Origin of the sequence: Kitasatospora sp. NBC_00070 (genome assembly GCF_045041205.1) — a bacterium.
Classification (GTDB): Bacteria; Actinomycetota; Actinomycetes; order Streptomycetales; family Streptomycetaceae; genus Kitasatospora.
On record NZ_CP108248.1, the window covers coordinates 173,015 to 288,357 of the forward strand.

Sequence of the window (115,343 nt, forward strand, 5' to 3'; positions counted from 1 at the left end):
CGGAGCTGCACCGCTGAAAAGGCTCACTGTCAAGAAGAGCTGGACGGTGGTGTAGGACCAGGCGGAGATCCCGGCCGCCCGCCACTGCTACATGGCGGCGACTCTGCGGATCTGGGCGTCACCGAGCCGGCTGCTGAAGCCCCGCGAGGGAGTGCACCAGCCGCTGCCGAAGGAGCTGGCGGTGTCGATCGACGTGCGGGTCTTCGGGGCGCACGTGTACTACGCCCTGGGCCTTGCGGAGTCGATCGAGAAGGAGTTGCTGTCGGCGTTCGAGGTGGTGGTGCTGGAGCTGCGTGACCCCCGTACCGACCACCGAGGCGCAGCCGGTGCCGTGGGTGCGGGGGTGGGTGATGCGGTGGACGGGAGTGAGGATGAGGGTGCTGGCCGCGATGCGGGCCGGGCTGCTCAAGGTCGCTGCGGAACGCGGCCTGCGGCGCACGATCACCTTCCACAACAGGACCGTCGAGGCCCGGTATTTCTCCGAGACGCTGAACCAGACGGCGGAGCGGCTTCATCTCCAGGCTCCGGTGGAATATCCGGCTGAAGTGTGGGCGCAGTGGCTCTCCGGTGAGCATCCGCTGGATTTTCGGGAAGAGGTCATCGGCAGGTTCAGGCTGGACGAGAAACCGACGGATTGGGCTATCAGGTGCTGTCCCAGTGCAAGATCGTCACTGACGATATGGATATCCCGAACGCAGAGTCGATCCTTATCCTCGGCCGGAGCAGCATGGCGGATATCGTTCAAGCTGTCGGACGGGCCATGGGGTTGAAGCCCGGCGAGAAGAAGATGGCGGACCTCATCGTGCCGGTCTCCCTCAGGCCCGGTGAGAATCCCGGGGACATTCTGGAGTCGGACAGCTGCGGCGGGCTCGTCAAGATTCTGGCCGCGCTGCCCTCGCATGGCACCCGCATGCCCCCTGCGGACGACGTCCTGGCGCTGTTCATCGCGTCCCGGCTGTTGAAGGTTGAAGAGCGAGATGCGATCACCGACTTGACCTCACAAGAAGCATCACCCCAGCGCCTGGGCCGCCCCGCGGAATCGTCCGACATGTCCAGTGCCCGTTGGGGAAATCGGACCGCCGACAAGGACGGACCTATGTGCCATGTGCAGCCTCGGGCCACTGCTTAGGGTTGGAATCCGAACCCCACCGGGAGAGTGCCATGAGCTTCAGGGAACGCGAGGATTGTGTTCGGGTGGTCAGGGGGGCCCTCTGCGCGCGTGAGGGCGAAGCGGCGGCGATCGCCAGGGTTCGCGAGAACCTCGACGCGTACTTCCATACCTACGGCGTGGGATCCGGCAATGACTGGCGTGACCTGCTGGTCGAGAACCAGATCTTGCCGAGCCTGCTGGACCTGATCTTTCCCGATGGATCCGAGGAGACCGTCGGAGCGCTGGCGAAAGCGGCGGCCGACGGTACCGACCAGGATGCCCAGGAAGTTCTGGCCGGGGTGATCTCGCACGCGTTCCAGCTGTGGTCGTCGGACTATTCATGGCCGAGGTGGAACGGTGAAGCCGGCTTCTGGTGGTCGCTCGAGCACAGCAGGAACGGTCGTGCGCTGCGGGTGCCCGGAGAGCGGTCGAGGATGCCCGCCAGGGCTGCCTGGGAGTCGGCAGCCCGGCAGGAGGACTCGGAACCGGCCGGCCGGGAGCGCAAGGGCGCGGTCGCCGCCGGGGCGGGACCGGAGCGCGGCATGACCGAGAAGTTTCTCCCGGGCTCCTTCGAGGCCAAGGTGTATGACCTCCTGAAGAAGGGTGACTGGACTCCCGGTACCTGGCGGGAGATCGCTCGCAAGGCCCGGGAGGAAGCCCTGCCGGCGCTCGGCCGGGAAACGGGGGGAACCGCGTCCGACAGGCGCCAGCTCATCTCGAAGGAGGCGGCTCTCGTCGCAGCGTCCAACAGGGCGATTGCCCTCTTTGTTGAATCGACCCTTCAAGGTCTGGAGGTGGACCATGCGACGGTCTTCATCCAATGGCGGAAAGCCAATGCGATGGAGGTCAAGATCTCGAAGGCCGGGGTCCTGTCGTTCATCAAGAGCAACTGTGGCCCCCTCCTGGCCGACGGCTACACCGGTATATGCACCAGGGCGGAGAAGGCGGTCACGGCCGCGAAGGACCTGATCAGTGGCATCCAGGAGTGCATGACGGAGCTCCAGGAGGCCCAGAAGCAACTGGAGAAGACCAGCGACCCGACGAGGGCGATCGCCGCGCTGGCCCAACGCCGTGAGCTGGCGGTAAAGGTTGTGAAGAAGGTCCAGGGCCTGGCCGGCGAGATCACGGAGATCTCGAAGGCGATGAGGAAGCTCGTCTCGGACGCGGCCTACTACTACTACGCCATGAGCGACAGCCCGACGGAGACGGCAGCAGGCGAGCTGGAGCTGGTGTTCGGAGGCATCAGCCGCGTGCTGGGAAAGACGCCCCTGCTGAAACCGGCGGTCGGAGCGGTCAGTACCGCAAGGCAGGGCTACCGGGAGTTGCGCCGCCACTACAGCTCCCTGGCCGCGGCCTCCAAAACAGCGGAGGAGCTGACCGAAAAGCAGTTCCTGGATCTCCTGGACCACAACCCGCTCGCCATCGCCAAGGCCATCAGTATGGAAACGAAGGCGCGGATCGCGATCGCCTTCTCCGCGCTGGACACCTTCATCGCGGTCGGCGACCCCAGCGGTCTGGCTGGCTACCTCACCTCCTTGACCCCCCTCGTGAAGACCGCCCTGACCGAGATCGTCGACCAGCAGATGATGGCGGCGGTGGAAGCGGCCAAGCTCCCGGCGGGGAAGGCGGAGGCGACCACCGCGTCGTCGGCGGACGCAACGGCTGCCAGGATGGAGAAGGCCTTCGTGAGAGCGAACATCACCATCCAGGCCCAGGCCCTGGCCGCGGTCAACACCTGCATACTGGACACCTCTCAGCAGAAGATCGCGGAGGCACTCGCGGGGCGAGGAGTCTCGCTGACCCTCAGCAGCCACCCCGGGGAAGCCCTCCGAAAGCACGCCCTGACCGTCATCATGAAGGTGGTCGTGGCGGCGTTCCCACAGAAACCGGCCCAGGCGGTCTCCGGGGCGGAGCTCCTGAAGACACTCGATGGTTTCTCCAAGCCCCTCTCCCCGCCCACTTCGCCCCGGCGGAAGGCACCGCGAGAGGTGTCCGGCTGGCCGGTGCTGCGGGAGGACCTCACGAAGTACGACATCACGGGGGAGCGACCCTACGTAGCGGTCCTGGTCGCGGGGAGCCGGTTGTGGGGCTATGTCACGGAGCAGTCGGGTGGTCCGCCCGTCCTCCAGTTCGACCGGCCGGACCCGACGTCGTCGATTCGCCCCGACTACTGCGCGTCGATCGTGCTGGAGCGGTGGGGATACCGGGAGACGACCGGCAAAAAGGTCAAGGGGACCTGGTACAGGAACTTCAAGGACCACTACACCCTGGTGACCGCCAAGAGCGGGGACTACATGTACTTCGCAGCGGGCACCCGCGTCGCGAACGGCCGGAGCTCCACGGTCGGCAGCGTCCTGGGGGAGTTCGGGCTGGAGACGGAGCTGGCCTTCCCGTCTGCCCGGTCGGGCTGAGCCGCGGCGTACAGCGTACGGCACCACCCTGCCACGGGGAGTCCCGCGACCACCGGTGCGTGCGGTCGTTCATCAGTGGACGGCGGCGGTCCACCTTTCGGGTGGACCGCCGGGTGCCGCGTGTTTGGTCAGCTGGGCGGTTGCAGCCGGAAGACCCTGATGTTCAGCCCTTGGTAGGCACCGGTGTCACCGGTGAGCAGCGGAAGGCCGCGGGGCCAGTCGACGTCGGGTGAGGCCGCGTGGGCCGCGTGGGCCAGGCAGCTGGTGGGGCCAGGGCAAGGTGGCGCGGCCGACGGACCTGGCGGCCGCCAAGTGTGGTGACGGCCCGGGGCGGGTCTGTCCGGCCAAGGGCTCTGTCGCGCATCCGGTGGCAACGAGACGTAACTGCCGTTGCTGAAGGTGATGGTCCCAGGTCGAAGGCCATACGGCCGGGGCTGGTGGCCCCGGAAGCCGTGCGGTCCTCCGAGGTGGAGAGCCCCATGAGGGTGTGACGCCACGCGGAGGCCCGAAGCACGGCGACCTGCCACGATCCGCTCACCAACGCCCGCCCGGCCTACCTGACACTCCGTCACCACCGGATGCGCGACAGAGCCGAAGCCCGTACAGACCCGCTCTGCCCCGTTTTCGGGATGTTGTTGGTGATCTTCAGGGTTTGCGGGGTCGAGTCTCCTCGTGCAGTTACCCGCGCGGGCGCGTGAAGCGGGTTGCCGGGCCGGTTCTGCGGTGGTCCGGCTGATGCTGGTGGAGGCGGACGATGCTGGTTCCGGCGGGGTGAGGACGTGCTGGGGATGTGGATCTTCGCTGTGCCTTGGTATGAGGTTCCCCCGTTGTGCGGGTGTCGCTGATCAGCTGGTCAGGATGGGGTGACGGGTGTTCAGGTTCGCTTGTTCGGCCGTCGCCTGGTCGGCGTAGTGCTTCTCTTCGAACTCGATGGGGCTGAGGTAGCCGAGTCGTTTCTGGATGCGCCGGCTGTTGTAGAAGCCGTCGAGGTACTCGAAGAGCGCGAGGTTCGCCTCGGCACGTGTGGCGAAGACGCGCCCGCGCACGCACTCGGTCTTGATCAGCATCCACAGATTTTCCGCGAGGGCGTTATCGTAGGAGTCCCCGATGGAGCCCATGGAAGCATCAACTCCTGCCCGTAGTAGACGGGTTGTCAGCTTGATGGATGTGTATTGGCAGCCGTGATCGGCATGATGAATGAGCTTGCCCGGCTCGATCTCGCGACTGGCGAGTGCGTACTCCAGCGTCGTCAGGACCAGGTCGGCATCCGCGCGGGCTGAGGTCTCCCAGGCGACGACGCGGCGGGAGAAGGCGTCGCGGATCGCTGAGAGCCACAGCGGGCCCTCGCTGGTCGAGATCATCGTCAGGTCGGTGACCCACAACCGGTTCGGCGCCTGGGCTGTGAAGTCCCGGTTCACCAGGTCCGGGGCCAGGGTGGCCTTCGGATCGCGGCGCGTGAAGCCCTTGCGGCGTGGGCTCATGCCGGCGATGTCGGCTTCGCGCATCAGGCGCTCGACCCGCTTGCGGCCCACCTGGGTGCCCTCGCGTCTGAGGGTGGCGTGCACGCGTGGCGAGCCGTAGTTGCCGCCGGACTCCGCGTGAATCTCCTTGATCCTCCCGGTCAGCTCGACATCGCGGCGCCGCCGTTCGCACGGCTCCTTCTCGGCGCGGCGCCACCGGTAGTAGGTGGTGGAGGGGATGTGCAGTTCCCGAAGTACGCACTCGACTCCCAGGCGGGGGTGCTCGTCAACGAGCGCCGTCACCTGGGCCGGGTCGGGTCGAGTTGCGCCGCGAAAAACGCCGAGGCCGTCCGCAGGACGTCGTTGGCCCGCTTGAGCTGCACGTTCTCCTTGCGCAGGGCGGCGAGTTCGGCACGCTCGTCGGTGGTCAGCCGGTCGTCGCGTTCGCCGGCGTCCGCTTCAGCCTGACGGATCCAGCCGCGCAGAGCCTCGGGATGCACGCCGAGGTCGACAGCCAGCTTCTTGATCTGGGGCTTCGGCTCGGCGGTGCGATACATCCGCACCGCACGCTCACGCAACTCCAACGAGTATTTCCGGGGTGCAGCCATGGTCAGCGGTCCTCTCATGAGTCCCATCTGACCCGCTGTCAGCGCCTTCCGCATCTCGGGGGAACCTCAGTAGCGGCGGTTGCGCAGACCGTGGTTGTGCACGGTCTCGGAGACTGTGGTCTCGCCGCCGGCTCTCGTGGCATCCCGGTCCTGCCAGGCCTGGGTGCCCTGCTCGTCCGAATGCGGTTTTGGATCTCCCACGGGGCTGGGCAGCAGCAGGAGGCCGGCCCCGTCCGGCGGTGCTCCCGGTGCGTTTCAGGCGGTCTTCGCAGGGCCTGCGGACGGCGCCGGGGAGGAGGCACCAGTAGCCGCTCGTACCCGTCAGCGAGTGTCGGCTTCCCAAGGCGGGCTGGCTGGCCCGTTCGGGCGGGTCAGCGACGTGTCATGCCCAGTTGGGGTGAAAGTCCTCCTTGTTGAAGCCCGGCGGTGCCCGTGCCCCGGGTCCGAGCCTGGCCGGTCCGACCAGGTCGATCCCATGCTCGGTCCTGGCCCGGTGGATGGCGGCCGGAATGAGGTAGCCGCCGTCGACCAGGTGCCCGGCCAGGCGAGAGAACGCGCCGCGAGGTCGCCGTGGATCCGCTCCAGGGGCGTCGATGTCCTGCTCGGGCGCCGGCACGGTGGCGACGTGGAGGGGACAGAGCCACGAAGCTGACACTCCCGCCCCGGCCCCTTCTCCCCCGTCGCGGGGACCAGGTTGGCCGTCACGAAGAGACCGAGTCAGTGGCACAGGCCAGAATTGCAATACTCGTGCATCCGAAGCCAAGTAGGACGGGGCATGTGGCAGCTTTTGCCAGCGGGATGGCAGGCTTCCGGTACAGCAACTTTTCTGCACGGCCCCTCGCGGATTTCCGAGGCGGTATATGCGCAGGGTCACAACTCTGCGGACCGAGCTCGCTGATGCCCCGCCGCCTGGGTGGTACAGCACTGCGCCCAGGAAAAATGGCCGCCACCCGTCCGTTGCGCCCATTTCCCCTCGGTGAATTTTCGTGCGAGAGATCGCTCTTGCCGAAAAAGTTTCGCGCATCTCATTGAAATGTTTTCGGGCCCACAGAGGCAGTCCCTGGGCGTGGCAGATTCCGTGGAATCGAAATCTGGCAGCCCTCCAGGGAAGGTGCGCCCGACTCGAATTCCTGGAGGTCAAGTTGCGTGCATCGGAAGAAATCCAGAGCGGAACTCCGGCAAAGGCTGGGCGGAAGGTGCTCTCCGTGAGCTGCTGCGTGTCTGCCGCCGCCTCGCTCAGCCTCTTCATCACCGCCACGCCGGCGAGCGCGGTCGACGGGCCCGTTGTCGACCTGAACAAGCTGGTCGCACAGAGTTTCACTACCTTCGGGCCGGCCATGCAGTGGCCGGAAAACCAGCTCCAGCCCGAGTCGATCCAGGCGGACTGCTCGAAGGTCTACGCGGAGAACAGCCAAGCCGTCGACATCCCGGACGCAGCGGTGACGGTGGGCCCACCCGTGGCCGCCCCGCTGGGCCGCTACAGCAACACCACCTCGTCACCGCAGTCCTACACCACGGAGTCCATCTCCCTCTCTCGGTCGAAGACGGCGACGACGCAGCTCTCCCATGGCGTGAGCGTCTCGACGACCGTTGCCGTCAAGGCTTCCCCGAATAGCGTAGGGACTGACTTCTCGTTGACGACGGCATACACGTTCAATAAGACCACATCGACTTCGACGACGGACACGGAAACGCGTACCTTCCCGTCGCAGTCAATGACCGTGCGACCCGGAAACCGCGGCATGATCGAGGTTTTCTATCGGCCGATAACGGCAACGGGGCAGACGCGTATCTCCGGGAATCTCAAAGGGACCTGCACTGTCAGATGGCACGGCAAGAATTCACTGACCGCCGGCAATTACAGCCGCGAGTACAGCGTCTATACTCTCCTCGGTCCCAGCCAGGAAAATGGAAATCCCCGCCAGGGCGGGGCCCCGGCCCTTCCGGCAGTCCTGTCGCTGAGCAGCCAGGACAAGGTCGTGAAGTTCAACTCCATGGGCTCCTACAACGGGGTCGGCGGGTTCATCCAGGACGTCACCACCACCGAGCTCCCTCCGGACAGGTGGGGACAGATATCCGGATATGGCGGAAGCTGTCTCGACGCCGCGGGGACCGATGCTCCCGTCCAGTACAGGAATTGCGCCTCCAGCTCCATGCAGTGGCGCTACGACAGCAACGGAACCCTCCGCGCCAGCAACGGACAGTGTCTCAGCACCGTCGGCACCTGGAATGGTGCCCCGGCCCGCCTGAGGTCCTGCGATGGCACCCCCGAACAGCAGTGGCGCCCCAGGCAGGGGCTCGGCGATATCTATAACCCCTACAGTGACCGCTGCCTCGACGACTACGCCTGGAACACCGACAACGGCGCCCCTCAGGTCGTCTGGAACTGCAACGGTTACCCGAACCAGAAATGGTCCTTCAGCTGATCCGGGGCAGGGGTGTTCCAAAGTCCGAAGGCCAGCCGCGAGGCTGCGGTGACGGTGACGGTGACGGCAAAGCGTGTTGATCACCAGGTTCCGTAGGGTGGCCATGTTCTCCGGGCCGCGCCCGGTGCGGGCCTTGGAGGTGTCCTCACGGAAAGCGGTGTCCCGGATGAAGTACAGCCGGTTCTCGATGATCCACTGCGAACAGACAGGCTCTCCGGTCCGCTGAAGCGAGGCCAGCTGGCCGCGACCAGGTGGTCTCGTTGGTGCGGCGGACCGGTTGGTGGGTGATCAGCGGACAGGGCCGGAAGCTCCTATAGATCGTCAAGCGGTCTGGAGGAGGGGTTTCTGGGTTGTTGCGGGGCGGGTGAGGTGCTTGTAGACCTCGCGGGCGATGAAGCGTTTGAGGCAGCGGAGGATGTCCTTCTTGGACATGCCTTCGGCGGTGCGTTTGGCGACGTAGTTCTGGGTTCGGGGGTCCCATCGCATGCGGACCAGGGCGATCGTGTGGAGCGCGTTGTTGGCCTGGCGGTCGCCGCCGCGGTTGAGGCGGTGCCGGTTGGTGCGGCCTGAGCTGGCGGGGATCGGGGCCGCGGCGCACAGGTGCGCGAACGACGCCTCGGATCGCAGCCGGTCGGGGTTGTCGCCGGCGGTGATGAGGAACTGGGCGGCGGTCTCGGTGCCGAGGCCGGGGAGAGCGACCAAGTCGGGGGCTGCCTGTGCCACGAGGGGTCTCAGCTCGGCGTTGGCGTCGTTGATCTCCTCGGAGAGGTACTGGTAGCGGCGGGCCAGGCGGCGTAGGGCGGTCCTGACCGCGCGGGCGGGGTCGTCGAGTTCGCCGGTGGGCCTGGAACGGGACAGGTGGGTGATCAGCGCGGTGGTGGATAGGCCGCGCAACCGCTCGCGTACCTGTGCGGGTGCGGTGATGATCAGTCCGCGGATTTGGTTGATGGTCTGTGTGCGGGACTTGACGGCGGAGCGGCGGACCACGCGCAGGGAGCGGATGGCCTCCACGATTCCGTCGCGGGTCTTGGGGGTGCCGCCGGCCCGGCCGGAGAGCACTGCGGTCGCCGCGGCGTAGGCGTCGACGGGGTCGGACTTGCCGTTGGCGCGGCGGGCCCGGCGGTCGGGGCGGTCCACGTCGACCACGGTGACCTGGTTCCCGCGCAGGAACCGGGCGAGCTCGGCGCCGTAGGCACCGGTGCCCTCCACTCCGACGGCCATGACGTCGCCGTGGGAGTGGAGCCACTCCAGCAACTGCCGGTAGCCGTCCGGGTCGGTGGGGAACGCCTCGGTGGCCAGGTGCCGGCCGATGGAGTCGATCACGGCGGCCTGGTGGAAGTCGGTGTGGGTGTCGATGCCGCCGACCACCGCTATCTGGTCTGTCTGCTCTGCCATGCTGGTCTCTGCTGCCCTTCGACGCGACACGTGGGGGGTGGCACGCGCCGGTCGGGCGGGCGGACAAGACAGTGGTGGGACCTTTGGCCAGGCTCCTGACTTGTTGAATCAGACCCAGACGCGCGGTCTGCAGCCGTAGCGTCCAGGGTGTCGGTCGGCACGGGCCCGCAGTGCTCCTTGCCGCCCGCCTTCGGGCGCCGGACCTGGACCTCGGTGCCGTCGACCGCGGCTGGACGCCCCCGGCCCCGGCATAGGCGAAGACATCCTCCAGGCTTCGAGCGTTCTTCGAAGTGAACTCGCACTGGCTGACGGTGTTCCAACTTCCCACGTACGCGCCGGATCCCCACCCGCAGGAGGGCATCTGGTCGCTGGTCAAACGCGACATCGGCAACCTCGTCGACGGCCGCCTCGCCAGCACCGACCTGATCATGGACGGCTGACCGACATCACACCGCCCGCTCCAGCATCCAGCATCCTCTCCAAGCCCCCGCGAGGAGTTGGAAGTGCTGGTGCCCCCACCGACCGGGGCCAGGGCCGACCGCGGGTCGAGTGGGCGTAGCCACCCGTCCTACCGCCGGGCGGTGTAGCGCAGTTGGCGTGCGGCCGGGCCGGTCAGTCGGGTGGTCTCCCTCTGTTGATGTGCGTCCAAGGTCGTATTTCCGAAGTGGTGTGCTGCTGCTCAGAGCCCTTCTACGTCGATCCAGGCGACGTCGTTGAGCTCGACATCGAGACTGGCGGCGCGGGTGCCGTTGTCCTTGAAGTAGTGCTCGCGCAAGCCCTTGGCGAGGACCCGCTCCTGCTCGGCCTGGCTGGCGCCGGCATCGCGGGCGGCGTACAGCTCCTGGGCGACCCCGCCGGGCATCTTGTGAGTGATGGTGCGCGGGCGGGGGTCGTCGGTGGAGCCGGCTGCCGAGCTGAAGCCGAAGGTGCCGGAGAGGGTCAGCATGAAGCCGTTGGTCTCGGCGGCGTTGCGCACGCGCTGCTTGACCTTGGGCTGCCACTTCGCGCGGACCTGCTGCTCGACCCTCCGCTCGTTGGCCTTGGTCATCGCCGGCTGCTCCCCCGCCTTGAGCGCCTTGACCCAGCGCTGCGCGGTGCGCACTGAGATGCCAGCGGTCTCGGCCAGGGCCTTGGTGTCCTGCTTGGCGACCTTCGCCCACAGGAACTTGACTCGGGTGCTCAGGTTCACCGGGATCGGCTTGGTGCGCTCGGAGCGCTCCAGGCCCTCGTCGATCTCCCCCATCGTGGGTGGTCCTTCCTCGTGCTGGTGTGTGCTGGCTGGTCGGCCGGTCAGGCTGGGCAAGCTCGGGTCAGCGGGTCCAGCCGTTGTGGGTGAGCTGTACGCCCTGGTGGGTGAGGTCGCTGCGGGATACGGCCTCGTCCCGGGTGTGCACCAGCGGTCGGACCAGGTGGTCGCCGTCGGTGCCGGTGGGCACCTCGGCCCGCACCGTGCCCTGCTCCACGGAGTGCCTGCCTTCTCCGGCTGCCGGTCGGCAGCCGCTGGTGGTGGTCGCGGGGTGCGGGGCCGGGCCCGCCCGGCGCGGGGCCGGCCGGGTGCGGCTACTCGTCGGCGGAGACGTCTCCGCCGGTCTTGATGTGGCGGCCGGGGTTGGCACCGTCCGCGATCACGGCGGCGACCTCGGCCATCGGCCGGGTGCCCTCGTGCTTGACGTGACCGGGGCTGATGCCCAGGCGTAGCGCGGTGGACGCGGTCCCGTCCGGCTTCGCGAGGATGTCGAACGGGCTGTCGCCGTCGGCGGCGAACACCGCGCAGTCGGTGAGGATCGCGAAGGGGGCCCGGCCGGTCTCTGCCGCGAGCTTGCGGAGTTTGCGGTGGAGGTTGACGGTGGCGGTGTCGATGACCAGGGCGCGCATCAGCGGGTCCCAGGTGGCGCGCTCCAGGGCTCCCCAGCGCTGGCCGGGTCGGTAGCCCTGGCCGCGGGGACGCTCGCGCATCTTGCCGATGGTGCCCTTGGCGGTGGCTTTGACGGCGGTCAGCACCGCCAGTTCGGCCGCGTCGGCCTGCTTGGCCTTGATGGCCGCCATCCGCTCGAGGAACGCGACCGGGTCGGTATCGGCCAGGTCGAGGGGTACGCCGAGGGCGGCCATGGTGTCGATGTACGCAGCCCGCAGGTGCTTGTGCCACGGGTCCAGGTACGGGCCGGACTCGTACCGCAGGTACGCCTCGGTGGGCTGGACCCGGGCGCCGAGTTCGACGGCGTAGGCGACCTTGGCGGTGGAGTACCAGCCGGGCCCGGTCGGTGCGATGCCGTCCGGGGAGAACGGGCTGGGTAGCAGTGGGTCGGCGGGGGCGCCGGAGAGGTCGACCAGCCAGGAGCCCGGGGTCTTCTTGTCGAACACCGGGGTGCTCTCGTGGACGGGTGCTGAGAGCGGCAGGAGCAGGCGGCCGGCGGCGGCGAGGAAGGCGACGTTGACGTCCAGGCCGACCGCGAAGGCGGCGGCGGCTTCGGTGTCGGTGAGGTCGCGGTGCCAGTCCCACGCTTCGGTGACCAGCACATCGCGCGCAGCGCGGCCTTCGGCGAGCGGGTGCTCGTCGGGGACCTCCGGCGGCGCCGGGTCGAACGATTCCTTGTCGGGCGGCCTGCTGCCGTCCACCCGACCGGACGTCCAGCCGGCGTCGGTACGCACCGCCCGGGTCGGCGGGCGCAGCGCGGTCACCAGCTCCAGCCCGCACACGGCAGTGAACCCGCGCGGGGTCAGGACCCGCTTGGCGTAGGTGCCGAGCAGGCGGGCCAGGTCCGGGGCGGCGAGGCCGTCCGGGATCGCCCAGCCGCCGGCCGCGAGCGCGCCCCAGCCGGGGATGCACAGCTGCACGCACACGCGCTTGCCGTCCTCGGGGGTGCGGTAGATCCGCGCCCACGGACCCAGGCCGCGCTGGGTGAGCAGCCACCCGGCACGGGTGAGGGCCTTGACCTGCTTGTGTGCCTCGGGCAGTCGGCCCAGGCGTGGCACGAATTCGCTTTTCTCGTCCCGGCCGAGCGGCGGCAGGCCCAGCTCCGCGAGCGCGGCGTCGGTGAGCACTACCAGGGCGTCGCCGTCCCTGCCGTGCCGGTGCAGACGCGGGGCGCCGAAGCACGCCTCCAGCGCCCACTCGACCACGGCGGCCAGCGTGCGACTGGCCGGTGCGGTCGGGGCGAGGGTGCCGTCGGCGAGATAAGCCACCAGGCTCTTGCCGTCGGAGGCGACGTCGAGGACGGCGAGCGGACCGGCCGGGAACCGCGAGGCCGCCGCCTGCTCCCAGTCGGCCGGTCCCTCCGCTGCGGCGGGCTTCCTCGCCGAGGCCTTGCGGGCCCGCGACGACGGCGAGCTGGCGGCCGGGCGCGATGGTGCGGAGCGCCGCGAACCAGCCGCCGGACCGGGTGCGGTCTCCGGGGCGGGGACCGGCTGCGCCGGGGCGGCGGGCTGGACGGGCGTGGCCGGGGCGGCGGCTGCGGTCTCGGCCGGGGCGGCGGCGGGGATGACGGTGCACCAGCCGCCCATGTGCACCGGGCGCTTGGATGAGCGGTACGGCGTCGGGCGGCCGCAGCGCACGCACGGCTCCGGCGCCCCGGCGACCAGGTCCCCGGCCGCGTCGCGGTCGAGTGCCATCACGTTGTCCCCGGGGTGCCCGGCCGGCATCGTCTGAGCTGTTGCAGGGGCAACGGGCGTAGCCGGGGCGGGAGCTGGCTGGGGCATCGGTGCGGCAGTCGGCGGTGCGGGCGCCGGCTCGGTGGCCGGGACCTGGACGGTGGTGGGGACGAGACCGGTGGCCTGGGCGCGGCGCAGCCAGGCGGTCGGCTCGACCGTGCCGTGCCGCAGCGCCAGCGTCGCCAGGAACTTGATGTAGACCTCGCGCTTGGGCGGTCGGGGTTCGGTCGTCCCGGCCTCCCACCGCACGATCGACTCCCGGCGGGTCTTGAGGGCCTTCGCCAGGTCCTCCTGGGTGTACTCGGCGACCTTGCGCAGCCGTTCCCGCTCGGCGGGAACCGGCAGGTCATCCACCGGCTTTGGGCGCTCCAGCAGGGCGTCGATCGACGCGAACAAGTCGTCGCTCATGAACCACACCTCCCTTATCCATCCGCAGCATAGCGCGAAAGTAACTTCTGGATCGCACTTATAAATCGCACATCGTCCGTTCGGGGCATCCGCGGCACCGGCCACGGCACAGAGGGTCCGAGCACCGGGCGAACGGGGGTCTCCCCCGGCTGCGGTTCCTGAGCGGCACCGCCACGCTCGCCCGCGCTAAGGGTCTCAGCACCGCCCAGATCGGCCGCTCAAGGGCGCCGGCCGGTCCCGCCCCGGCGCCCTTGAGCGCGACAAGCCCACCCCGGCCCTCGGTGTCCATCCGGCCTGGCTCGCCGAAAACCTCGACGCCGAGGTGCCGGCCGACTGGTACGCGTTCAACGGCGGACGCCCCTGCAGCGTTGGCGAGGGAGCCTTCGTCCAGGCCCCGCTGGACGGCTGCAACACCGGCATCGGCACCCTGCTCGACCAGGGCCTGTGGTGCGTGTCGGTGCCGACGGCGCGGGCTGCGGACAGCCGCACCTGGTCAACGGCTACATCCACCGCCCGCCCCCACACTCTGTCTGACGGCGACGGACCATGCTTCACCGCCGTCACCAACCGCCCCAGCACCAACCGCGGCCGCGAGTTCGACCAGCCTGACCCCACGCCCCATGGACCACTCCCGCCGGAACCCAGTGGCGCGGCCCGCTGCGCCTGCCCGGCGTGGACCCTGCGGCGTGGGCAGCCGGGAGCGGCAAGGTACTTGGTCCAGCAGGCCCTGCTGTCCTGTGGCAACGACCCGCCGAGCGGCGACGGCCCGCATCGGCGTGCGCTTCGCACAGCGCAGGGGAAGCAATCGCGTCCGGAGTAGGCGCCTGGACCGATCTGCCTCCCGCGCGCCGGGCGGTCATCACCGACCTGGAGGCCGCACTGGGGAGATCGCACCGGCAGGCTCACCGAGGTGGGCCTGCCTGCCAGCGGGCCGGACGAGACTCCTGCTGTCCGGGAAGCTCCACGGGTACCGACAGCCCAGCAAGCCCGCACGGCCGTTCGTCACCGCGTCCACCCTGTATCCGTCGGGGCGGCTCGGCGTCGGCTACGGCCGGCCGGGTCCAGCGGCGAGCGAGTCCCCCACCGGATCGGGTTGCCCGGGCACGGTCCGCCCGGCCGACCGCCATGCGGCGGCGAGCTGGGTACAGATCGGCACGTCGGTACGGTACAGAACCCTTTCGTCCGGCATCTCCCGACGGGCGGAGGACGCCATGCCAGGCAGTGTCATGCCAAGCAAACGAGCAGGAACCGGCTGGCTCGGCCACGGCAGCCCGCGCCCTGTTCCGCTCGCGCTCCACGTCGCGCATCGGGTTGGACGACCAGCCCTGATGTAGCTGTTGGTCGTGAGATACGCGCAGGGCGGCGGCTTGACCGACGCCGAGAGGGCCGCGCGCGAGCGGATCCGGCTGCAAGCCGTCGTCCGCTTCGAGGGCGGGGAGAAGAACAGAGAGATTGCCGCCGCGTTGCGGGTCAGCGAGCGGTCGGTCGAACGCTGGCGTCGCCAGTGGCGGGAGCGGGGGCAGGACGGGGTCCAGTCAAAGGGATCGCCAGGGCGACCAAGGCTCAGTGAAGCGCAAATCGACCGGCTTGAGCGGGAGTTGGAGCGTGGCCCGCTGGTTCATGGCTGGGAGGACCAGCGTTGGACCCTGGCCCGGGTGAAAACGCTGGATCGGGAGGATGTTCCACGTCTCCTACACCGTGGAAGGGACATGGCGCCTGCTCAAGCGCCATGGGTGGTCGTGGCAGCAGCCGGCCCGGCGGGCGATCGAACGCGACGACGAGACCGTCGAGTTGTGGCGCGCTGCCTGAACCGGCATCAAGACGGGCACTTCGCCAGAACGACGCCGCCCTGTCCTATGGACCCCAGCTCTTCAAGGTGTCAGAGATCTCGTTGAGCTTTCCAACCACGGTCTCAGGATTTATCAGGGAACCTCGTCGAACGTTCAGATCCACGACGTAGGTGCCGGTCTTGACTGGTCCGAACGGGCCGACCGCATCGACTGTGAATGTGTAGACCGTTGGTAGATCTGATCTCTCGCCAAGAAGTTTGATCGTGCTGTCGACGAAGTACCCAAGCTTCTTGCCCGGCGGCATGGACGGGATGGGGCGGGCCATGGCTTCCGCCAACCGTCTCTCTGTCTCGCAGCCGGTCGTACTGCGGAGCAGGGGACTGACGCTGATCCTCACGTCGTGAGCAACCGTCTTCCCGAATGTTCTCGATGGTCAGCCAGAGCACGGAGGTGTACTCCGAGCGCGGCTCGATGTCGACCACGACGTACGGCTCAAGCTGATCTCGCCGAACCCTCCTGCCGAGGCTCAGCTGCTGGAACGTATAGGTGGCCGCTACTGCGCTGACCACGACGGCCACGATGGCGACGGCAAAGGTCCAGTAGTCCAGGGTTGAGGGTGGAGCAGCGAGCACGCTGTGTCCTTCCGCAGGAAAGGGACTCTCGTCGTACCGCACAGGCTGGCGAAATGGCAGTAGAATTGCCGTAGCTGAGCATCAATCAGCGGCCAGAATCACCCGGCGGGATGCCGGACTGATCGCCCTGTAGGTCGAATGAAGGTCGCGGTGGACAGCCAGGGATCGCCCCCAGATGAGGCACAAGGTTCGGCCCGGGATGGGCGACGTAGCGCAGGACGCGCATCCCCCCACCCGTCGCTGACCCGAGGTCACCCACATGACTGCCGCCCTCTCCGGCACGGTGGTCCGCGTTACCCGCCGCTGTCACCGCTTTCGCACGAACGTCCTGGCCCGCACGGCCGGCCGTGACCGGCGCAGCATCCGCGCCTACGATCGGGGCCGCGTGAACCAGTCTACGAGACGCGGCGGGTCGACATCTTCAGCAGATCTTTACCCGCTTGTTTTTTCCAGCATCGCCGAGAAGCTGGGTGATATACGCCCGGATTTTCTGCTTCATGGGAGAACTTGGGTCAACCTTCAAAGTGAGCACCCCTTTAGATTTGTATATCTCGATCAAAGAGGAATGATCATCCGGATTCCATTCGACCCCGCCTCGCTGGAGACGGCGACGATAGTCTGCCACATTAAAGTTCCTGATATCCCGGATAATGAAAACGGTGCCCATGCTAGAAATGCTCCACCACCAGACATTGTAGGAGGTTGCCGATACGCCCTCCGAGGAGGCGAGCTCCCTCAGCTTCTCGGCAATGAACGCAAGGTTTGCCTTATTTGCTTCGGGGCCGAGTTTTTCTAGCATGACTGTGCGCGGCGATGGGGCGCCGCGCGCGATAGACTTAGTGCGCTGGCCGGGCGCGCGGGTCGCAGTGTCGGCCGAACTGTGTGGAGCCGGGCCGGGTCCGTGAGTTTCGGAAATAGATGTTTCCACCTGACGGCCTTCTGTGAGTTCCAGTACCTCCTCCCTGAGAATCGCATATTTGTCGTCTGAGTATCCTGACCTGTACAGGATAGAGATGGCGTTCTTTCCTATCGGATGTCGAGTTATTGATATTTCTGCCATTGCTAGGCAGCTGGTGGCCCGGCCGGCGAGCTCGATCATCCGCTCAGGGGGCTGGCGATCAATCCAGATTCCTTCTCCGCGTGGGCCAAGCTGCCAAACTGTAAGGCGACGATGGTGCTGCTTCGAGTTTCTGGGCGCATCGCGCCGGAGAGCCTCAAGGAACCTGGCATTACTATCCTGAAGCTCAGTGCTAGTCGCATCGAGGGAGGCGACGGAATCCTTCCTGAAGTTCTTCATATATTTATTCCTGGCTTGCAGATCGAGGGTTTTACCGCCAGCTCTTGGTGATGTATCGAGCTGACTTGAAACCTTCCAGTAGTGCCCTTTTCCATCCCACCCCTGCCATAGGTACGGGAACTCGCGCCAAGGCCTTGTCAGCGCCTCGGCGGGCCTCTTGAGGAGTTCCTTTGCAATTTTTGGAGTAGGCGCTGGCCCGAAGGGGGGCTCTCGAGACCAGCCATCCACGGTGATCATAGAGGGCTTTCCGGGGCTCTTCTTGTACATTGCAGGTCGGTAGCCTTGTGCTTCGGCGACCCACCATTCGTTATCCAATCTATAGAAAGCTTTCGAGTTGCCCACTTCTTCCAAGTGGTCCCAGAAGGCCAGGAGAAAAAGATCGAAATCGGCTTTGGTACCTTCCGCCTCCGCTATGATATTCCTTCGGAGGTCATCAAGGTCCTCTTCCATCTCCCCGTTTCCTGAAGCAAAGGAAAGGCAGGCCAGTTTAAACTCATCCCAATTTGGAGGATCTGCACTGGTGATGTCATACCAGCATGCGTGTATGCGCTGGATATTTGGAGTCGCCTCAAAGGGTGGCATGATTAAATCTCTCTTTTCAGGGAGTTGGTCCAGGGCCGGCGGTAGATCTCCAGCGTTTGGCGCTGGTCTCATCGTCAATGCTCATCTCGTGCCAGCAGCTGCCGCAAGTAGAGTCCAGCCATCCCCTGTGAATTTGCGCAAATTGGCGAAAGATGGGGCCATATTTGCGGCCCGTTTGGATACCCGTCCTGAACTACTGAACTTGATTGGGTGAAGTCGGTGCTGTTCGTCTGACAGTGGGCACTCGGTTCCGGTAGCTCTGGGCTATGAGGTACGCGCAGGGCGGCGGGTTGACCGACGTTGGGAGGGCTGTCCGGGAGCGGATCCGGCTGCAGGTAGTGGAACGCTTCGAGGGCGGGGAGAAGAACCGGGAGATCGCTGCCGCGTTGCGGGTCAGCGAGCGGTCGGTCGAACGCTGGCGTCGCCAGTGGCGGGAGCGGGGGCAGGACGGGGTCCAGTCAAAGGGATCGCCAGGGCGACCAAGGCTCAGTGAAGCGCAAATCGACCGGCTTGAGCGGGAGTTGGAGCGTGGCCCGCTGGTTCACGGTTGGGCGGATCAGCGGTGGGCGCTGGCGAGGGTGAAGACGCTGATCGGCCAGCTGTTCCACGTGAGCTACACAGTGGAGGGCACCTGGCGGCTACTGAAGCGGCACGGCTGGTCCTGGCAGGATCCGCACGGCCGGGACGGCGTGGGGGAAGTCCAGGCCGAGGTCGGTGACGGTGAGGGCCCTGGTCACCCGAGTCTCCCGGCGGCCGTGGCCGATCTCGCGGTCGTAGCGGCGCGCGGTGACGCACTTCCACGGCAGCGACCCGTAGCTGGCGGTGGAGTTCGGGCTGGTTGGCCTTGACCACCAGCAGGTAGTGGGCCTTCTTGTCCTCCACCAGGAACCGCACGTGGGCGCGCTGGGTGTGCAGGGCGTCCGCCGTGACCGTGACCCCGGTCAGGTCGAAGGGCTCCAACAGGGCGGCGAAGCACGTGATTTCGTTGGTCCTGTCGGGAACCCGCAGCTGGGTGACGGTCCGGCCGCCTGCGGTCATCGCGGCCAGCAGGTGGGCGGCGGGCGTCTGGCCGCGCCGGGAGCCACGGGCGGTCTTGCCATCGACGGCCACCGAGTCCGATCCCGCGGGATCGGCACCGGTCAGGTCGGCCAGGCCGCCGGGGCAGACCAGGCCGATGACCCGTCGGATCGTGGCGGCACTCGGTGCGACCCGCACACCCAACGCCCCCACGGCCCGGGCGCCGAGGCGGGCCAGGGCGTGCTGCGGAGCATTCGCAGACCACTGGCCGATCGCCGCATAAGAGCGGGCGCCGGCGACCACCGCCGAGGCGGCAACCAGCAGCACCGCCACGAACGGATAACGCACCCCTCGCCGCCGACGCGGATCCGGCAGCACCCGCAACCGCGGCGTCCGGCCTCCTCCACAGCCCAGTCGGCCGCCACCACCGCATGGGGGGAACCATCCACCCCAACCACCACACCCACCGGGGACCCGACACTTCGAAAGAGGCCAGCCTCCGCTTCGCCCGTTCCAACTCAGCACACCCGACCAGACCAGCCTTGCCACAGGACTGTGAGGTTCCCCCGAGATGTGGAAGGTTGCCGGAGATGGCCTGATGGGCCATGAGAAGGGAGCCTCTGTCATGGCTGCTCAGATGAAGTACCCGCCCGAGTTGCGGCAGCGGGCCATTGCCGCGTACCGGGCCGCCGACCCGAAGCCGGTGATCCGTCAGATGGCCCGCGACCTCGGTGTTCACCACGAGGCCCTGCGCAACTGGATCCGTCAGGACGAGGCCGACCACGGCGAGCGGGACGATCGGCTGACGACCTCCGAGAAGGAGGAACTGGCCAGACTCCGCAAGGAGAACACCGAGCTCCGGCGGTCCTGCGAGATCCTCAAAGCCGCCTCGGCTTTTTTCGCCCAGGAGCTCGACCCGACCCGGCGACGGTTCTGAAGCTCATCGACGAGCACCAGGACCGCTTCGGGGCCGAGCCCGTACTCCGGGAACTGCACATCCCCGCCTCCACCTACTACCGGTGGCGCCGCACCGGGCAGGAGCCGTGCGAGCGACGCCGACGGGACGTGGAGCTGACCGAGAGGATCCGGGAGATCCACACCGAATCGAGGGGTATCTACGGCTCCCCGCGCGTGCACGCCGTGCTGAAACGCGAGGGCACCCTGATCGGCCGCAAACGGATCGAGCGCCTGATGCGCGAAGCCGGGCTGCACGGGATCAGCCCACGCCGGCAAGGCAAGGGCTTCACCCGCCGCGACCCGGCCGCCACGCTCGCCCCCGATCTGGTGCGGCGGGACTTCACCGCCCCCGCACCGAACCGGTTGTGGGTCACCGACCTGACCATGATCACCACTGCTGAGGGGCCGTTGTGGCTCTCCGCGATCCGGGACGCGTTCTCCCGCCGTGTGGTGGCCTGGGAGACCTCCGCCCGCGCGGACGCCGACCTGGTCCTCTCCTCACTGGAGTACGCGCTGGCCAGCCGGGAGGTGGAGCCCGGCAAGCTGATCCATCACGCCGACCACGGCTGTCAATACACGGCCATCAAGCTCACAACACGCCTGCTGCGAGCGGGAATCGAGGCGTCCATGGGATCTGTGGGCGACAGCTACGACAATGCCCTCGCCGAGAACCTATGGATGCTGGTCAAGACCGAATGCGTCCGCGGGCGTGTCTTCGCCACACGTGCCGAGGCGAACCTCGCGCTCTTCGAGTACCTCGACGGCTTCTACAACAGCCGGCGCATCCAGAAACGACTCGGCTACCTCAGCCCCATCGAGTTCGAAGAGAAGCACTACGCCGACCAGGCGACGGCCGAACAAGCGAACCTCAAACCCCGCCAACCCGCCCTGAACAGCTAATCAGCACCTCCCGCACAGCGGGGGAACCTCACTGCCCCAACGGGCACAGCTCCCACCTGTTCCCGTCCTACCCTCGAGAGGGCAGGACGGGTTGTCGCATGGCCCACTCCCCTGCTGTGTGTGGTGTGTTCAGCCCCTGGCCCCCGTTCTCCCTCGTTCCCGGGGCCAGGGGGAACCATCCGGTCCCGCCCTCCCGCCCGGCCCCCGCAGCGACAGACACCTGCCAAGGCCGACCCCCATGCCGGCAGAAAACTGCATCACGGTGATGCCACGCCAGAGGCGTGGGCGGGGGCGGAATGTGTCCACGCCAGGCTGCGCCGCCGCCCCGGCTGCCCTGCCGCTGCAAGGCCAGCGTGCTGCCAGGCACCTCACCGCACACAACGAGGTGCCCGGCACCGGCCTCCCTGGCGCCAACACCACCAGCGGCCCCACCTACCAACCGAGGCAGGCGGGTCAGCGCGCGAGCAGGTTGCCGTCTGGTTACGAGATCGCCAGGATCGCCACCGAGGCCAACGACCAAGCCCGTGCCTTCCCCAGCACGGTCATCCACGCCCTCCGGCCCGCTGGCTGCGCCTGCCCGAGGAGCGCCTGAAGCTCGACCCGGTCACGGACCGTCTCCACCGGGCTGTGGTGTGCCGGGACGCGGACCAGACGGCGACGGCCGACATCGACGTGGCGGCGGGCAAGGCACTGGAGCAGCTTCACCGTGTCCAGGACATCTGGCCCTGGACGAGTCGAACGCAGAGCCGCCGGTGCGCACCGCCAAGGCAGATCGTCAGGAGTGGCTGCGGATCACCGAACAGGTGGGCACGGCTGGCCTGGGCGTCTGCGGCCCCGGGGTCGACCCCGACGCGGTGGGGCACCCCCGCTGATCCGGTTCCGGCAGGCCTGATGGAGGACGGCGGCAGCGGGACTGACCCACCCGTGGTGCCCCCAGCAGGATTCGAACCTGCGACCTACCGCTTAGAAGGCGGGTGCTCTATCCGCTGAGCTATGGGGGCGTGGCAACTTGGTGGCCGAGGACAGGCTGGTGATCGTTTCCCTACAGCCCCAGTCACAAGCGGCGGCGAGGAGCCGCCTCCGGACCGGGGGCGAGAGCGCAGCTGGACGTAGGTCAGACCAACACTGCCCCCATAGTCGCCCGATCGCCGATGCAACCGTGCGGTAGATGAGCTGTGGTCAGCTCACCCTGGCCGTCCAGGTCCATCAGACGGGCCATCTTGAGCAGGTCCCTACTGGGCTGTCGCTGGTCTTGGCGGTGGCGGTGGCCCAGCCGGAGAGCACCGCGTGAGCGCCAGCCGCCGCGCCGATCGTGTCGGTCCTGCCGCTCCGGCGCCAGGTGGCCTCGTCCACTCTGGGTGGGCCGCACGGGTGCCGGCGCACTCTTCAGCCCTTGTCAGGGAAAGCGTCCCCTGCCACTACGTTCGGCGAAAGCCCGCAAGGGCAGCCCGGGGGGCCATGTGAAGCTCCATCATGGCCGGGTAGTTAGCCTCGGCCTTTCACGGCGAGCACTGTCCGACGGGTGATCAGAAAAGAGAAAAGTGCTCCTGACCTGCAACGATGGGACTTGTCTAGGGTCCAGTCAGCTGCATGGAAAGAAGCACTTCTCAGGTGAACAGTATCGGGTCGTATCCGCGTGTTCGCGTCGAGGGCAACGGTCGCGGGGTGGTCTCGCAGTCCGGCGCCGTGCTGCTGGTCGAGACCGCCCGCAAGGCAGGGCTGGATGCGGCGATATCGACGGCGCTGGTGCCGTGGCGCAAGGCGCGTGCGGTCCATGATCCCGGCAAGATCCTGCTGGATGTCGCGCTCGCGGTGGCCCTTGGCGGGGACTGCCTGGCTGATGTCGCGATGCTGCGGGCCGAGCCCGCCGTGTTCGGCCCGGTGGCCTCCGACCCGACCGTCTCCCGTCTGGTCGACACCCTCGCCGCGGCCGGGCCCCGTGCACTGGGGGCGATCCGGCGGGCGCGGGCCGAAGTCCGCGAGCGGGCCTGGCGGTTGGCCGGCGAGGCGGCCCCGCACGCGGGCGGCGAGGTGACCGTGGACATCGACGGAGTGCTGGTCCTCGCGCACTCCGAAAAGCAGGACGCGGCCAAGACCTGGAAGAAGACGTTCGGGCACCACCCGCTGTTCGCGTTCGTCGACCACGGCCCAGGCGGGTCTGGAGAGCCGGTCGCCGGGCTGCTGCGGCCGGGGAACAGCCGGCAGCAACACGGCCGCAGACCACATCGAAGCGGCCCGGACGGCACTGGCCCAGCTACCGAAGAAGTACCGGCGCGGACGCCGAACCCTGATCCGCACCGACTCCGCCGGCGGCACCCACGACTTCCTGAACTGGCTCACCACACGCGGCCGGTGGCTGTCCTACTCGGTGGGGATGACCATCACCGGCGGCATCCACCAGGCCGTGCTGAAGATCCCGGCCTCTGCCTGGACCCCCGCAGTCGAACCCGGCGGAGAGATCCGCGACGGCGCCTGGGTTGCCGAGCTCGCCGGCGATGTCCTCAAAGGCTGGCCGAAGGGGATGCGGCTCATCGTCCGCAAGGAACGGCCCCACCCCGGAGCCCAGTTGCGCTTCACCGACGCCGACGGCATGCGCCTGACCTGCTTCGCCACCAACACCACCCACGCCCCGATAGCCCGGCTGGAGCTGCGGCACCGCCAGCGGGCCCGCGCTGAGGACCGCATCCGCGCCGCCCGCGACACCGGCCTGCGCAACCTGCCCCTCCACCGGTTCGCGCAGAACCAGATCTGGCTGGAGATCGTCCAGCTCGCACTCGACCTGCTCGCCTGGATGCCCATGCTCGCCCTGACCGGCACCGCCCGCCGCTGGGAACCCAAACGCCTACGGCTGCGGCTGTTCTCCGCCGCCGCCCAGCTCGTCACCACCGGCCGCCGCCGCTACCTCCGCCTCGCCCGCCACTGGCCCTGGACCGACACGATCACCAGTGCCTTCGAGCGCCTGCACGCCCTGCCGGACCCCGGCTGACCAGCGACATCACCCCATCCCGACGAACACCAGACAACATCCGGAACCGTGGAACCCGGCGCCCACCCGACGCGACAGCCGGGTCACAAGCCTGCCCACCGGCGGAAACACCCCGCCCGGACAAGCAGAAACGGCCCGCCAGCCAAGCTGACGAACCGTCATGCAAGATCGAGGCTAGCTTCTCCGCAGGTCACGCAGGCTTGTTGAGGGGTTTTCGACACAGAACAACGAAGCTCGTTGGTACTGGCAGTCGACCAAGACAGCTTGATCCCGAGGAACTCTCCGTTGCCGTCTCACCATGTCCTGTCCGCCCCGGTGACCGCCATCACCCGTACGGTCACCGTGGCCGCCGGGAGGTTCGCTGCCGGGCAGCTCGGTGGCCTGAGCCGTCGCGTCCGTAACGATCGCTCTCCGGCAACCCCCGCCCCCTCGGCCCGCGCTACCGGCCACCACGGTCCCTGAATACGTCGGCCCCGGCCCAGACCGGCAACCGCATGTCCCGCGCCCTCGAGATCGTCCAGGGAGCGCCCGACAGGTAGCGGAGGGCCGGAAAGATCGCCGAGCTCCTCGGCGGTCTCACCCGCGTCGCCACCTATCGACAACTCGCCCGCTGGACCGAGAGGGCTGATCAGGAGGGTCCGCACGATCCGTTACACGGCAGCCACCCCGACGGGCACCGCCGCCCTGCGCGACCTGCGGAAATGCGAACTGCCCGGCTTTGGGAGTTCCTCTGCGGTTGGACGCCCGGAGGGGCGTCCTGGTCGGGCAGGGCCCGCAGGGCGGCGGCACGACCGTCGCTGTGGTCGCAGGGGTCGTACCATCGTGCGCTTTTCGCGTTCCAGGGCCAAGGCCTGGCGCATCCGCTGAGCTGTCGCCGCGTGAACGGGGTCGGTGACCACAGCCTGCTTCAGTGGAGAGCCTGGATCGGCGGGATCAGGCCGTGCTGGTCCATACGTTCATTCATGGGTGGTGCTGACCGAGATACCGACGACGAGCGGCAGCCCGCCGCAATCGGACAGGACGTGCTCCGTGGAGCCGGGCTTGCCCCGGTCGACTGACATCTCAGCGAGCCAAGGAGCCAAGCCGTAGCCGTGCTGACGACGCGGCAGAGGCCGGTGAAGGAATCCTCGTCGACATGACTCGGTTCTGAAGTCAGTGGAGAAGCTGCTCCACAGGCAGGGGAACGGTCCGGGCCAGTACCTGTACGCCTCCCCCGTCCGCAATAGTGCCCAGCAGTCTGCCTGCCCGTGTGGCTTTTCGGCACACCCGGATCTCTAGGGTGTGAACTGGCCGTTAGAAAGGTGACCGCTGTGACTGCCGATGCCATATCAGATGGTGAGACGGGAACCAGGGCAGGTCAGTTCGCGCTGGAATGCTGGTCGGGCGAGGCCGAAGACCACCGCAAGCATGCTTTCACCCTTCTCGTTGATGTGAGCCCCTACGAAGGCGAGTCCCTGATGCCTTTGGTAGCCGAAGCCCTGGGGCTGGACCCCACCGGAGGCTCTCTCACGCGTGCGATCCGCGCCGACACTCGGTTCCGCTTTAGCGACGATGTGAGGTTCCCCCGTTGTGCGGGTGTCGCTGATCAGCTGGTCAGGATGGGGTGACGGGTGTTCAGGTTCGCTTGTTCGGCCGTCGCCTGGTCGGCGTAGTGCTTCTCTTCGAACTCGATGGGGCTGAGGTAGCCGAGTCGTTTCTGGATGCGCCGGCTGTTGTAGAAGCCGTCGAGGTACTCGAAGAGCGCGAGGTTCGCCTCGGCACGTGTGGCGAAGACGCGCCCGCGCACGCACTCGGTCTTGATCAGCATCCACAGATTTTCCGCGAGGGCGTTATCGTAGGAGTCCCCGATGGAGCCCATGGAAGCATCAACTCCTGCCCGTAGTAGACGGGTTGTCAGCTTGATGGATGTGTATTGGCAGCCGTGATCGGCATGATGAATGAGCTTGCCCGGCTCGATCTCGCGACTGGCGAGTGCGTACTCCAGCGTCGTCAGGACCAGGTCGGCATCCGCGCGGGCTGAGGTCTCCCAGGCGACGACGCGGCGGGAGAAGGCGTCGCGGATCGCTGAGAGCCACAGCGGGCCCTCGCTGGTCGAGATCATCGTCAGGTCGGTGACCCACAACCGGTTCGGCGCCTGGGCTGTGAAGTCCCGGTTCACCAGGTCCGGGGCCAGGGTGGCCTTCGGATCGCGGCGCGTGAAGCCCTTGCGGCGTGGGCTCATGCCGGCGATGTCGGCTTCGCGCATCAGGCGCTCGACCCGCTTGCGGCCCACCTGGGTGCCCTCGCGTCTGAGGGTGGCGTGCACGCGTGGCGAGCCGTAGTTGCCGCCGGACTCCGCGTGAATCTCCTTGATCCTCCCGGTCAGCTCGACATCGCGGCGCCGCCGTTCGCACGGCTCCTTCTCGGCGCGGCGCCACCGGTAGTAGGTGGTGGAGGGGATGTGCAGTTCCCGAAGTACGCACTCGACTCCCAGGCGGGGGTGCTCGTCAACGAGCGCCGTCACCTGGGCCGGGTCGGGTCGAGTTGCGCCGCGAAAAACGCCGAGGCCGTCCGCAGGACGTCGTTGGCCCGCTTGAGCTGCACGTTCTCCTTGCGCAGGGCGGCGAGTTCGGCACGCTCGTCGGTGGTCAGCCGGTCGTCGCGTTCGCCGGCGTCCGCTTCAGCCTGACGGATCCAGCCGCGCAGAGCCTCGGGATGCACGCCGAGGTCGACAGCCAGCTTCTTGATCTGGGGCTTCGGCTCGGCGGTGCGATACATCCGCACCGCACGCTCACGCAACTCCAACGAGTATTTCCGGGGTGCAGCCATGGTCAGCGGTCCTCTCATGAGTCCCATCTGACCCGCTGTCAGCGCCTTCCGCATCTCGGGGGAACCTCAATGACCTGGTACGCCTGATGATGCCCGGGGGAGAATTCATCGAGCATCCGCCCGTCACAGAATGGCAGGATATCTGCCGGCGAAACCGCTACGTGCATCTGTATGTGTCCCACTTGAGGCTCGATGCCGGATCGGCTCCGCAGGAATATCTCCGCGCGATGGTCGAGACCAGGAATTTCAGCAGCGGGTTCATCCCGGTTGTCTGATCCGACAGCATTATTCCTTGAGCAGCGATTGGCCCGGGCGTCGGCGAAGCGGGTCGGGTCGACGCCGATCTCCGCCGGGACACGTTCGGCCAGCTGGACGCCCACGGCCGGATCAGCTCCGACCAGGACCACTACAGCATAGCCACCCTCCTCGCCCAGTCCGGCCTGCCCGCCGACTGGACCCCACCGGCCAGCTGAGCCCAGCCTGGATGGGTGACTTCTCCACCCGCTCAGGCTCCGGTCCCTGCCGCGCACCGCGAACGCGTTGCCCGCGGGCCGGCCCTCGATGACAAGCGCTCGGCCCCGCCGGGCGGCGCCCTCTCGGACGGCACGTCCGAAGAGCCGCGTCCTGGCCCGGGTCGCCGAACTGACGGCCACAGGCGGGCCGGTGCCACTCGGAGGGCTAAGGCAGCTCCTCGGCCGGTTCCACCAGGCGACCGCCCGCTACGACCTCCTGCGCGGCGCGGCGTCCTGGAGCGTCCGTGACCAGGCGTGCTGTCGGGCCGGGTGTGCTGGTCGCTGGAGTGTGCGAACGCGGCGGCCCCGTTGAGTGGCACCGGGCAGTGCGGGCGGGCGGCACGGCCGCCGTCAGGGCATCTTGGCGGCGGCTCGCTTGACCGCGTCACGGATCCGGGCGTAGCTGCCGCAGCGGCAGACGTTCTCGATCCGGTCGATGTCGGCGTCGCTGGGGTTCTCGTTGGTGCGCAGCAGAGCGACGGCGGTCATGATCTGGCCGGGCTGGCAGAAGCCGCACTGGGCAACGTCGCACTCCAGCCAGGCTTCCTGGACCGGGTGCAGGCGGTCGCCGTCGGCGAGGCCCTCGATGGTGGTGACGGTGCGTCCGGCGCAGTCGGCGACCGGTACCACGCAGGGCTGCACCTCGGCGCCGTCCAGGTGACTGGTGCAGGCGCGGCAGACGCCGACCCCGCAGCCGTACTTGGGGCCGGTGACGCCGAGCTTGTCGCGGAGCACCCAGAGCAGCGGCATGTCGGCGGGGGCCTCGACGGTCACCGGACTGCCGTTGAGGACGAACTGGTAGCTGGGCACGTGAAGGTCCTTGGGGGAGGGTCAGAAGGCGATCGGGAAGCTGCGCGGGCTGGTGCCCGTCGCGCGGGCGTAGGCGTTGGCCACCGCGGCGGCTGCCGCCGGGAAGCCGAGCTCGCCGGCGCCGCCGGGCGAGCCGCTCGGCGGCAGGAAGTGCGCCTCGAAGGCGAGCGGGCTGTGCCGCTGCCGGGCGTAGTGGAAGTCGGCGTAGCTGCCTTCGCGGATCGCTCCGTCGTCCAGGTGCACGCCCGCCCGTAGGGTGACCGAGATGCCGTCGGTGACGGCACCGAGCAGTTGGGCCTCCAGGCCGCGCGGGTTGATCACCCGGCCGACGTCGGCGGCCATCACGGCCTTGGTGACCCGGGGATTGGCCGGGTCGGTGGCGTCCAGCTCGATCAGGCAGGCCACCGCCGAGCGGTGTTCGGCGTGGTAGGCGACGCCCTGGGCGTGGCCGGGCGGCATCGGCCGGCCCCAACTCCCGGCCTGGGCAAGCTTGTCGAGCACCGCCAGGCCGGTGGTGCTGGAGATCCGGGCCCGGCGGAAGGCCATCGGGTCGCGGCCCAGGGTGCGGGCCAGCTCGTCCAGCATCACCTCGTCGGCGACCCGGACCATTCCTGAGTAGACGGACCGCCAGCTGCCGGTGGGGATCTCCAGCGGCAGCTCGGCCAGTTTCTGGGAGGCTGATCCGAGGTTGTAGGGGTTTTCCTGGGTGAGCTTGAAGAAGGTCTGCGAGAACAACGCGTCTCCGACCGGCAGGCTGGCCCCGGCGGCGCTGAGGGGGTCTCCGAGTCCGTGGCCGAAGTCGGTGCGGACGGTGGCGGCCCGGTGCTCGTAGGTGAGCACCTGGCCGAGGGCGTGGGTGGCCCGGATCCGGTGGTGGCTGGCGGGGCGGACCCGGCCGTGCCGGATGTCGTCGTTGCGGGTCCACATCAGCTTGACCGGCCGGCCTGTCATTTGAGAGGTGATCGCTGCTTCGATGGCGGCGTCGTGGAACAGCCGTCGGCCGAACGAACCACCGCCGCGTACGACATGGACCTTGACGGCATCGACGGTCAGGCCGAGCGTGTCCGCGATGTCCTTCTGGGCGGCAATCGGAGCTTGCAGGGCGGCCCAGATCTCGGCTCGGCCGGGGCGGACGTCCGCGATGGCGGTCAGCACCTCCATTGGTGCGTGGCTGACGAACGCGAAGTCGAACTCGGCCTCCACGCTGGCGGCTAGGAGGGGCGGTATCAGGAAGGGCGGGTTGACATCACGCAGCCCAGCTCGGACGTCCGCGTCGGAGACCCCGGCCAGCGGTCCGGGACGCCAGTCCACCCGGAGCGCGGCCTTGGCCTTGAGCGCTTGGTCGAAGGTCTCGGCCAGCACCGCCACGCCGCTCGGGATCCGGACGACGTCCAGCACGCCGGGCATCGCCCGGGCGGCAGTGGCGTCCAGCGAGCGGATCGTGCCGCCGATGGTCGGCGGGCGGTGCACCACGGTCGGGACCGCGCCCGGCACGTCCAGGTCGCCCGCGTACTTTGCCTTGCCGGTGACGATGTCGCGGGCATCGATCCGGCCGGTCGGGGTGCCGACCAAGCGCTGCGCCGCCTCCGCCTTGGGGGCGGTGGAGACCGCCGGGACGACCACCCGGGCGGCGGCGAGGGCGAGTTCACCGTACCCGGCGGAGCGGCCGTCGGGCGCGGTGACCCGGCCGCCGGCGGTACCCAGGCTGCGGGCGGGCAGCTGCCAGCGGAGCCCGGCGGCGGTGACCAGCCGGGCCCGGGCGGCCGCGGCGGCGGCCCGGACCGGCTCATAGAGCGAGCGCACCGAATTGGAGGCGCCGGTGAGTTGGGCGAACACCAACTCGGGGCGGGCCGGCGCGAGCGGTACCTCGACATCGGCCAGCTTCATGTCCAGCTCTTCGGCGACCAGTATCGCCATCGCGGTGGTCAGGCCCTGCCCGACCTCCAGGCGAGGGAGTTGGAGCACCGCCTTGCCCGCCTCGGTCACCTCCAGCACCAGCAGGTGCGCGGTCGACGACCCGGCCAGGATCAGCACGTCCCCGAGATCGACCAGCCGGGGCAGCGCCTCGGCGGGGTTCGCGTCGAAGGCGAGCTGGGCACCGACCGCGAGCGCGGGGGCGGCCACCAGGTAGGTGAGGAAACGGCGGCGGCTGGTCGGCTGGGGAGCGGCGGTGTCCTGCTCCTGCGAGGGGCTGCTGATCGGAGGGGCCTTTCCCGGAGGTGGGACGTGATGTCGCAAGCGCGAGGGGCAGACCCCTGCGACTCGCGGCAGCCTCTCAGCATGATCCGCTCGTACACCATCCCCGGGGCAGTACTTGTCTGCAAATGTGAGAGGAGGACGGGACCGGCCGTGACGTCGGAGGCGGCCGGAGTCACCCATTCGATGGAAGAGAGGATCGCCGGCCTTCGGGCGGGTGTGGAGGCTCTTGGCATCGCGGGGCTCACCTGGCGGTGGGCTTCCCGGGAGGCCGGGTTCGCCCGTTCAGCGGCGAGATGGGGTGGTCACGGACTCGGTGGAGGTGCTGCGCGCCTGTCAGCTTCGGGACGCGGCCTGGCACCATGCCGTCGTCTACGCGGAGTTCCGGGCCCAGGGACCGTCCGCTGGGTGAGCACGGACTTTCAACAGGCCGGGGCCGGTCTCGGTGCCCGCATGCGCGAACTGCGGACCGAGAGCGGCCAGTCCGGCCGGGCGATGGCCGTCCGGCTGGGCTGGCCCCAGTCCAAGGTCAGCAGGCTGGAGCCCGGTAGGCAGACCCCGACCCGCGCTGACCTCATGGCGTGGGCCGATGCGGTGGAGCGGCCGGACGCGGCGGCGGAACTGGTCGGCCGCCTGCGGACCGTTGAGACTCAGTACCGGTCGTATCGGCGTCAGTTGGCCGGGGGCGCGGTTCCGCTCCAAGAGGCGTACGCCGCACAGACGGCCAAGACCAGCGTCCGGCAGTCCGTTGACTCACACTGGCTCCCGGGCCTCTCCGGACCTCGGCGTATGCCCGAGCGGTGTTCTCTCGGTTCTCGGTGTTGCACCCGGACATCTGCGGCGTGGACGCCGCCGTGGAAAAGCGGATAGGGCATCAGGCTGTCCTCGAGATGTGGCTCGGCGACCTGTCGGACGGGGCGATCCACGCCCGGACCTGGGCCGAACTGGAGACATGTGCGGTCTACGGGCCGGAGGCCCAAGTGAGCACAGCCGTCCAGGGCAAGCGCCCTGACCCGTACGCGGAGTGCAACGCGCTCACGCTGCCGCCGAGGTGCGGGAGGTGATGCCAACGAGCAGACGGCCGAGTACCGGTAGGCCAGTCAGCGGGCCGCCGAGGGCCGGACGTCGCGTGCCGAGAGCTTTGGACCTACCTGACCTTCGTCGCGATCGTCCCGGGGACGCTGCTGGGCCTGCCGACGCGGTGCCGGTGGCCGGGCCCGGCACGTGGTCCGCGGCCTGCCTGCCCATCCCACCGGATACAGGCGACTACGGCCCGGGCAACAGTCCTTCCCGCCACTGGCCCGGTGTGGTGCCGAACCAGCGCCGGGCCGCACGGCTCAGACTGCTGGCGTCGTGGTAGCCGAGGCGGCGGGCCGCCGTCTCCAGCGAGCACCGGCCGGACAGCAGGCCCACGAGTTGCTCCCGTCGAGCGGTGTCGACCAGTTGCTGCCAGGTCGTACCCTCGTCCCGCAGGCGTCGCTGCAGACTGCGCACGCTGGTGCTCAGCGTGACCGCCAGATCGTCGATGCGGACGGCCGCAGCGGACCGGGATGAGAGCCACCGGACAGCGAAAGCGCTCGTGGCTCCCGGCCCTGGCAGGACGTCGAGTAGTCGGTCGGCGAGTTCCCTGTGCATGCCGCACAACTCGGCGTCCGCGGACGGCAGAGGTGCTGCCAGGTCGCCCACCGCCACGGTCAATTCGTCGGCGTCAGCGCCGAATCTGGGCGTCACCCCGAAGAGCGCCCGGTACGCGGCCGGGTCTCCCTGCGGTTCGTGCCGGAAGGTGACCCCGGCCGGGCCGAAGGGCCGGTCACGGAGCCATCCCGCCTGGACGACTATGGATCCCAGGATCGCGTCCACCTGCTGTGGCAGCAAACCCGGGCCCCCGGGCGGCTCGGCATACCGTATGACGATGCCCCCGCGGTCGCCCTGGCGAGTGCTCAGCACTCCGGCCTCACTGACCAGCCGCTGGTACCGCAGCAGGTACTCGAGTGCATGGCCCAGGGTGGGAGCGTGCAGGAACAGCAGGCCAAGCACATGAAACGACCCGGGCCGGACGGCTCGCGCCATCCGCAGACCCATCAACCCCTCCCCGGTCAGTTCCACGGCCCGCTCCCACAGCAGTCGCATCGCGTCGGCCCCGATCCGCCCGCCTGACTCGGCCAACCGAGCTTCCGAAACCACACCCTGCAGGAGCGCACCACCATCCTCACCCGCCGCCCGGACGGCACCGAGGAGGGTCCGCGCGTACGAGGTACTCACAGTCCGCGGACCAGTCATCAGCAGCTCCGTGGCATGAGAAGACAAGGAAGTCGGAGGCTATTGTCAATGCGGCGGGCCTCCTCTGTCACCAGGCTGGTGGATCACCACCAGACCACAGGAGGAGCAGGCCCACATGACGACCGTCAGCCGCATCGAGCTCTATCACGTCGCCTACCCGCTGCAATCACCGTTCCGTCCGAGCTGGATCCCCGGCTACCCCCAGACGGAGAACCGCTTCGACCTCCTGCGGGTCATCACCGACGACGGCATCGAAGGCTGGTCGGCCGGCCCGGCGCTCGGCCGCGAACGCGGCGGGTTGGGCGAGCTGCTCTCGCAGTACATGATCGGACTGGACGCGACCGACATCGACCTCGTTCAGCAGCGCCTGCGGGAGATGTCCTACCTCGGGCTGCGCAACCACTGGATCGAGCCCGCGTTCTGGGACATCAAGGCGAAGCTCGCCGGCGTTCCCGTGTACCGGCTGCTGGGCGCGGAAGGCGGACGCATCCGCCTGTACGCCTCGACCGGCGAGGTGCGCTCGCCCCAGGCAAGGGTGGAGGAGGCCGAGGCCAGGTACCAGGAAGGCTTCCGGGCAATCAAGCTTCGTGTGCACGACTTCGACGAATCGGCCGACCTCGCCCAGGTCGAGGCGGTCGTAGCCGCAGTCGGCGACCGCATGAAGGTCGCCGTCGACGCCAACCAGGCCTGGCGGGTGACCACGATCGCGGACGCCCCGCTGTGGGACCTGGCCAGGGCCAAGCGTTTCGCCGACGCCTGCGCCGACCTCGGCGTCGCCTGGCTCGAGGAGCCCCTGCCCATGGACGCCTACGACGACCTGGCCGAACTCACCCGCCACAGCAGGATCCCGATCGCCGGCGGCGAACTCCACACCGGCGGTCTGCCTGAACTGCGCATGATGATCGAGCGCCGCTGCTACAGCTATTTCCAGCCCGACGCCGTCTTCACGGGCGGCATCGCACAGACCCTGGAAGTGATCCGCCTCTGCCGGGCGGCCGGTCTCTCCTACACCCCGCACACCTGGACCAACGGCATCGGCTTCGCCGTTAACCTGCAGCTCATGGCCGTCGGCGGCGACCGTGCCCACGGCCTGCTGGAGTACCCCATCAACCCGCCCTCTTGGACGGTGCCGGCTCGCGACGCCATCCTCACCACCCCGTGGACCCACCAGGGCGGAGAACTGGAGCTCCCTACCGCCCCCGGACTCGGCTTCGATATCGACCACCAAGCCCTGCGCCGCCACGGCACCCGCTTTGCCTCCGCTGGCAAGTTCTCGGTGGCGGTGAAGGCCATCCGGGAGAAGGGCTTCCGAACGGCGCTGGAGATCAACAAGGCCCGCCGCAGTTGAGTACCGCACGGTTCGGTTCGGCAAGCTTCGCTCTGCAGCTCCCGTAGCTCGTCAAGCCGAAGGCTGGCCCAGGTGCGGCGCGCCCAGACCGAAACGGGCCAGACGGTGTCCCCCGGGGCGCTCAGCCTGTCGAGCAGTGCGCCCACCCTGGCGGCGGGCGCCTCGATGGTCCGGTGCTGGATATTGCGCACAACAGTTTTGTCTACGCCCCGACCGGCCGGGCCCAGCCCGCAGGCACCGGCAGGCCCTCAGGGAGACGGTCACGAATCATGATCGGTGCTGCTCTGAGCCTGGATCCACCGCGCGGGTTGTCAGCGGTGTGAGGGCTGGAACGAAGAGATGCCTTGTGACCTGGGATGATGGGAGTTCTCTAGGCTTCCATCGCACCGGATCAGCAAGGCATCTCGTAAGTGATAGTTTCCCATACCGCTTCGGCGGTCTTCGCATCGTTCGATGATCCGAATCTGCTCGCGCCCGCCGGTCTCGTTCCGGCGGTGCGGCTGCTGGAGCGGTGTGACCTGCCCGCTCTGGTCCGGGCGAACGTGCGGATCACCGGGTCGGCGCACGGCTCCGGCGCCCACGCGGACGCCAAAGCCGTCCAGGTCGTGGCCGGGATGCTGGCCGGCGCGGACAGCATCGACGACCTGGACGTCCTGCGACACGGCGCACTCCCGAAGCTCTTCGGCGGAGTGCGGGCGCCCTCCACGCTCGGCTCGTTCCTGCGCTCCTTCTCCTGGGGCCACGTGCGCCAACTGGAGTCCGCCGCCCGCGCGTTCACCTGCAACCTCGCCGCGCAGACCGGCCTGCTGCCCGGCGCCGACCAGGTTGTGTTCGTGGACATCGACTCCAAGGTCAAGCAGGTCTACGGCACCGCCAAACAGGGCGCCGGGCACGGATACACCAAGGTCAGAGGCCTGCACTTCCAGATCGTCACCGTCAAAACGCCGTTGTGCGCGCCGGTGATCGTGGCCACCCGACTGCGCAAGGGGGCGGCGAACTCCGGCAAGGGAGCCGCGTCCCTGATCGCCGAGGCCCTGACCACCGTGCGCCGGATGGGCGCGCGGGGTCTGATCGTCGTCCGCGCGGACTCGGCGTTCTTCTCCCACAAGGTCGTTGACGTCTGCCGCAGGGCCGGTGCCCGGTTCTCCCTGGCCACCGCCAACCGCAAGGAGATCCGGGCGGCCATCACCGCGATCGGCGAGGACGCCTGGACGGCGATCAAGTACCCGAACGCGGTCTGGGACGAGACCCAGGGGCAGTGGATCTCCGATGCCGAGGTCGCCGAGACCCAGTACACCGCGTTCACCGGCAAGGCCAAGAAGTACCACCTCACCGCGCGGCTGCTGGTCCGCCGCGTGAAACGGCTCAACCCCGCTCATGTCGCAGCCGGGCAAGGCGAGTTGTTTGCCACCCACCGCCATCACGCGATCTTCACCGACAGCACCCTCGGCCTGCTCCAGGCCGAGCAGACGCACCGCGACCACGCCGTCATCGAGCAGGTCTTCGCCGACCTGGAGGACTCCGCGCTCGGCCACCTGCCCTCGGGAAAGTTCACCGCGAACGCCGCCTGGCTCACCCTGGCCGCCATCGCCCACAACCTCACCCGCGCCGCCGGCCACCTGGCCTCGACATTCCACGCCAAAGCCCGCACCGGCACCATCCGCCGCCAACTCATCAACACCCCAGCCCGGCTGGCCACCTCAGCGCGAACTCTGACGCTTCACCTGCCGACCCGCTGGCCGTGGACCGAGGCGTTCAGCAGTCTGTGGACAGCCACCGGCCACCGCCTACGGACCTGACCGGCGACCCGCCCCAACCGCCCACGACACCGAAAGACCTCGGAGACCCCGCACCGGACGGCCACCCGGCACTCACCCCTGCCCACCAGCGGGAACCCACCTCGACACCGCCCCAAAGATCACCGCCGAGCACTCACCGAATGCCCGGCGGTGGATCCAGGCTGAGCGGGCTGCGCCTGCTCCTGTCCACCGCGCAGGCAGTTGCAGGCCGACGGGCTGCGGATGGCCTCGAAAGCGGCTCTGACATGTGCAGCCAGCTGATTGAGGCCGCTTCGCTTTCGGGGAGCACTACCAGACACGCAATTAGTGTGTCCTACATGATTTATCTCTGGTAATTCATCGGTGTAAGCTCCAACCTGTGGAGATTCCAGAGAAGAGGCAGGCAGAAGCCCTGAAAGAAGTTGCGCGGCTCGGCGCCGAGCGCGCTGCGGCCCTCTCCGAAGTGGACCGCGTCACCGCTGAGCTGCGGAAAGCCTCCGTGGCAGCGGCAGAGCTAGGTGCCTCACGCAGTCGCGTGCGGGAATTGGGCGGCATCGCCGCGACCACCCTCTACGGCTGGTTCGAAACCGCAGGCATCGAGGTCCAGGCGCGCCGCCCCCGGAAGCAGCCCCGCAGCGCCTGGGGACTCGATCGCACAGCAGGAGATCGCCCCACCCACCCGTCACTTTGAGCAAGCGCAGGAGAAGAAAGACCGCGAGTTCGGGATCGTGAAGAGCTATCTCGCCGCCCTGCGACTCCGGGTCGGGAACCTCGTCCGGAAGATCGACAGTTATTTCGCCGAACTGCGCGCGACGAACGTCACCCTCCTTGAACTGCTGCCGCGCCTCCTTGGCCGAGGCCCTCAGGGATGCGTGGCTGGGCAGCGTGATCAGTGGGCGGGCGCGCGGCTGGTGACACAGGTCGGCCCGGTGGTGAGGTACGTGACATGGGCGCCGGGCCGGCCCGGCGAGACGTGGCACGACAACGACTTCGCCGACGGCCACCCGCACGACGGCCGTCCCGGTCTCAGCCAGTCCAGTGGCCCACCGTGCACCACAACCCGTGAACAGAGCCAGCGACCCGATGACGGCACGCGCTCAACCTTTGAAGGACCAGGACGCTCTGCCCCGCGGCAAGCGATCTCGGCCTCCACCCGGTACCGCCATCGGAACACAGCAGGAGAGTCGGTCCGGTGTCCAGGTGTTCGTCGATGGCCCGGGCCGTGGGCGAGAGGCCACGTTCGAGAGGCTCTCCGTCCAGGAGGCCAAGGTCTCCGGTGACAGCACAGCGCCGAGCCGGTCCCCCTGACCGCCCAGGGCCTTGATCGCCACTCGGATCTCCGCTCCCGGCCGGTGGACCAGCCGCGAACCCCACCACCTACCCATGCTCCCGGCCGGGGCGGAGCGCGCCCAGGGCGACGTCACCATCTGCGGGCCGACGCCAAGCGGCCGCCGGGTGTGACCAGCCATGCAGGACAGCACCGTACGGGCCAGAACCGAAATCTTCACAGAGCCACCCACAGCGGTGGCGGCCCAGGTCTGCCCCCACGAGTGCCCCTCTGAACATGGAATCGAAGATGCTACCCGACCCAAGCTGGACAGTGCACGATCCAGAAATGAGTGGCCCCAGACGCGAATGCTGATGGATACCAATGTCGGGAGGAGATTCTGGGAAGTTCTGGCGCCCGGCGGGACCATCAACGACACGGTGCAAGCAAATACCGGCGAGTGGCGCACCACCGGGAGGCCGGGTACTCCAGCTTTCCTGACGTTGCCAATCATCCAAGAGTGGCGCTGAGCGAGCAAAAGCATCACCACGACGCAAAGCGCCCCGGCAGCTCGATGCGGGGCGGGTTTACCGATTCGGCGAGCGCCCGATGATCGGACTATCTTTCGGAAGTAGGGGAGCGGACGAGCAGAGGGCGGCACGCGGTGGTGGAGATCTGGGGCGAGGCGGCGGACGGTTTCGAGCCCGTACGGGAGGCCTTCGCGCGCAACTTCCGCGACCACGGCGAGCTCGGCGCGGCGTTCACGCTCTACCTGGACGGCCGCAAGGTGGTCGACCTCTGGGGCGGCGACGCCCGTCCCGAGGTGGGCGGCCGCCCCGACCCGGCGGTCCTCTGGACGGCCGACACGGCGCAGGTGCTCCGCTCGGTCACCAAGGGCCTGACCGCCGCCACCGCGCTGCACCTGGCCGGGCAGGGACAGCTCGACCTGGACGCCCCGGTGGCCTCGTACTGGCCCGAGTTCAAGGCCGCGGGCAAGGAGCGGATCCCGGTCCGCTGGCTGCTCTCGCACCAGGCCGGGCTGCCCGCGCTGGACGTGCCGCTGCGGGTCGAGGACGTGATCGCCTGGGAGCCCGCCGTCGCGGCGGTCGCCGCCCAGGCCCCGTTCTGGGAGCCGGGCCGGGCGCACGGCTACCACCCGTACACCTTCGGCTGGCTGGTCGGCGAGGTGGTCCGGCGGGCCGCCGGGCGCAGCGTCGGGCAGTACTTCGCCGAGGAGATCGCCCAGCCGCTCGGGCTCGACCTGTGGATCGGCCTGCCCGCCGGCGCCGCCCCCAGGGTCGGCCGGCTGGTCGACCTGCCCGCCCCCGAGGCGGCGCTGAACGGTCCGAACGGCCTCCGGCTGCGCCCCCGTAGGTCGGTGGTGGACGCCTACCAGGACCCCTCCTCGCTGACGGCCCGTTCGTTCGGCGCGGTCCGGCCCAAGGTCGACCTGAACGATCCGGCGGCGCAGGCCGCCGAGATCCCCGGCGCGGGCGGGATCGGCACCGCCCGTTCGGTGGCCCGGTTCTACGCGGCGCTGATCGGTGCCGCCGACCGGCACGGCGGGGCCCCCGGCGAACGGCTCCCGGCGGTGTTCGGCCCGGGTCTGCTGGCCGAGGCGATGGGCCCTGCGGTCAGCGGCCCGGACCGGGTGCTCATCATCAACACCGCCTTCGGCCTCGGCTTCTTCCGCCACGGCCCGAGCTCCCCGATGGCCTCCCCGGCCTCCTTCGGCCACCCGGGTCGAGGCGGCTCCCTCGGCTTCGCCGACCCCGACCTGGGCATCGGCTTCGGCTACGTCACCAACGGCATGCAGCCCGGCGTCACCGGGGACATCCGCTCCCGTACCCTCATCGCAGCGGTCCGCACCTGCCTGACCTGAACCCCCTTCGGCAGGCGGGGCGGCTCGTTCAGGCGGCGACGGTCGAGGCCGAGCGCAGCGGATGTCGCCGGCGACGAGCCGCAGCTGTTCGACGGCCCGGACGCCGCCGACCCCGCCATAGGACACGAAGCCGACCGCTTTGTTGTTCCACTCGGCGTAGAGGAAATCGATGGCGCTCTTCAGCGTGCCGGGGATGCCGTGGTTGTACTCCGGTGTCACGATGACGAACCCGTCGAACGAAGCGATCTTGGCCGCCCATTGTCTCGTGTGCTCATGCTGGTACTGGAGGCCGAAGGCCAGCTCCTCGAAACGCTCGATGAGAAGGAACAGAAAACGTTCCGGCCTCTGCTTAACCGGATTGCCTGCGACCTCCGGGACATGGACCCGGGCGCAGCAGACCCCTGCGACGTGGCCGAACCCGGGGCCCAGCCGTGCGTCAAGCCCGCAGGACCTCCGCCACACTCGTGATGGGGTCAGCCCAGCCAGACGATGTCGATGACGTGCAGACGCCCAGCCGGACGGTTGACCAGGTAGACGAGACTGAGCTGGCCGATGGAGGCGCAGCGCACGTCCTCGCCTTCGGGATCGGTCGCGTCCCACTGGGGCCATCCCCAGGGGGTGCGGGAGGCGATGTCGAGCAGGTCGGTGGCCATCTGCTGGGCGTGTGAGGGAAGTTCGGCGAAGGCCTTGCCTGCGCGCGGGGACAGGCGGGCGGGCCAGACGTGGTAGCTCACTGGCTCTTTCCGGTGAACTCGGACAGGTCGGTACCGTCTTCGTCGTCCATGCCGTTGGCGACGAATTCGTCGACCGCCGGTGCGCTGTCCAGCCGGACCTGCCAGGTCCGGACGACCTCGTGCAGCGGTGAAAGGTCGTATGTCTGGCGGGAGTCTTCCAGTGCCTTCGCCCAGTCCCGTTCGAAGGCCGGCAGCCAGCGCTCGGTCCGCTCGGGCCGCTCAGCGCGGATGCGGGCCAGCAGTTGGGCGGCGGCCCGCGGCGCCGGGGCCGGGGGCGGGGCGGGAAGATGGTCGGGCTGGGCGCTCATCGGGTCCTCCACTTCGTCGTCGGTCACGCTACGGCAATCCGCACGCACAGTGGCGGGCGCCGGCTGAATCTCGCGCCGCCAGCCAGTTCAAAGGCGCCCGGGAGCACCGATTCTGCGGCCGGAGCCATGATCGGGCGTCCGACTCTGGTGCCTTCACAGCAGTGCCTGTCCGTCAGTTGCTCTGGAAGGACAGCCCCCGCTGCTCCAGGTACCTGCCCATCCCGTGCTCGGCCACGCGTACCCGGGAGAGCATCGCGATCAGGCCACCGATCGCAGGCCGCCTCCACAACTGCCCGCCCGGGCCAAGGTCTGCGGGCTGGTGGTCGAGCACCACTTGCCGGACACACCGCAACCTGTCCGGGGCCAGCACCTGGTGCTTGGTGCTCGCCTGGCCGTCGGCCGCGTCGGCCGGAGACCAGAGCTTCACTGCCACCGGCCTGCCACGCCGCCCACCAGTCGGCGGCCGACTCCGCACTCACGTCCAGGAGTTCAGCTACCGCCCGCCGCTCGCGTCCCGCTCGAACCGCTGACACGGCCCGCATCCGCAAAGCCTCCTGCACATCCGGCGACAAACTACCGCGCATCCCCAAGCGGATCCGCCACGCCCCGATCAACAAGCCCGGAACCCTACCGGTTCGGGTCGGTATGAGAATCCGATCGTCCTCATCCAAGTACCCGGGAAACGCCAGGCGGCGATACCACCGCGCCGACCGGTGGAACCGCCCTCCTTATACGCTTTCCGGGCCTCGGAATAGCGTCCTCATGAATACCATGAATTCCTTATGGTATCGCCATGATATTGAGGCACCTCACATGTCTGGTTCAGCCCAGAGAACATGCCCCAGTATTTCCGGCCAAGACTGTGACAGCCTTGGCCGCCGCAATGCCTCCCCGGAAAAGACGGAGCCGTCGCAGTGACGGATCATCCGAGGGGGGAACGCCGATGATGCTTCTGCAGGAAGAGCCGACAGGGGCCTTCACCGGCGCGCCGTCCGCGCCGTCGGCGCCGACGGTTGGGATGCGTTTGGCGCTGGCCTGTCGCCAGGATATCCCCCCGTGACCAGCGCCTCGCGCACCCGCGCGGACGTGAGAATGGCAGATTCGGTAAACAATTGCCTTCCGTGGACAGATTCCTTAATTGACCCGGGGGCCCATGCGGAGCACCACCTCGTGTCCTCAGCGTTCCGGAACTGCTCGCGCCACAGGTCAGCGGCCTGACTGCGGAGAACTCGGAGTCGCATCGTTCGTTTTGCGAGCCCGCATCACGCAGTTCAGAACCCTGGACTCACTTGCTGCAGATAGACCTGTCTGTCTACAGTTCTGCGTGCTGTGGCCCGCGTGGTGGTAGCCGCAAGTCCCCCCTGGCGCCTCCGACTGAGATGGCGCAGGGGATCCGGGAGGAGAGAAAAATTAATTCAAACTCGCATGCGCCAGTGGAAAATGTCAAGATAGATCTTGACGGCCATTCATTTGACGCTCTTGCCGCTGGGGCGAAAAGTGGCGAACTTGTCCTTTTGCTCCATGGATTCCCCGAATTCTCCGCAATATGGGACAATGAGCTTGATTCCCTTGCGAAGGCCGGCTTCCGCGCGCTTGCGGTTGACCAGCGAGGGTACTCTCCGTCCGCCCGTCCTGCGGCAATCGAAGATTACTCGATAGAGAACATGGTGTCCGACTCCCTTGGGTTTGCCGACTCTCAGGGCGCAGATCGCTTCCATCTGATAGCGCATGACTGGGGTGCCATGGTTGCGTGGGCTTTGGCCAGCGCACATCCAGAGCGGATTCTTTCCATCAATATTTTGTCCACCCCGCATCCGCTCGCCCTTCAGAATGCACTGAAGGCGGGCCCGGAACAGCACAAAATGCTCAGCCACGTTCCCTTCCTGCGCCAGCGTAATGGCGTGCCCGAAGCCGCACTTGCCAGTGACGGCGGTGCACGGATTCGCCAAGGCTACGCTGGCAGAATGCCGCGGTACCTGGAGGACGAGATCGTCCGCCGACTCCTGGAGCCGGGCGCCCTTGCTGCGACACTCAACTGGTACAGGGCAATAGACGAGGACCTCTCAGTACCAGCTGGCCGCATCGCTGTCCCCACCCTTTATATATGGGGTGACGAAGACAGCGCGTACGGCCGGAAAGCTGCTGAAGATACTGCCCGATTCATCGATGCGCCGTATCACTTTGAAATCCTTGAGGGGGCCGGGCATTGGCTTCCCCACGAGTCCTCCGAGACCATCAATAAGCTTCTGCTAAGTCACGTTCGGGAAAACAGCGAAAATCAATTGAAGTAGAGAACTCCCTGGATGCTGAACAGTGCAGCCTGGTCCCGCAAAGGCCCGGGGATCAGGTCTGTCCTCATGGGACGACTGGATCACTTTCCCGGCCGGAGGCCTTGGATGTTCGCCAGCTCGTCGAAATGACCGAGAAATCGATCCCACACGCCAATGCCAGAAAAGCAATCGCCGGATCCCGCACTGGCACAAAGTCCAACGGTATTGCTACCGGATCCTCCACCGCTCATCGCGATGAAGAAGTACACATAAGATTGAGCATCTTAGCCGAGCTGAGTACAGCTCCGGCAAGGGAGGTCGGCTGCGCTCCACACTGGAGGCGCTGATCGGGCCGTCCCTGGGATTTTATCTCAACCTCGGTGGCCCCCCCCGGGCTGCTGATGGGATTATTTCCGGGACAGCAGAGGCGGCCGTTCTCCACTCTTCGAGATGTCGAGCTCAAGAAGTGCGAGAGAACGGCTGCCTCGTTTGCCCCGTCGCGTCCTTCGGTGCGTGCTCTCGGCGTGCCGGGCGGAGGCCACGCGTAGCGAACCCCACTCGGGCCTTCGCCCGGTGCGGCGAGAGTGCGTGCCGGGCGGCGCGACGGGGCAAACCGAGCCGGGCACGGCACTAGGGAGCGTATTTGGTTGTGATCAAGTGGAGCTTCGCGTGAGGTCCTTGATCCAGATAATCGAGGCGCGGAGGTGGAGGCCGGCGAGGTAGCTGCCCGGAGTCTTGTCGTAGCGGGTGGCGATGCCGCGCCACGCCTTCATCCTGTTGATCGCGCGCTCGACGGTGTTCCGCTCCTTGTAGAGGTCGGCGTCGTGGCTGACGGGGCGGCCGCCTCCGGAGCCCTTCTTCTTCCGGTTGGCGGCCTGGTCCTTCTTCTCCGGGATGACCGCCTTGATTCGGCGTTTACGCAGGTGGGCGCGGTTTCCGCGGGACGAGTAGGCCTTGTCCCCGGCGACCGCGTCCGGCCGGGTGCGGGGACGGCCGACGGGCCCGCGCACCCGCACCCTCTTCAGAACGGGGATGAACTGCGGGCTGTCCCCGGCCTGTCCGGCGGTCAGGACAAGTGCAAGCGGACGGCATCCGCGGTCCGCGGCGAGATGAATTTTGCTGGTGAGTCCGCCCCGGGACCTGCCGAGCAGGGCGGCCTTCAGTCGGAGTCCGTGCCGACGCCGGATGCGTCTTCGCTCCTCTCGCGCGGGATCGCTTTCGGCCTCCTGCCCGCTTTGTTCTTCGAGGCCGCCCCCTTTGACCTAGCCTTCTCCTCCTCGGCGGCGGCTTTCTCCAGGGCGGTGACGACGTCCCCGTCGAGGTGCATGCCGGCCGCGTCGTGGTGGGCCCGGGCGGTGGTGGAGTCGATGCTGACCAGGGACAGATCTACCTCACCGCGCTTCGCGGCTTCCGCGATCGTGCCCTCCAGCAGGGCCTCGAAGACCCCGGCGTTGCGCCACTGCCGGAAGCGGTTGTGGACGGTCGACCAGGCGCCGAACTCCGTCGGCATCTCCCGCCACTGCCCGCCCGTCTTGAACCGCCAGATCACACCCTCGAACTGCTGCCGCAGCCGCTCGGGGTACGGGCCGTACTCGCCGATCGGCAGGTACGGCTCGATGAACTCCCACTCATCATCAGTCAGTTGAACTCGCGTCACGCAAGACGGTCTACCGGACCGGGCCGTGCCACGAAGGCACATCCCACAGATTGATCACGACTCGATACGCTCCCTAGAACAGCGGGACCCCGGCCCGGACCAGGCGCCAGGTGCCGCCGCCGAACTCGGCCGGGTCGATGACACCCTTGGCCTTCACCCAGCTGATCATCGTGTTCCGGATCTCCTCCGAGTTGGACCACGCCACCGGGGCCTTGGCCACGTGCGGGAAGTTGCCGCCGCCGTTGGCCCGGTAGTTGTTCACCGCCAGCACGAACTGCGCGGCCGGGGCCACCGGGGCGCCCTCGAAGGTCAGGTTGGTGATCCGCGAGCCGACCGGCTGGGTCAGGTCGATGTCGTAGGAGACGCCGTAGATCGAGTCGTAGTTGTAGTCCGGGGTGTTCGCCTGGTTGGTCAGGGTGGCCAGGTCGACCGGGGCGCCGACCGCGAGCTGGGCGAAGTACTTGGCGGAGTACTCCAGGTAGTCCTTGACCTGGGCCCCGGTCAGCACCCGGGCCTCCAGGGTGTTCTCGTAGATGTACAGCCCGGCGGCGTCCCGCAGCTTGACGGTGCCGGCCGGGATCACCGCGGTGCGGTTGAACGGCGCGGCCTGGGCCAGCACCGGCAGCGCGGCGTACGAGGTGCCCGCCAGGGCGGCCTTCACGGTGTCCGCCTGCACCCGGCCGATCAGGTCGATGATCGGCACGTCCTTGAACGGGGCCTCGGCGATCGAGAGTTCGGCCTTGCAGGTGCCGATCACCTGGTTGACGTAGGCGACCGTCTTCTTGTGCTGCTTGTCGATCAGGCGGACGATCCCGGCGTCCTCCGGCACGGTGTTGGAGTTCAGCACCCGGGAGGTCACCCCGGTCACCGTCCACTCGCCCCGGGCGTACTCCACCTCGAAGTCGAAGCAGGTCAGCCGCTGGCCCCAGGCGAACGGCTCGGAGAGCACCACGGTCTTGCCGGTCTCCCGGTTCACCACCAGGCGCTGCGGGATCTCCTTGTGCGCGTGGCCGACCAGGATCGCGTCGATGCCGGGCACCGCGGCCGCCAGCTCGCCGGAGACGTTCTCGCCCCAGGGCAGCTGGTCGCCCCAGGAGCTGGGCTCGTCCACGCCGGAGTGGCAGGCCACCACGACCACGTCGGCACCGGCCGCGCGGAGCCGGGGCACGTACTTCTTCGCCTGCTCGACGATGCCCGGGAAGACCAGCTGGCCGGTCACGTTGGCCTTGTCCCAGATCGCGATGCCCGGGTTGGTCAGGCCGAGGATGCCGACCCGCAGCGGCCGGCCGCTGCCCAGGTGCATCTCCTTGATCACGTACGGCGGGAAGGCCGGGCGCTCGTTCTTGGCGTCCAGCGCGTTGGCGCCGAGCAGCGGGAAGTCCAGCTGGCGCTCGAAGGCGCGGAGCAGCGGGATGCCGTAGTTGAACTCGTGGTTGCCGAGCGCGGCGGCGTCGTAGTCCAGCGCGTTCATCACCGCGGCCATCGGGTGGACCGGTCCGCGCTTCCCGGTGATCGGCTCCACCCGGGCGTAGTAGTAAGCGAGTTGGGTGCCCTGGATGGTGTCACCGGCGTCGATCAGCAGGGTGCGGTGGCAGCCCTTCTCGGTCCGGACCTGCTTGACCAGGGTGGCGATCTTGGCCAGGCCGACGTCGTTGTGCGCCTTGTCGTCGTACTCGGCGTCGGTGAAGTAGTCCCAGTTGAGCACCCGGCCGTGCAGGTCGGTGGTGCCCATCACGGTGAACGTCTGCTTCTTCGGGGCCTTGCCGCGCTGCTCGGCGGGCGCGGCGGCGGCCGGGGCGGCCGTCAGCAGCGGCAGCCCGCCGGCCAGGGCGGCCCCGGCGGCGGTGACCGCCGAGCGGGCGACGAAGTCACGACGGTTCAAGGACATGGACGACTCCAACGTGGGGCGGACGGTCCGTCAGCAGGGGTGGTGACGCGCGTAGAAGTCTGCCCGCAAAAGTCCGCGCGGAACAGCCCCCGGCACGTTTCCAGCAGGTGAGAACCACAAGACCCGCACATCACGCCCGCCCGCAGGGACCTGTTCGCCGAGGATGCCACCGGCATCGGCCCGACCCCCGGGACGGTCGTCCCCAGGAACCGCGAAACGGGGCCAGAGCAGGACGACTCAGCCGGCTTCCGCAGGCGCTCGGTGCAGCTTCCGACCAACAGGCTGACAGGTCACCGGGAACGATCGGGCGCTACCGGCAGCCACGCATTGGCTTGCCCCCAAATCGGTTCGGCGGCGAAGGGGTGCCAGCGGGCAGGCGTCTGGGCACCGACCTTGCCGGCCTGGGCCCGGTCCTTCTTGTGGAACCAGGCGTGAGCGGCGCGCGGGGGATGCCCGGCGGCAGTGGTGTTTCCGCAGCGGGCGACGAGCCCGGCCCAGCCCGGGCTCATCGGCGGGTCCTCGCCGGAAAGCTCGCTTGTCGCGGTGGTACTGGGGGTGGCGCGGATGGTGTCGCGGAACTTGATGGCGACCTGGGAGTCTGGGCGGCGCCGCTTTTCCAACTCCGCCCCCGCGCGAGACGCACTGTCCGAGCGTGGCCTACTCCAGCTGCGAATTGTGGAATCCCCGCAGCGCTCCGTAGCGCGGTGCTTGAATATGGCGGAGCGCGATCTCATAGACACAAGGAGTGGCATGGGCGTCAGCACCACATACCTCAGCAAAGCGGAGATCCAGGACCTGCTCGGCATAACCTCCATCGGCATGTGGCGGCTGCCCCAGCAGCACCAGAACTTCCCCGCCCCCGAGAGGCACCCCCACCGCAACGCCTTCGACGCCGACACCGACGCCGGACAGATCTGGGACGGCACCGCCGTCTACGAGTGGGCTGCCGAAACCCCGCAGTTCCGACACCGCGGCGCCGTCCTGGCCCGGCCACTCCCCGCCCAGCGCGGACCTGGGCAGCACCTCGGCTACCGCGACACCCCTCTTGGTCCCGCCAGTGACTGGCACACCGCAATCGGCGTCATCCGCATGCTCCACACCACCGAGCGCGGCGCCGCTTCAGCGATGGCTACTGAACTGGCCACCGAACGCAACCACGAGATCACCACCGTGTGCGCCCTGTACGGCGATATCGGCTACTCCGGCCCCGCCCTGGTCGCGGCCGACACCGCCCAGCCGAGTATCGAGTACGAAGCCTCCTGGGGCACCGCCGTCGCGCTCGCCGGACAGCCACTCCCCTGGTGGCCCGGGCTGCTGCGTCGGCCCGCCGTCATCCGCATGTGGTCCCCGGGCGCCCCGGCCGTCACCGCAGACCTTCCCGCAGACGACCGGGAGACCGCACTGCGGCTCGCGGCGCACACCCCCGGCTTCAGCGTGGAAGCCCGCGCCGTGCTGACCGACATGGCCAACGTCATCCGCAACCAGCGGGTCGGCAAGGTTGAGATGGAAATCGAGATCTTCGGCAAGCAGCGCCCAGGTCTCTCGCCCACCCCCATCATCATCGCGGCGAAGCACGTCGCCACCGCACACCCCATCGACGTCCTGGAAGACAACGACCTTCGGCGAGCTGGCTGGAGGGAAATCGCCCGCAGCAGCCAGCCCGACGCCGTCGCAGCCACACATATCGCTCTGGGTTGGGATTCCACGTTGCTGCCCTACGGACGCTTCACGGATGTCCGCGCAATGGACAACACGATCGTGGAATGGTGGACGCGAAGGCTCACCATGTGCGACCCGACCGCCGCACACGCGACCCTCGCCGAAGGCAAAGCCGTCAAGGCATTCTTCACCGATCCCCTGACCGACATGCCGGCCGTCCGGACCAAGGACGACGGGGACAATCGCGCCAAGTGGCTGTTCTACGCCCCGCTCTCCCTTCCAGCCGGCCGGGGCGAGCTGGCCTCCGTTGTCCTGGACGGGACCGTGTGGATCACCACCGCCGACGGTCAGGTCCACCCCGCTCCCTGCACACCCAACGAACACCTGTGGTGGGGCGACGGATGGGGCGACCGGCCCACCGAGGCAGCCCACGTCGTCAACCTGCTCCTGGACAACCTGAGCGCACCCATTACCCTCCGGAATCACTGGCAGGATGCTCCGGCCGGCCTCACCGCCCTCTTCAGCGAGGAGCACAAGCCAGGGACCGAGCTCACCCGAGCCACTCTCCTCCGTGCCAGGACGAGGCCTTCGGTGGGACGCCGCTGACTGCGGGCCGTTAACCCGGCCACCCGACGGGGCGACCGCACGAGATCGCACGCCTGCGGTCGCTGTCCGGACAACTCGGGGGAACTCCATACGGAATGAGGCTCGCGGGTGGTCTGCCGCCGGACGCCGGGGCTGCGTTTGAGGTTGCCGCGGGGCAAGGTTCTAGGTTCGGGGCATGGTGGATGGACCTGAGCTGATCACGGTCGGTCAGCTGGCACGCCGTGTCGGCCTGACCGCGAAGGCCCTGCGGCACTACGACCGGGTGGGGTTGTTGGCGCCCGCTGTGGTCGACCCCGACACGGGGTACCGGCTCTACAGCGCCGAGCAGGTCGCGCCAGCGCGACTGGTACGGCTCCTGCGCTCGGTCGACGTGCCGCTGGACCAGGTGCGCGTGTGTCTGGCCGCCCCGGACGACGAGGCCGCCGTCAAGCAGGTCCTGACCCAGCACCGGCGTCGGCTCCAGGCACGTCTGGACCGGGTCCGGGGCGACCTCCACCGCACCGACCATCTCATCGAGGACGGAGTCACCACAGCGATGACCGACCAGGACCAGCAGGACACAGACACTGCCACCGGCGACGAACGGCGAATGGCCGTCGACCTGTTCAACGGGGTATGGCGACTGCTCGAGAAGGAGGAACGCAGCACCGAGGAAGACGACCGGATGCTGCACATGGCGCACGCCTCGCGCTACCACTGGGGCCAGGTCGGAGCCCCGGTGAACCTCAGCCGCGGCGAGTGGCAGTGCTCACGCGTCTACTCCGTACTGGGCCGCGCCGAACCCGCCCTGCACCACGCCCGACGCGGCATGGAGATCTGTCAGGCCCACCGAATCGGCGACTGGGACCTGGCCTACGCATACGAATCCCTGGCCCGCGCCCACGCGGTGGCCGGCGACAAGGACCAGGCCCGCACCTGGACCGAGCAGGCCCTGGCCGCCGCCGAGGACATCACCCAGGACGAGGACCGCGAACTGGTCCTCACCGACCTGGAGACCATCCCCGCCCAACCACGCTTCTGGTGACCCTCCCCCACCCGTGACCTCGAGGAAGCGCCCTCCTACTGGTGCATCAGCGCGGCGGCGAGGGCGGCGGCGGTCGCCGGGCCAGGCCCGTAGTGGGGGTGGGCCTGCGCCAATTCGGGCATCTTGGGTTCGGCGCGTTCCTGGGGAGCTCGCTCCAGTACCGTCGTGCCGGTTTCGGCCTCCAGTACTGGCGTGTATCCGGCCGCGCGCAGTGCGGCGAGCGTGTCTTTGGGGGGTGCAGTGCTGATCAGCACAGTAGGAGCGATCTTGCGCAGGCCCAGTTTGGTGAGACCTCTGGTGTGGGCGACCTCGGTGATGAGGTGTTCGTCGTCCGAGCGGATGCAGCAGGCGGATCTGACCACGCGCAGACGGCCGTGGGCACGGGCGATGTCCTTGACGGTGTAGGTGAGGGGCTGGGGCAGCGCGGTACCGCCTTCGCTGACGTCGGTTAGACGTTCCAGGATGGTGTCGGCGTCCAGGCCGGTGTCGAATGCGCGGCGCAACGAGGTGGGAGTGATTCGCCAGACGGTGGCGTGTCCTTCGGATTCGCGCTCTGCGCAGGTGGTGAGCAGGTCGGTGAGATCGGAGGTTGCGGCGCCGGTGACCGTGGCGGTCAGATCGGCCTGGAAACGGGCGGTGGTGCGTGGAGCGGGCAGCAGCGCTCCGAGGACCTGTCGCAGGTTGCGGACGGCGTTGGCGAGTGACGGGTGGTCGGTCAGGTCAGGTCCTGCACCTGGGACGGCGGGGAAGTGAAGTACGGCCCCGGTGTGCAGCAGGGCGCGGAGAGCATGTCCGGTGGAGGTGAGTGCGCCGTGGGCTGTGACACCGAGCAGTTCGGCCTCGGCGAGAGTGGCCTCGGCCCTTGACCGAAGGTGCTGGGTGCCCATGAACGGCGTCAGCGCGGGTCGGAACCAGACCGCACAGTCGAGCAGGTCATCAAGTCCGCGTGGGGTGATGCCGTGGCCGGCGGGGATAGTGGCAAGGGCATCGATGATGCCTCGGCGCAGTACCGCTGCCATCGTGTCGGTGGGTGAGACCAGTGCGACGGGGCTCTGGTTGTCGTCCTCGGGCCAGTAGGTGAAGATCTCAGGCACGACGCCCCAGGTGGCCAGCAGCGGCAGGAGCCGCTCGGCGGGAGGCATGGTGATCCAAGTGTCGTAGCGGGGGGTCGGCAGCAGCCGGACCGGTGGCTCGGGGGCTTGTTTGCGACCGCGACCGCGCGGGGCGAGGACGGGCGCATGGTCCTGGCGGGAGCCGAGCAGGTCTGCGTTGGAGGCGAGGTCGAGCCACAGACGGGTCTGCTCCTCACTGATTCCAGCGTCCTTGGCGACCCTCCTGGTGTCACGGACGGCGATGCCACCGGCTTTGCGGATCGCCAGCGGCTGCGCGGCCACGGCGCGCACGACGAGCTCGGCCTGCCAGGCGGCGGTTCCTGCCGCAGCCTGTGCCTGGCCGTCCGCGCTGCCGGGCAGCGGCGTGGTGTGGGTGAGGACCGGCGGGGTGAGGTGCAGGACAGGGGCAGTACTGTCGCGCAGGGCGTGGGCGATCTCGTACGGCAGCTCGGCGAGGTCGGTTCCGACAGGCAGCACCAGACCGTGCTCGGCCAGCCAGTCGGTCCCCGGGTCCCCGGAACCGCCGGGGCGCAGGGCGAACTTGCTGTTCGGGCCGGCGTAGCCGTACCGGGTTACGAAACAACGCGTTCGTAGCAGTGGGGGGCCCGGTACCAGTTTGTCGAGCAGATCCCGGGCCGCGGGCGGGGCCTGGGCGGCAAGCTCCCTCACCTTCCCGGCGTCCTGGAGAAAGGCGATGACCCTGCGTTGGGAACCATCACGGGTCGTGTCCCTGCCGACACCCAGCCGATCGGCGACCGCGTGGACCTCGGGAGCGTTGAAGGCATCGGTGAGGAGCAGGGCGGCGGGACGACCGTAGCCTTGGAGCTCTGCGGTGCGATGGTGCAGGAGCGCAGGTACCGCGACCTTCCCCTTGTGTGGGGGCAGGATCAGCGCCCGCTCAGCCAGGCGTTCGAGCGTCTCCTCGATGGCGGCCCGCGCTGTCCCGTCGGGTGCCAGCTGCCGCAGGAGCTCGGCGCGCGGCACAGAGCGGCTTGCCGGATCCAGTTGGGGGGCCTGCCGGGGCGCATAGCCGTGAGATGGTGCGGGCCCGCTGGGCGCAGGCCCATGCTCCTTGTCAGCGAGCTGGGCTACAGCTGCCAGAAGCCCCAACTCGCCGGTGTTCAGAGAACCCAGCCCACGACCGACAGAGAGGTCCGATAGAAGGTGGTCGGCAAGCTGGCCCAGTGTGCGCAGGCCCTGCCCGTATCCGGCGGCCTGTGGCAACGAGCGCAAGGTCAACAACACGGTGAGCTGTTCAGAAGTACGTCCAGCGAGCCAGGTCTTCAGGGCGGTCGCGCTCTTCACCCGGCTGATCTTAATCGTGAAGGACACCGCTGCGTGGAGGAATCGTGTCCCGGCTCTGCTATCGGCGAGCCACCCGTGGGCATGAAGGGTCGGCGCCCGGACATTGAACGGATTCAGGCCGGCCTGGCGGTCGCCCGGGGACGGTGCGTCGTGATGTTCCACATGCCTGGACTCCTCCCGTCTTTACCTTGATCTTTTAGGCACGCAGTGCCCTGGCAACGCCCCTGCGCCTTGCGGAACTGGGCAACCACCACGTCCAGGGGCTGGCCACCAGGACCTAAGCCGATCACCCGCCAGCCCTCGAGGGAAGCTCCCGGACTCCGCATGGTGCCCGTGCATACGCTGCTCCGGATGCAGCGCGCACCCGGCGACTGCAAGCTCGAGAGACGACCCAATCAACGAGGTGCCGCATGCCGCTCTTCATACATGAGAAGCTCTGGCGCTACCCCGCCCATCCACTGCTGGAGTTCACGCTGCGCGACTCCGAGGCGGTCCAGGCGGCCGACGCCCGGGCCCGTGCTCGCCAGCTGTGGGCGGAGGCGGTGGGCGACGAGGCGCTGAATCGCGAGTTCGAGGCTTCGGCCAGGCGGCTGCACCTGTCGGCGCCCGAGCACCCCAAGCGGGTCCTTGCCCGGATCAGGGTATGGCCAGCCGACCGGTCGTTCGATGACCAGCCCGAGGTCGAGCTGAACGCGCAGACCCAGCAGGTCACGATCCACCAGCCGCCAGCCGAGCCGAGGGTCTACCTGTGGGACGCAGATGCGGACGACTGGTCGGACGACAGCCCGGAGGAACACGATCCGGACTATGCCGACGACCTCGATGAGTCGTAGGCAGCGGTTCCGCCTACTGTCGAAAGCCCGACACCCGACAGTCCCGGAAGGCTCGACCTGCGGTCCGAACTGGCTGACGTCGGCGGCCAGGGCACTCCTCACCCTGGAGCTGCACCGCTCACTGCTGGGGACAACTTGACCAGCGGACCCTCCATGAGGGTGTCATGAGCTCCCGAAGACGTCTGATACGGGTGGATTACCCTTTGTACCGCAGCAGGTTCCTTGTCAGGTTGGTGTGGTCTCGTCCGTTGTGCGCATGGCGTGGTCGTCGATCAGGGCGATGTGGATCATGACTTCGGAGCCGGCGGAGAGCGAATCGTAGTCACGGCCTGCGCTGCCGCAGATGCCCCCCCGAGGCTTCGTTCGACTACACGTGGGGCGCGGGTGGCGCAGGCTGTGACTCTCCCGGAGTGTGAAGATGTGAAGTGCTGATGGGCCGTCACTCACACGAGTGTTTCTCGTTGCACTGGTCATGACCGTCACTGCCTTGCACCTCTGCCAGGATCCCGTAGACAACTCAGGCCCGGCGCCGGCTACGAGGGAGGAGCGGGTTCTGACCCGCGCCGCCGGGACCGGCAGCCGCATCCGGGCCTGGACCGGCGCCCTCGCCCGCCGCCAGAGCGACCCCTGCCACCGGGAAGCCCTGGAAGCCTTCGGCAGTGCGGTCGAAGTACTCCTGGCCACCGTCACCCTGGACGAACCTCTCGATGACGAGACCGAGGCCGAGATGTCGGTCCTGCTGCTTCTCCCGTCACCGGAAAGCGGCAACCCCATTGACCTGGCTGCACCCGAGCGGGTGGCCCTGGCCGCCATCAGCGCGCTCGCCCAGGCCGCCCCGGTCACCGCCCTGATCGACCTCGCACCGGACCTGACCGTGCTCCTCGACATCCTCGACGACGCCCTCACCCTGGCCGCCGAAGGCAGCCAGCCGCACAAGTATCAGCAGGCCCCGCTCTTCCGCTCGGCCCGCCAGGTGATGAACTCAGAGCACCTCGAATGAGCACGGCAGGCGACCCGGGTCACCCGGGCGCCCAAGAGCGCACCAATTCACTGCGGCGGCCAGGCTCACCGAACCGCGAGCGCTCGCCCCATACCGTGCACGGACACCAGCATGAGGACGGTACGGACCCAGCGATCCGGAAGGCCAGGATCCCCGCACTCCCAGAATCTCCCGGTCAGTTCCGCCCCGCGAAGTGCGGCGGAGAACCGGTAGGCGGCCTCGCCCTCGTGAACGGCTGAGGTGCTACCCCAGGCCTCCGTTCCGCTGAAGGTCGGGGGCCAGACTTCTTGCTCCCCCTTTGGGGTTCCTCTCCCGGGAAAGGACGGCGCCAGACTGAACTGGGCTCGGGAGAAAACCAGCTGCTTCTGCCCGCCCCGGAACGCGTCGTCCGGAGGTTGGGACGCTGCCCCACACCACAACCGCTCAATCAGACTCATGATGCAGCTTTGCGCAGTGACGTATCGTCAGACCACTGGGCCAGGTTGGTGCGCTCCCTGTGGTGTGCCGTTCCTGCAAACGCCCTACGGCCACCCTGGTGAGCCGTAGATTCGCTGGCACGGTGATTGACGACGACGCAATGGGAGTGATTGTGGGAAACGGAAGAACCTTCGGCACGGACAATGGCGTGGGTGCGACGATCGCCCTGCTGGAAGCGCAGCTGCCCGGTGTGCGGGAGCGACGGCGGCAGGCAGAAGCGGAGCTCGCCGCCGTTACCGCTGAGCAGGACGGCATCACCAAGGCCCTTGAGGGGCTGCGAGTACTTTCCGGCACTCCCCTCGCTGGGCAGACAGAGCCGCCCGCCGGGCTCCCCCCGGCCGGGGCCGTGCGGGAGCCCGGCGAAGCGGCCAGGCCGCTCCAGGCGCCCCCAGCGGCCAGGAGGCCGGCTGCGCCGACCGTGGCCGGGAAGAGGACCGTCAAGAAGGCGGCGGCCAAAAGGGCGGGCGCGGCGAAGAAGGCCGCGCCCGCGCGGGAACCACAAGCCTCGGCTCCCACCACGGCGAAGACCACCCGAAAGACAGCCGCAGAGGCCTCCGGTCCCAAGCCTGCGGCGAAGCGGACGAGTGCGGCCAAGAAGGCCGCGCCCGCGCGGGAACCACAAGCCTCGGCCCCCACCACGGCGAAGACCACCCGAAAGACAGCCGCAGAGGCCTCCGGTCCCAAGCCTGCGGCGAAGCGGACGAGTGCGGCCAAGAAGGCCGCGCCCGCGCGGGAACCACAAGCCTCGGCCCCCACCACGGCGAAGACCACCCGGAAGGCAGCCGCAGACACCAGCCCGAAGGCCGCGGCGAAGCGGACGGGTGCGGCCAAGAAGACGGCGGCGCAGCCGGGCCCCGCCGGTGACACTCCTGGCGTCGGGGCGGCGGCGCCTGTGGCGGCTGGCAGGCGACAGGTCACTGATGCCGACAGCGTCCTGGCGGTGCTGTCCCGGGCCGAGGTCCCGCTTCGTGCCCACGAGGTGGCCGAACAACTGGGTCTGGAGTCCGCTGCGGGGAATATCAATGCGATTCGCACCATGCTGGAGCGGCTCACCAGGGCCGAGCGCGCTCAGCGGCCCGAGCGTGGCCTCTACACGGCGGCCGGGCGTCCCGGAGCGGCGTAGCGGCCGTCCAGGTGGCCGATGCCAGGCTCTGGGGGTTGGGCGAGCGGCTCTCGGCCGGGCCGTGGTTGGTCCGGGAGCGGGCGGGGCGTGCTCTTTCTGCGGCCCGCCCTGCGTAACTGGCCACGTCCGCCAGGCGGCCGACGGGACTTGCGTGCCGGGTTGGCATCTGCGGGAGCGCCTCTCCCCCGGTCGGTGACCGCGCCCGCTCCGAACCCTCAACGGCGTCTTCGGTGTCGCTCGCCAGTGGCTCTCACCTCCGATGTTCGTCCCCCGTCAGCGGCCGGTCCCAGCCTTTGGGCCCGCACCGCTGGGTGCGCTGGTGGTGCACCGTACGCTGACGGGGGCCTTGGCGTGGATGACGGAGGGGATGTCCGGTGCGGGACGACACAGCTGTGGAGACGGCGTTGCTCAGCGGAGCGGCTGACGGGCCGGCTCCGGTCCGGATGGACGGCATCCGCATGCCGGAAGTCCGTCTGCCCTTCCCCGCGCACGAGCCGAGCCCCCATCTCGCGCGGGCGCAGACCGCGCTCGATGCCTGGCTCGACGAGTCCGCCATCTGCCGCTCCGCGCAGTCTCGGCGTTCCCTTGAGCGGACCCGGGTCCCGCTGATCACCGCGCTGGCCTATCCGGATGCCGCACCGCAGGCCCTGGAGCTGCTCGCGCAGTGGGCGACGTGGACCTTCGTCATCGACGACGAGTTCGACGACGGCCCCGACGGTCAGGACCCCGTCCGCTGCGCGGCCGCTCTCGCCACCTTCCTCACTGTCCTCGACGGAGCCCCAGCAGGCGACTTCGCGTCGGCGCGGGCGTTCGCCGGCACGTGGGGGCGCCTGGTGGAGGGCAGATCGGCGGCCTGGCGGCGCATGCTCGGCGACGACATCCGGGCCTACCTGTGGTCCTACCACCAGGGACTTGTCGACCAGCTGTCCGGGCGGGTCCCGACGCTGGCGGCATACCGGCGCCAGCGTTGTGTCTCCGCCGCCGCGTACACCTGGCTCGACGTGGTCGAGATCGCCGTGGGGGTCGATCTCCCAGAGACGGTGCGGCACTTCTCCAGCTTCCGCGACCTGCGGGAAGCCGCAGCCGAATACGTCGGGCTCCACAACGACCTGTGGTCCCTGGAGAAGGACCAGCAGGCGGGCGCGTTCCAGAACGCGGTCCTCCTCGTCCAGCACCACCACGGCTCATCGCTCCAGGAAGCCGTGGATCAGGTCAGTGACCTGATCACCGACTGCGCGCGGCGCATGCTCGACGCCGGACGCGATCTCGCCGCCCAGCTCGACGCGGCCCGGATCACCGGCCAGGCCCGCACGGACACGCTGGACTGTGCCTCCGGCTATGCGAAGTTCGTCCGCGGCTGCTTCGACTACCCCTCCCAGGCCGGCCGGTACACCACCGCCGCGGCGAGTCATTCCGGCACGGCCACCGCGCCCCACCAGCTCTTCTGACCCTGGCCCACCTCTCTGGACCGGCCATGACGTGGACCGCCCGGACCCTGCCTCGTGTCAGGAAGCGGTCACCTCGGCGGAAAGGCGGCACGCGCGCGGCCAACCACCGGGTGCTCCCGCGTGCGCAGGGCCTGCAGGGCGAAGACGGTGGTGAGGTAGGAGGAGCCGAAGTAGACGGGGAACCGGCCCATTCGGTAGTACGAGCAGGCAGGCCACGAACCGTCCCCTCGTTGCGCCTGTGCGAGGAGCAGCCGTCGTTCGGCCTGGCCGTCCGTACGGGAGAGGTTGTCTGCGGTCAGTGTCCGAAGAGCGATGTCCAGGGCACTGCTCGTCCTGCTGGCCAGTGCCTCGGCGGAGGCAGTCGCCTCGCGCTCGCTGAAGGCCTGGTGAAGCGGGTTGGAAAGGACTCGCGCGCTTGTGGGGAAGCGTGCGCAGAGCCGGGAGAGGGCGTAGAGGAAGGCGTCCGGGGAGGGGTAGTAGCGGGTGCCGTCCAGGTAACGGCCGGAGGCCAGGTGGTCGGCGAGGTACCGGTGTGAGGCGCCGGTGAACTCTGCGGCCTGTGCGGCCACGCTGTTGCTGAGCTGGACGGTGTGGAGGGCGTTCGCGCAGGCCACGGCATCGTGTTTGCGCCCGCGGCGCCCGGTGCCGGGTTCGGTGTCGTCCTCCCAGTAGACGAGGGGAACCGCCGGGACGAGGATCGTGTCGTCGCTCGGACGGGCTTGGCCGGGGAGTGCGGTGGTCGGGGCGGTTGCCTGTAGGAGGTCACGTACGCACGCGTCGAGGCTGGCGGCGGAGAGCAGGCCGCGTCCGTACAGGGCGCCGGCCGCCATCCCGGTGCAGTCGGTGTCCGCCGGGAAGCCGTTGGCATGGGGGAAGAACCGGTACCGGTTCTTCCATCGGGCTGTCTCTATCTGGGAGACCAACCGAGCCACCCGTCTCCTGCCCGCGCGATCTTCGGGAGGGGGCTGGAGCATCAGAGTCACCATGGCCGAGAACGCCTCACCCGACAGCTCGAAGCCGGGGTCAATGCCGAAACGCTCCCGCAGTACCGCGCGTGCGTCGTTACCGGAGAAGCTTGTCCCGAACCCGGGGTCCAGTGTCAGTTCCGCCGACGGTGCCCCTCCGTCCCCCACGGACAGACTCAGATAGCGCGCGGCGCGCTCGGCAGCAAGCTGCACGAACTCCGGTATCTGCCCCGACGGCTCCTTCTCCCGCACGGACTCCGTCACGACTCCCCGACTCTTCCCCACTCCAACGGCTGGTCGCCGGACCCGTCATCGTGCTACCCCCGCACAGTGCCGGCGAGTACCTTCTTGATCACACCGTCGTTCCTCAAGGACCCGGCACGACCTGGCCCAGGCCAGGCGGACTGAAGAGCGGTTAGCTCTCGGGTAGTTCCCAAAGTCTGACACCCTGTCGTCGATCAACGCGGCCCGGGTGGGGATTTTCAACGGTCGCCATCAACCTGGCGTGCTGTCCGGTCTGTCGGCAGCAGGGCGGCTTTGCGTACGCCGAGGAGGAGTTCTCTGCGAACGACGAGCACGCGAGGACCGCGCCCTGCGGGAAGTGCGGCCGCTGGCGCGTCACCTGGTGGTCCCGTGGCCTGACCCGTCGGGTGGCAGCGGACGTCCGCTGCCACCAGGTCGTGGTTGCTGGAGAACGACGGCAACGACGGCCAGCCCGGCTGGCACACCCGCCCGGCCTGTGGAGACGGTGTCCGAGAGTGACCAACGGTCAGCGGGTCCTCCGCAACGAACTGGTCGGCCCGGGCTGGAGGCGGAGCAGCGGTACCTGTTGCCGACGGTCTGCGTCGGATCCGGCCAGGAGCTGGTCGCCGCGAGGGCCGCCGCTGAGGCGACGCGACGGTGTGCTGTACCGGCCGGCCCGCCTTTGGCTTGGCTGTCTCGCGTGGTTCGTCGAACGGCGCAGCCTGCCGAACATGGCGTGGAGTGAGCGTAGCGGTCCGCGTCATGGACCTGGCCCGCCCACCCACGTCCCCAGGCGGGGAGGGGTGGGGTGATGCGGCGGACCGGAGTTGGCAGCCCGGCCCAGTACGGGGCGAGCCGGGGCGCGGGTGTTCAGGCGGCAATGGGAAGGTCGGCCCAGTGGGTGGTGCCGTGGGGCAAGGTGCGGGTGCCGTGGGTGGTGGCCAGGGAGTCGATGATGCTGGTGCCGCGGCCGCATTCCTCCGGCCGGCAGCTGGCCGCCCAGGCGCCTTCGTGAGTGGCGGGGCCGCCGTCGTCGACCTCGACCCGCAGAGTGCCGCCGGGGGTGGGGCGGTGGAGGTGGAGGGCGACGGGAGGCTGAGCGTGCTCGACGGCGTTGGTGACGAGTTCGGAGACGACGAGCAGGATCTGGTCGGCGGGGCCGCCGTCGACGCCCCACTCGTCCAGGGCGGTGCGGGCGAGGCGGCGGGCAGTTCCGGCGGACTCTGGCCGACGCGGCAATCCCCAGACGCAGGGCAGTGCACCGATCCGCGCAATGGGACGAACCCCTGGGACCGCGGAGGTGGTACCCGTCATGGTGCCCGCCGGGTCGGCAATCGATCCGCTGCGGGTGGCGGTGGCGTCCATGACGATCACATCCGGGGGGCTCGGGGCGAACCAGCGCTGACTGGGTCCTTCCACCTCCAGTCCTACGACGACCCGACAGACCAGGCATCGGGGGCTGTCCCTAGCACTGACCCCAGGCATCAGGTCCGTCGATGGGGGCTGAGTCGCTCGCCGGGTATCAGCCGGCGCCGAGCGAAGCTGGCACTCAGTCAGCTCGCGGCACTGGCCGAGCACGGCGTCGGGTGAGCGGCGGAGGGAGCGCAGCCCGCGGACGGACACGTACCTGATGTCCCCGCCCGGCGGGGGCATCAGGGGTCGGCGCGGGGTAGACATAGGGCGTGAGCGATGACGATGGTGTGGCACTGCCGGAACTGTGTGATCTATGCGGGCGGGTGATCCGGGGCGGGAGCGAGCTGTACGCCCTAGTTCCGGACTCCTCGGTCGTCCACACCCACGACACGCGGATGGACGGCCGGCGGCTGGCGACGGCGTGTTCGCAGGACCATCTCAGTGAACTGGTGAAGCAGTACCGCCGGCGGCCGTTCGTCGCGGCCGAGCTGTGGGCGGGCAAGATGGCCCGGGCGCTGGGATGCCATCCCGGCGGGATCGGTGCGGCGGAGCTCGCTGCGGAGACCGGTCTGACCTCCCAGCAGATCGAACTCGCTTCGCACTGGCGCAGCCCAGGCACCACCGGGTGAGACCGGTGGCTTCAGTGAGCCGACCGTTCGGCACCGCGGGCGGCTGGACTGTCCGGCTCGCTGCCGCCCGCCATGCTGGCCGCCTGGATGCCGCACTGAAGGTCCGCCGCTGCAAGCGGGCCGCACCGATGAGGTGGGTGTGCGTGCCCTGAGCGCTGATGCTCTTGCGGGATGCAAGGCTCGCCGCCGGTCCTCCCGGGGACCGGCTGAAGCCGGAGGCAGGCAGAGCCCCCGGGTGGGTGGGGCCGGAAGCAGCTCCCTGCGTCGCAGGTCGGACCGGCGCAACCAGAGGTTCGTACCAGCAGGAGGTGAGCCTTTTCAGAGCACCCGTCGGCCGGGTGACGGCACAGCGGTGGCAGTCGGTATGACCAACAGCGGCCCGGTAGCGCCGCGGCGGCGCCGTCGCCGGCCCGGCACCCGGCTGCCCGTCAGGGCTGGAACGGCATCGTCCAGCAGTTGGAGTGGAACGGCCTCCCGGCCAGGCGGTCGGCCAGCCAGGCGACGGCGGTGCCCTGGTCGGTGACCGCGGGCACCAGGTGGTTGGTGAGGATCTTGTCACCGAGGTTCGGCAGCACGATGGCGTCATAGGACACATCGGCCCCGTTGCGGCACCAGTCGACAGCCAGTTGGCGCGCCTGCTGGTGCGGAACGATGTCGTCCTGGGTGCCGGTCGCCACCCGCACTGGGCCGGCCGGTGTCAGCCGCCCGATGCGCTGGCGGTCCAGGACGGCACGGGCCACCGGGTCGGACGCGATGACATCACTGACCGACCTGCCGCTGGTGGTCCACCTGCCGCTCCTGGTGAAGCCGTAGCCGAACAGCGCGTCGCCGACGCACATGGTCGAGGCGTCGGCCAGGGCTGCCCGGCCGGTGGCGTTGACGTTGGCGTCGACGACTGCCCGGAGTTCCGGGTCGGACTGGGCGAAGCCGTTGATGGACCAGGCCAGAGCACCGGCCAAGGCGCTGCCGTCGATACCCTTCATCACGGAGACAAGGTCGGCGGGTGGTGCACCCGCGTAGGTCCCGGCGAGCGGGATCTCCGGTGCGTAGGAGGGCTGCAGTTCGGCGGCCGAGGCGCTGGCGCCACCGCCCTGGCTGTAGCCGTACAGGCCGACCCGGGACTCTGAGGTCACCGAGGCACCCGGTACCTCGAGCGCGGCGCGGGCCGCGTCCAGCACTGCGTGCCCCTCGTCGACCCGGTTGACGTAGGTGTGCAGCCGCTCGGTGGCGCCGAGACCGACGTAGTCGGTCACCACCACCGCCGCACCGGTGGCCAGCAGGCGGTAGACGGCCAGGGTCTCGTAGCCGAACGCGACGGTCTCGCCGGACAGGACGAGCGGGTGCTCCAGGGTGAAGGAGGGCGCGCACTGGTCACCCTGGCCCACGGTGCCCGAGGCGAGCACCACCAGCGGGCGCGGGCCGTCGCCCCGCCAGGCCGACCGGGGCTCGATGTAGGCGCCGGTTACCGCGACGGGCTGCCCGGCGGAGTCGGTGGAGCGGTACATCAGTCTGGTCGCGGTACCCGGCAGTTGGCGTCCGTCCAGGCCGGGCAGGCTGAGCCCGAGCGGCATCGGTTCGTGGCGGACCAGCGCACCGTTGCGGTCCGGCAGTTCGCCCGGCGGCGTGTAGAACGCGGGAATGGTCACGCCCCGGGAGACAACCGCCCCGGTCGGGCCGTCGGCCGCCGTCGCGGTGAGGGTCGGTAAGCCGGCGCAGACCAGCGTCGCCACCGCGATGGCGAGCCGACGCCGGCCCGGGGTGGGCGGGGAAGAGGCCAGGTCGGTGCGGGGAAGACGTCGTTGCATGGGTTTCCTACTCCTGACACGTCGAGGGGAGGGACCGGACGGTCCCGCGCGTCACCTTCCGGGCAGGGGTGAGCGCCGCCGCCCCGGCGTGCAGGGACATCGGCGATGCACGGGAGGCGGGGCACCAGGATCGGGCCGCCGGGTGTCCCGGCGGCCGTGAACCGCTGGCCGGTAGTACCGAACTCTCCTGGCGGGGAGCGAAGTTACCGGCGGTTACACCGAGAGGGTAGGGCCGGGCACAGGGCGGCGACAAGACCTCGTACCCGTCGGGGCATGGCGTGCCGTCATGCCTCCAGGTGAACCACGACCACCGGGTCCGCGCCATTGCTGTCGATCATGCGGAGTGCCGCACAGTCGGCCGCCCGGCGCAGGACGGCTGACATCGACCGGTCGACATCGTGGCGAGGTCCGGTCCCCTGGCATGGATCCGGGAGGTGGTCGGCCGGTCCACCTGGGCTCCGGTGAAGGCGCCGCCCATGACCGGTCTACCGGTTGGTGGGGAGCCAGCCGTCCTGGACGGCGTGGACGCCGGCTTGAAAGCGGCTGCGGGCGCCCAGTCGGTCGAGCAGGTCGGCGGCGATGCGGCGGGCGGTGCGCGGGGAGACGCCGAGGCGTTTGGCGATCACCTTGTCGGTGTGCCCGCGTGTCAGTAGTTCCAGCGCGGCCCGTTCCTGGGGAGGCATGTGCTGGGGAGGCGTGCTGGGTGGGGCGCCGAGCGGCGTTGCCTTGGCCCAGACGCTCTCGAACAGCGCGCTCAGGGCGGTGACCGTGCTGGTGCCGACGAGTACAACGGCGCCGGCGCGGGCGTTGTCGGTGTCCAGGGGCAGGAACACTTGGGCGCGGTCCGCGATGATCATGCGGATGGGAAGGGTCGGGACCGTGCGGACCTGTGCACCCAGTTCGCCGAGCCGGGCGGCGTGTTCGAGGGTGGGCCGATGGTTGCGGATGCTGTCGAGGTAGATCGTCCGCATTCGTACCCCGCGTTGCAGCAGTTGGGTGTTCGGCTCACGGCTGGCCTGCAGGTCGTCCTCGGTGTAGGCGCCGCCGGGAGCGAAGGTGTTGATCTCGCGTTTGACCTCGTCGGCGAGGCGAACAAGGCGCTCCCGGATCGCGTCCGCACCGACCAGCTGCTCAAAGTGGCTGTTCACCGGGGTCGCGCGCAGCACCGAGCACTCCGCGATCAACTGAGCAGCCGCCGCGCGTGAGGCTTCTACGCGCATCTGGTGGGCGGCCAGTTCCGCCTGCTGGCGGGCGAGGAGGATCTCCATCGCCTTCTCGGGTCCAATCACCTGGAACCCTGTGTCCTCGGTCTGCGAGGAGTGGACCAGGGCCATTGCACTGAGTCGTTCGAGGGCAACGCGGGTGTCCTGGATGGTGAGGCTGGTGTGCGCGGCGAGGTCTGCAACCGTGCTCTCCAGGGGCAAGGCGAGCATGGTCCGGTAGACGCGTTCCGCGTCGGTATCCAGGCCCAGGTCTTCCAGCACCGGCTCCCCTTTCGTCGAACGGGCAACAGTCTCCTCGCACATGTTGTGCAAGTTCTGTAGGGAGGGAGCCTATGAGATTGACACGTCTGCGTCAGCTGGACGACTTATGCCATGTCCTAAACAGGTCGTCGCGGCTTGCTGGTGGCACTCACGCTGCCGTACGACGATCGAGCGTGTATCTCATCCACGCCCGACTGGGCTCAGTCGGCGCTGTATCGCTACCACCCGATGCCGCCCGCGTGTTCGCGTCCTTCGCCTGCCTGGCGGAACCGGTCGAGCACGTCGTCGTCCATCACAGCCACGTGCCAGGTCCGGTGGTAGGCCTGTTCATGGCCGCACCCAGCCTGGCCGAAGCCGAGCACACCGCGTTGGAAATCTGCCGCCGGGCCGTCGCCGACCACCCCGCGCTGCGCGGCATCAGCGTTGTGAGTTGCGGCGCGGTGCTCGTACCAGGCCCCTGGGATGCGGAGTAAACGGGCCCTGCGCCCGATCCGCCATGCCCGCCGCCCTTCCTGGCCCTCTTATGCCACCGCCTAATCCGTCCAGCCCGAGCCCATTCCCCCCGCAGTTGCGGCACGTCACAGTCATGGCAGTAGCCGCAACGGCGGACGGCAGTCCTCTCCGGAGGAACTGGTAGGCCCGGGCATGGGAATCCCTGGAATCCCGCCATCGGCCAGCCCGGTCCGGCTCACGAGGTAGACGTCGGGAAACGGCGACCGCACTACAGGAGGAACGATGACGCTCAGGACAATCGCTTCGCTCGCCGCTGCGGCCGCCTTCGCTCTCGGCGGTGGAACCGTCGCTGCGGCGGCCTGGTCGGACACTTCCCACCGGACAGGCGTGGTCGTCGCCGACCAGGCCCCCTCCGGCGGCTTGGAGCCCGCTGCGGCCCCTCCCGTTGACGTGACCTGGGGCGGCTGAGCTTGGACCACAGGCCCTTCCGCCCGCACGGACATGTGGCACCCATCCGAGCCCGACTGCGGGACCTCCGCCCAATCGCCAAGCGGGCGGACAACCCGTCCTCCCAAAAGTCCAACCAAACCATCTGACAGGGAGTCTCTTCCGATGACGCGATCCACGCTTGCCTCTCGCACTCGCCGCAGCGTGCGGAACACCCTCATGACCGCGGGTGTCGCCGCCACCCTGCTCACCGCACTGCCCGTTGCCTCGGCCCAGGCGGCCACTCCCAAGGTGATGATCATGAGCGGCGCGTTCTCCGGCTACGCGCTGTGCGCCAGCCCCACCGACGACTGGGTCTGGCTCAAGAAGGTCGACGCTGCTAACCCCGATGCCTTCTGCCTGTGGAAGGTGATCGGCGCCTCCAGCCAGTTCACCCTGTACAACCCGGCCAAGGACGAGGTCATGGCCTACACCGGTGGTAACGAGGGCGTCGTGGTGATGGAGGACTCCGGCACCTCACGCCTGGGGGCGAACGGCGAACTGTGGTCGTGGGGAGGCCAGGAGGGCTGGGGGGCGTCGGCTTTGCAGTCCTTCTGGGACAGCGGGCAGAACGTCGACGCCAAGGACGGTTTCAACAACCCCCGTACCGACCCGGTGCACACCCGCGGTTGGCGTCATGGTTCCCAGCGTGAGCTGACCTGGAACGCGGTTGTCCCCGGCTGACCACCCACCGGGTTCGGACCGGTTCGACCCGGCATCGCAGCCGGTCCGAACCGGTCCGAACCCGTCTACGCCAGCGGGGGCGGCGCCTACGGCGGCTTGCCTCCGTGGGTGATCTTGGGGTGCGTGGCCGGGCAGCGTGACCAGTGGGCAGGCGCGCGACTGGTGGCACGGGTCGGCCCGGTGGTGAGGTACGCGTTGTCCGTCCCTCCCCGTTTCGGCAAGCAGGTACCCGCTCCGACTGTGCGACGGCCGTCCCGGTCTCCGTCGGCCCAGTGGCCCAGTGGCCCACCGCATGCGTACCGCAGTCCCTGCTCGGCCTGACGGACCATCAGGCCGAGCGGGCGGTCCGCTGCCGCACCGACTTCACATACGCCCTGACCATAGAGCTGGACGATCCCGCCTTCCACAACGGCGTACTCAGCGACCAACGCAAGCACCTCCCCGTGAACCGAGCCGACCGCCTCCTGGATCTGGCGCTGGCCCGCTTGAAGGAGGCCGGACTCGCCACCGAGCGCACCACGCAACGCACCGCCTCCACCCATGGGGCCGGCTGCAGTGTGCGGCCTGCCCCGGCTGGGGCTTGTCACCGAGTCGGTCCGTGAAACGACGCCCAGGGCCTGCCCGGCATCCACACCCGCCTGACGCATCGCGGAGTGGTGCTCGCCGGGCACCTGGTCGACAACGGCTGCACCTCCCGGTCCGCCTGGAACGAGCTGCCCGCGAACACCGCTTGCGCCGCTACCGCTACCAAGAAGAACTCCGCTGCTCAATTCGAGGTGTTGGTCAGGCCGCAGGGTGAGCATGCAATCGCCGCTGGCCACGGTGGTGCACTTGTTGCGGGAGGGGCAGGAGCCGCAGTCAGAACGGGCGGTCTCGATGACGATGGCGTCACGTCCGTGCTGCTGGACGGGGTACCCCCTGCGCTGGCGCGGCCCTCGGGGCAGCGGACCTGGAGGGCCGTCCGGTCGATCCGGATGGTGCTCCTGTCGAAGCCTTCGGCGGCGCGGGCCTGCGGAGAGTGGTCGGCCGCCAGCGGTGTGATCATGGTGGTGCCCTCACGTGCGGCGACGACGACCAGGGCGGCGGAGGGATAGCCGGAGCTCGAGGCAGTGCTCGCCGGACTTGATCCCGCGCCCGGCCAGGCGCTGCTGAATACCGGCGGTGGCGGTCACGTCGGTCGAGGAGGTGGTGGCCACGTCCTCGACCAGGTTCGGAGTCCGGGCCCCGCCCGCGGCGCCGTCGGTGCTGTCGTCGCAGGTCGCGGTGAGGTGGACCTTGCAGCCGCACCAGAACAGCTCGTCCTGGCCGTGGACCTCGGCCAGCCGGCCCCGCTTCGTCATCGACGAGGGCAACCGCCACGAGTCAACCCGGGCCGCGTACCGCAGCCCCGCCACCGGCATCGCCCGCCCGCCCGAGCCAGGCCGGCACGGCCGTGGCCAGGGCTTCCAGCACCGCGCACGCTCTCACCGGCGAGCTCAAGCCGGTTCAAGTCCCGCACCGCGCTGATGATATGTGTGGAGTCGGTGCGCTGCTCGCCCCCGGCCGAGGTCAACCCCTCCCCACGGCGGTATCGCCCTGACCACCATCCCGGCCGCTTGGCGATCGGTCGGATTCTCGGCGAACCGCAGCACCGTCTGCTCCAGGGCCTCCAGCAGTCCCACCGCCCCATCGGCACCCCCGCCACCCTCGCGACCGCGTGCCCACGAACCGCAGAAGCGTTCATGCCGCAGTCAGCCGACCCCCGGCACGAATTGAGCGGCAGAGTTCGCCCGCCCGGTAGCCGACCAGAAATCGCCCGGCGGCAGCTGGGCCCACGTACACCCGAAGGCGTCGATCATTGCCCAGATCCGGCCGATGGAGACCGCAAGCCGGATCTGTCTGCTTCATGTGACGACTTCAAACTGGGCGGACGTTGGATGCCCGGGGCCCCTTCTGGCCTTGGGTCACGTCGTATTCGACTTCCTGAGCCTCGCCGAGTTCCCTATATCCATTGGATTGAATCGCGCTGTAGTGGACGAAGACATCGACTCCGCCATCTTCCGGAGCAATGAATCCGAAGCCTTTTCGGAATTGAACCACTTCACAATGCCTTTTGCCATTTTCTTCTCAATGCCCGTGCGAGAGTCGTGACGGTCGCAAAGCCCTCGAGCTCTCGCAAACCAGTCACCCCGGCGCGCAAAACTGTCGGCGGGCATTTCCAATGAACCCACGGCGGCAGCCGCCGGGCAACGAGTCAGAGGGAAAGCGGGCGAGGCCATTCTCTGCCTCAATCGATTCCCTTTCGGGCTGGCAGGCGCAGGGGTAGGGACAGAATACTTATACTGCCAGGTCTCGCGTATCGATGAAGATCACTGGATCGCTTTCAAGAGGTGACCGAATTTCACGAGGCAGCAAAACGGATGCATCGGTCTACAGGGACGAGGCTGACCATGGGTGGCGGTGGAATCGACGACATCGTGGGACCGCATCGGGCAGCCCAGCTCGTGAATTCATACCGCGATCGCCTGCGCCGCGAAGACTGTTTAAGCGACCGGGCTGCGCTCCGTGTCGCATGCACCGCCTATGCTTACGGAATCATCTATGTCGTTGCGGCCCCAGGGCAAGTATGGCAGTCCCGTCCAGGCGCCTCAAAGGTCGAGCAACTAAAGATTGCAAGAATCGAGAACGCCGCTCCTTACGGACATTTTGCCCTATGCCTCAGCTCATGCGGGGTGAACGAGACGGTCACACTTGATCAACTAGACGCCGAGTACACCCTCGTCTCCTGGCCTGAGGAGTCGCCCGGCTGATCGAGCCACAGGGGTTTCCTGCCTGTTTTTCGGGAGGTTTTTATCAGAGTTATTGGCGCCACCGGGGCGCCCGGGAAGGGTCTCACATCAGAGAGGGGACGCGGCTTTTCGGGCCATGTCGTCTGCCTGGCTTTCCAGGGCTCCGTCTCTATCGCCCGGGCACGGGGCGGGGCACGGTGGTGCTACTGGCAGTGGATACCTGGAGGATGCTGTGCCGTGTGGGCGTGAGAACCGGGGTTGCACCCAGCACGGGGACCCGCGAGCAGGAAGCTTCTACAGTCACTGCCGGACATGCCCCGTTGATTTCCATTACGCCTGTGTCGCGCCGTCCGATCCCTGCCCCGCCTGCGGCGGTGCGATCATCATCCTTTCTGGCTCCCGTCCCCGGGGCGGAACCTCCACCGCCGGCCGTGCCACTGATTTTCTTGCTCTGGTACGAGCATTTGTCGTGGCGACGCCATCACCCACACGCTTGGGGCCGGGTTTGCAGAGCACCGCGCCGGTCGGCTCGTCCACCAGGCGGGGGACAGTACGTCGTCTCGACGAGACGGAGACCAAGCAGGCGTCCGCCGGCTCCCGGCCACGCCGAACCTCTCCTGTGCGAGGTCAGGCCGGGTCACCGTCAGCCATGGCGCCCAGACCGCGACGAAGTACGCCCGAGGCTGCGTCGCCTGGCACCGCCTCTCCTCGATTGGCAAGCACCGAAACACCCAGCGCTGCTGCCATACCGTTCACCGCTCGTTCGGAAACCATGGGCACAGGTACAGAGATGCCACATCGACGGCTTGCGGTTCCGTCAGCCAGTCCGGCCGGTGCCGAACGCAAGGAGCAGGCGCCACCGCCACCGGTTACCAGGCGAGTGGAGCGGGAGGACACTACCGACAGCGCCGACATCAGCGCCCTGTGGCATGACACGGCTCTCCGCTGCGAACGCATGCCGGCCCGCTGCATGCTCGGCTGCGGTAAACCAGTGACGTTCGATGGGGCGGGTGAGGCCGTCGCAGTACGCTGCCCACGCGGGTTCACCGCCATACACCGTGGGACCAGCCCGTTCTCCCATCTTGGATGCGTACCGGACGATGGCCGGTGCGGGTTCTGCAAGACCTACATCAGGGACAGAGTCGTCACCAGCCCCACAAGCCGACACCCGGTCCCCGGCGAGGAGTGGACCGTCGTCGTCTCCGGGCGCTGGAGCAAGGCGTGCCACGTCTTCCAGGGCCGGAGCGCGCTGTGCTACGCCGCGGCGACGGCCATGGTGGCCAAGGCGTATGAGCGGCCCATCGACATGTGGGAGGTCATGCACAACTTCCTGATCTCCCCAGGGGCACTGCTCGCCACGAAGGGCGATCTCTACAGGAGCGCGTTCGAGACGGTCAAGAAGGGGTCAGAGAAGACCACAGGCATACCTACGGGCACGTCCGAAACACTCGCCGTCCAAGCCCTGATGAGAAAAAGCCCAGGTGGAGCAGCGGGCTTGGAAGCGGCAGCCCACTGCTTCGGCTCGCAAGGCTGGTGCCCCAGAGAACGCGATTCCCCAAGAACTGGGTATTCCGGACAAGCAAGAAGCTCAACATCCAGTTTGGCATGCAGGCCTCACAGATAGGCACTCAGACTCCGCCGATCTCATATCCATCCAGGACATGTCGTTGATCTCGGCGGTGAGGCCGCTCGACCGGTGGCCGCAGGCTCTCGAAGTAGTGCTCCTGCAGGGCATCGGCGAGGAGCTGTTCCTGCTGGGCTGACTGGCTCCGGTGTCGCGGGCTTCATCGAGGGCAGCGAGCCCTCCCGGACGGCGCTGCTCTGGCTGGAGTACGGAGGCCGAGGGTGGGCGTTCCCGGGAGCCGGAAGGGAGCCCGCTGAGGCAGGCGTTGGCTTCCGGCCATTCTCTGCGGCCGCACGCTACAGCAAGACCGAATCTTTTGCGTCTGGACGAGTTCGACTGCCTCAGCCGGACCGCAGGGGCGCCGAACTGCTGTTCCAGATCCTCACCAGGTACGAGGAGTACGAGGCGACCGCCGTCGCGGCGAGCTCACCGGTTACCGCGGGGACAAAGCCTTCGACGACGCCCGGTCTGTACAGCCTCGTCGTCCGAACGCCCTCCTGCAGTCGCCGAAGTGCACCGAACGGACACCGATAGGCGATTCCATCCGAAAATGATGTGATCCTTCCGGTCTGTCACGATATGGTCGGTCGATGAACGATAACGACGGGCACTTCGGAGAGCGCGTAGCAGAGCAGTACGACAAGTCCTCGGCTGCTGAGTTCCGGCACGACACCGTTGAGCAGACCGTCAGCGTTCTCGCGGAGTTGGCGGGCGGTGGAAGGGCGCTGGAGCTGGGAATCGGGACAGGACGGATCGCTCTGCCGCTCGCTCGTCGCGGCGTTCCGGTCCACGGCATCGAACTGTCGCGGGCGATGGTGCAGCGAATGCGTGCCAAGCCCGGAGGTGAAGAGATCGGCGTCTCCATCGGGGACTTCGCCACCGTGAAGGTGGACACGACGGCCGATGGGCCCTTCTCGCTCGCTTTTCTTGTCTTCAACACCATCATGAATCTGACAAGCCAGGAGGCCCAGGTCGCCTGTTTCCGTAACGTCGCCGAGCACCTCGCGCCCGACGGCCGCTTCGTCATCGAGGTGCTCGTTCCGGAACTGCGCAAGATTCCGGCCGGGCAGAACATCGTCCCGTTCCGCACCGGCCCCACTGAGTGGGCCTACACCGTCTACAACACCGTCACCCAGGAGGCAGCCTGCCACTACGTCGAGGTCACCGAGGACGGCCGTGGCGCAACCCGGACGATCCCTTTCCGCTACGTCTGGCCCGCGGAACTGGACCTCATGGCCCAGCTCGCCGGCCTGAGACTCTGCAACCGCTGGGACAGCTGGACACGCACGCCGTTCACCGAGGACAGCGCCCAGCACGTCTCGGTCTGGGCGAAGCCGACGGGCTGACTCCGCACGTCGCAGAGCTCCTGGGCAAAGGCGGACAGCAGCGGGCTGGAGCCGTGCCTGCCAGGGAAGCTCGCTCTGCGGACTTGGCCGGAGTGTCGGCGCGCTCGAGGTTGCGGTTGAGGACCTCCGTCAGGTCCACCACGTCGGTCGCCATCTCAGCGAGCCCCCGGAGACAGCGACCCCACCGAGAAGGCCCGGGCCGCCGCTTGCGGTCCGGGCCCAACCGATGCTGGCCGGCGCTGGCGCCGGGCCATCGAACAATAGCCGTCAGCCCTGGAGCAGGTCCTGACGTGCGACTCAGTTCAACTTCTGCAGACCGGCCTGGACGTCGTCGAAGTTCATCACCGGCATGAACGTCACCTTGGCACCGAGGTCCTGGAAGAACGGCTCGGCGACGGACGGAATGTCGGACGGGTTCTTGAGATCAAAGACGATGTACCCGGTGCGCTGGCCATCTTTCGTTCCGAAGTACGCGGCCTCCGGCTTGACCTGGTCGAGCACCGACTTCATCGTCTTCGACAGTGCATGCTCGGTGATCGACTTGTTCGCCTTCTCGGTGTCCATCTCAACCGTCAGCAACACCCTCATGGTCGTTCCACCTCTCATCAGTGTCGGCACACTCGTGCCACTTGCTCAGCGTGGGTTTCGCCTCGGGCATTTGCAGCCGGAGAGGGGCATCAGAGTGAACAGAGGCCCACATCAATCCGGCATACCTTCCACCCCACCATGCTGCCGGTAGTCACACTCCGTCGCACACAGCCACTACGCCATTGGGGTTCCGTCTTCTGCCTGAACCCCTGACCACCATCATTCGGCCCACGCACAGGGCCATCATGCGTGCATGGAATATTTCTACGACGGCCCTGCCGAACTGATCCTCGGCTCTGTACCGGTACACGTCCACGCGCGCCTCACCTGGGTGTCCAAAGGTCCGGCCTGGGAGGGCGAACTGACCGACGAGGACAATACCGGGGACCTCTGGGACGCCTACCAGAACTCGGCCGACGCCGTCCTGAAGGTGGCGGACGGGCCCCCGTGCCGGGTGCTGGCGACGAAGTACCGGGTGGACAACGGCGCCATCACCGCCTGGGGCACCACGTTCCCACTGGCCGAAGCACCTCACCAACCCGGCGAGCCGTCGGCCTGAGGGCTGTCCCGTAACTGCTGGCCACAGGTGAGACGATCTTGCGGTGGCTAGTGTGATCACGACTCGGAGCCCTCCTGGACAGCCCCGTTCACCGGGCTGAGCCCACGCGACTTCGGCAACCTGACGACGGCGCTGCGCCATGAGGGTGCCGACACCGTGCGGCCGGGCCGGCCCTGGGAGCTGCCGCTGGAAGACCGGGTACTGCTGGTCGCCACGCACTGGCCGGACGAACCTGACGCTGCCCGTGGGCAGGAAGCGCCGCAGTGCCGTTCGCGGGCCGCACGGGACCGAGTGATGATGGGGTGACCGGCAGCCCTCCGCCGGGAGAGGCCGCTGGCCGTCCGAGTGCTGGTATGCGGGAGGTGTTTCACCGTGCAGGTGTCGGTGGGTGACAGACTGCGGCTCCCGGGTCGCCTGGCCGCTCGGCCCGACGGGTCGGGCCGAGCGGGCCGGGTGAGGGGCGCGAACGGCGAGCCCCCGGTATCCGGCAGAGTCCGATGGCAGACATCGGGGCGGGTACTTCCCCGAACCGGCCTCTCGCCCCGGCACCCATGGTGAGCCAGATGCGTCCGGTGGTGGACGCGACCGTTGCCGCGCCAGACGAACCGCCCGGCTACCTGCTGTACCTGCTGCCCGCCGGCCAGGACAAGGAGGTAGTCCTGGAGGTGCACGGGACCGTACCGACTGACCATGACCTCGCCACCTGGCTCAGCACACGCGCCGCCGTCACACTCACTGCCTCCCGCGAAGGCAGCGCCGGGACATTCCCCGTCACGGTGAATTTCGCACACATCGTCCTAGCCCGCACCGCCCCTCACACCATCACCCGACACGTCACCTTCTAGGCTTGTCCTACCTTTCAAGCGGGTCGGATCTGATCAGCGGATTTCCCGCCGTGGCGGACGGTTTCGGGGTTCTTCGAGCGGAGGTCGGCGTCATCGAGCGGCTGCGCGACGTGCTCCGCACGCGGCTGAGGGCGAAGGCCGGAAAGGTCCCGGACCAGGTCGCGGTGATCGTGGAGTCCCAGTCCGTCAGAGCCGCCGAGACGGTCTCGAAGCCGCGCCCGGGGCTACGGCGCCTGCGCCGGCACCCTCATCGACAGGGCCCGCAACGTGAGGTCTACGAACGACTACCAGCGCGCTCCAAAGTCCATCTGAACAGAGGCGTCACGACCCTCATGACTCGCGGAATCGCGTGGCCGGGCTGCCTGGACTCAGTCCGTCCGCGCCACCGCCGGCGTCGTCGCGGAGCTGAGGAATTGCCGGGCTGGTGCGCGCGGCGCAGCCTTGGTGCATGGAGCATCAGATGCGGGCCGAGTACGGCCCTGAGGTCAATTCTCGTCGCGTGACGAGCTGGCACATCTCGACGGTGGGTGGCGTCAAGGCGATGTGCGGGCGCGAACTGCGCAAGGACGCGGAGACGCGTGAGCCGACGAGGTGGTCGGAGCAGCCAGACATCAACTGCCACACCTGCGGGGCCCTGTTCCTGCGCGAGGTTCCGTACCTGCCGAGCGAGCACACGTACATCGAGCAACCGTCGGTCCACCCTTCGGAGCCGATGGGCTAGCCGGGGCAGGCGCTCGAAATTTGTAGCGGCCATGGCCGGCTCAGGTGCAGCATCGCAGTCCCCCGGCCCGTTGGACGGGCCGGGGGACGCCGTAGCCGTGTGGCAGCCGTGGCTTCACGCTCCGCGCACGCATCCGTCGATCGCGTTGCTTCGCCCGGCCGGATCGATCCGCCACCGCCAGTACCTCCACCCCGGTGAGCTGGTATTGATCGACCTGGGCTTGGTGGTCGTCGTCCCGCGTCTGTGGGGCCTTGGCATCGACACGTTCGCCTCGTGCGAGGCCGCCAATGGCCCGGACAGGCTCTGGGCGTACTGCATGGTCGACGAGGACCGCACAGATGACGCATGCGATGTGCTCCGCCAGCACGGCGAGGTCAAGGCCATCAAGAAGTCCGCTCCCGTCTCCAGCCCGTGGATCAGTATCGAGTGGCAATGGGCTTCCGAGGACCGGCCCGCTCCCGATGTCCCGCATTCGCAGTAGCGTCACCGTGGCGCCACCGCGAACGGCAACTTCATGGAAGTCGTGCAACAGCCTCGAGGTGCAGGCACGCAGGTGTAGGAACCCGCGGCAGACCCGGGTGGGGGTGAGCTTGTTGAGTTCGACCGGTTTCTGCCATGGGCGCCGCAGGTCGGTGGCCAGGGGGCGGGAGAGGCGGGGTGGTTAGGGCGTTTTTCCGTGAGTGAAGCGCCGTTGGGGCAGCGTGATCCCCGATGTGGCGAGGCCTACTCCCAGCGGTCTCGGCGCGGATCCAGACCATGTGCGAGAGGCAGTCGGCCAGGCTACGGCTTCGGACAACGGCGTTCGGTGCCAGCACCAACGCGTGAATCACCGGCAGTTGAGGTCGGACGTCGCCGCATAGCCATTGACCGGCTTGGGTGACCTCGATCCGCCGATGGTGGCACGGACAGGGCAGTGCCACCTACCCGCGGGCGACGCGGCTGCTGACCACTGCGGATACCGGGGGCTCCAACGGCCGCCGGACCCGGGCATGGAAGATCGAGCTGGCCGGGATGGCGGGTGATCACCGCGTGATCAAGCAGCCCGGCGAGCCTTCGCGGTCACAGCAGTCAGATGTCGAGCATGAGGCGGAGGTAAGTACGAATGTCGGCGGCCTCCCTGTCAGTGACAGTACCCAGAGGCCTGCCGGTGAGGCGGTGCTCGCAGATGGTACGCACATCATCGGTGCGGGCCCAGCCGGGTCGGTCCAGGCCGCACTGGGCGGAGCTGACCAGAGTGTGGTGGGGAAGGCCTCGGTCCTGGGTGGTCAATGGGACCACGATGGCCATGGCTGTGGGGAAGCTGGCGAAGAACGGGGAGGAGACCACGACAACAGGGCACCGTCCTGCCTGTCCGGAGCCCGCGACCGGGGAGAGGTCTGCCATCCACACCTCCCAGGGAGCGGACTTGCGGCTCACCCCTCACCGTCCAGGCAATCGGCAGCCACACCGTCCCGCTCGCCGAGTTCGCCCTCGTAGTCGGCACAGCCCTTCGTTCTGACCTCCAGCCGGTCGAATGCGGCCAGGACCTGCGCCTTGCGGTGCTCAGTGAGCAGATACTCCACAGCGGAGTTGAGGGTTACACCACCAAGGTCGTCAGCTGCCAGACGAGCCAGCTCGTCCCGCACCCTGGTCTGCACCTTCACCGTCGTCAACGTCATGCCCGTCAGAATACCCACAGGTATCCCGTCAAGAATAATCGGCACCGCACTGCGGGCGGGCAGATTCTTCGGGGCTTTCCTTCGCTCTCGCCGACCGAGGCACTCATGGCCCTCTCCGCCCGCGCTCTGGGCATCGTGCCGTCCAATCACTGGGCAGCTACCTCCCGCAGACCAGGTCTGCCAGCTACTGAAGCGATGCCGGTATGAAGATGGTCAGTCGTCCATGAGCAGGCCGGTGGCGGCGAGGACCGCCCCGTCACCGGGCTGCCAGCTGCACATTTAAAAGATGTTCGGGAAGCGATCTGGGTTCCCCAATTAATGCCCTCGTGAAGTTTTGGGAAAGCATTGCCTTGACGGGCACTTGCCAGTTCCTTTCTGCGTACGGAGTGGCCCTTTTCCGCCACTTGGCGAAGTGACATGCGGCACACTCGAAGAATCCGACCAAGGGAGGAGGTCGGAGTACGACAAACCACCAGATCAGGTTCCGCAGCCGGGGCCGGCACAAGCACACACAACGGCAACTACGCGGCCGGTACCTACATCGGTCCCGGCACCGTCACCACGCTGTGGTCGTCCAGCAACAACACCTCCACGAGCGCCAGCTTCGTTGTCCAGGACGACGGCGACATGGCTGTCCACAGCACCAGCGGCTGACCATCACCAGCCACAACTCCCCCGCGCAGGGCCCCCGGACACTGTCCGGGGGCCCTGCCTCTCCCACCCGCCACCGAAACACAAGTCGAGTGCCGCCGGCCCTCAAGTGGCAGACCCGTCAGCAACCGAGGAGGCCGACCGTGAGCATGATCAAGCAGTACCCGGCGGATGCCGAGACCGTGACCAGACGCGCCACGGCCATCGCCCAATTGGAGGACGACTGCATGCGGTGGACCGCACTCACCGAGCTGTTCCGCTACTGCGGGGACATAGCTGCGGCATACACCCACCAGAACCGCGCAGTAGTCGCGCTGGTCGAAGATGTCGCCGAGGTCTACCACGCCGAGCGCTACGCCCTCCGACACCCCCCTCAAGAACGCGCCGCGTAGCCACCGCCACAACCCGTTGAGGCGCCTCGATGTCCGGACAGTGATCGAGGCCTATCCACGTCCTGGGCCTGGAGGTTGACAGGCTTTCTCCAGGACCGGCCTTGCCGCACGGCCATACCGTGGCCTTCGCCGTGGACCCGGTCAGGGCTGTGAGAAGCTGGCAGATCCCCGTCTTCCCCGATGTGCCGGGCTGTTCGACGGAAAAGCCTCAGTTCTTCCAGGTGTTCCCGAAGAAGCATCCTGACGTAACGGTCAGCAGCCCTTGTGTCCGGTGGTGTCAGGAGGCCGATTAAAGGTGCGACGGCTGGCGGTGTGATGCAGGGATCCAAGCCGACGGCCCTCTGTCCTGAACAGGCCGCAGATCCGCTGCCACCACACCCGGCCGGTGGCCTGAGCGCAGTCCATCCGGCTAACCACCTTCCGGGCCGCGGGCGACCGCAGTGGGTTCGTGTTGCGTTGGCGGACAAAGGCTGGTGCGGTGTGGCGCGCAAGTGGATCACGATGGAAGGGTGAGGTCCACGGCGGCTTCGTCGTGCTATTTCGGCGACCGGGATTCTCCGAGCTGAGCGCCCCTGCCCGGCCCCGAACCGCAACACCGGACCGAAAACCAGGGAGCACCCCTCATGAAGATCGGCATCATCGGCGCGGGTAATATCGGCGGCAACCTGACCCGCCGTCTCGCCGCCCTCGGCCATCACGTCACGGTGGCCAACTCCCGAGGCCCGCAGACCCTCACCGCCCTGTCCGAGGAGACCGGCGCCATCGCTGCCACGGTCACCGAAGCGGCTGCCGGCGCGGAACTGGTCGTGGTGACCATCCCGCTGAAGAACATCCCCGGCCTGCCCGGAGACCTGTTCGCGGGCGCGGCCGACGGCTTCGTCATCCTCGATACCAACAACTACTACCCGCGCGAGCGCGACGGCCGGATCGCCGGGCTCGAGGACGAGGGCATCACCGAGAGCCGCTGGGTGGAGCGGCAGCTCGGCCGCCCCGTGGTCAAGGCGTTCAACGGCACTGGCGCTCGGGTCATCCTGGACCGGCCGCTCCCGGTCGGATCGCCCGGGCGGATCGCCGTCCCGGTAGCCGGTGACGATTCGGTGGCAAAGGACCTGGTCCGGAGGCTGATCGACGAGCTGGGCTTCGACACCGTGGACGCCGGGGGTATCGACGACTCCTGGCGGCAGCAGCCGGGGACTCCCGTCTACGGTCTGCATGCCGGGGTCAAGGCCGTCATCCAGGCCCTCGCCGCCGCCTCCCCGGAGCGGCCAGCCGCCTTCCGCGGGTAGCCCACCGCTACCTGGCGGGTTTCGAGCGAGGTCGGGCTGTGATGTCCTGGCGCTGCACCAGGACATCACACGGCCGCGTCAATCCTCTTCCCGTTCCGTTCACTGCGGAGAAGACCCCGGTACGGAACCGCTGCATTCCTGTGGACAAATCCGGGTACTGGCCTCGATTCGTCAGCGGCTGGTGCTCGGTGATCGTCTCGGCGGTTCGCCCGGAATGTCCTCGATGCCGGTGAGGCGGGCCGTCGCATGACGCTGCGGGTGCGCCGGATTCCACGGGTCCGGGGGTGCTCTCCTTCCAGGTCGTCGGGTCGGTGACCGGCAGTCAGGTGACGGCCGGGAGCTGGGTGAGCCGCTGCCAAGCGAGCACGAACACGTCGGCCCAGGGCCAGGTGCGTTCGATCCGCAGCCGGCGGCGACGGGCGTGGGCGGCGAGGCGCGCGGGCAGGTGGTAGAGCCGGTAGCGCATCGTGTCAGGCTCGGCCCGCTCCAGGTCATCCTGGTCGTGCAGGGCCAGCAGGCGGACCCAGCAGTCCAGGTCGTGGCCGAGGTTCGCGGCGAGCATCCAACCGCGATTCGCCTCCCACGACTTGCTCGGAAGATTCCGCAGCCCCATCGCCTTGTCCGCTCGCACCCGGTCCTCCACCACGGCGTGCTGACGGGCGACGGCATCCAGCCACTGCGGCTGGTGCGAACCGGCGATGCCCCACATGTGCCGGATGTTGGTCGCGATCACGGAGTACTTCCAGCCCGTCTTCAGCTCGAACGCGGTGAGCTTCTTCCTGTGGCGGCCGGCGGGCCTGACCCGGCGGACCAGCAGCCGCATCCCCTCGGGCCAGCCCGGTCGGTTGCTCAGTCCGGTCAACTCCGCGATGCCGTAGCCGTCCTGGATGTCGCCGTCCTGGCGAAGGGAAGCCTCCCACGCCGTTGCGGGGAGTTTGGCGATCGCCTTCTCGTCGTCCTGGGTGATGGTCCAGCCGACCAGGTAGCGCACGGTGCGGCGGGCGGTGTTCAGCGCTTCCAGGTGCTCCAGCAGGTCGTGGGTCGCGCCCGCGCCGTCGACCCTGACCAGGATCTTCGCTTGCGAGGAGTGCGGGATCTGCCGCAGCGCGGCGGTGAGCACGGTGATGTGGTCGGCGACCGTGTTCGACCCGGCGTTACCGGGCCGCAGCAGCATCGACAGCGACTCCTGCGTGTTCGCGCACCAGCATGCGAGTGGGTGGAAGCCCCAGGTCTTCTTGAAGGTCACCGCCGCCCCGGTCTTGTTCGAGGCGGCGAGGATGATCGTGGCGTCGATGTCGATGACGATCCACCCGGTCAGCCGCTTGCCCGCCACCACCAGCCACGGGAAGCCGCCCGGCCGCAGCGCGAGCAGGCCCCACACGTGGCGGCGCACTCGCGCGCGGGCCTTCGCGATCCGGTGCAGCGCGCTCTCGTCCAGCGCGGCCAGGGCGCGGTACGCGGTGGAGTCCGACGCCGGGGTTCCGAGCAGGGCGGTGTGGTGGGCCTGCAGTTGCTCGGCCTCGGACAGGTTCTTCGCGCCGAGCACGATCGCGCCTGCCAGGCCGAGCAGAAGGTGCGCGCGGTCACGCCAGGTCGCGCTCCCACCGCCGGGCCACAGTGCGCCCAGTGCGGCGGTCAACCCGACCCGGTCCGCGACCTGGTGCAGCAGCACCACCCCGGCGTGCCCGACCAGGCCCTTCCCGTCGGCGGCGACAGACAGCCGCCGGTCCCACCCTGTACGCTCACTCACCGAGAAGGTGCACCTGTTCCTGCTGTGGATACGACGTCGCAATCGCATCCTTGCAGGCCAGAGGCACCTTCTTCTAATTGAGCGTCAGATCACCCTGATCGGCTGAATACCCAAGGCTGGTCCGAAGCCAACCCGGCGGCATCGGTGACTGACCCGCCGGGGGTCAATGGCCCGGGGTGGAGGAAGCGGCCGGGGGTGAGGTGGCTCCAGAGGTCGGCGGGGGTGTGGTGTGAGTGGCCGCAGGAGGGCTCGGGGGCTTTGTGGGGGTCGGGGTCGGGGTGGGTGTCGGGGGCTTTGTGGGGACCGGTGTCGGGGTGGGCGTCGGGGTGGGGGTGGGGGTGGGGCCGGTGGTGGTCGTCGCAGCAGTGGGTGCGGGGATGGTGGCCGGCGCCGGGGTGGTGGGGTCCGGGGTGAGGGTGGCCTGCGAGGCCTGCGTCTCGGCCGGGGCGGCCGGTAGGGCGGTGAGCGCTGGCTGCGGGGCGGACGAGTAGTGGATGATCCAGCTGAGGACCGCCGCGAGGTAGGCGTTGGAGTGGTTGTAGCCGAGAATGGCGATGTTGAGGCCCTGGGGGGTGCTCAGGTCGTCGCCGATGGCGCACAGGTAGCGGCCGGCGGCGAGCGCGGCGTCGAAGACGTTCCCGGGATCGGGGGTCGCTCCCTGCCGGGTGGTGGCTCCCCACTGCTGCCAGGTGGAGGGGATGAACTGCATCGGGCCGACGGCCCGGTCCCAGACCGTGTCGCCGTCCCAGCGGCCGCCGTCAGTGTCGGCGATGGCGGCGACACCGTCGCCGCCGTTGAGCACGGGGCCGAGGATGGCGGGCTGAACGGTTCCGTCGGGCGTGGTGCGCCCGCCGGAGGCGTGGTCGGACTCGATTTTGCCGATCCCGGCGAGCACTGGCCAGGTAAGGCGGCATCCCGGGTCGAGGGAGGCCATCGTGCTCTGCGCCTGTTGGTAGGCGGCGAGCACGAGTGGCGGAATGCTGGAGGCCGCCGCGTTCTGATTGGCCATCACGGAGGTCGGAGGCGCGCTTGCGGTCTGGACGACCGGAGACGGGGTGGCCGTGAGGCTCGGAGCGATCTGCGGTGAGCGCACGCTGCCGCCGTCGATCGCCAGTCTGCTCGGGTTGGCGGTGGCAGTGGCCATGGCCAGGCGCGGGGAGGAGACAGACGACAGCACGGGCCAGAGCGGGAAGAGGCAGATGCCCAGGGCCAGCACCGCGGCGGCACCGCGTATGCCGACGACCCGGGCGCCAGGGCCTGCGGGGCGCGGGATGTGCAGGGACGGCTCCCGCTTCCCTGCGGGGACGGTCCGCACCCGGGCCACCAGGATGCGCTGGGGTGGCCTCGGCCGGTCGGCGCCGCCCATGAAGCCCCCTTCGCCTCGTGTCCTCGGGAGAATCCGCAGGCGGCTGCGGGCGCCCGCGTCTTGATTCTGTCGACGCCGGGCGGTCGTTCGGGGGCCGATTGAGGCAGACATCCGGGCGGTATTCCCAGGTCGTGTCCGGGCAAGGGTCCGGACACGACGAAAGCCCTTGCGGCGGCAGCGCGACGTCCTGGGCGCTTGCCAAAGGCGGTGCGGCTCATCGTCCGCAAAGAACGGCCCTACCGGAACCTGAGGGGCCTCGCGTTTTCCGCCAGGTCCGCGAGGACCTGCGCGAGTGGAAGCTGACCCGGGTGGTCTGGGTCGCCGACCGCAGCTTCGCTTCCGAGCAGAACCGCCGTTTCCTGCAGCGCGCCGGCGGCCACTACATCCTCGGCGAGAAGATCCGCTCCGGCTCGCCCGCCGCCAAGCCGCCCTGTCCCGACAGGGCCGCTACGCGCACGTCGCCGACAACATGCAGGTCAAGCAGGTCCAACTCGCGGACACTGCCGACCGGTTCGTGATCTGCCACAACCCCGAGCAGGCGAAGCGCGACGCCGCGATCCGCGCCGGCCTGCTCGCCCAGCTCGAAGCGGCGATCGAAGACAGCGACAAGCTGACCGCGACCAAGCGCGCCGAACCGCGCGGGAAGCTGTCCACCAAACCCGGCCTGCACCGCTTCCTTCGCGCCACCCCCGGCGGCCTGCTACGGACCGACAAGGCCGCGATCAAGTCCGAGGAACGCCTGGACGGCAAGTTCCTCCTGCGCTGCAGCGACCCGCACCTGTCCCGCCGAGGACATCGCGACCGGCTACAAGCAGTTGCTGGAAGTCGAGCGCGGCTGGCGCGACATGAAGACGATCATCGATCTGCGGCCCGTCTACCACCGCAAGGAAGACCGGATACGCGCCCATGAGGTGCCCTAAAGATTTCGGACAGTCCGGCATGAGGATTGGTTTCGGAAAGGTGATCAAAGTTGGGTAAGTCAGCGCGAACGTTCTCTGCCGAGTACAGGGACGAGGCGGTCAAGTTGGTCGTGGTGGGTGCTGGCCGCCCGATACCGGAGATCGCCCGTGAGCTCGGTATTCACGACAGCACGCTCAGGAACTGGGTGAACAAGTACCGCGCTCGGCATCCCGTGGAGGACGAACCCCTCACGACGACCGAGCGGGCCCGGCTGCGCGAGCTTGAGCGCGAGAACCGCGAGCTCAGGATGAAGAACGAATTTCTGGGAAAAGCGGCCTCCTTCTTCGCCCAGGAGTATCGGTGACATCGAAATACGAGCTCATCGATGCGGAGAAGGACACCTATCCGATAGCCAAGATGTGTCTGTGGTCGGACGTGTCCCGCTCCGGTTACTACCACTGGGCGACCCGCCCGCAGTCGGCGACAGACGCCCGCCGGGAGAAGATCAGGCGTCTCGTCCAGGAGATTTTCGATGCCAACCACGGGATCTACGGCTACCGGAGAATCCACGCGGTGCCGCGCCGGTCGGGAATCGACGCCTCACTCGAGCTCGTCCGCGCGATCATGCGGGGGCTGGGCCTGGTCGCCTGCCAGCCACGCCCGTGGCGGCCCGCCACCACCCAGGCCGACGGCGGCCAGCCGGCGATCCCCGACCTGGTACGACGCGACTTCACCGCCGCGGAACCCGGCACGAGACTTGTCGGCGATATCACGTACATACCGACCGATGAGGGATTTCTCTACCTGGCCACAGTCATCGACTGCCACTCGAAGACGATCGCGGGCTGGGCCATGGACGATCACTACAAGACGCCCCTCATCGAGGCGGCCCTGAAATCCGCGACGAAGACCATCACCATCCAGAAGGACTGCGTCTTCCATTCCGATCGCGGATCGAACGGCGGATTCAATCGGTCGTCGCAACACCTTGATTTCGGAGGTGTTCAAGATCGCTACGGAGGACTGGAGCAGGAAGGCCGGGGACGCGCCTGAGGGGCTTCGGCGGCAGTGGCGTGCTGACCGGGCGCTGAGGCCGGCGATGCGTTCGCCTGGCCGTCCTGAGCCGTCGCGGGTGGTGCAGCGGCAGTTCTGGCGGCTGATCGCCACGGGTGTCACGACGGCTGAGGCTTCGCTGGCGGTCGGGGTGTCGTGGCCGGTCGGTTCTCGGTGGTTCCGGCACGCTGGCGGCATGCCGCCGATCTGTCTGGCCGAGCCCACCGGCCGCTACCTGTCCTTCGAGGAGCGCGAGGAGATCGCGATTCTGCGGGCCCGGGACAAGGGCGTGCGCGAGATCGCCCGCGCGGTCGGGCGTGACCCGGGGACGATCTCGCGCGAGTTGCGCCGCAATGCCGCCACCCGCGGCGGGCGGCAGGAGTACCGGGCCACGGTCGCCCAGTGGAAGGCACAGCAGGCCGCGAAGCGCCCGAAGGCGGCCAAGCTCGCAGGCAACGACAGGTTGCGTGAATACGTGCAGGAACGGCTCGCCGGCAGTGTCCGTCGCCCCGACGGCACGATCGTCACCGGGCCCACGACGCTCACGTGGAAGGGGCTGAACAAGCCGCACCGGCAGGACAGAAGATGGGCGACGGCATGGAGCCCGGAGCAGATCTCACGCCGGCTTCGCGTCGACTTCCCCGATGATGAGTCCATGCGCATCAGCCACGAAGCGATCTACCAGGCGCTGTTCATCGAGGGCCGTGGCGCGCTCAAACGGGAGCTGGTCACGTGCCTGCGCACCGGCCGGGCACTACGGACACCCCGGGCGCGGTCGCAGAACAAGCCGCAAGGGCACGTCACTGCGGACGTCATCCTCAGCGAACGCCCCGCCGAGGCCGGGGACCGCGCGGTTCCCGGGCACTGGGAAGGCGACTTGATCATCGGGACGGGCCGGTCCGCGATCGGCACGCTCGTCGAGCGCAGCAGCCGCTGCACGCTCCTGGTGCACCTGCCCCGGCTCGAAGGCTGGGGTGAGAACCCGCCGGTGAAGAACGGCACCTCGCTCGGGGGCTACGGCGCGATTGCGATGAACATGGCGCTCGCCACGTCGATGGCACAGCTGCCCGAGCAACTACGCAAGACCCTCACCTGGGACCGCGGGAAGGAACTCTCCGCTCATGCCCAGTTCGCCATCGCTACCGGAACGAAGGTGTTCTTCGCCGATCCGCACTCGCCCTGGCAACGTCCGACGAACGAAAACACCAACGGACTGCTGCGACAGTACTTCCCAAAGGGAACTGATCTCTCCCGGTGGTCGTCCACGGACCTCGAAGCGATCGCCATGACGATCAACAACCGACCCCGCAAGGTCCTCGACTGGCGGACACCCGCCGAGGTCTTCGAGGAACAGCTACGCTCGCTGCAACAGCCCGGTGTTGCAACGACTGGTTGAACTCGCCAACTACACGTCCTACGACTTCGGCACGGCCCCCCGGCAACACGGAATGCGCCGATCCGTCGGACGCACCGGCATCTGCTACGATAACGCCCTGGCCGAATCATTCCTCGGCGCACTGAAGAACGAGTGGCTCGGCCGCATGAAGTTCCGCACACGCGCAGAAGCACGCGCGGAAATCTTTTGGTATATCGAAAGCTTCTACAACCAGCGGCGCCTTCACTCATCACTCGGCTACAAAACTCCGCTCGAAGTCCATCAAGAATCCACGCGGATGGGCCTCGCCGCGTAGGACACCACTGTCCGAAAAACGCGAGGCACCTCACCCATGTCCTGCTCTGCTGGCTGGCATTGCTGCTGATCCGCATCGCCGAGACCACCTGCGACGACACCTGGCTGAACCTGCGTGAAGAACTCGAGCGCATCCACGTCGGCACCTTCGCCGGCCCCGCCGGGACCTTCCGCCAGCGCACCGAGACCAGCACCGCCCAACGCGCCATCCTCGCCAAGCTCAGCGTCGCCGAGCCCAAGCGCATCATCACCCTGGAACCCGGCACAGCCGCCTGACCAGCACCAACGCCCCCGCCTAGACACACGCCGATCCGGCGATCGATCACGCATATCCGCAGGTCAACCCACGTACTCGTGGACTAGAACGACACCTCAGCTGCGGAACTCAGGCCCGAGTGCCGAGATCATGAGGGACCTTCAATCTCGCTGGTTGGTGCTGTGGGTTGGAGAAGTCCATCCAAGACGCTCAGGTAGTGCCGCCAGCTCGTCTCGGTGTCCGCAGGTCGGACAGTGGCCCGAAGCTTGTCCAACTGCCCGGGTTGGTACAGACACCGGATGGCCTCGGCGAGGCCATCAACGTCATCGGGGTCGCACAACAACCCGCCGACGCCGTCCCTCACCGCGTCCGGAAAGTTACCGACCCGGGTCGCAATCACTGGGACCCCGTGATGATGAGCAAGCGCGACATGCTGGGAGGCGGTCGCAGTACGGTAGGGCAATACCGAGGCATCAGCGGTGGCGAATACATTGGCGATCTGGTCAGCAGGCAGATAGCCCGGCCGCAGAGTGACACGCTCAGTCAAGCCAAGCCGATCAATCAACGCATGCACCGCCTCAGGGCCGTCAACGAAATCGCCAACAATGCTCAGCCGGATCTGCGGGACATCGGCCAGAGCCTGCAGCAAGACATCCAGGCCCTTGTAATGGCGGACAGTACCGAAAAACAGCAGGCCGCCTCGCTGCGAGCGGTTGTCGACCCGCGGCAAGGACTCGCCAGCCGGCAGATGAGGGGGCAGTGCGGCCACCGCAGCCGGGCGGCTGGTCAAGGTGGTCAACGTGGCATACTGCTGCGCGCTGTGTACAAGCACAGCATCGGCCACTTGCAACAATCGCGTTGTGAGCCACTGGTCGGCACGGTGACGCTCGTGTGGTAGAACGTTGTGGCATAGTGCGACCACGCGTGCTCCTCGCCGCGCTCTTGCACCAACTACGCGCAGTGCAGGTGCCTGCAGCGTAGTGTAGCTGACTAGCACCACCGCATCGGAGTGCCGCGCCAGCCGCCTGCCTACCCACCACCAGCTCAACGGGTTTCGCCAGTGAAGTGGATACGAACTGTCTGGAAAGGGAGGGGCCTCGGGTCTCGCGAGCAGAGCGCGCTGGGTGTGAAGCCATCGGGACGGTCCCTGAGCGCGCCAAGAGCAGATACGTACGACATGACCGGCCGCGGAGAGCCGGTGCGCCAGCTCGACAGTGTGCAGTGGGATCCCGCCGCGCCACGGGTGCGCCGGGCCAACAAGGGTAATACGCATCAACAACCTCATCTCGCCTGGCGGCAGTCAATTTCAGTCTCTCCGGAACCACGCTAATTCCTGAGCCATCGCAACGCCTGCCGGGACAGGTGAAGGGCTTCGGTGCTCCGGTGCCGACAGCATCGGCCTCGATTCGTCTGGGTCGTGGGTCGCTGGCGGGCCGGTCGGTTCGCGCCTTTGTACCTATCGGTCAGGGGTGGGGCCGTCGTGTGTCGCTGCGGCTGCGCTTGGGTTCCACGGTGCCGAGAGTTGGTGGTTGTCCTCTTTCCTGGTCTTTGTCGGGTTGGGGTGGTGACGGTCTCGACCTGGGCGAAGCCCTCGGCGTACAGCTGCTCGGCGGGGGCAGGCGCTCTTCGTCTACCAGGACGTGGTCCGGGACGGCCCGACGGCATCCTGACCTCTACCAGCAGAAACGCAGCCCTCAAGCCCGGAAAGACAACAGCCACTCAGTTTGGGGGTGGCCGCTTGCGGGTGGCGGTGCTTGGGTCCTGGGGTGGGGTGTCGGCCTGTTTGGTGGTTCTGGCTCTGCGGGGTTTGGCTGCTGGGGGCGGGGGTGCGGGGTTTGTGGGGGTGCTGGGGGGGTCTCCGATGGTGTGGCTGCGCTGGACGACGCCTTTTTCCCGGACCCGGACGGTGGTGAAGGCCTTTCCGGTGGGGCGGGGTGGGTTGGCGGTGCCGAACGGATCGGCCCAGGCTGGGGGGCTGGTGTGGGCGTCGGGCGACATGTCCAGGTTGATGACCCCGGGGGTCGCCTCCACGCCGACGATCAGATCGGGGATCAGCGGGGCGGTGATCACCAGGTCCAGGCAGGCCCGGGGTGGTACGTGCAGGGCCGACCACAGGTCGTGGGCGGCTGCGGCGGTGCCGGTGGCGGCTACGCGGACTTCCACCGGAAGCGTGCTTGCGGCGAGGGCGCCGTCGAGGTGCTCGGTGGGCAGGGTTTCGATCGTGACGAGGGCTGCCAGGGTCTGGCCGAGTAGGCGGTGTGCTTCCTCGGCGGTGGCTGCCCGGGTGCTGACCAGGTAGGACAGCTGGTAGCGCCGGTTCGGGAGTTTGCGCCCCACCACGAGGTGATCGGCGTTGCGGATGTCACTCCAGCCTGCGCCGCGTCCGCTCGGGTCCTCGCGGACGTCGTAGAGGAACAGGGTCACTTCGCCGCGGCGGTGGGCTTCGTCGGTTGGTGACGGGGTTTCGAAGCTGACGTTCGTCCCCGGCGGCATGTGAGTGCCGAGGAAGGAACGCAGCGCGGAGTCGACCTCGTGGAACATGACACCAGCTTCGGCCCGCCCGCCCGGGCAAGGTAGCGGCGTTGGGGACGGCGAGCGGCTGGGCCGGACTACCCGATCACGCACCTCTCGGTGTCTGGCAGGCCGTCCATCAGCACGTGGGATTGGGGTGGCTCAGCTGGGAGTGTCGGGCTTGTCAGTTCACTACGAGCCGCAGGAGGGCCCGTGCCCAGTTATCTTTCGCCTGGTGTCTACGTGGAGGAAGTCTCCTCCGGCTCCAGGCCTATCGAGGGTGTCGGAACAGCCGTCGCCGCTTTTGTCGGATTCGCCGAGAAGGGTCCGGTGAACGAGCCGACGCTGGTGACAAACTGGTCCCAGTTCACCCAGCAGTTCGGCGATTTCATGGAGGGTAGCTACCTGGCCCACACCGTGTACGGGTACTTCCTCAACGGCGGTGGTGTCGCGTACGTGGTCCGGGTGGGTGGGAGTGGGGAGCCCGAACTCACCCAGGCCCGGGGGGAGTTGCCGGCTGCTGGGGAGCCCGGGCGGGCTGCGCTCGTGGTCAAGGCCTCGGCCTCTGGCGAGGAGGGCCAGCGGATCACGGTGGACGTGGCGGAGGCCTCCGAACCGGCTGAGGACCATTTCAAGCTGACGGTGAGCGTGGCCGGTGAGGTCAAGGAGACCTTCGACAACGTGACCGTGAGGAAGGGGCCGCGCAATGTCATGACGGCGGTGCGGCAGGGGTCGAAGCTCATCGTGCTGGAGGACGTCAAGGGCGCTCCGCTGGTCGCTCCGACCAAGGGTTCCCGGGTCGCGCTGTCAGGAGGGGCGGTGCCCGCTGCGCCGGTCCCGCAGGTCTCGGCACGCGACTACGTCGGTGACTCCTCCGACCGCACCGGCTTCGCCGGGCTGGAGGCGATCGACGAGATCACCATGCTGTGTGTCCCCGACGTGATGTCCGCCTACCAGCACAACGTGCTGGACGCGGACGGGGTGAAGGCGGTCCACCAGGCCATGATCGCGCACTGCGAGCTGATGGCGGACCGGATCGCGATCATCGACCCGCCGCCGGGGATGAACGCCCGGCAGGTCAAGACCTGGCGGGAGGAGGGCGCCGGCTACGACTCGAAGTACGCCGCGCTGTACTGGCCGTGGATCCGGGTGATGGACCCGGTTGCGGGCAAGCCGGCGATGGTGCCGCCTTCCGGTCACATGGCGGGGATCTGGGCGCGTAACGACAGCACCCGCGGCGTGCACAAGGCTCCGGCGAACGAGACCGTACGCGGGGCGATCGCCCTGGAGCTGGCGATCACCAAGGGCGAGCACGACCTGCTCAACCCCATCGGGGTGAACTGCATCCGGGCGTTCCCCGGTCAGGGCATCCGGGTGTGGGGCGCGCGCACTCTCTCCAGTGATCCCGAGTGGCGCTACATCAATGTGCGCCGCCTGTTCAACTACGTGGAGGAGTCGATCCTCCAGGGGACGAACTGGGTGGTGTTCGAGCCGAATGACCCGAAGCTGTGGGACTCGGTGAAACGGACCGTGACGATGTTCCTGCGTGGCGTGTGGCGGGACGGCGCGCTGTTCGGCCGGACCCCCGACTCCGCTTTCTTCGTCAAGTGCGACGAGGAGAACAACCCGGCCTCCAGTCGTGACCTCGGGATCCTCAACGTCGAAATCGGTATCGCCCCGGTCAAGCCGGCCGAGTTCGTAGTTTTCCGGATCTCGCAGTACTCCGACGGTGCCGGGCTCGAAGAATAACCGAACCCCTGAAGCAGGAGGTGTCACATGCCCGGAGGGCTTGGACCACAGCAACCTCAGGACGCCCTGACCGCGGCGCGGTTCTCGGTCGTCATCGACGGCTATGAGATCGCGTCGTTCTCGGAACTTTCCGGTATCACCACGGAAGTCGAACCCGTCGACTACCTGTCGTCCTCCGACAAGGAGGTCATCTACAAGAAGCTGCCCGGCAAGCGCAAGCCCCCCACCGTGGTGCTCAAGCGTGGCAAGACGACCGGGGTTGAGCTGTGGTCGTGGCACCAGGCGGTCCTTCTCGGGGAGATCGTCGCGGCCCGGAAGAGCGCCTCCCTGGTGATGTACAGCTTCGAGGGCAAGCCGGTGGCGCGCTATTACCTGGAGCACGCCTGGCCGTGCAAGTTGGAGATCGGCGCGCTGAAGGCCGGCAGCAGTGAGGTCCTGATGGAGACGGTCACCATCGTCTGCGAGAACATCCAGCGGGTGGCGCCGTGACCACGATGGCCCAGCCGGAAGCCGGCATGCGCACCGAGTACCCCTTCGTGCTCCCTCGCGGGTTCGTGGACGAGCAGGGTGCGGTGCACCGCGACGGGGTCATGCGACTGGCCACCGCCCGGGACGAGCTGGCCCCGCAGACGGACCAGCGCGTCCGGCAGAACCCGTCGTACCTGACGGTCCTGCTGCTGGAGCGCACGGTCACCAGGCTGGGGACGCTGGCCGGCGTCGACACCTTCGTGATCGAGAACCTGTTCGCCTCCGACCTGGCGTTCCTCCAGGACCTGTACCGCCGCATCAACCAGGACGGCCACACCGAGGCGGCGGTCAGCTGCCCCTCGTGCGGCCACGAGTTCGCCGTGGACATCGCTGGTGATGCCCCGGGGGAATCCTGACGTACGCGGCCGACCGTCTCTGGGAGGAGACCGCGTACCTCGCCTACTACCTGCACTGGCCGCTCGACACGATCCTCGACCTGGAGCACCCGGTCCGTGAGCGGGTGATCGAGGAGGTGGGCCACATTCACACCCGGCTCGCGAACTGACGCCGCACCGGGCCAGCCACAGAGCATCGGCCGGCTCCGGAGAAGGAGAAGGAGGGAAGACCATGCGCTGGACGCTCAAGCGCGCTCGCCCCACGGCACCGCCGGCCGCCCCGGCCGGCCAGGCCCGGAGCGGCGACCGGCCCTCCTACCCGTCGGCCGCCGTCCCGGTACCCGCGGTTCTCCAGGCACCCGCGCCGCGCACACCTTCGGGCTGGCTCGCGCTGGCGCCCCTGCGCCCAACCATCAGCCGGACCGCGCCGGTGATCGCGGCTCCGCTCCTCGCCCTGCCCGAGGTCAGCGGGACTCGGTCGCTCGTGCACCGCAAGCCGCAGGTCGTTGCCGTCCAGGCACAGCCGGCCGGGCGGGTGGATGCCCTCGCCACGGTGCTGGCCCCGTTCGAAGAGGTCACGGCGTCTCCCCTGCCCGGCGAGCCGGCACCCCGTCAGGGCCGACCTACGCGCTGGGTCCCGTCCCGGTCTCGCCCCGCACAGCTCCCCCCGCTCACCCTCGCCACCGAGCGGTACGTCGGCGAGGCCCAGCACCCGGCGGAGCCCTACCGCGCCCCGGGCTGGCTGCGTGCCGCCGCCACCGAGCAGCACCTGCTCGGCCCGGACCCCTCTCTGGCGGCGGCCCAGGAGGAGGACGACGACCTGCCGCCGCTGGACTTCAACACTCCGGGCCCGCTGATCGCGTCCTGGACGGCACCGGAGTCGATGCTCCCGAAGGAGCTCGTCGACCGACCGCCGGCCGCTCCGGCCGCTCCCGTGTCCAAACCCCGCCCCGGGCAGCGTAGGCGCAGTCTCGGGGAGAGCCGGCGGCTGGGACTGGGAGCCCCGCTGCGCGGCCCGGTCCACCAGGCTCCCGGCCCGGCCCCCGTCGAGGCGCATGCGACGGCCGCCGAGGTCGGGGAGGACGGTGATGGGGACGGCGGCGGGCCGTCCCTTGAACCGCCCGACGACTCCGAGCAGAACGCGCTCCTTGGCCACCCGCCCCCGTCCGGTCCAGCGCCTGTCGCGCCCGCACCCTCCGGGCCGCCATACGGTGCGTCACCGGACCGTGGGCCGCTGCCCGAGCCGCAGCGGCCACAGCTTGAGACCGCGCCCCCCGAGACATCCCGGCGGCGGCGCGCCGCCGCGCTGGTCTTCCGGAGCGTGTCCCGGGCCGTGGCACCGGCGGTGCCGTCCAGCCCGGTCGAACTCCAGGTGCGTGTCCTCGCCGACCCCCCCGGTGTGGAGCGTGTCCCGCCGGCCACGGCGGCCTCGATCCAGGCGTCCCACCATTCCGACGTCTCCCGGGTGCCGGTCCACCGGGGTTCGGCGGTGTCCGCCGAAGCGCAGGCGCTCGGTACCCGCGCGTTCGCGCGTGGCGGTGCGGTGTACATCCCTGCGGAGGAAGGACCGCTCGACTCTCCCCAGGCGCAGGCCCTGCTGCGCCACGAGCTTGTGCACGTCGTCCAGCGTCGCGGTCTGGGTGGTGTCCTGCCGACGAAGGGATCCCCTCAGTGGCGGGCCCTGGAGTCCGAGGCCCGCGCGGCGGAGCGGACCACCGATCCCGCGCCGCTGACGCTGCCGCCGCGGGCACCGCAGGCGCCGTCGCCGGACGACTACGTTCAGCAGGTCACCGACGAGCTCGTGCGGCAGGGCATCGCGCGCCGCGACGGTGCCGGGAACGTCGTCCTCGGTGAGGAGCTCGACCGGGCCGAGTCCGCCCCGGCGCCGGCTCAGCACTACGACGAGAAGGACCGCGAAGCCGACCTGGAGACGATCAAGACAAAAGCGCTCGCCGAGTCCCGGGGCAAGACCGAACTGCCCATCTACACCCTTCCGTCCGACGAGCAGAGGCAGGTCACCCACGAGCTCGCGGCTTGGAAGTCCGTCCTGAAGAAGACACCGCTTGTCTGGCCGCAGAGCGAGGAGTGGTACGCCGAGCAGAAGCTGAACTCGATCCAGTCCTTCCAAGGCAAGATCAAGCCCTACCCCACGTCGGTCCCGGAGATCACCGGCCCCACCCTGAAGCGCACGACCGATTCCGGCGAGGATGTCCCCGTCGGAGCGCAGATCAAGAAGGAACTCGACGTCCAGATGCGGGAGTTCCGCACTCTGGACATCACCACCGGGGTCAAGTCGGACGCGCGCAGCAGCTCCGAGGTGCCCCGGGTCCCTGACGTGATCGGCAAGGACTGGCTGGAAGCCAAGGGTGCTCTGGAGTCGGAGTCCGACAAGGCGGTGAGGTTCTGGAAGGGCCAGCACCGGGGTTTCACGGTCGTTCTGGAGGAGATGGCCAGCATCGAGCGTAAAGGCTTCGTGCTCGACGTGGATCCCTCTCCCGGGGAGACGATCACTGCTGAGGTCCGCACCGTGACGGTGCTCGTCTCGTCCGGACTCTCCAAGGACAACGCGGTGGGCGTGGTGGGGCGGGAGTTGTGGGCCGGCTTCGCCGAAATGGCAGCCGGGCTGGTCGGTTACAAGACCGCCGGTCACTTCCGGAGCGAGCAGCGCATGCCGACGGCGGACCGGGAGCGGATCGAGCTGAACCGTAAGGAAGCGGAGAAGCTCACGGCGAAAGCGTTGGTTGCGAAGGCAGAGAGCGACCGTATGGACATCCCGCTCCCGGACATGGACGCGGACACGGACGAGGAGGAGGACACGGGTGAGGGCTCTGGGAAGTCTCCCGCTGTCATACCCGCTCCTGCTGCGACCGGGCCGGCGAAGAACACGGCTGCCAGGAACGCCGGCCCGGTTGGCACGGCTAGCGCTGCGGTGAAGCCCGGACAGGCCGCTGTCCCCGCCGAGACCGCCGTATCCGCGCCGACTGTGGCCTTCGGGTCCGGGTCTGTGCCGGAAGTGGACTCCTCACCTGTGCCTGCCGGCGCTGCTGGTGCCGGTCCGGCTCCCCGGTCCCCGGGCCGGCTCGACGCGACGCGAAAGGCAGTTGCGAAGTCGGTGGAGGACCTCGGAGAGGTCGGGCAGGACGCACTTCTGACGGCGGCGGCATCGGCCGCGTCAGCGGCGGCGGGCACCGCAGCTGCCAAGGTCTCCGGGCCGGTCGGCAAGAAGCCTGCGGTGCCGTGGAAGGAGCCGGCGACGCTGGTGAGGATGCCGCAAGTGGTCGGCATGATGCTCATGGAGGCCGAGCTCGCCCTGGCCAGGGACGGGATCCGGTACACGGTCGTCCGGCAGCCGACCCTGGCTCCGGAGAACCTGGTCATCGAAACGGACTGCGACCAGGGAACGGTCCTCGGGCTCAAGGGCGACCTCCAGACGGGGGTCACTCTGACCGTCTCGACCGGGGCCAAGGGCCAGAAGGTCCGAGCCTCCGCGGCCCAGCTCGGCATCGGTGTCGGGGAGATGATCAGCGGGGTCTTCGGGCTGAAGGAGAACCTCAAGCTCGAGGACGGCGAGAGCTGGAAGAGCTGGACCCGGAATGCCTTGGCTGCGTCGTCGTCGGCTGACGGCGGTGGCACGGGAGCGCCCGCGGCTTCGTCCATGCCCACAGCCGGCTCAGGCGCCGCTGTGGCGCAGGCTGCCCCCGCCGTACCCGAGGGGCTCGCGCGCCTGATCAGAGCTGACACTCCCGAGCCTGCCCCGGCACCGGCACCGACGACGGAGCCGGCCCTGCCGGTCAGCGGGGTGACGGCCGCGGCCTTCGCTCCGGCCCACGAGTTCAGCATCGACTCCATTCACGAGGACGACATCAACCATCTGGTCGCCCGCCTGTTCGACCCCCTGATGTCCCGTATCAAACGGCAGCTGACGGAAGAACGCACCCGCGCCGGACGCAGCCTCGACCTGTAGAGAAAACGGAGAAATCGACATGCCGACCACATTTGACTCACTCGCACTTGCCAACCGGTTCCAGGTAGTCCTGGACGGGGAGATCGACCTGGGCTACTGGTCCACGGTCTCCGGGCTGGACGTCTCGTGGACCCTGTGCGAGTACCGGGCCGGTGACGCGGGCAACTCCCGCCTGTTCTACCCCGGCGCCACCAAGTACTCCGATGTCCAGCTCACCCGGGCCGCGTGCGCGGACTCGCAGACCGTCCAGCGATGGCTGTCGTCGGGCTCGCTTTCGCTCCAGAAGTGGAGCGGGACCATCTACCTCGGCAATACCGAGGCCCAGTCGGTCATGACCTGGACCCTGATCAACGTCATGCCGCTCAAGTGGGCGATCGAGAAGTTCGACGCGAACGCGAGCAAGGTCGCCATCGAGACCCTGACTCTCGTCCATGAGGGCTTCCTCGCGGACGACAGGAAGTTCGACCCCACTGTCCTCAAGCCCGGCGACATCAAGACCGACTCCAAGGCCGCCGGCTTCCTCGCCTGAGTCTGCGAAAGGAAGGAACCACACGATGACCACCTCGCTACCGGCCCCCAGTCGCGCCGGTCTGGCCGAACAGCACAGCCTCGGCCTGACCATGCGCTTTCAGGTCATCCTCGACGAGGGCATCGATCTGGGCCTGTGGAAGAGCTGCAAGGGCCTGAACGTCTCGTTCAAGAGCAAGCCCCTGTACGAGGGCGGGAACTACGAGAGCCCCGTCGCCATGCTCGCCGAACAGATCGAGTACTCCGCGGTCACCCTGCAGCGGGCCATCTCCGGTCCGGATTCACGCGCTGTCCAGAAGTGGCTGAAGGACCGGGCGCGGGGCTGGATGTCCAACCCTCGCGCGGACTACCGGGGCAGCACCGCGAAGATCATCCTTGCGGACGCCGCCCTGCAGGAGGTCGCCACCTGGACCCTGCACGGTGTCTACCCCTCCAAGTGGTCCGGGCCGGACCTGGACGCGATGGGCACCGGCGCCGTCGCGCTGGAGACCCTCGAACTGATCCATCAGGGTTTCCTCTGATCCGTACCGAAGGAGAGCCCGACCATGGGCGTCCCCACGCAGTACAGCAACTGGTCGGCCGGGCACGACCGAGCCAAGATCGCCTGCCTCACGCCGCCGCTCATCGGTGCCGTGGTCTTCAACTACAACCCCTCGAAGATCTCCTTCAAACGGACGAGCAAGACCCGGACTCGCGGCACCCTGACCGGGTTCACCGGCAGCCAGCTCGAGCGCAGCCAGCTCGCCAGCATCTCGGTGGCCGACATCACGCTGGAAGGACCGGACACCAAGGCCCGGTGCGACCTGCTGATGGGCTGGAGCGCCCCGCCGGAGGGCATCGCCGGCGCCCTCATGAGCATGACTGGGTTCTTCAGCATCGATCTCCCCAAACTGACCTTCCAGTGGGGACCGCCAGTCGTCGGCTTCTTCTACATCGTGGTGCTGACCAACGTCGACATCTCCTACGTCCGCTTCGACAAGCTCGGCCAGCCCACCCGGGCCACCGTCTCCCTGATGTTCGAGGAGCAGCCGAGCCTGGGCGGCACCATCCCGACCAACCCCACCTCCGGCGGCCTGGCCGGACGCAGCAGTCACCAGGTGTCGGAGGGCGAAGGCCTCGTCCAGATCACCACGCAACACCTCGGCCATCCCCGTCACTGGCGGGCGATCGCACGGGCCAACGGCATCGACGACCCGCTCCGGCTACGGCCCGGACAGACGGTCTACCTGCCGACCCCGGAAGAGCTCGAGGAAGAGAGCTGAGCACCTATGCCCACGTTCAAGCCACCATTTGCCGGCTCGGGAACCAAGAAGCCCTTGATCGTCGTCATCGCGGCCGGCACCCCCCGGCCACTGCTGCCCAACGTCCAGGCGGCGGTCGAGAAGGTCGTCGTCGACCTCCACACCCACCTGCCGGGGATGTTCGAGGTGACCTTCCTCGACGACGACGGCGTTGTTGCCCTGCAAGCGGGCATCACGATCGGTCAGTCGATGAGCATCAAGGCCCCCGGCGGGTCCCTGCCGTTGATCATCGGCGACATCACCTCGATCGAGACGGTCTGCGAGGGGATGCGCGCCCACACCGTCGTCCGCGGCTACGAACGCGCGCACCGGCTGCAGCGGGTCAAGAAGAGCCGGTCGTGGATGCAGCAAACGGACGCGACCATCGCCACCGAGATCGCGATCTCGGCGTCGCTCATCCCCGATGTCAGCCCGTCGCCGATCGTCCACGCCCACATCAGCCAGTTCGACCAGACCGACTGGGACTTCCTCAGTCACCGGGCCCGTGAGATCGGCTACGAGCTGGCGGTCCACGACCTTCGCCTGTCGTTCAAGCCGTCCACCGGTACCCCGGTTGGGGCCGCCGCGGCGAGCGCCAATGCGGTGGCGTCCGGCGCCGTCATGCCGCTGGTTTTCAAGGAGAACCTCATCAGCTTCTCCGCTTCCCTCTCGTCGGCCAACATCACGCCCATGGTCGAGGTCCGGGCCGCGGACCGGGGCCTGGCCATGCCCTGGACAGGCATGGCACCGACCCTGAGCACCAGCGCCGTGGTCCCGGCGACTCCGGCGCAGCTGGCTGTGGTCTCCAACGGCATCTCGGCGCCCATGCCGCCCTCGCCCCGGATGACCCTGCCGTTCGCTACCAACGCGCTGGCGGTCATCCCGCCCAACCCCAACGCCTACGTGGTCACCGACCGCCCGGTCAGCAGCGGCCCGCTCGGGCAACTGGAGGCCCAGGTCATGGCGATGAGCCTGGCGGACCAGATCGGCAGTACCTTCGCCGATGCCGAGGGCTACGCGGAGGGAGACCCGAGCATCAAACCGGGGTCACCGGTGACGGTCATGGCGGTGCCGAAGCAGTTCATGGGAATGTGGCACGTCACCCAGGCACGGCACGTGTTCGACGACGAAATCGGCGGGTACTTCACCCGCTTCTGGGTGACCGGGCGTCAGAACCGCTCGCTCCTCAACATCGCATCTGCTGGCTCCCTCACCCCCAAACCGCCCCGTGTCAACGGCGTGGTGCTCGCCATCGTCACCAACAACTGCGACAACGTCGCCACCGATGGCATGGGGCGGGCGCAGGGCCGGGTGAAGCTGGCTTTCCCCTGGCTCTCCCCGAACTACGAGTCCGACTGGGCCCCCGTGGTCCAGCCCGGTGCCGGCATGCTCACCGGGACGTACTTCATGCCGTCGGTGAACGACCAGGTGCTCGTCGCCTTCGAGCACGGCGACATTCGCAAGCCATTCGTCCTCGGCGGGATCATCGACCAGCGGAGCGCCTACATCAACACTTTCGGCGGGCTGCCGCCGGGTCCCCCGATCTTGCCGGGGACCGGCACCGTCCGGAAGCGGGGGATCATGTCGCCCGGCGGCAATCAGTTGGTCTTCACTGATCAACAGGCGGCGGGCGGGGGGCCGTCCCTCCTATCGTCCGTCTCCTTGACGACCCGCATGGGCACCATGGGGCTGGACATCGAGCCGGACACCGGCCTGGTGACCCTCAAGAACCTGCCTGGTGACTCGAAGATGCCGGCCGCGATCTCGATCACCGCCCTGCCGAACGGGATGGTCACGGTCAGCGGTGGCGTGATCAACGTGACCGCGACCCAGACCCTCAACATGAAGGCCCCCGTGGTCAACATCGCGGCGGACAGCCAGCTCGGTCTGACCAGCACCGGCCCGGTAACCATCAACGGCGCCGCTATCAACCTCAACGCCTAGCAGGACGGAACGGAGGCCCTCACATGAACCGCAACATCCCCGACTTCGCCGGCTCCGGATGGGCCTTCCCCATGGGGGTCACCGCGAGCGGTGGCATCGCCACGGTCTCCCAGGAGGCCACCATCATCAAGGCGATGCGGCTCATCCTGACGACCTACCCGGGGGAGCGTCCGATGCGGCCCGACTTCGGTTCCCACTTGCGGGACTACGTCTTCCGCAGCATCGACGGCGCCACCGCGGCGGAGATGGCGCATGACATCAGGGAGTCACTGCTGCGCTGGGAGCCCCGGGTCGTGGTCGAGTTCGTCGACATCCAGCCGGACGCGGAGCGCCCGGAAGTCGCTTACATCGACATCCAGTTCACGGTCAAAACCACCAACGACCGTCGGAATCTGGTCTTTCCGTTCTACAGCATCCCTGATGACGAAAGGGACTACTGATGTCACTGCCCGCGCCGAATCTCGACGACCGCCGGTTCCAGGAACTGGTCGACGATGCCAAGCGTCTCGTCATGCAGCGCTGCCCGGAGTGGACCGACCACAACGTATCCGACCCGGGCATCACGCTGATCGAGACCTTTGCCTACATGACCGACCAGCTGCTCTACCGCCTCAATCGGGTGCCGGACCGCCTCTACATCAAGTTCCTGGAACTCATCGGCGTCCGTCTGATACCCCCGACGCCGGCTCATGTCCCGGTGACGTTCTGGCTGTCCGCTCCCTCGCCCAACCCCATCGGCATTCCCTCGGGTACCCGAACGGCCACCATGCGCACGGACAGAGAAGACGCGATCGTCTTCGCCACCACGGGTGACCTGATGCTCATCCCTGCCGTCCTGCAGACGCTGTTGACGGCCGTCGACGGCGCCGAACCACTGCGGCCCGTCAAGAACATCGAGCACTTCGACCGGTTCCCGGTCTTCTCGCCCGTGCCGCGCCCCGGTGACGCGCTCCTCCTGGGGCTGGCCTCACCCGTGCCCAACTGCGCGGTCCGGCTCGACCTGGTCTGCGAGATCGAAGGCGTCGGCGTCGACCCGACCCGTCCGCCGCTGCGCTGGGAGGCGTGGACGGGCGAAGGGTGGGATCCCTGCGAGGTCTCCAAGGACGAGACCGGAGGCCTGAACCGTGGGGGTACGGTCATGCTCCACATCCCCGCAGGGCACACCGCCCACGTGATCGACGGCCAGCGCGGCGGCTGGCTGCGCGCCGTGGTCACCGAGGTCGAGCCGGGGCAGCCCTCCTATAGCTCCTCCCCCATCCTCCAGGATCTCCATGCCTGCACGGTCGGCGGAACGGTCGAATCCATCCACGCGGACATTTTCCAGGACGAGATCATGGGAGTCTCCGAGGGGGTGCCGGGCCAGGGCTTCTCCACCGCGCACACCCCCGTGCTCACGGGTGCGGACGAGGCGGTGGTGGAGGTCAGCACCGAGACTGGCTGGGAGCGCTGGCAACAGGTGAGCAATTTCGCTGCCAGCGGCCCCACCGACAAGCATGTGGTCATCGACGGCACCGTCGGGGACGTGCTGTTCGGACCCGCCGTCCGCGAGGCCGACGGCACCATCCGCCAGTACGGCGCCGTCCCGCCGATCGAGTCGGTCGTGTGCATGCGCAGCTACGCCACCGGCGGCGGCCGCCACGGCAACGTCGCCCGCTCAGCGATCCGCACCCTGCGCAACGCCATCCCGTTCATCGCCGAAGTGGAGAACCGCTACCCGGCGCAGGGCGGAGTCGACGGCGAGAGCATCGATCAGGCCAAGACCCGCGGGCCGCTCTTCCTGCGGGCGCGCAGCCGGGCGGTCACCGCGGAGGACTACGAGGCGATCACCCGTGAAGCGGCCCCGGAGACCGCCCGGGTCCGCTGCCTGACGGCGGGCGAGGTCGACGTGGACGCCGGCTCCGTCCGGGTGCTCGTCGTCCCGACGGCCGCGCACGAAGCCGGACGGCTGCAGTTCGAAGACCTCCTCCCCCTGCCCGGCACGCTCCAGCGCATCGCCGCCAAGCTCGACGAGGTTCGTCTCATCGGGGCACGGGTGATCGTGGAGCCGCCGCGCTACCAGGGCCTGACCATCGTCGCCCACATCGTCGCCCGCCGTGACGTCGACCCCGAGACGGTCCGGACGAGTGCGCTGGACGAGCTCTACCACTACTTCAACCCGCTCATCGGAGGTCCGGACGGAACCGGCTGGCCGTTCGGACGGGACGTGCAGAGCGGAGAAATCTACTCGGTGCTCCACCGGGTGCACGGTGTCGACTTCATCGAGGACGTCCGCCTGTTCGGCGCCAATCCCGTCACCGGCGAACGAGGCTCTGCGGTGACCCGGCTCGCCCTCAATCCCAGCAGTCTCATCTTTTCCTATGAACACCATCTGCGGATCGAGGCGGCACGATGAGAGGCCTGACACCGGGAATCGCCAGCCCCTACCCGCTGGGCAAGCAACTCCCCGCTGTGTACCAAGAGGACCCGTTCGCCATGCGGTGGGTCGAGGGCCTGGACGAAGTCCTGGCCCCCGTCATCTCCACCCTTGACTGCACCGAGGCCTATATCGACCCGCTGCTGGCACCGCCGGACTTCCTCGAATGGCTAGCCAGCTGGGTGGGGATCACGGTAGACCCCGCCTGGCCCGCCGACCGTGCCCGCCTCGCCGTGTCGCAGGCTGTCGAGCTCTACCGCATGCGGGGCACGATCGCGGGTCTGCGTTCCTACATCGAGGCGCTGACGGGCGGCGACGTCGAGGTGGCGGACAACGGCGGGGTCGCCTGGGCGGTCACGCCCGGTTCTTCCCTGCCGGGGGAAGACACTCCTCGCCTGGCTGTCCGGGTCGGCCTGGACGACTCGGCTGGAATCTCCGAAGGACTGGTCAACGCGCTGGTGGCCGCTGCCAAGCCGGCTCATGTCATCCATCGCGTCGAGGTGGAGCATTACCATGATCACCTGTAGCGACTGCGGGTTCAAGAATCAGGACCTCGACACATTCTGCGGTTCCTGTGGAGGGTTCCTGGAGTGGACGGGCGAGAAAGAGGACCCGTCGATCTCCTCAGAAGTCATCAGGCAGGCCGAAGAGGCTGCAGCGGGTCCCCGGAAGACGGTGGTCTCCCGGGTCCAGTCGGCGTTCTTCGCCGACGTCGGCCGGGCAGCACCGCTGGTCCGCCCTGAGGGCGGGGGCGGCGGGTTCGGCGGGGGTGGGTTCGGAGGAGGCGGCGGGTTCGGGGGAGGCGGATTCGGAGCGCCGCCGCCCCCACCGCCGCCCCCACCGCCGCCCCCACCGCCCCCGCCGCCGCCCCCGCCAGGCGGCCTGGACGACTTCGATTTCGGGGACTTCAGCTTCGACGATGACGAAGACGAGGAAGAGGTCAAACCTCGCCCCAAGAACGCAGAGGAAGACGACGAAGACGGCTTCCGGTTCGGCGACGACGACGAGGCCGAGGACGGCGAAGACAGCGAGGAGGAGGACGAAGACTTCCTGTTCGCCGAAGACGACGAAGACGAGGAGGAGGAGGAGGAGGAGGACTTCCTGCTCACCGAGGACAGCGAAGACAACGAGGAGGACGACGATGACCTCCCGCTCGCCGAAGACGAGGAGGAGGACGAAGACTTCCTGCTCACCGCCGACGAAGAGATCGGTGAGAACAGCGAGGAGGGCGAAGAGAGCGAGGACGAATCGCAAGAAAATCCCTTCTCCTTCGAGGACGAGGAGGATGAAGAGGACGACGAGGAATCACTCGCCTTCATTGACGAAGAGGAAGAAATCGACGAAGGAGAGGCCGAAAGACCAGAACCGGACGACGGCGCCTTCGCCCGCTTCGGATTCCTCGACGAAGACGAGGAATCCGACGAAAACGAAGAGGCGGACGAAGAAGACGAGGACGACGACGACGACCCGTTCGCCCGGCTGGGCCTGCTCGACGAGGACGACGAAGACGAAGACGACTACGAGGGGGTCGAAGGAGCTGCGGCCTTGGTCGTCCCGATCTCGGGAGGGTCGATCGGTTCCTCCTCACGACGTCACAACGGTTTGCACGACCCGGACGACAGCGGCTGGTCCGACGAGGACGAAGACGAAGACGGCCAACCAGGCGCGATGCTCCCCCAGGCCGCCCAAGCCCAGCACGCTCCCGTCGCCAGGACGCAGCCGACCCGCAGGCTCAACCCGGGTGACCAGATCTGCGGGAGCTGCGGCGAGGGCAATGCGCCGAACCGCAAGTTCTGCAGCCGCTGCGGGACCTCTCTGGCCAATGCCGTCATGGTCAAGGACCCGTGGTGGCGTCGGCTGCTACCGAAGCCGAAGACCCTGAAGGCCGGCGGCCGACCCGGGCAGCCGGGCGTGAAGGTCGGTCGGCGACTGCCCGAGCTGTCCCGGATTCTGCGCCCCATCCGCTGGACCCTGGGCGTCCTGGGGCTCTCGGCCGCCCTCCTGATCTCAGTCCACGCACCGTCGCGCCAGTGGGCCTTCGCCCAGAAGGACAAGGTGACCAAGTACGTCAGCTCAACCATCAGCCCCCAGTACGACCCGGTGCGCCCGTCTTCGGCGACCGCGAACTCGAACGTGCAGGACCACGGGGCCAACCTGGCGGTGGACGCGTTCAAGAACACGTACTGGGCCATTGCGGGGGACGTGGCGAATCCCACCCTCAGGCTGACCTTCGACCGGTCGGTGAACCTCGACCGCGGCCTGATCACCAGCGGTGCCAGCGACAACTTCGCCGGGAACCACCGCCCGAACCAGCTGCACCTGGTGTTCTCCAACGGGAAGTCCTACGACGTCAATCTCAAGGACCAGCAGACCCCTCAACAGTTCGGCATCAAGAACGGCCACGGGATCACCTGGGTCGAAGTCGACATCTCCTCGCTCTACAAATCGGCGGCCGGGCTGAACCTGGCCATCACCGAGCTCGAATTGTTCGCCAAGAGGTAATCGAACCCGGCGCTTCCGGGGCCGGCACGCAAGGAAGGGAGGCGACATTCCATGGGACTCACGCTCTCCATCGTTCCCGAGGAGCTGGAGGTCGAGCCGGGCGAGACCGCCGAGTGCGAACTCCAACTGCACAACACCGGCTCCGTCGTCGACCAGTTCACCCTCGACATCATCGGGAGCATCAGCGAGTGGGCCACACTCGAACCGCCCGTGGTCAACCTCTTCCCGGACGCTGAGAGCACCGCCCGGCTGATCCTCAGCCCACCGCGAACGGCTGATCTCCTCGCCGGGGACATCCCCTTCGCGGTCCGGGCGACCTCGCGCGAGGACCCCGACGGGTCGGCAATCGAGGAGGGCACCCTTACCCTGGCGCCCTTCAGCGAGATCGGCGGCGAGTTCGTCCCGCAGGGCTCCCGCGGATCGTTCCGCGCCAAGCACCGCCTCGCCGTCGACAACCTCGGGAACGTGCCCATCACCGTGGGCATCGGCATCACCGCACCCGACAACGAGATCATCTTCAAGATCCGCCGGTCGTCACTGACGATCAAGCCGGGCACAGCGGTGCTCATACCGGTCCGGGTGATCCCGAAGAAGCGCTACTTCAAAGGGCCGAACAAGACCCATCCCTTCCAGGCGGCCATCACCGGTGAGGGGGTCGACCCGGTCACCGCAGACGCCGCCATGGTCCAGGAGCAGGTCTTCCCCACCTGGCTCCCCGCAGTCCTGGCCGGCCTCGTGGCCCTGCTGATCACCATGGCCATCCTGTGGTTCGCCCTGCTGAAACCGGTCCTCAAATCGGAGGCCCAGACGGCGGCCAACCAGCAGACCCAGCAGCTCACCTCAGGCCTACAGGAAGCGCAGGCACAGGCGCAGAACGCGAACCAACAGGCCCAGGCGGCCAACCAGCAAGCTTCCAAGGCCCTGGAAGTGGTCGGCGGGCCCTCTGCCGAGGCCTCCGCCCGTGCCTCCGCCACCCCGACCACCGGCACGGGCCAGAACGGCACCGGCGGGACCGGCGGCGGTACGGGCACCAACGGCGCGGCCACCACACCCACCCCGGCCGCCACCCAAGCCGCAGCCGCACCGACCGCAGCCGCAGCCGCACCTCAGGCCACCGCCCCGGCCGCCTCCTCCCCCACCACGCCACCCGGCACCACCATCGACCTGACCATCCAGGCCAACGCACCAGCCGGCCAGGCGGGCACCTTCAAGACCTTCGCCTACACCGTCCCAGCCGGGAAGAAACTGCTGGTCAGCGACTTCGTCATCTCCAATCCCGCAGGCGACAGCGGCCTCCTGCAGATCAGGCGAGGGGCCTCCACCCTCATCCCGCTCGGCTTGGACAACTTCCGCAGCTACGACCAGCACTTCATCCAGCCCATCGAGATCACCGCCGGCCAGCAGCTGGTCCTGGCCGTCGACTGCCGGAACGCCACGGGCGCGTGCACACCGTCCGGGTACTTCTCCGGCAAGCTCCAGTGAGGGGCGTCAGTGGGCATTTGATTTGACCGGATTACCCCTTATACCCTATTAGGTTCCTCGCCAGGTTGGCGTGGTCTCGTCCGTTATGCGCTTGGTGAGGTTGTCGATCGAGGCAACGTGGATCATGGCTTCTGAGCTGGTCGGCAGGGTCTCGTAGTCGCGGGCGAGGCGGCGGTGCACCATGAGCCAGCCCATTGGTCCGTTCGACGACCCAGCGTCTTTTCACGACGTGGAAGCCGCGGATGTCGGACTTCCGGTGGACGACTTCGACGTCGATCCCGAGGTCGACTCCGTGCCCGATCATGGCGTTCTTGAAGCCGGTGTCGATCCAGGCCTTGGAGAGGCTCGGGCAGGTCTTCTTGGCCTGGTTGAGGAGGTGGATTCCCAGGGCGTTGTCGGACAGGCTCGCGGCGGCTCCACATGCCCCAAGTCCGCTGGGATACCGACCCGTTCACGCCGACCCACCTTGAGCGGGCCGGCCTGCGGCGAGGCGGGGTCCCAGGTCACGGGCAGGAACAGCCGCCAGTTCACAGGCGTCGAGGCATGGTCCCCGGCCAGGTGCACCGAGACCCCGACCTGACAGTTGGTGACCTTGCCCTCGGTGCCGGTGTACTACCGGGACACACACGCCGACGCGTCGCCATCCTTCAGAAAGCCGGTGCCGTCGACGGTCAACGCGCGCGGCCTGACGGCCTCGTGCATCCACCACACCAGTTGGGCCCGCACCTGCGCGGGGCTCCACGGACTGGAGGTCACGAAGTACGCCAGGACCTGCCGGTTGCCGTGCTGATCTACGGGTTCCGTGTCCACCGGGGACGCAAGGGCGAGTCCAAGGGCTTCACGTGGAAGGACTACCGCGACCTGATCCTGCGGGCGCGCGAATCCAGCTCGGCGGCCCCGGTAGACGTGGAAGCTGTAGAACATCCGGGACCGCTGACCCGTCTTGTAGCAGCTCAGCCCCGCCATCGAGACCCGGCCGGCTCCCCGGCCGCGCACCCGCACGATGGGCGTGCGGCCGATCCTGCCCCAGGTCCTGGCACGCGGCGGCCTCATCGACTGCCCGGCTTCGTCCTCAAAGACGAGCCAGGCCCCGCGGGCCGCCGCCGCGCTTTTACCCGCGGCCATGTCTCCTTCATCCACAGCTCGACAGCCGCGTCGTCACGCTCGATCGCCCGGCGGGCCGGCTGCTGCCAGGACCAGCCGTGCCGCTTCAGCAGGACCCAGGTCCCCTCCACCGTGTAGCTCACGTGGAACAGCCGGCCAATCAACGTCTTCACCCGCGCGAGCGTCCACCGCTGGTCCGCCCACCCGTGGACCAGCGGCCCACGCTCCAACTCCCGTTCCAGCCGTGCGATCTGGGCATCGGACAGCTCCGGACGACCGGGCGAGCCCTTCGAGGCGACTCCCGCGGCACCGTCCTCGCGCCACTGCCGGCCCCAGCGCTCCACCGAACGCACGCTCACCCGCAGCGCCCCCGCGATGTCCCGGCTCTTCTCCCCGCCCTCGAAACGTTCCACAGCCTGCTGCCGGATACGCTCCCGCGCGGCTCTCTCCGCGTCGGTCAAACCACCGCCCTGTGCATACCTCACAGCACACGACTACCGAGGCCGACCCTCCACCGGCAGGCGAACGCCACTGCTTCACCCATCCGAGCGACATCACGGATTCAATTTCAGTAGCTGTGGAACTCGGGTGGACTTCCCTGATCTTACGAATGATCAGATCCGACTCGCTTGCAAGGCAGGAAAAGCTGAGCGGCCAGGAAGTCTGGTCTTCCCTCTGAGGACAGCTAGGGGTTCCTGGTGAGTGCCCATACGAGCATTGATCCCTCAGGGGTTGGCGGGGAAACTGAAGCAACGGGGCTGTCTCGCCGTGTGGCGTGTTCAAGTGGACAAGAGGGTGACCGTGGATACCGAGCAAGTGAAAAGATCCAGGGAAATTCTAAACTGGGCACTTTATGGGAAAAAGCCACCCATGGAAGGAGAGCAGGTAAATTTCCTTCGCCGCATATTCAAAGAACCTCCCGAACCCGAAGAGGAAAGTCTCAAGGATGAGCTTGAGCGCTACAATGATTACCAGAATTATATTGCAGAACTACTCGAGATGGGGGATTTCAACAAGAAGGAGGAGGATGGGGGGGTCAAAGTTTCGGAATATTCAATGGCGAGCTTTGTCGAACTGGTTAGCCTGATTTATCGCTATCGGGAAATAGCGATAATCCGCAAAGAACCTCCGCAGTGGCAAGCCAGGGATGCCATGAATGGCGGCTATGTCTACACTCTAAGCGAGAAGGGAATAGTTCCTCGCCCGGACGCCGATTGGCGGCCTGATGGATACCAAGCCGAAGAACCCGCCAGGGTGTCGAATAAAATCTCCGATGGATCCCCAGGGGAGGCCGAAGAGATCAGGCACCTAAAGGGCAATATATTTTCCGGGAGGTTCGGCTCAGAGTGGCTCTATCAAGAGGGGGTCGGGGATAGTCTAGATAACCTGACCAAGCCAGATCCAGGCCGAGAAGGATGGCTTACCTGGGATGACCTGATAAAGAAAAATAGACTGGAATCTCTACAGGAGAAGCACATAATTCCTGCACTAATGGAAGCCTCAAAGCAATTTCCTCAAGTGCGACCGGAAATTATAACAAGGAGAATAATCGAGGCCGCCGGGCGCATTATTTCACGAGATTGACTTGCTCATGCCTCATGCTAATATTTTGGAGTTCTAATGGCAACCCCGCCCCCACCCCCGCCGTCGCCCCCGCCGTCGCCAACCGGGTCGAGCCCTGAAGACCCTGAAAAGAAATACAGTCCTTCTCGCGAAGCCGACCTCTATGTCAGGATATTCGAGAAAGCACTTAGAGAGTCTCTCAGGACATCAGGAGGCCCGAGTGGGCTGACCCATGGTGAAATTTATGAGGCGACCAAAAAAGCCATCGATAGCGATCAAGTGCGGAATCTCCCAGGGGATGACGGATATTTCACAAGTTCACCTGTTGCTGAGCGTATAACATCCCGCAGGGTCGAGATTAAGCGCGCCCAAGATAATGTCAGCAAGGATTATTCGAGGCGCGAGAAGGCCAAGATCAGCTCGTCGAACAAAGCTAAGATCGATATTGCCTCTGCGAAGAATGCGGTGGAGCGGATCGAAACTGTCCTGAGAGCGTTGGGGAAAATTGATGGGGTCAAATCATTTGCGGACCCGGGCGCCATGGTGCGCCTGTTTGGCGGGGCCAGCAAACTAGATGACTTTACAACTGATGCAGCCAATGCACTTATCCGAAGTGCCGATAATCTCATCAAAAATCCTCCAGCCCTTGAGTCGAGTTCAGGCGAGAGCTCTCCCATCGAAGAGCATAGGGCCCTCGTTTCGCCTGCGGAAAGTTGGTTTGAAAGCACCGTACGCAGGGATCTGATAAATGAGATAGAGAGACTCCAAAAGGGACTCAATGAAATACTAGAGCGTATCAGCCGTTCCGCGAAGGAAGACTTTGAGACTGCTGTTCTGGCGGATCGGCCCAAGGAGCAGCCCAAGCTGGAAGACGTGCTTAGCTCTGAGCGCGGATGGTATCGGGTTGTAGCAACCGCCGCTGTATCGGTTGGTAGAGCGGCAGCAGACACGTGGTGGTCCAAGGGGCCAGCGGATTCAATTTCAGTCGCGGGTCTGGCGATTCTCAACGCGGTCAATTTTTACTACATGAAAAATGATTACCAGGCGATTGAAGTCAAGAAGGAAGGTGGAGCGACGAGCCTGGCTGGACGCGGGATCACAGTCCAAGGTTTCCTTAAGAGTCGCCCCGGAGCTCTCACGGAGGGAAGCGCAAGGACGACAAAGTTCAGAGCTGATGCACTTCAGGATATCGCTACGCTGGTGCTGGCCGGCACAGCTGTGGCTTACCCCGCTTCACTGCCATTTCTTGCCCAATGGTGGTGGCCATGGGTGGATAATATAGTTAGAAGCGCATTTGCCGAGTACTGTGATATGCGAATAAAAGCAGCCCGCGAGCACGATATGCGGGTCGAGGATGCTGTGCTTGAGGATGACCAGGCGCGCAACAAAGCCGCTTGTGATCTTGCAGTCAACAAGTCGGTCCCCAAGCTTCAGATGCTCGCTCGGCGCAGCCTCTATCAGACAGCAAAGGCAACAATGTCCACTTCTATAACCGAGGAGCAGAGCAAAAAGCTCGCTTCTGCCCTAGCCCCGTTTGGCGTCAAGATGTTGCAGAAGCTGATAAGCTACGTGCCAATTGATAATACGCTGCTGGAAACCAGGGATCCTGCGTCAATTTCAGAAATGGTGAGAGCGGCCCTTAGCCAAGCTTATGCTCAGGCAAAGCTTCCGGAGTCGATTGAAGATTTCAGCAATCTAATCGGCGACGGTGCAGGAACCGCAGCGACCACTGCCGACAGGGAAAAAAAGTCGACCTCTCCAGATAAGGACGGGCCGACCACTACTGATAAGGAAAAAAAGTCGACCTCTCCAGATAAGGACGGGCCGACCACTACGGCCGCCAAGATTCCCGTTTGGCCAGGCTGGTCGGCCGAGTCTGTTGGAGGTTCACTTATTGTAAAGCCGGCAGCGTCTGGCGTGTCCTTTCGTGCTGAACTCGGAAAAGGTGGCGAAGAACTTATTAGTATGGTAGCGCCAGCGCCTGAATCTGACTATATCGGGAGGACGCAATCCAAAGACTACCTTCCGTACTCAGGCGGCTGCTACAGAATGCGGCCTGAGCCAGGGGGTACGTGGGATGCCAAGGTAGAGGGTGCTTGGTACCGGCCCTTCAAAAGCTACCCGCATACGCTGCTCTTTGTGCCAGTGAGTCTGGAAACGGTGGGTCTGGCTTTTCTCAATGAGTTCGAGGTAGTTGGCGACGGCAGTCAGGCTCAGGAACTCATTGAAAGCGACGCCATAAGGGACGGATTCCCTGCCCTGCAGGGCGCCCCTGGGACTGGCGTCAGCAGCGGTTTTATGTCCCTTCGGGTTTCTGGAGCTGCGGTAGCGAGCGCCGCGTCGGCAAGATCGCCGATCTCGCCTTCTGCTATTCCGTCCCGGCCAGGGACGGACCTAATTGAGAAATCGTCACCGAAAGGTTTGGCTGGGCATGATTTTATGAGCCCAAGTGCAGAGAAGAAGGCTGTCACGAATATTTTGGAAGGATCAACGGTCGGATCCTGGAAGGTCAAAAATAGTACAGTCAGGGACAGCGATTTCGAACTCGCCTTGGAGCTTTCGGATGGTATGGCTGAAGTTATCGGTGTAGTTTTTCGCTTCACCCCTTTGGGTAAGATCAAAGGGGGCCTGTTGACGGGCCTGTTGACAGCGCTGAAGCCGTCCACTCCTCTTGTTCCGGCTGGATCGTGGAGCAAGGTGAAACCGTCGATCCTCAAGACTGATGAACTAGAGTTGTCCGGGTCCTTTTATCGGCCATTTGGGGATAGCGGGCCTATGATGTTCGTTTCCGGTTCTAGCAAGGATGGGAAGACGCGAGTCAAGTTTCTTGAGAAAAGGCTGGATGCCGTAGCCGCCAGTACGGCATTCCCTGCCCTTGGTGGAATCAAGATGTTTTTTGATCCGGCAAAGGTGACAATTGAGAACCCGGCGTCCTGAATTCTGGGACTCAGGCGAAACGGCGGACATGCGGATTCTTGAGGAAGCTGAAACGTGGCCATGTGATCGGTCACACTCCCGTCGTCAGACCGCGTTGGCCACAACGGAAAGCCGGGCCTTCAAGGCCGGGAAGTTAGGGCTTGCAGAGAATTAACCCCACCGCCGTTGCGTTTACGAGCGGCGGCGTGATGCACGTCCGTTCTCCATGATCTGGATGTCGATAGTGAGGGTGTAGATCTGGGTCTGTTGCGGGTGTTTGCCGGCGTTCGGCCCGCGCCGGGGGTGGTGCTTGGTCAGGGCGTCGTCGGCGGTGCGGATGAGTGCTTGGTAGGCCGTCAGTAGCCCGTAGCCCTCCTGGTCGATGCCGTCGATACTGCGTGAGCGCAGGACGCGGCCGTCGAGCACTGTTGCCTCGATCGAGAAGTATGCGGTCTCGATCTGCCACCTGCGGTGGTAGAGATCGGTGAGTTCGCGGGCCGGGTAGCGGTCGGGGTCGGGGTCGGGGTCGGGCAGGCTGGTGACCAGACGCCAGGGCTCGCGCCGGGTGGTGCCGTCGGCCGGCGTGACGGTGATCCGCGCTTCGATCACCCGGACCGGCAGGAGTCGGTAGCCGACGCCGGCGCGGTGGACGGCCGTGTTCAGGGTCGCCAGGTAGGAGCGTCAGGCAGGCGCTGCTGGATGACCGGGCGACGGTGGGCACGGGAGCGCACGAGGAGCTGGGCCCCGGTGCCGGTGATGTCGTGCAGGAAGTCGATGGCGTCGAAGTTCGCGTCCGCGAGCAGGAGCACCGTGCGGTCCAGGCAGCTCAGCAGACGTGAGGCGTAGGAGAGTTCGCCGCTGGTCTCGGGTCCCAAGCAGGCTGCCAGGACGGCCCGGGTGCCGCACTCGACGTAGCAGCGGCTCGATCCGGGCCCACAATTCGTCGTCCACGATCCACGGTCTGTTGCTCACGCCATCACGAACGGACAAATCGTCACATCGGTAACGCCCTACCAGCAACGATCAGCAAGATCTTGTTACGAGCTCATAGGCGGGTCGGGTCGTCCTGCAGCAGGGCGAGAATGCGATACGTCGGCGTTGGACTGGAACGGTGTGGCGGTCGTCGCGGGAGGCCGCGGGCAAGGGCGGCTGTTCGGGGCCGGCTTCGGGAACAGTGAGCTTGCGACGGCCGATGGCCGTGCGGCACACCGCGGGGAGTCTGCCCCGGCGGGCCGCACGGCCATGAATACATCAGCGGGCCCAGAGCCGCTGACGTCACGCCATTCTCACCGTGCTCCGGGAGGGCCTGCCACGTCCTTGAGGATGTTGGCCAGGATTGCGACAGACTCCCACGACCGTGGCCACGGCTGCCCCGCCGCACGCCGACGCCCTGGGGCAGAGCCGACAGCCAACCGGGCCAGCTCGCCCGCGGCCCGCGTCAGCGGATCATCGAGGCCAGGACGCTCCGCCAGTCCTCGCCGGGCTCCGGCCGCAGCGCCGTGGCGAGGGCGTCGGCACGGTAACGCCAGGGGCGCAGCAGTTCCGGGTTGGCGTCGGTGCGCAGGTCGATGGTGCTGGCCGAGCCGAGCAGGTGGATCAGTTCGGCGGCGAATTCGGCCCAGGAGACGTGGCCTGTCACGGCGTTGACGATCCGTCCGGCGGTGTGTCCGCTGCCGTCGGCGCAGGCGGTGAGGGCTCGGGCGAGCGCGGCGGAGTGGACCCAGGATGCGCCGTGCCAGGCGTGGCCGCCGGTGCCGGGGGCGGGCAGGGCGATGGGCTGACCGGCGCGGGCGGCCTGGAAGAGGTCGCCGGTGGCGCCCCAGCGGAGCTGGTCGCGTAGGCGCTGGTGCGGTCCCCAGACGATGGGCGGGCGGATGACGGTTCCGGTGCTGCGGCCGTTGGTGGCGGCGTGTTCGAGCAGGAGGCGTTCGCAGGTGAGTTTGGCCTGGCCGTAGGTGCTGACCGGCTCGGCGGGCGGGGAGCCTTCGGGTACCTCTGTGGTGGTTGGGCGGCCGTACGCGTCGATGCTGCTGACGAAGACGAAGCTGTGTCCGCTCCAGCCGTCGAGGAGTGCCTGCATGGCGGCGGTGTCGGTGTCGTGGTCGGTGAAGGTGCAGGCGGCGTGGATGACGGCGTCGACGCCTTCGATCGCTCGGCGCAGGCTGTCGGGGTCGGTGAGGTCGCCCTCGGCGATCTCGACGCCGTCCAGTGCGACCAGGTGGGCGGATTCGGGTCGGGTGAGGGCCCGGACGGGACGGCCCTGGGCCATCAATTCCTGGAGGACGGCGGCGCCGACGCCGCCGGTGCCGCCGGTGAGCATGACGGTGTCCTCACGGGTGGTCCGGTTGCGGCGCGTGGTGCTCCGGCTGGCTGCGGCCTGGCGTTCGCGGTTTCGGGCGGCGAGCAGGGCGGCGAGGGCGCGCGGGGTGCGCTGTTCGAGGACGTCGAGGCCGGTCAGCGGCAGGGTGGTGCGGTTGCGGAGCCGTTCGGCGAGCTGGACGGCGACCAGGGAGTGCCCACCGAGGGCGAAGAAGTCCCCGTCGGGTTCGGGCCGGGTGCCGAGGAGTTCGCCGAACGCGGTGCGCACGACGTCCAGCGGGCCGGTGTCCGTCCGCCGGGCTTCTTGCGGCCTGCTGGGGGCGCCGGGCAGGCGGGCCGGGTCGGGGAGGCCGTCGGCGGTGCGCGGCATGGTGTCCAGCACGGTGACGGCGGCGGGTAGCAGGCCGGTCGGCAGCCGGTGGCGCAGGGCCGCGCGCAGCTCGGCGCCGCTCGGCGCACCTGGGCCTCGGACCACGGCGTAAGCGAGGGCGGGGCCGCTGTCGGGGGTGAGGACGGCAGCCTCGGTGACCCGTGGGTCGGTGAGCAGGGCGGCCACGGCCGGGTGCTCTGTCGCAGGGTCGCCATCGGATTCGGGTGTACCGGGTTCGGAGGTCGCGGGCTCGAGGCGTTCACCGGGGAGTTCGCTCAGGCGGCGGGTACCGTCGGCGGCCGCTTCGGTCAGCAGGGCGGCGAACGCGGCGAGCAGCCGGGCGCCGGTGGGCCGGTCGAGGGCGGCGGTGTCGTGCTGGACCAGGCAGCGCGGTGCGGGGCCCTCCTCGACGAGCAGTCCGAGGCTGAACTTGGCGAGGCCGAGGTCGACGTCAACTGCTTCGGCGGTGAGGCCGGGCAGGTCCAGCGGGGCGACCGGCTGGACGAGGTCGCAGCTGACAGCGGGCAGTGGGCTGCCGTCCTCGCCTCGGGCATCGGCGCCGAGTCGCTCCACGACGAGGTCCAACGGGATGTCGTGGTGCTGTTGGGCCTCGAGCAGGGCGTCACGGACGCGGGTGATGGCGTCGGTGAACTTCGGGTCGCCGCCCAGGTCGGTGCGGACGGCCAGGGTGTTGACGCCTAGTCCGACCAGGCGGCGCAGTTCGGGGCGGGCGCGGTGGCCGCTGGCGCAGCCGACGGTCAGGTCCTCGGCTCCGGTGGCGAGGTGCAGGGTGGCGAGGGCGGCGGTGAGGACGACGGTGTAGAGGGTGGCGCCGTGGGAGGTGGCGAGCCGGCGAAGTCGGTCGAGGGTCTCGGGGGTGAGCGGTGCGGTGTGCAGCGCGGCGGTGTGCAGTGGTGTGGTGCGCGGGCTGCCGGGGACGGGGCGTGGCAGTGGGACGGGACGGGCGCCGGCGAGGCGGGTGGCGCGGGCGTCTGCGGCTGCGGCGAGTTCGGTGTCGCGGCCGCGTTCCCACCGGGCGTAGTCGGCGTACTGGATTTCGAGGTCGGGGAGGTCGGCGGGGGTTCCGGTGCGGGCGGCGGTGTAGAGGGCGGCCAGGTCGGCGGTGAGGATGGGCAGGCTGCCGCCGTCGACCGTGATGTGGTGGAGGGTCAGCAGCAGGGTGTGATCCTCGGGGGCGTGCCGTAGCACGTGGGCGCGCAGCACCGGCCCGGTGGCGAGGTCGAAGGGCCGGGACGCCTCGGTGTGCAGCAGGGCGGCGGCGGCTTCGACGGTGGCCGGGCTGACCGGCACCGGTACCGGGGTGGCCGGTAGGACCTCCTGGTGCGGTTCACCGTCGTGCTGCCCGTAGCGGGTGCGCAGGATGGTGTGCCGGTTGGTGAGGGCGGTCAGCGCAGTGGCGAGGGCCTCGACGTCCAGCGGGCCGCGCAGGCGGGCGGCGACCGGCACGTGGTAGAGGGCGCCGCCTTGGCCGAGGCGGTCCATCAGCCACATGCGGTGCTGGGCGTGGGAGAGCGGTGCCGGGCCGGCCGCACCGGTGTGGCGGACGGGGCCCGAGCGGCGGACGGCGGCGCGGCCGGTCCCGGTCCGGGTACGGGCGCGCCGCAGCAGGTCGGCCTCCCGGGCGGTCGGCGCGGTGTCGGTCACCAGTCCTCCCCGAGGATGTCGGTGACGTCGGCCGGGTGACTGCCGTCGGGTGGTCCGGCGCCCTCGGCGGTCAGCAGGGCTCGTTCGACCAGGGTGGCCTGGCCGGCGATGGTGGGGTGGGCGAAGAAGTCGGCGAGCGTGAGCTCGACATCCAGGTCCTCGCGCAGGTCGTCGACGATCCACAGGGCGAGCAGGGAGTGGCCGCCCTCGGTGAGGAAGTCGGTTCCGGGGTCGGTGACGGGGCGGCCCAGGGACCGTGACCAGGCCTCGGCGACGGCCTGCTGGATCGGGGTGAGTCCGGCCGGGAGCTGCGGCGCGGCGGGTGTGGGCCTGGTGGCGGGAGCGGGGTCCTCGGCGAGCGCCCGGCGGTCGATCTTGCCGTTGGGGGTGAGCGGCAGGCGGTCGAGCACGGTCCAGGCGGTGGGGACGAGGTGGTCCGGGAGGCGCTCGGCGAGCTGGCGGCGGAGCGTCTCGGCGGTCGGCCGGTGGCCGTCGGTGGGGACCACGTACGCGGTGAGGGCGGCGTCCTCGTGGCCGGCCCGGCGGACGACGACGACGGCTTCGGTGAGGTCGGGGTGCTGGCGGAGGGCGTGCTCGGTTTCGCCGGGCTCGATCCGGAAGCCGCGCACCTTCACCTGGTGGTCGACGCGGCCGTGGAACTCGAGGTCGCCGTCGGGCCGTTGGACGGCCAGATCGCCGCTGCGGTACATCCGGCCGAGGCCCGGGATGGTGCGGAAGCGGTCGGCCGTCAGTTCGGGCTGCCCGAGGTAGCCGAGCGCGAGCCGGCCGCCACCGATCCACAGCTCGCCCCGGGTGCCGGGCGGGACGGGCCCCTGCCGCTCGTCGAGGACGGCGGTTCGGGCGCCGCCGAAGGGCCGTCCGATCGGGATCGGCGCGGCGCAGTCGGCCGGGGTGACCTGGTGGAGGGTGGTGAAGGTGGTGGCCTCGGTGGGTCCGTACGCGTTGAGCAGGTTGAGCCAGGGCAAGGCCCCCAGGACGTCGGCTGCGATTTCGGGGCTCATCGTCTCGCCTCCGGCCACCAGGGTGCGCAGGACTCCGAAGGCCCGGGAGCGGCGGGTGGCGAGGTGGTGGAAGAGCGCGGTGGTGAGGAAGGCGTGGGTGACACCGAACCGTTCGATGTCGCGGGCGAGTTCCTCGCCGGTGGGCCGGTCGGCTGGGGAGAGGGCGACGGCGGCGCCGTGGACCAGCGGTGCCCAGAGCTCGAAGGTGGAGGCGTCGAAGGTGAGCGGGGAGTGGGCCAGTACCCGGTCTCCCGGTGCGAGGCGGATCGGGTCGGAGGCGGTGGCCAGGTTGGCGACGGCGCTGTGCGGCACCTGGACGCCTTTGGGGTGGCCGGTGGATCCGGAGGTGTAGAACACCAGGGCGACCGAGCGGGGGTCGACTTCCTCGGGAGCCGTCGGTTGTGATGACGCGTCGGTCCGGGTGACGGTGCCGTCCTCGGACAGTTCCAGGCCCTGGCCGGTGGCGAGCTGGGTCTCGGCGAGCAGTGCCTTGTCGCCGAGCACCAGGCTGACGCCGGCGTCGGCGATCATCTCGGCGGTGCGCGGCTGCGGGTAGGCCGGGTCGAGGGGCACGCTGTGGGCGCCGGTCCACCAGACGGCGAGCTGGGCGACCACCAGCCGGGCGGAGCGGGCCGCGAGGAGACCGACGGCGCTGCCGGGGCCGGTACCTCGGCGGGTCAGTTCGGCGGCCAGGCGGCCGGCGGCGGCGACGAGTTCGCCGTAGGTCAGGGTGACGGTCCCGTCGGTGACGGCCAGCGCGTGCGGGGCTCGCTCGGCCAGCGCGGCGATCAGGGCGGGGATGGACGCGAAGCCGGGGTCGGACGCGGCGGGGAGGACGTCCGGAGTGGCGGTGGACGGCCGCGCGGGCGCGACGCCGTCCAGGATATGGGCGGACATGGTGGTTCCCTTCCGGGTGCCCCGGCGGACCGGGGCGCCCTGGCACGGCGTGCGGTCAGTGGTGGGCGGTGTCCGGGCGGCGGTCGTCGATGAGCTGTGCCACTCCGCGCAGGTCGGGGCTGCGCAGCAGTTGTGGGGCGCGCAGCCGTATGCCGTATTCGTCCTCGATGGCGGCGAGGAGGCGGGCGGCGGCGAGCGAGGTGCCTCCCGCGTCACGGAAGTTGTCCTGTGGTCCGAGGTCGGCGCGGCCGAGGAGTTCGCGGCATACCCGGACCACGAGCTGCTCGGCGGGGGTGGTGCCGTCCTCGGGGCTGTCGGGCCGGGCGGTCTGCTCGGTGGCGAGGAGGGCGGCCCGGTCGACCTTGCCGTTGGCGTCCAGCGGGAACGAGTCGACGAAGCGGACGATCGCGGGGACGGCTTGCTCGGGCAGCCAGGTCCGGGCTCGGGCGAGCAGCTCGGGGCCGGTGGGCGGTGTGCTGTCCGGGGAGGGCTGGACGAATGCCAGCAGCTGTACGCTGCCTCCCGGGCCTGGCCGGGCGGCGACCGCGGCGCGGCGGACGCGGGGGTCGCGTTCGAAGGCGCCTTCGACCTCGGCTGGTTCGATCCGGACGCCGCTCACCTTGACCTGGTCGTCGAGCCGGCCG

General features: G+C 68.1%; 93 protein-coding genes, 1 tRNA gene and 13 pseudogenes (1 of these 107 cut by a window edge). 60 read left to right on the plus strand and 47 right to left on the minus strand.

Translation table 11 applies throughout. The features are described from left to right. Window positions 1-181 precede the first annotated feature (181 nt). The 3 genes from OHV05_RS35805 (at window position 182) to OHV05_RS35815 (ending at window position 3,561) form a co-directional block, all read left to right on the plus strand. On the plus strand, window positions 182-544 hold the full coding sequence (locus tag OHV05_RS35805; protein ID WP_405021630.1) for a hypothetical protein: 363 nt from the start codon (window positions 182-184) through the stop codon (window positions 542-544). 90 nt (window positions 545-634) lie between these two features. Continuing rightward, window positions 635-1,129, plus strand: coding sequence for a hypothetical protein (locus OHV05_RS35810; protein WP_331730174.1), 495 nt, complete (start codon window positions 635-637; stop codon window positions 1,127-1,129). Window positions 1,130-1,161: 32 nt separating this feature from the next. After that, window positions 1,162-3,561, plus strand: a complete 2,400-nt coding sequence (locus tag OHV05_RS35815) for a hypothetical protein (protein WP_331730176.1) — start codon at window positions 1,162-1,164, stop codon at window positions 3,559-3,561. An 845-nt stretch (window positions 3,562-4,406) separates the two neighbouring features. On the opposite strand, the gene OHV05_RS35820 is transcribed toward OHV05_RS35815, so the two are convergent. Both OHV05_RS35820 and OHV05_RS35825 read right to left on the minus strand, forming a co-directional pair. Further along, window positions 4,407-5,324, minus strand: coding sequence for an IS3 family transposase (locus OHV05_RS35820; RefSeq protein ID WP_331730083.1), 918 nt, complete (start codon window positions 5,322-5,324; stop codon window positions 4,407-4,409). Continuing rightward, the gene (locus OHV05_RS35825; protein WP_331730085.1) at window positions 5,321-5,629 is read right to left on the minus strand and encodes a transposase; all 309 of its coding nucleotides are present in this window, start codon (window positions 5,627-5,629) and stop codon (window positions 5,321-5,323) included. The genes OHV05_RS35820 and OHV05_RS35825 overlap by 4 nt, the downstream gene beginning before the upstream one ends. 986 nt (window positions 5,630-6,615) lie before the next feature. Here OHV05_RS35825 and OHV05_RS35830 point away from each other — a divergent pair. Next, window positions 6,616-8,055 (plus strand): ricin-type beta-trefoil lectin domain protein, encoded by a 1,440-nt coding sequence (locus tag OHV05_RS35830; RefSeq protein ID WP_405021631.1) that lies wholly within the window; start codon window positions 6,616-6,618, stop codon window positions 8,053-8,055. 321 nt (window positions 8,056-8,376) lie between these two features. On the opposite strand, the gene OHV05_RS35835 is transcribed toward OHV05_RS35830, so the two are convergent. Next, window positions 8,377-9,450, minus strand: coding sequence for an IS110 family transposase (locus tag OHV05_RS35835; RefSeq protein ID WP_331730180.1), 1,074 nt, complete (start codon window positions 9,448-9,450; stop codon window positions 8,377-8,379). A gap of 290 nt (window positions 9,451-9,740) precedes the next feature. On the opposite strand from OHV05_RS35835, the gene OHV05_RS35840 reads away from it, so the two are divergent. Next, window positions 9,741-9,890: a hypothetical protein gene (locus OHV05_RS35840; protein ID WP_331730182.1), complete on the plus strand. Its 150-nt coding sequence runs from the start codon at window positions 9,741-9,743 to the stop codon at window positions 9,888-9,890. Between the two features lie 239 nt (window positions 9,891-10,129). On the opposite strand, the gene tpg is transcribed toward OHV05_RS35840, so the two are convergent. The 3 genes from tpg to tap form a co-directional block, all read right to left on the minus strand. Next, window positions 10,130-10,693 (minus strand): telomere-protecting terminal protein Tpg, encoded by a 564-nt coding sequence (gene tpg / locus OHV05_RS35845; protein WP_331730184.1) that lies wholly within the window; start codon window positions 10,691-10,693, stop codon window positions 10,130-10,132. A 67-nt stretch (window positions 10,694-10,760) separates the two neighbouring features. After that, window positions 10,761-10,913 (minus strand): hypothetical protein, encoded by a 153-nt coding sequence (locus tag OHV05_RS35850; RefSeq protein WP_331730185.1) that lies wholly within the window; start codon window positions 10,911-10,913, stop codon window positions 10,761-10,763. Between the two features lie 97 nt (window positions 10,914-11,010). Beyond that, window positions 11,011-13,506, minus strand: a complete 2,496-nt coding sequence (tap, locus tag OHV05_RS35855) for a telomere-associated protein Tap (RefSeq protein ID WP_331730187.1) — start codon at window positions 13,504-13,506, stop codon at window positions 11,011-11,013. 1,343 nt (window positions 13,507-14,849) lie between these two features. On the opposite strand from tap, the pseudogene OHV05_RS35860 reads away from it, so the two are divergent. Further along, window positions 14,850-15,026: pseudogene (locus OHV05_RS35860) on the plus strand (helix-turn-helix domain-containing protein); the annotation flags it as partial. Window positions 15,027-15,183: 157 nt separating this feature from the next. After that, complete coding sequence (locus OHV05_RS35865) at window positions 15,184-15,315, plus strand: winged helix-turn-helix domain-containing protein (protein WP_331730191.1); 132 nt, start codon at window positions 15,184-15,186, stop codon at window positions 15,313-15,315. 45 nt (window positions 15,316-15,360) lie between these two features. On the opposite strand, the gene OHV05_RS35870 is transcribed toward OHV05_RS35865, so the two are convergent. Together OHV05_RS35870 and OHV05_RS35875 are read right to left on the minus strand one after the other, a co-directional pair. After that, on the minus strand, window positions 15,361-15,621 hold the full coding sequence (locus OHV05_RS35870) for a hypothetical protein (protein ID WP_331730193.1): 261 nt from the start codon (window positions 15,619-15,621) through the stop codon (window positions 15,361-15,363). A 728-nt stretch (window positions 15,622-16,349) separates the two neighbouring features. Continuing rightward, window positions 16,350-17,807: a hypothetical protein gene (locus OHV05_RS35875; RefSeq protein WP_405021632.1), complete on the minus strand. Its 1,458-nt coding sequence runs from the start codon at window positions 17,805-17,807 to the stop codon at window positions 16,350-16,352. Window positions 17,808-18,073: 266 nt separating this feature from the next. Here OHV05_RS35875 and OHV05_RS35880 point away from each other — a divergent pair. Continuing rightward, window positions 18,074-18,430, plus strand: a pseudogene (locus tag OHV05_RS35880) (helix-turn-helix domain-containing protein); the annotation flags it as partial. 226 nt (window positions 18,431-18,656) lie between these two features. Here OHV05_RS35880 and OHV05_RS35885 read toward each other — a convergent pair. Beyond that, a pseudogene (locus OHV05_RS35885) lies at window positions 18,657-19,451 on the minus strand (transposase family protein); the annotation flags it as partial. On the opposite strand from OHV05_RS35885, the gene OHV05_RS35890 reads away from it, so the two are divergent. Further along, on the plus strand, window positions 19,450-19,761 hold the full coding sequence (locus tag OHV05_RS35890; RefSeq protein ID WP_331730198.1) for a transposase: 312 nt from the start codon (window positions 19,450-19,452) through the stop codon (window positions 19,759-19,761). The pseudogene OHV05_RS35885 and the gene OHV05_RS35890 sit on opposite strands and share 2 nt — an antisense overlap. A 5-nt stretch (window positions 19,762-19,766) precedes the next feature. Further along, on the plus strand, window positions 19,767-20,681 hold the full coding sequence (locus OHV05_RS35895) for an IS3 family transposase (RefSeq protein ID WP_331731150.1): 915 nt from the start codon (window positions 19,767-19,769) through the stop codon (window positions 20,679-20,681). 480 nt (window positions 20,682-21,161) lie between these two features. On the opposite strand, the gene OHV05_RS35900 is transcribed toward OHV05_RS35895, so the two are convergent. Continuing rightward, a complete protein-coding gene (locus tag OHV05_RS35900; protein WP_405021633.1) occupies window positions 21,162-21,386 on the minus strand; it encodes a hypothetical protein in 225 nt (74 codons plus the stop codon). Window positions 21,387-21,606: 220 nt separating this feature from the next. Then, window positions 21,607-21,682: transfer RNA gene (locus OHV05_RS35905), tRNA-Arg, on the minus strand. A 167-nt stretch (window positions 21,683-21,849) separates the two neighbouring features. Between OHV05_RS35905 and OHV05_RS35910 the strand changes: the two genes are divergently transcribed. Next, entirely contained in the window at window positions 21,850-21,972 is a 123-nt protein-coding gene (locus OHV05_RS35910; protein WP_331730201.1) for a hypothetical protein, read from the plus strand. Window positions 21,973-22,271: 299 nt separating this feature from the next. Beyond that, window positions 22,272-23,667, plus strand: a pseudogene (locus tag OHV05_RS35915) (IS1380 family transposase). A 965-nt stretch (window positions 23,668-24,632) separates the two neighbouring features. On the opposite strand, the pseudogene OHV05_RS35920 reads toward OHV05_RS35915, so the two are convergent. The 5 genes and pseudogenes from OHV05_RS35920 to OHV05_RS35940 all read right to left on the minus strand — a co-directional run. Next, window positions 24,633-24,722: pseudogene (locus OHV05_RS35920) on the minus strand (IS5/IS1182 family transposase); the annotation flags it as partial. Window positions 24,723-25,252: 530 nt separating this feature from the next. Next, on the minus strand, window positions 25,253-26,170 hold the full coding sequence (locus tag OHV05_RS35925) for an IS3 family transposase (protein WP_331730083.1): 918 nt from the start codon (window positions 26,168-26,170) through the stop codon (window positions 25,253-25,255). Further along, window positions 26,167-26,475 carry a transposase gene (locus tag OHV05_RS35930; protein ID WP_331730085.1) on the minus strand — a complete coding sequence of 103 codons (309 nt, stop codon included), beginning with the start codon at window positions 26,473-26,475 and terminating at the stop codon, window positions 26,167-26,169. Before OHV05_RS35930 ends, OHV05_RS35925 begins: the two co-directional genes overlap by 4 nt. 863 nt (window positions 26,476-27,338) lie before the next feature. Next, window positions 27,339-27,797, minus strand: coding sequence for a (2Fe-2S)-binding protein (locus tag OHV05_RS35935; RefSeq protein ID WP_331730202.1), 459 nt, complete (start codon window positions 27,795-27,797; stop codon window positions 27,339-27,341). Window positions 27,798-27,818: 21 nt separating this feature from the next. After that, window positions 27,819-30,035 carry a molybdopterin cofactor-binding domain-containing protein gene (locus OHV05_RS35940; RefSeq protein ID WP_331730203.1) on the minus strand — a complete coding sequence of 739 codons (2,217 nt, stop codon included), beginning with the start codon at window positions 30,033-30,035 and terminating at the stop codon, window positions 27,819-27,821. Between the two features lie 453 nt (window positions 30,036-30,488). Here OHV05_RS35940 and OHV05_RS35945 point away from each other — a divergent pair, with 453 nt between their 5' ends. After that, the gene (locus OHV05_RS35945; RefSeq protein ID WP_331731153.1) at window positions 30,489-30,863 is read left to right on the plus strand and encodes a helix-turn-helix transcriptional regulator; all 375 of its coding nucleotides are present in this window, start codon (window positions 30,489-30,491) and stop codon (window positions 30,861-30,863) included. Further along, the gene (locus OHV05_RS35950; protein ID WP_405021754.1) at window positions 30,794-31,057 is read left to right on the plus strand and encodes a hypothetical protein; all 264 of its coding nucleotides are present in this window, start codon (window positions 30,794-30,796) and stop codon (window positions 31,055-31,057) included. The genes OHV05_RS35945 and OHV05_RS35950 overlap by 70 nt, the downstream gene beginning before the upstream one ends. A gap of 202 nt (window positions 31,058-31,259) precedes the next feature. Here OHV05_RS35950 and OHV05_RS35955 read toward each other — a convergent pair whose 3' ends face one another. Then, entirely contained in the window at window positions 31,260-32,273 is a 1,014-nt protein-coding gene (locus OHV05_RS35955; protein WP_331730205.1) for an AraC family transcriptional regulator, read from the minus strand. 115 nt (window positions 32,274-32,388) lie between these two features. On the opposite strand from OHV05_RS35955, the gene OHV05_RS35960 reads away from it, so the two are divergent. From OHV05_RS35960 to OHV05_RS35975, 4 genes are all read left to right on the plus strand, one after another. After that, entirely contained in the window at window positions 32,389-33,621 is a 1,233-nt protein-coding gene (locus tag OHV05_RS35960; RefSeq protein WP_331730206.1) for a mandelate racemase/muconate lactonizing enzyme family protein, read from the plus strand. A 410-nt stretch (window positions 33,622-34,031) separates the two neighbouring features. Then, entirely contained in the window at window positions 34,032-35,420 is a 1,389-nt protein-coding gene (locus tag OHV05_RS35965; RefSeq protein WP_331730207.1) for an IS1380 family transposase, read from the plus strand. Window positions 35,421-35,778: 358 nt separating this feature from the next. Next, window positions 35,779-36,090: a hypothetical protein gene (locus OHV05_RS35970; protein WP_331730208.1), complete on the plus strand. Its 312-nt coding sequence runs from the start codon at window positions 35,779-35,781 to the stop codon at window positions 36,088-36,090. Between the two features lie 1,240 nt (window positions 36,091-37,330). Then, complete coding sequence (locus OHV05_RS35975; protein WP_331730210.1) at window positions 37,331-38,548, plus strand: serine hydrolase domain-containing protein; 1,218 nt, start codon at window positions 37,331-37,333, stop codon at window positions 38,546-38,548. Window positions 38,549-38,590: 42 nt separating this feature from the next. Here OHV05_RS35975 and OHV05_RS35980 read toward each other — a convergent pair. The 5 genes and pseudogenes from OHV05_RS35980 to OHV05_RS36000 form a co-directional block, all read right to left on the minus strand. Beyond that, window positions 38,591-39,010: pseudogene (locus OHV05_RS35980) on the minus strand (NADPH-dependent FMN reductase); the annotation flags it as partial. 11 nt (window positions 39,011-39,021) lie between these two features. Further along, on the minus strand, window positions 39,022-39,282 hold the full coding sequence (locus tag OHV05_RS35985) for a hypothetical protein (RefSeq protein ID WP_331730211.1): 261 nt from the start codon (window positions 39,280-39,282) through the stop codon (window positions 39,022-39,024). Further along, complete coding sequence (locus OHV05_RS35990) at window positions 39,279-39,617, minus strand: DUF6247 family protein (protein WP_331730213.1); 339 nt, start codon at window positions 39,615-39,617, stop codon at window positions 39,279-39,281. The genes OHV05_RS35985 and OHV05_RS35990 overlap by 4 nt, the downstream gene beginning before the upstream one ends. A 145-nt stretch (window positions 39,618-39,762) precedes the next feature. Continuing rightward, window positions 39,763-40,017 carry a hypothetical protein gene (locus OHV05_RS35995; RefSeq protein ID WP_405021755.1) on the minus strand — a complete coding sequence of 85 codons (255 nt, stop codon included), beginning with the start codon at window positions 40,015-40,017 and terminating at the stop codon, window positions 39,763-39,765. Between the two features lie 25 nt (window positions 40,018-40,042). Further along, a pseudogene (locus OHV05_RS36000) lies at window positions 40,043-40,174 on the minus strand (helix-turn-helix domain-containing protein); the annotation flags it as partial. Window positions 40,175-41,023: 849 nt separating this feature from the next. On the opposite strand from OHV05_RS36000, the gene OHV05_RS36005 reads away from it, so the two are divergent. After that, window positions 41,024-41,881 carry an alpha/beta fold hydrolase gene (locus tag OHV05_RS36005; protein ID WP_405021634.1) on the plus strand — a complete coding sequence of 286 codons (858 nt, stop codon included), beginning with the start codon at window positions 41,024-41,026 and terminating at the stop codon, window positions 41,879-41,881. Between the two features lie 632 nt (window positions 41,882-42,513). Here the strand turns inward: OHV05_RS36005 and OHV05_RS36010 are convergent. The 3 genes and pseudogenes from OHV05_RS36010 to OHV05_RS36020 all read right to left on the minus strand — a co-directional run bounded on the left by OHV05_RS36010 (window position 42,514) and on the right by OHV05_RS36020 (window position 46,025). Continuing rightward, window positions 42,514-43,517, minus strand: a pseudogene (locus OHV05_RS36010) (IS5 family transposase). 73 nt (window positions 43,518-43,590) lie between these two features. Then, window positions 43,591-45,405 (minus strand): 5'-nucleotidase C-terminal domain-containing protein, encoded by a 1,815-nt coding sequence (locus OHV05_RS36015; protein WP_331730216.1) that lies wholly within the window; start codon window positions 45,403-45,405, stop codon window positions 43,591-43,593. Between the two features lie 290 nt (window positions 45,406-45,695). Next, a complete protein-coding gene (locus tag OHV05_RS36020; protein WP_331730218.1) occupies window positions 45,696-46,025 on the minus strand; it encodes a hypothetical protein in 330 nt (109 codons plus the stop codon). A gap of 130 nt (window positions 46,026-46,155) precedes the next feature. On the opposite strand from OHV05_RS36020, the gene OHV05_RS36025 reads away from it, so the two are divergent. Both OHV05_RS36025 and OHV05_RS36030 read left to right on the plus strand, forming a co-directional pair. Continuing rightward, window positions 46,156-47,670 carry a hypothetical protein gene (locus tag OHV05_RS36025; RefSeq protein WP_331730220.1) on the plus strand — a complete coding sequence of 505 codons (1,515 nt, stop codon included), beginning with the start codon at window positions 46,156-46,158 and terminating at the stop codon, window positions 47,668-47,670. A 175-nt stretch (window positions 47,671-47,845) separates the two neighbouring features. After that, a complete protein-coding gene (locus OHV05_RS36030; RefSeq protein ID WP_331730222.1) occupies window positions 47,846-48,694 on the plus strand; it encodes a MerR family transcriptional regulator in 849 nt (282 codons plus the stop codon). A 35-nt stretch (window positions 48,695-48,729) separates the two neighbouring features. Here the strand turns inward: OHV05_RS36030 and OHV05_RS36035 are convergent, their stop codons facing one another. Beyond that, window positions 48,730-51,111 (minus strand): helicase-associated domain-containing protein, encoded by a 2,382-nt coding sequence (locus OHV05_RS36035; RefSeq protein WP_331730224.1) that lies wholly within the window; start codon window positions 51,109-51,111, stop codon window positions 48,730-48,732. A gap of 410 nt (window positions 51,112-51,521) precedes the next feature. Here OHV05_RS36035 and OHV05_RS36040 point away from each other — a divergent pair, with 410 nt between their 5' ends. The 4 genes from OHV05_RS36040 to OHV05_RS36055 all read left to right on the plus strand — a co-directional run bounded on the left by OHV05_RS36040 (window position 51,522) and on the right by OHV05_RS36055 (window position 55,992). Beyond that, window positions 51,522-51,944, plus strand: a complete 423-nt coding sequence (locus OHV05_RS36040) for a hypothetical protein (RefSeq protein WP_331730225.1) — start codon at window positions 51,522-51,524, stop codon at window positions 51,942-51,944. Between the two features lie 472 nt (window positions 51,945-52,416). Further along, entirely contained in the window at window positions 52,417-52,944 is a 528-nt protein-coding gene (locus OHV05_RS36045) for a hypothetical protein (RefSeq protein ID WP_331730227.1), read from the plus strand. 559 nt (window positions 52,945-53,503) lie between these two features. Further along, window positions 53,504-54,544: a hypothetical protein gene (locus OHV05_RS36050; RefSeq protein WP_405021635.1), complete on the plus strand. Its 1,041-nt coding sequence runs from the start codon at window positions 53,504-53,506 to the stop codon at window positions 54,542-54,544. 443 nt (window positions 54,545-54,987) lie between these two features. Then, window positions 54,988-55,992, plus strand: a complete 1,005-nt coding sequence (locus OHV05_RS36055; RefSeq protein ID WP_405021636.1) for a terpene synthase family protein — start codon at window positions 54,988-54,990, stop codon at window positions 55,990-55,992. Window positions 55,993-56,060: 68 nt separating this feature from the next. Here the strand turns inward: OHV05_RS36055 and OHV05_RS36060 are convergent, their stop codons facing one another. Both OHV05_RS36060 and OHV05_RS36065 read right to left on the minus strand, forming a co-directional pair. Beyond that, window positions 56,061-57,221 (minus strand): hypothetical protein, encoded by a 1,161-nt coding sequence (locus tag OHV05_RS36060; RefSeq protein ID WP_331730233.1) that lies wholly within the window; start codon window positions 57,219-57,221, stop codon window positions 56,061-56,063. A gap of 849 nt (window positions 57,222-58,070) precedes the next feature. Then, window positions 58,071-58,439, minus strand: a complete 369-nt coding sequence (locus tag OHV05_RS36065; protein WP_405021637.1) for an ATP-binding protein — start codon at window positions 58,437-58,439, stop codon at window positions 58,071-58,073. Window positions 58,440-58,882: 443 nt separating this feature from the next. On the opposite strand from OHV05_RS36065, the gene OHV05_RS36070 reads away from it, so the two are divergent. Beyond that, a complete protein-coding gene (locus tag OHV05_RS36070; protein WP_331730237.1) occupies window positions 58,883-59,242 on the plus strand; it encodes a hypothetical protein in 360 nt (119 codons plus the stop codon). 428 nt (window positions 59,243-59,670) lie between these two features. Here the strand turns inward: OHV05_RS36070 and OHV05_RS36075 are convergent, their stop codons facing one another. Beyond that, entirely contained in the window at window positions 59,671-61,047 is a 1,377-nt protein-coding gene (locus OHV05_RS36075) for a lipase family protein (RefSeq protein ID WP_331730238.1), read from the minus strand. Between the two features lie 485 nt (window positions 61,048-61,532). Beyond that, entirely contained in the window at window positions 61,533-62,531 is a 999-nt protein-coding gene (locus OHV05_RS36080) for a LuxR C-terminal-related transcriptional regulator (protein WP_405021638.1), read from the minus strand. A 239-nt stretch (window positions 62,532-62,770) separates the two neighbouring features. Between OHV05_RS36080 and OHV05_RS36085 the strand changes: the two genes are divergently transcribed. Both OHV05_RS36085 and OHV05_RS36090 read left to right on the plus strand, forming a co-directional pair. Beyond that, complete coding sequence (locus OHV05_RS36085; protein ID WP_405021639.1) at window positions 62,771-63,004, plus strand: hypothetical protein; 234 nt, start codon at window positions 62,771-62,773, stop codon at window positions 63,002-63,004. A gap of 646 nt (window positions 63,005-63,650) precedes the next feature. Continuing rightward, on the plus strand, window positions 63,651-64,154 hold the full coding sequence (locus OHV05_RS36090) for a hypothetical protein (RefSeq protein WP_331730249.1): 504 nt from the start codon (window positions 63,651-63,653) through the stop codon (window positions 64,152-64,154). A 1,055-nt stretch (window positions 64,155-65,209) separates the two neighbouring features. Here the strand turns inward: OHV05_RS36090 and OHV05_RS36095 are convergent. Further along, complete coding sequence (locus OHV05_RS36095) at window positions 65,210-65,494, minus strand: hypothetical protein (RefSeq protein ID WP_331730254.1); 285 nt, start codon at window positions 65,492-65,494, stop codon at window positions 65,210-65,212. 556 nt (window positions 65,495-66,050) lie between these two features. After that, window positions 66,051-66,253 (minus strand): annotated as a pseudogene (locus OHV05_RS36100) (cold-shock protein). 2,883 nt (window positions 66,254-69,136) lie between these two features. On the opposite strand from OHV05_RS36100, the gene OHV05_RS36105 reads away from it, so the two are divergent. After that, a complete protein-coding gene (locus OHV05_RS36105) occupies window positions 69,137-69,892 on the plus strand; it encodes a methyltransferase domain-containing protein (RefSeq protein WP_331730259.1) in 756 nt (251 codons plus the stop codon). Between the two features lie 297 nt (window positions 69,893-70,189). Here OHV05_RS36105 and OHV05_RS36110 read toward each other — a convergent pair whose 3' ends face one another. Beyond that, entirely contained in the window at window positions 70,190-70,480 is a 291-nt protein-coding gene (locus OHV05_RS36110) for a DUF3303 family protein (RefSeq protein WP_331730263.1), read from the minus strand. A gap of 253 nt (window positions 70,481-70,733) precedes the next feature. On the opposite strand from OHV05_RS36110, the gene OHV05_RS36115 reads away from it, so the two are divergent. From OHV05_RS36115 to OHV05_RS36145, 7 genes and pseudogenes are all read left to right on the plus strand, one after another. Continuing rightward, window positions 70,734-71,039, plus strand: coding sequence for a hypothetical protein (locus tag OHV05_RS36115; RefSeq protein ID WP_331730266.1), 306 nt, complete (start codon window positions 70,734-70,736; stop codon window positions 71,037-71,039). A 43-nt stretch (window positions 71,040-71,082) separates the two neighbouring features. Then, window positions 71,083-71,280 (plus strand): annotated as a pseudogene (locus OHV05_RS36120) (IS5/IS1182 family transposase); the annotation flags it as partial. Between the two features lie 143 nt (window positions 71,281-71,423). Then, a complete protein-coding gene (locus OHV05_RS36125) occupies window positions 71,424-71,597 on the plus strand; it encodes a hypothetical protein (RefSeq protein WP_405021746.1) in 174 nt (57 codons plus the stop codon). A 5-nt stretch (window positions 71,598-71,602) separates the two neighbouring features. Beyond that, complete coding sequence (locus OHV05_RS36130; protein ID WP_405021640.1) at window positions 71,603-71,884, plus strand: hypothetical protein; 282 nt, start codon at window positions 71,603-71,605, stop codon at window positions 71,882-71,884. Between the two features lie 448 nt (window positions 71,885-72,332). Next, on the plus strand, window positions 72,333-72,605 hold the full coding sequence (locus OHV05_RS36135; protein WP_405021641.1) for a hypothetical protein: 273 nt from the start codon (window positions 72,333-72,335) through the stop codon (window positions 72,603-72,605). Between the two features lie 97 nt (window positions 72,606-72,702). Beyond that, the gene (locus OHV05_RS36140) at window positions 72,703-73,086 is read left to right on the plus strand and encodes a hypothetical protein (RefSeq protein WP_405021642.1); all 384 of its coding nucleotides are present in this window, start codon (window positions 72,703-72,705) and stop codon (window positions 73,084-73,086) included. A 395-nt stretch (window positions 73,087-73,481) separates the two neighbouring features. Next, a pseudogene (locus OHV05_RS36145) lies at window positions 73,482-73,623 on the plus strand (ISAzo13-like element transposase-related protein); the annotation flags it as partial. Window positions 73,624-73,673: 50 nt separating this feature from the next. Here the strand turns inward: OHV05_RS36145 and OHV05_RS36150 are convergent. Both OHV05_RS36150 and OHV05_RS36155 read right to left on the minus strand, forming a co-directional pair. Continuing rightward, a complete protein-coding gene (locus tag OHV05_RS36150; protein ID WP_405021643.1) occupies window positions 73,674-73,988 on the minus strand; it encodes a type II toxin-antitoxin system PemK/MazF family toxin in 315 nt (104 codons plus the stop codon). A 29-nt stretch (window positions 73,989-74,017) separates the two neighbouring features. Next, a complete protein-coding gene (locus OHV05_RS36155) occupies window positions 74,018-74,263 on the minus strand; it encodes a hypothetical protein (RefSeq protein WP_405021644.1) in 246 nt (81 codons plus the stop codon). Window positions 74,264-75,057: 794 nt separating this feature from the next. Here OHV05_RS36155 and OHV05_RS36160 point away from each other — a divergent pair. Both OHV05_RS36160 and OHV05_RS36165 read left to right on the plus strand, forming a co-directional pair. After that, window positions 75,058-75,306: a hypothetical protein gene (locus OHV05_RS36160; RefSeq protein WP_331730281.1), complete on the plus strand. Its 249-nt coding sequence runs from the start codon at window positions 75,058-75,060 to the stop codon at window positions 75,304-75,306. 623 nt (window positions 75,307-75,929) lie between these two features. After that, entirely contained in the window at window positions 75,930-76,592 is a 663-nt protein-coding gene (locus tag OHV05_RS36165; protein ID WP_331730282.1) for an NAD(P)-binding domain-containing protein, read from the plus strand. A gap of 322 nt (window positions 76,593-76,914) precedes the next feature. Here OHV05_RS36165 and OHV05_RS36170 read toward each other — a convergent pair whose 3' ends face one another. Together OHV05_RS36170 and OHV05_RS36175 are read right to left on the minus strand one after the other, a co-directional pair. After that, window positions 76,915-78,342 carry an IS1380 family transposase gene (locus OHV05_RS36170; protein ID WP_331730285.1) on the minus strand — a complete coding sequence of 476 codons (1,428 nt, stop codon included), beginning with the start codon at window positions 78,340-78,342 and terminating at the stop codon, window positions 76,915-76,917. 163 nt (window positions 78,343-78,505) lie between these two features. Further along, window positions 78,506-79,708, minus strand: coding sequence for a lytic transglycosylase domain-containing protein (locus OHV05_RS36175; protein ID WP_331730287.1), 1,203 nt, complete (start codon window positions 79,706-79,708; stop codon window positions 78,506-78,508). 469 nt (window positions 79,709-80,177) lie between these two features. On the opposite strand from OHV05_RS36175, the gene OHV05_RS36180 reads away from it, so the two are divergent. From OHV05_RS36180 to OHV05_RS36205, 6 genes are all read left to right on the plus strand, one after another. Continuing rightward, on the plus strand, window positions 80,178-80,618 hold the full coding sequence (locus tag OHV05_RS36180; protein ID WP_331730289.1) for a hypothetical protein: 441 nt from the start codon (window positions 80,178-80,180) through the stop codon (window positions 80,616-80,618). A 60-nt stretch (window positions 80,619-80,678) separates the two neighbouring features. Further along, the gene (locus OHV05_RS36185; RefSeq protein WP_331730291.1) at window positions 80,679-80,972 is read left to right on the plus strand and encodes a transposase; all 294 of its coding nucleotides are present in this window, start codon (window positions 80,679-80,681) and stop codon (window positions 80,970-80,972) included. After that, window positions 80,969-81,661: an IS3 family transposase gene (locus OHV05_RS36190; RefSeq protein WP_331730293.1), complete on the plus strand. Its 693-nt coding sequence runs from the start codon at window positions 80,969-80,971 to the stop codon at window positions 81,659-81,661. Before OHV05_RS36185 ends, OHV05_RS36190 begins: the two co-directional genes overlap by 4 nt. A 196-nt stretch (window positions 81,662-81,857) precedes the next feature. Next, complete coding sequence (locus OHV05_RS36195) at window positions 81,858-83,057, plus strand: IS30 family transposase (protein ID WP_331730295.1); 1,200 nt, start codon at window positions 81,858-81,860, stop codon at window positions 83,055-83,057. Continuing rightward, window positions 83,038-83,352 carry an integrase core domain-containing protein gene (locus OHV05_RS36200; protein ID WP_405021645.1) on the plus strand — a complete coding sequence of 105 codons (315 nt, stop codon included), beginning with the start codon at window positions 83,038-83,040 and terminating at the stop codon, window positions 83,350-83,352. Before OHV05_RS36195 ends, OHV05_RS36200 begins: the two co-directional genes overlap by 20 nt. Before the next feature lie 59 nt (window positions 83,353-83,411). Then, on the plus strand, window positions 83,412-83,627 hold the full coding sequence (locus OHV05_RS36205) for a hypothetical protein (protein WP_331730301.1): 216 nt from the start codon (window positions 83,412-83,414) through the stop codon (window positions 83,625-83,627). A gap of 128 nt (window positions 83,628-83,755) precedes the next feature. Here OHV05_RS36205 and OHV05_RS36210 read toward each other — a convergent pair whose 3' ends face one another. Continuing rightward, window positions 83,756-84,892: a glycosyltransferase gene (locus tag OHV05_RS36210; protein ID WP_331730304.1), complete on the minus strand. Its 1,137-nt coding sequence runs from the start codon at window positions 84,890-84,892 to the stop codon at window positions 83,756-83,758. 434 nt (window positions 84,893-85,326) lie between these two features. Continuing rightward, window positions 85,327-86,148, minus strand: coding sequence for a DUF4255 domain-containing protein (locus OHV05_RS36215; RefSeq protein WP_331730307.1), 822 nt, complete (start codon window positions 86,146-86,148; stop codon window positions 85,327-85,329). 183 nt (window positions 86,149-86,331) lie between these two features. On the opposite strand from OHV05_RS36215, the gene OHV05_RS36220 reads away from it, so the two are divergent. The 14 genes from OHV05_RS36220 (at window position 86,332) to OHV05_RS36285 (ending at window position 102,843) form a co-directional block, all read left to right on the plus strand. Then, window positions 86,332-87,867: a phage tail sheath family protein gene (locus OHV05_RS36220; protein WP_331730310.1), complete on the plus strand. Its 1,536-nt coding sequence runs from the start codon at window positions 86,332-86,334 to the stop codon at window positions 87,865-87,867. A gap of 27 nt (window positions 87,868-87,894) precedes the next feature. After that, window positions 87,895-88,356 carry a phage tail protein gene (locus tag OHV05_RS36225; RefSeq protein ID WP_331730311.1) on the plus strand — a complete coding sequence of 154 codons (462 nt, stop codon included), beginning with the start codon at window positions 87,895-87,897 and terminating at the stop codon, window positions 88,354-88,356. 5 nt (window positions 88,357-88,361) lie between these two features. Beyond that, window positions 88,362-88,751, plus strand: a complete 390-nt coding sequence (locus OHV05_RS36230; protein WP_331731155.1) for a hypothetical protein — start codon at window positions 88,362-88,364, stop codon at window positions 88,749-88,751. After that, window positions 88,748-88,900, plus strand: a complete 153-nt coding sequence (locus tag OHV05_RS36235; RefSeq protein WP_331731157.1) for a DUF6760 family protein — start codon at window positions 88,748-88,750, stop codon at window positions 88,898-88,900. The genes OHV05_RS36230 and OHV05_RS36235 overlap by 4 nt, the downstream gene beginning before the upstream one ends. Window positions 88,901-88,962: 62 nt before the next feature. Continuing rightward, window positions 88,963-92,694: a DUF4157 domain-containing protein gene (locus tag OHV05_RS36240; protein WP_331730314.1), complete on the plus strand. Its 3,732-nt coding sequence runs from the start codon at window positions 88,963-88,965 to the stop codon at window positions 92,692-92,694. Window positions 92,695-92,713: 19 nt separating this feature from the next. Further along, window positions 92,714-93,223, plus strand: coding sequence for a phage tail protein (locus tag OHV05_RS36245; protein ID WP_331730317.1), 510 nt, complete (start codon window positions 92,714-92,716; stop codon window positions 93,221-93,223). Window positions 93,224-93,248: 25 nt separating this feature from the next. Beyond that, complete coding sequence (locus OHV05_RS36250) at window positions 93,249-93,743, plus strand: phage tail protein (RefSeq protein WP_331730320.1); 495 nt, start codon at window positions 93,249-93,251, stop codon at window positions 93,741-93,743. 24 nt (window positions 93,744-93,767) lie between these two features. Continuing rightward, window positions 93,768-94,484, plus strand: coding sequence for a hypothetical protein (locus OHV05_RS36255; protein ID WP_331730322.1), 717 nt, complete (start codon window positions 93,768-93,770; stop codon window positions 94,482-94,484). Between the two features lie 54 nt (window positions 94,485-94,538). Next, on the plus strand, window positions 94,539-96,446 hold the full coding sequence (locus OHV05_RS36260) for a phage baseplate assembly protein V (protein WP_405021646.1): 1,908 nt from the start codon (window positions 94,539-94,541) through the stop codon (window positions 96,444-96,446). Between the two features lie 23 nt (window positions 96,447-96,469). Beyond that, window positions 96,470-96,886, plus strand: a complete 417-nt coding sequence (locus OHV05_RS36265; RefSeq protein WP_331730327.1) for a GPW/gp25 family protein — start codon at window positions 96,470-96,472, stop codon at window positions 96,884-96,886. Further along, a complete protein-coding gene (locus OHV05_RS36270; protein ID WP_331730330.1) occupies window positions 96,886-98,838 on the plus strand; it encodes a putative baseplate assembly protein in 1,953 nt (650 codons plus the stop codon). Before OHV05_RS36265 ends, OHV05_RS36270 begins: the two co-directional genes overlap by 1 nt. 80 nt (window positions 98,839-98,918) lie before the next feature. Continuing rightward, complete coding sequence (locus OHV05_RS36275) at window positions 98,919-99,386, plus strand: phage tail protein (RefSeq protein WP_405021647.1); 468 nt, start codon at window positions 98,919-98,921, stop codon at window positions 99,384-99,386. Beyond that, the gene (locus OHV05_RS36280; RefSeq protein ID WP_331730335.1) at window positions 99,373-101,361 is read left to right on the plus strand and encodes an NADase-type glycan-binding domain-containing protein; all 1,989 of its coding nucleotides are present in this window, start codon (window positions 99,373-99,375) and stop codon (window positions 101,359-101,361) included. Before OHV05_RS36275 ends, OHV05_RS36280 begins: the two co-directional genes overlap by 14 nt. Before the next feature lie 51 nt (window positions 101,362-101,412). Further along, window positions 101,413-102,843, plus strand: coding sequence for a hypothetical protein (locus tag OHV05_RS36285; RefSeq protein ID WP_331730337.1), 1,431 nt, complete (start codon window positions 101,413-101,415; stop codon window positions 102,841-102,843). A gap of 48 nt (window positions 102,844-102,891) precedes the next feature. Here the strand turns inward: OHV05_RS36285 and OHV05_RS36290 are convergent. The 3 genes and pseudogenes from OHV05_RS36290 to OHV05_RS36300 form a co-directional block, all read right to left on the minus strand. Further along, window positions 102,892-103,252: pseudogene (locus tag OHV05_RS36290) on the minus strand (transposase); the annotation flags it as partial. Further along, window positions 103,144-103,968: pseudogene (locus OHV05_RS36295) on the minus strand (transposase). The pseudogenes OHV05_RS36290 and OHV05_RS36295, both read right to left, overlap by 109 nt. Beyond that, a complete protein-coding gene (locus OHV05_RS36300) occupies window positions 103,893-104,432 on the minus strand; it encodes a winged helix-turn-helix domain-containing protein (RefSeq protein ID WP_331730340.1) in 540 nt (179 codons plus the stop codon). The pseudogene OHV05_RS36295 and the gene OHV05_RS36300 overlap by 76 nt, the downstream one beginning before the upstream one ends. A gap of 316 nt (window positions 104,433-104,748) precedes the next feature. Between OHV05_RS36300 and OHV05_RS36305 the strand changes: the two genes are divergently transcribed. Then, a complete protein-coding gene (locus OHV05_RS36305) occupies window positions 104,749-105,531 on the plus strand; it encodes a hypothetical protein (RefSeq protein ID WP_405021648.1) in 783 nt (260 codons plus the stop codon). Window positions 105,532-105,567: 36 nt separating this feature from the next. Beyond that, the gene (locus OHV05_RS36310) at window positions 105,568-108,447 is read left to right on the plus strand and encodes a hypothetical protein (RefSeq protein WP_331730345.1); all 2,880 of its coding nucleotides are present in this window, start codon (window positions 105,568-105,570) and stop codon (window positions 108,445-108,447) included. A 171-nt stretch (window positions 108,448-108,618) separates the two neighbouring features. Here the strand turns inward: OHV05_RS36310 and OHV05_RS36315 are convergent, their stop codons facing one another. From OHV05_RS36315 to OHV05_RS36335, 5 genes are all read right to left on the minus strand, one after another. Further along, entirely contained in the window at window positions 108,619-109,035 is a 417-nt protein-coding gene (locus OHV05_RS36315) for a transposase (protein ID WP_331730348.1), read from the minus strand. A gap of 50 nt (window positions 109,036-109,085) precedes the next feature. Beyond that, the gene (locus OHV05_RS36320) at window positions 109,086-109,301 is read right to left on the minus strand and encodes a hypothetical protein (RefSeq protein ID WP_331731189.1); all 216 of its coding nucleotides are present in this window, start codon (window positions 109,299-109,301) and stop codon (window positions 109,086-109,088) included. 563 nt (window positions 109,302-109,864) lie between these two features. Then, window positions 109,865-112,780: a condensation domain-containing protein gene (locus OHV05_RS36325; protein WP_331730352.1), complete on the minus strand. Its 2,916-nt coding sequence runs from the start codon at window positions 112,778-112,780 to the stop codon at window positions 109,865-109,867. Then, entirely contained in the window at window positions 112,777-114,699 is a 1,923-nt protein-coding gene (locus OHV05_RS36330; RefSeq protein ID WP_331730355.1) for a non-ribosomal peptide synthetase, read from the minus strand. Before OHV05_RS36330 ends, OHV05_RS36325 begins: the two co-directional genes overlap by 4 nt. 55 nt (window positions 114,700-114,754) lie before the next feature. Further along, window positions 114,755-115,343 carry the 3' portion of a non-ribosomal peptide synthetase gene (locus tag OHV05_RS36335; protein ID WP_331730359.1) on the minus strand. The gene runs 1,268 nt beyond the window's last position, so 589 of the gene's 1,857 nt are visible here — the last part of the coding sequence; its start codon lies off the right edge, out of view; its stop codon occupies window positions 114,755-114,757.

Bases quoted from the DNA above. Each gene is read 5' to 3' on its own strand.
- OHV05_RS35815 (WP_331730176.1), top strand. From the start codon at position 1,162: ATGAGCTTCAGGGAACGCGAGGATTGTGTTCGGGTGGTCAGGGGGGCC.
- OHV05_RS35825 (WP_331730085.1), bottom strand. From the start codon at position 5,629: ATGGCTGCACCCCGGAAATACTCGTTGGAGTTGCGTGAGCGTGCGGTG.
- OHV05_RS35835 (WP_331730180.1), bottom strand. From the start codon at position 9,450: ATGGCAGAGCAGACAGACCAGATAGCGGTGGTCGGCGGCATCGACACC.
- tpg (WP_331730184.1), bottom strand. From the start codon at position 10,693: ATGGGGGAGATCGACGAGGGCCTGGAGCGCTCCGAGCGCACCAAGCCG.
- tap (WP_331730187.1), bottom strand. From the start codon at position 13,506: ATGAGCGACGACTTGTTCGCGTCGATCGACGCCCTGCTGGAGCGCCCA.
- OHV05_RS35865 (WP_331730191.1), top strand. From the start codon at position 15,184: ATGTTCCACGTCTCCTACACCGTGGAAGGGACATGGCGCCTGCTCAAG.
- OHV05_RS35870 (WP_331730193.1), bottom strand. From the start codon at position 15,621: ATGGCCCGCCCCATCCCGTCCATGCCGCCGGGCAAGAAGCTTGGGTAC.
- OHV05_RS35875 (WP_405021632.1), bottom strand. From the start codon at position 17,807: ATGCCACCCTTTGAGGCGACTCCAAATATCCAGCGCATACACGCATGC.
- OHV05_RS35890 (WP_331730198.1), top strand. From the start codon at position 19,450: ATGGCTGCTCAGATGAAGTACCCGCCCGAGTTGCGGCAGCGGGCCATT.
- OHV05_RS35910 (WP_331730201.1), top strand. From the start codon at position 21,850: ATGAGCTGTGGTCAGCTCACCCTGGCCGTCCAGGTCCATCAGACGGGC.
- OHV05_RS35930 (WP_331730085.1), bottom strand. From the start codon at position 26,475: ATGGCTGCACCCCGGAAATACTCGTTGGAGTTGCGTGAGCGTGCGGTG.
- OHV05_RS35945 (WP_331731153.1), top strand. From the start codon at position 30,489: ATGGCCGTCCGGCTGGGCTGGCCCCAGTCCAAGGTCAGCAGGCTGGAG.
- OHV05_RS35955 (WP_331730205.1), bottom strand. From the start codon at position 32,273: ATGACTGGTCCGCGGACTGTGAGTACCTCGTACGCGCGGACCCTCCTC.
- OHV05_RS35960 (WP_331730206.1), top strand. From the start codon at position 32,389: ATGACGACCGTCAGCCGCATCGAGCTCTATCACGTCGCCTACCCGCTG.
- OHV05_RS36015 (WP_331730216.1), bottom strand. From the start codon at position 45,405: ATGTCCTTGAACCGTCGTGACTTCGTCGCCCGCTCGGCGGTCACCGCC.
- OHV05_RS36025 (WP_331730220.1), top strand. From the start codon at position 46,156: ATGGGCGTCAGCACCACATACCTCAGCAAAGCGGAGATCCAGGACCTG.
- OHV05_RS36030 (WP_331730222.1), top strand. From the start codon at position 47,846: ATGGTGGATGGACCTGAGCTGATCACGGTCGGTCAGCTGGCACGCCGT.
- OHV05_RS36040 (WP_331730225.1), top strand. From the start codon at position 51,522: ATGCCGCTCTTCATACATGAGAAGCTCTGGCGCTACCCCGCCCATCCA.
- OHV05_RS36045 (WP_331730227.1), top strand. From the start codon at position 52,417: ATGACCGTCACTGCCTTGCACCTCTGCCAGGATCCCGTAGACAACTCA.
- OHV05_RS36055 (WP_405021636.1), top strand. From the start codon at position 54,988: ATGGACGGCATCCGCATGCCGGAAGTCCGTCTGCCCTTCCCCGCGCAC.
- OHV05_RS36075 (WP_331730238.1), bottom strand. From the start codon at position 61,047: ATGCAACGACGTCTTCCCCGCACCGACCTGGCCTCTTCCCCGCCCACC.
- OHV05_RS36090 (WP_331730249.1), top strand. From the start codon at position 63,651: ATGACCGCGGGTGTCGCCGCCACCCTGCTCACCGCACTGCCCGTTGCC.
- OHV05_RS36095 (WP_331730254.1), bottom strand. From the start codon at position 65,494: ATGACGAAGCGGGGCCGGCTGGCCGAGGTCCACGGCCAGGACGAGCTG.
- OHV05_RS36105 (WP_331730259.1), top strand. From the start codon at position 69,137: ATGAACGATAACGACGGGCACTTCGGAGAGCGCGTAGCAGAGCAGTAC.
- OHV05_RS36110 (WP_331730263.1), bottom strand. From the start codon at position 70,480: ATGAGGGTGTTGCTGACGGTTGAGATGGACACCGAGAAGGCGAACAAG.
- OHV05_RS36115 (WP_331730266.1), top strand. From the start codon at position 70,734: ATGGAATATTTCTACGACGGCCCTGCCGAACTGATCCTCGGCTCTGTA.
- OHV05_RS36130 (WP_405021640.1), top strand. From the start codon at position 71,603: ATGCGTCCGGTGGTGGACGCGACCGTTGCCGCGCCAGACGAACCGCCC.
- OHV05_RS36135 (WP_405021641.1), top strand. From the start codon at position 72,333: ATGGAGCATCAGATGCGGGCCGAGTACGGCCCTGAGGTCAATTCTCGT.
- OHV05_RS36150 (WP_405021643.1), bottom strand. From the start codon at position 73,988: ATGGCAGACCTCTCCCCGGTCGCGGGCTCCGGACAGGCAGGACGGTGC.
- OHV05_RS36155 (WP_405021644.1), bottom strand. From the start codon at position 74,263: ATGACGTTGACGACGGTGAAGGTGCAGACCAGGGTGCGGGACGAGCTG.
- OHV05_RS36165 (WP_331730282.1), top strand. From the start codon at position 75,930: ATGAAGATCGGCATCATCGGCGCGGGTAATATCGGCGGCAACCTGACC.
- OHV05_RS36175 (WP_331730287.1), bottom strand. From the start codon at position 79,708: ATGGGCGGCGCCGACCGGCCGAGGCCACCCCAGCGCATCCTGGTGGCC.
- OHV05_RS36180 (WP_331730289.1), top strand. From the start codon at position 80,178: ATGCAGGTCAAGCAGGTCCAACTCGCGGACACTGCCGACCGGTTCGTG.
- OHV05_RS36195 (WP_331730295.1), top strand. From the start codon at position 81,858: ATGCCGCCGATCTGTCTGGCCGAGCCCACCGGCCGCTACCTGTCCTTC.
- OHV05_RS36210 (WP_331730304.1), bottom strand. From the start codon at position 84,892: ATGAGGTTGTTGATGCGTATTACCCTTGTTGGCCCGGCGCACCCGTGG.
- OHV05_RS36215 (WP_331730307.1), bottom strand. From the start codon at position 86,148: ATGTTCCACGAGGTCGACTCCGCGCTGCGTTCCTTCCTCGGCACTCAC.
- OHV05_RS36225 (WP_331730311.1), top strand. From the start codon at position 87,895: ATGCCCGGAGGGCTTGGACCACAGCAACCTCAGGACGCCCTGACCGCG.
- OHV05_RS36230 (WP_331731155.1), top strand. From the start codon at position 88,362: ATGGCCCAGCCGGAAGCCGGCATGCGCACCGAGTACCCCTTCGTGCTC.
- OHV05_RS36240 (WP_331730314.1), top strand. From the start codon at position 88,963: ATGCGCTGGACGCTCAAGCGCGCTCGCCCCACGGCACCGCCGGCCGCC.
- OHV05_RS36245 (WP_331730317.1), top strand. From the start codon at position 92,714: ATGCCGACCACATTTGACTCACTCGCACTTGCCAACCGGTTCCAGGTA.
- OHV05_RS36250 (WP_331730320.1), top strand. From the start codon at position 93,249: ATGACCACCTCGCTACCGGCCCCCAGTCGCGCCGGTCTGGCCGAACAG.
- OHV05_RS36255 (WP_331730322.1), top strand. From the start codon at position 93,768: ATGGGCGTCCCCACGCAGTACAGCAACTGGTCGGCCGGGCACGACCGA.
- OHV05_RS36265 (WP_331730327.1), top strand. From the start codon at position 96,470: ATGAACCGCAACATCCCCGACTTCGCCGGCTCCGGATGGGCCTTCCCC.
- OHV05_RS36270 (WP_331730330.1), top strand. From the start codon at position 96,886: ATGTCACTGCCCGCGCCGAATCTCGACGACCGCCGGTTCCAGGAACTG.
- OHV05_RS36275 (WP_405021647.1), top strand. From the start codon at position 98,919: ATGCGGTGGGTCGAGGGCCTGGACGAAGTCCTGGCCCCCGTCATCTCC.
- OHV05_RS36280 (WP_331730335.1), top strand. From the start codon at position 99,373: ATGATCACCTGTAGCGACTGCGGGTTCAAGAATCAGGACCTCGACACA.
- OHV05_RS36285 (WP_331730337.1), top strand. From the start codon at position 101,413: ATGGGACTCACGCTCTCCATCGTTCCCGAGGAGCTGGAGGTCGAGCCG.
- OHV05_RS36310 (WP_331730345.1), top strand. From the start codon at position 105,568: ATGGCAACCCCGCCCCCACCCCCGCCGTCGCCCCCGCCGTCGCCAACC.
- OHV05_RS36330 (WP_331730355.1), bottom strand. From the start codon at position 114,699: ATGTCCGCCCATATCCTGGACGGCGTCGCGCCCGCGCGGCCGTCCACC.